A 113,204-nucleotide genomic window follows, 5' to 3' on the forward strand; every position below is an offset into this window, starting at 1 on the left:
GTCCCACTCGCTCGCCAGCCAGCCGGCGCGCTCGAGCCGGCGCAACGCCGGGTACACCGTGCCGGTGGGCAGGTCGAGCGCTCCGTCGCTACGCAGCGACAGCGCCTCGATGATCGCGTAGCCGTGCAGCTTGCGGCCGTCGAGGACGGCGAGCAGCAACGCGTCGAGGTGTCCGCGCAACGTGTCCGCTTTCATAGGTCGTCAGTCTACCCATCTTGTCCTTGGCAGGCTAATCTCCGCGGCCCGCGCGACCGTCCGGGAAAAACCCTGAGATCTCCCCGATCTCATAGGTTTACCCGCTACATGTAGACACACTACCTATAGGATCCGTCGGCATGGACCCACTGCCGATCGCGAGACTCCAGTTCGCGACCACCACCTCGCTTCACTTCCTGTTTGTGCTGCTCACCTTGGGTTTGGTGACCATGGTGGCGATCATGCAGACGCGCGCGACGATCCGCGGCGGCGAGCAGCCGCACCGGATGACCACGTTCTGGGGCCGTCTGTACGTGGTCAACTACGCACTCGGAATCGTCACCGGAATCGTGATGGAATTCCAGTTCGGGATGACCTGGACCGGGCTGTCCGCGTTCGCCGGGGATGTTTTCGGCGCGCCGCTCGCGATCGAGACGCTGGTGGCGTTCTTCCTGGAATCGACGTTCCTCGGATTGTGGATCTTCGGCCGCGGCCGGATGAACAAGTGGCTGCATCTCGCGGTGCTGTGGCTGGTCACGCTGACCGCCTACGCCTCGGCGCTGTTCATCATGGTCGCCAACTCCTTCCTGCAGAACCCGGTCGGTTCGCGGATGGAGAACGGCGTGCTGCGCCTGGACGACTTCGGCGCGTTGTTCGCGAACCCGGCGCTGGTCGCGTCGCTGCCGCACGTCCTCGGGGCCGCGCTGCTGACCGGCGGGTTCTTCGTGACCGGGGTCAGCGCATATCACTTTCTCAAGCGCACCAACGAGATCGACTTCTTTCGCCGGTCGCTGCGGATGGGCGTCGTGACGTCGCTGATCGGCAGCGTGCTGGTGGTCCAGGCCGGGTTCGCGCAGTTCGCGGAGGTCGCCGGGTATCAGCCGGACAAGTTCAAGGGCTCGGCGGGCGTCGGGCTGCCGCTCGGGATGATGATCATGGTCGGCTTCTTCGCGTTTTTCGCCTCGCTGATCGGCACGCTGCTGCTGTTTCGCGACCTGCTGCTGCGGGCGCGGCCGGTGCTCTTCCTGATGGTGCCGGGGATCGCCGTGCCGTTCGTCGCCGCGATCCTGGGCTGGCTGGTCCGCGAGATCGGCCGTCAGCCGTGGCTGGTGTGGGGCAAGCTGCGCACCGCGGACGCGGTCGCCGACGTCAGCGGCGGGCAGATCCTGTTCTCCTTCACCGCTTTCACGCTGTTGTTCGTCGTGCTGGCCATCGCCGACTGGGTGCTGCTCGCCCGGATCGCCAAACGCGGCCCGGCTGTCGCGACGGCGGAAACCGAACTTCCTGTCCTGAGTGGAGTGTGACCCGTGGTGACGATCTGGTGGGGTGTGCTCGGCTTGCTGCTGGGCGGCTACTTCGCGTTGGCCGGCTACGACTACGGCGTCGGGATGCTGCTGCCCGCGCTCTCCCGCTCCGGCGACGAGGCTGGACAGCGGCGGGTGCTCGGCGCGGTCGGCCCGTTCTTCCTGGCCAACGAGGTGTGGCTGGTCGCGGCCGTCGGGGTGTTGTTCGGCGCGTTCCCGCATCTGGAAGGCCGGGTGTTCGCCGGGGCTTACGTGCTGGTGGTGCTGTTGTTGCTGGGATTGGTCACCTTCAGTGCGGCAGTGCAGCTGCGGAGTCGACATCCGGAAGGCAACCGGCGCGGGTGGACGTTCGCCATTACCGCGGGCGCGTTGGTCACGGCGGTCTCGTGGGGGTTATTCCTCGGCAACCTCGTGCGCGGGCTTCCGCTCGATGCGCAAGGGCGTCCGGCTGACGACGTCTTGGCACTGTTCAATCCGTACGCGGTGCTGTGGGGGCTCGGATTTGTCGCGCTGTTCTGCTTGCAGGGGCTGGTTTTCCTCGCGGTGCGCGGTCCCGTCGAGATCGCCGGCCGGGTTCGTCGGTTGACTCGCTCCTTCCTGGCTCCGGTCGGCGTGTTCCTGGTGGTCGCGACTATTTGGGGCGCTTTCTCGGTTTCCGACGTTTCTTGGGCTGCGTTAGCGGTTGTCGCCATTGGTTTCGCGGCCTATTCGACTGTCCTCTTCGGACTCCGTCGACCACGGTTGGCGCTGCCCGCCGTGATGCTTCTGAGCGCCTGCCCGGCGCTGCTGGTCGGCGTGCTGCGCTTCCCCGTGGTCCTGTCGGCACCGACGGGCTACCAGCTGACCGTCGATCAGGCCGCCACCACGCCGGACATGGCCGCGGTGATCGGCTGGTTCGCCGCGCCCGCGCTCCTCGTCTTGATCGCCGTGCAGTGGCTGACCTGGCGGGCACATCGGCGTCCGGTCGACGAGAAATCGTTGCTGCACTTCTGAAGGAGTCTCGCCATGCCTGCCCTACCTGGTCTCCGCGGTTACCTCGCGGCGCTCGCCGTGCTGGGTGTCGTCACCGCTGTCACCGTGCTTGTCCAGGCGGACGGGCTGGCGACCCTGCTCACCGGCGGCGGCGTTTCGGTCGCGCTGGTCGTCGCCGTCGGGGCGCGAATCCTTCTCGCCGTCGGACAGGGCCTGCTCACCAGTCATTTCACAGCTTCGGCGCAAGCAGGCCTGCGTCGCCGGTTGCTCGACGCGGCCGGCGACCCCGGCGCGACTGCCACGCGAATCACCAAAGGGGTCGATGCCACCGCGACCTACCTCACCGGCTACCTGCCCGCGATGATCCTGTCCGTACTGGTGCCAATCGCGGTACTGGCAAGGATTTTCACCGCCGATCTGACCTCCGCGTTGATCGTGACTGCCACTGTGCCGTTGATCCCGGTCTTCGGCGCACTCATCGGAGCACACACAAAAGCGCGTACACAATGGACACTGCTGACCCGGCTAGGCGGACACTTCCTCGACGTCGTCCGAGGGTTGCCGACGCTCAAGCTGTTCGGCCGTGCGCAAGCCCAGACCCGCATCGTGCGCGAGATGGCCAACGCACACGCCGACGCCACTATCCGGACGTTGAAGGTCGCTTTCCTTTCCGCGCTGGTGCTTGAACTCGTCGCCACGCTGTCGATCGCACTCGTCGCAGTACCGATCGGATTCCGGCTGCTATCCGGTTCGATGACCGCGCACACCGCGATGCTTGTCCTTGTCCTCGCACCCGAGGCATACCTACCGCTGCGCACCGCCGGAGCGAAGTTCCACGCCGCCGCCGAAGGACTCACCGCACTGAAGGAAATCTTCGACGCACCAACCGCTGTCCGCCGATCCGGCACGCGAACCCGCCGCCTCGGCCCACCGGAAGTGGCATTCGATCGCGTCTCTGTGCGTTACGGCGAAACCCAGGCGCTGTCCGAAGTGGACTTAACAATTCACCCCGGCGAACACCTCGCGCTAGTCGGGCCGAGCGGCTCCGGAAAGTCCACTCTGCTCGCGGTCCTGCTGGGTTTCGTCCAGCCGACGTCCGGCCGGGTCCTGATCGACGGCGTCGATCTGCGCGCCCTCGACCATTCGTCCTGGCTGCGCGACACCGCGTGGCTGCCGCAACGTCCGACGCTGTTTCGCGGCACCCTCAAGGAAAACACCGGCGGACGCCGGGTCGACGACATCGTCACCGACCTCCCCGACGGCTACGCGACCGAGATCGGCGAACTGGGCGCCGAACTGTCCGCCGGGCAACGGCAACGCGTCGGCCTGGCCCGCGCCTTGTCCCGCACCGAAGCCGGACTGGTCCTGCTGGACGAACCCACCGCCCGCCTCGACGCGCGCTCCGAAGCGACCGTGCTGGCAGGCGCGAGGGAACTGCTACCCGGACGCACCGCGGTCTTGGTCGCGCACCGACCGACGCTGGCCGCGCTCGCGTCGCGGACGGTCGAACTCAACCATGGGGTGACCGTATGAAACTCGTCCGCGCGACCCTTCTCGCCGTCGGCGCCGAACTCGCCGGACTCGGATTGACCGGCACCGCGGCGTGGCTGCTCATGCGCGCCGCCGAACAACCTCCGCTCGCCGCACTCACGCTCGCGATCGTCGCCGTGCGGGTTTTCGCGCTGGCCCGCGGCGGACTCCGCTACGCCGAACGCCTTGCCGGACACGACGTTGTCCTCCGCTACCTCGGTTCCCTGCGAACCCGGGTGTACCAAGCCCTTCTCCCCCGCCGCGTCGCCGAACACTCCGGCGCGGATCTGGTCACCCGCCTGGTGTCCGATGTGGACGCTGTACAGGACGCCATTCTCCGGCTCGCGCTACCGGCAGTGGTCGCCGGAACCGTCGGTCTCGCCGTGGTGGTTTTCGCTGGCTTGGTAAGCCTTCCGCTCGCCGGGATTGTCCTTATCGGACTCCTCACGGCAGTAATTCTTCTGGTGCCAAGAGGAAGAACACCCCAGAGACGACAGGAGCTCGCCGAACGCACCGTAGAACTCGTCCTCGGCCGCCACGAACTGATCGCCTACGGCTGGGAGCAACGCGAGAAAGACCGCGCCACCAAGGTAATCCAGGAACTAGCCGCGGACTCCCGGCGCACCGGCCGCCGCCTAGCCGTGGTCACCGCCGCCGGAGTGGCGGTGCAATTCGCGACCACCGCCGCAGTCGCATTGCTCAGCCCAGCAAGCATTCCGGTCACCGCGGCCCTCACCCTGACCACGATGGCCCTCTTCGAGCTGGTCCTGCCGCTGCTCACCGCCGCCGAGCGTATCCCCGAAATCCGCGCGTCGCTGAGCCGAGTACGCGCCGTCCTCGCCGCCCCAGCACCCGCCCCGGAACCAACCCCTGGACCAGGACATTTCCGGCTGGCCAACGTCAGCGTGCGTCATCCCGGCCGCCGCGCCGCGCTCGAAGGCATCGACCTCGACCTGCCGCCCGGCACCCGGCTCGGCATCCTCGGCCCCTCCGGGGCCGGAAAGACGACCCTGCTGCACGTCCTGCTCGGTTTCGTCTCCCCCACGTCCGGCGCGATCACCGTCGACGGCCGTCCCGTGGCCGGACCACACCCCGCCCTGATCTCCGGAGCACTCGCCGACGCGCACGTCTTCGCCACGACCGTCCGCGAAAACCTGCTGCTCGCCAACCCGGAAGCCACCGACGACGACCTGCGCGCCGCCTGCGAAACCGCGGGCTTCGACCTCCCGCTGGACCGGGACACCGGCCAGAACGGCGACGCCCTCTCCGGCGGTCAACGGCAACGCCTGATCCTCGCCCGCGCCGTACTCGCCGCGCCGCCAGTACTGGTCCTCGACGAACCGGTGGAAGGTCTCGACCCCGCACACGGCGACGAAGTCCTGGCCCGAGTTCTCGCGCAGGCCAAGGGAACCGTCGTGCTGGTGACGCACCGGCCGGAGCACGTCTACGGGTTCGACCAGGTCCTCACTCTCGAGGAGGGGCGACTAGCGCTCACCGTTCCCGGGTGAGCTGAATCGGCGGGTCCATCGGATGAATGTGGAACACGTCGTCAGCGTCGACGTACATGTTCACTTCCGGCGCACCTCGGAACAGAGCCACCACGACGTTGTCGAGCCGGACCCGTCCTCCGCCGAGATGGGTGATCCCCTTCGGCTCGTCGAGCTTGGCCAGCCAGTCAGCCTGCTTCGGGTCCATCGTGGCGAGATAAGTCCCGGTCCGGCCGGAGCGGACCTCGTGGTCGGCCAGGACGTCGCCCCACTGGGCGAGCGTGAGGATCTCGCGGATCGCGGCACCGAGAGTCTCGCGCCCTCCGTGCTCCACCGGTCCGTAGCTCGCCCGGCGGGCCAGCCCGCCGTGCCAGTAGCTGTAGTCGTCGCCGGGCACGGTCCGGACGACCGTGTGCCACGAGAGGCGCCGGTAATGGGGATGCGGGGCCAGCTCAGCCCAGCCGACCGGGAACCCGTCGCGGCTGCCGTCGTCCGCACAGACCTGCACGACCTTGCGATCCGGCTGCCGGATGGCCAGATTGCGTAGTTTCACCTGGTTCACGGTGCTGGAATCCAGCCGGTCTTTGGCCATGCCCATCGCCCCCGGTCGTTCGAGCCGAATCGGCCCCGAACGTAGCGTGCAGCGATGACATTTCGGTGAAAACCACCGCGTGTCCAATATGGACGGACGTCACGGCTGCCGGGCGGCCAGCACCTCCCGCATCGGCGGCCGGTCCGCCACCGGCACCTCCGTCACGTCCGGCACCCATTCCCCGGACACCTGCACGAACTGCGTGAACCGCGCCGCCTCCGCACTCGGCATTCCGCAGCGGGCCAGCGCGGTGCCGAGGATCTGCCGGGACATCACGCCGAGCTGCAACAGCGACCGGTTGCGGTGTTTGCGCACGCCGAGGTTGACCTGCGCCAAGCCGTCGAGGCCGTAGCGCTCTTCGGCGTCCAGCAGCAGGCCGATCTCCACGCCGTACCCGCCGGCGAACGGCACCGACTCCAGGAACTCTCGCGTGCCCGCGTACTCGCCGCCCAGCGGCTGCACCAGTTCGCCCAGCGCCGGGCGCAGCGCGGACAGCACCGGCCGCGCCAGCAGCTCGGTGACCCGGCCGCCGCCGGTGCTCTCCAGGCGCAGCGGGCGGCGGTAGAAGCCCTTGACCAGGTGCACGCCGTCCTCGGTGAGCAGCGGGCCGAGCAGCGAGGGCACGAACGCCGGGTCCGGGTCGACCAGGTCGGAGTCGAGGAACACCACCACGTCGCCGGTCGTCGCGGCGAGCGAGCGCCACAGCACCTCGCCCTTGCCGGGGCGCGGCGTCAGCTCCGGCACGACGTCCTCGCGGCGCACCACGCGGGCCCCGGCGGCCGCGGCGACCTCGACGGTCGCGTCCGTGGAACCTGAATCGACGACCACCAGCTCGTCGACGACCCCGCCGAGCAGCGGGCGCACCGACGCGACCACCGCGGCGACCGTTTCCTCCTCGTCCAACGCCGGCAGCACGACCGACACCGTCCGGCCGCGTTTGGCGGCGAGGATGTCCGCGGCGCTCCACCCGGGCTCCTGCCAGGTGCGACGGTGAAACCAGCTCATGGAGGCGATCGTGCCATGCTGGAACCGGCGCCCGATCCTCCGGAGGGAGAACCTTTGCTCACGCTGCTCGTCCGTTTCGTGCTCGGACCGCTGGTCCGCGTGCTGTACCGGCCCAAGGTCGAGGGCGTGGAGAACATTCCCGGGGACGGCCCGGTGCTGCTCGCCTCCAACCACCGGGCGGCGCTGGACACCGGTGTGATCACGTTCACCACGCCGCGGCAGGTCCGGTTCCTCGGCAAGGCCGAGTACTTCACCGGCAAGGGGCTCAAGGGCCGGTTCATCGCGAAATCGCTCGACGCGCTCGGGTACATCCCGGTCGAACGCGGCAACGCCCAGGCCGGGCTCGCCGCGCTCGAAGCGGGCCGCAAGGTGCTCACCGACGGCGGCGTGTTCGCGATCTACCCGGAGGGCACCCGCTCGCTCGACGGACGGCTGCACCGCGGGCACACCGGCGTCGCCGCGCTCGCGCTGTCCACCGGGGCGAAGGTGGTTCCGGTCGCGTTGTTCGGCACCGAGGGCATCCAGCCGAACGGCGCGAAAATCCCGCGGCCCGCCAAGATCCGGGTCCGGTTCGGCGAACCGCTGGACTTTTCGCGCTACGAGGGCCAGGACTCGTCCTCGGCGATCCGCCGGTCGGTGACCGACGAGATCATGTACGCGATCCTCGAACTGTCCGGACAGGAATACGTCGACACCTATCACAAACGGCCGGACGAAAAAGCGTCGTGACGCGTTATCCGACCGAGCGGCTCAGGATGTCGACCAGCTTGTCGGCATCAGACGCGACGCTGATCAACTCCCGGGTCTCCGGCCGCAGGAAACCCTTCTCCAGCATCTGATCGGCAAATGCCACGAGCGGCGAGTAATACCCGGCGACGTCGAGCAGTCCGATCGGCTTGCGGTGGATGCCGAGCTGCGCCCACGTCCACACCTCGAACAATTCCTCGAGGGTGCCGACGCCGCCGGGCAACGCGACGAACGCGTCCGACAACGCGGCCATTTTCGCTTTGCGCTGGTGCATGTCGGCGACCACGTGCAATTCGGTGAGCCCGCCGTGCGCGATTTCCACGCTCGACAGCACTTCCGGGATCACGCCGATCACTTCGCCGCCCGCCGCGAGCGCGGCGTTGGCCACCACGCCCATGGTGCCGACGCTCGCGCCGCCGTAGACGAGGCCGATTCCCCGCTGCGCCAGCAGTTTCCCGACGCCGGCCGCCGCCTCGGCGTACTCCGGCGAAAAGCCCTGCGCCGAACCGCAGAACACACAAATCCGCATCAGTGCGTGTCCTCCCAAGCCTGATAAGAGTCCTGCACGACGCGCACCGCGTCGTCGATGTCGTCGGTCAAGTGCAGCAGGGCGAGGTCCTTCTCGCCGATTTTCCCGCCGCCCAGCACCGATTTCTCGATCCAGTCGTACAGCCCGCCCCAGTATTCGGTGCCGAACAGCACCACCGGGAACTTCGTGACCTTCTTGGTCTGGACCAGGGTCAGCGCCTCGAACAGTTCGTCGAGCGTGCCGAATCCGCCGGGAAGGCAGATGAACGCCTGCGAATACTTGACGAACATGGTCTTGCGCGCGAAGAAATAGCGGAAGTTCACGCCGAGGTCGACCCACGGGTTCAGGCCCTGCTCGAACGGCAGCTCGATGCCCAGCCCGACGGAGAACCCGCCCGCCTCGTTCGCGCCGCGGTTCACCGCTTCCATCGCGCCCGGGCCGCCGCCGGTCATCACCGCGAATCCGGCGTCGGCGAGCGCGGCCCCGATCTTGCGGCCCAGTTCGTACTCCGGGTTGTCGCGTTTGGTGCGCGCCGAACCGAACACGGTCACCGCGCGCGGAACCTCGGCCAGCGCGCCGAACCCCTCGACGAACTCGGCCTGGATGCGCAGCACGCGCCACGGGTCGGTGTGCACCCAGTCGCTCGGCCCGCGCGAATCGAGCAGCCGCTGATCGGTGGTGCTGCCCTGATCGCGCCGATCGCGCCGGAGCACCACCGGGCCCTTGTGCCGCTCCACCGGACGTTCGGGGTACTGGCCGTCGGGAAACTCAGACTGTTCGCTCACCAGCCAAGCCTACGGGCCGAGCGGCCCCGGCGGGCGCCCGCGTAGGCACCGGAGCGTGACGGATCGGTTGCCCGCGGCTGAACGCGCGAAAGCGGACCACCAGCGGGTTCCGGTCCTCCTACCAATGGCCGGTTGTCGGCAACTACCGACGAAAGTCGCCCGGCCCGTCCCGAATCGGCGTTTTCCCTGCTACGGGGCCACCTGAGAGGAATAGTCCTGATCGCTCCCGGGGTCCCGCTGGTCCGTTCAGCGCATTGACCGCCCCCGTGAGCGCTTTTTTACTCACGGTGTCCGCGGCCTGATCAGCCCAGCTCAACGCGTTGCGCTTTTCCCCATCGTGTACCCCGAAAGGACTGTCGATGACGTCCAGAAGAGGGCTCGCCACCGGCATCGCAAGTGTCGCCGGTCTCGCCCTTTCCCTGCTCGCGCTGCCGGTGACCCCGGCATCCGCGGCCCCCGCCCACCCCACCGCAGACCCGCAGGCCACCGCGATCGCGGCCGCCGACCGGGTCGCCGCCGCAGGCGCGGTCGGGCTCCGCAAGAGCTCGGCCGAGAGCCTGCACCGCGTCAGCACCACCCTGGGCGACGCCGGGCTGTATTACAACTCCTACGAGCGCACCTACGACGGCCTTCGGGTCGTCGGCGGGGATGCGGTGATCGTCGCCGACGGAACGGGCCGCGTGCGCGGCACCGACTCCGCCGACGGCGCGGCGATCACCGTGGGCACCACGCCCACTGTCGACTCGGCGCGCGCGGCTTCGGTCGCCCGCGCTCAGCTGCAGACCGTGAGCACGGTGAGCAAGCCTGATCTGGTCGTTCTCGGCGGCGCACAGCCGAAACTGGCTTACGAGGTGGTCGTCAAGGGCCGCACTGCGAAGGCACCGAGCAACCTGCACGTCTTCGTCGACGCCGCCACCGGCAAGGTCCTCGACCAGCGTGACGACGTGAAGGCCGAAAGCCCGGCGAAGGCCGCTTCGAACGCCGCGGCCCCGCGCGCGGCGGGCAACGGCAACAGCTACTACGCCGGCCAGGTCAGCATCGACACGAGCGGCTCCGGCAGCTCGTACTCGATGCGCGACTCGACCCGGCCCGGCATCAGCTGCGGCCGCGAGGGCGGCTCGGTGTTCACGAAGTCCAGCAACAACTGGGGCAACGGCCAGGGCACCGACCTCGAAACCGGCTGCGTCGACGTGCTCTACACGGTGCAGACCGAGTGGAACATGCTCAAGGACTGGCTGGGCCGCAGCGGTATCGACGGCAACGGCAACGGTTTCCCGGCGTCGGTCGGTTTGAACGACGTCAACGCCTACTGGGACGGCTCGTCCACCCACTTCGGGCACTCGCAGGACAACCAGCGCCAGGCGACGTCGATGGACGTGGCCGGACACGAGTTCGGGCACGGCATCTTCCAGAACACGCCGGGCGGCGCGGGTTCGGGCAACGAGAACGGCGGCCTCAACGAGTCCACCGGCGACGTGTTCGGCGCGCTGACCGAGTTCTACGCGAACAACCCGGTCGACACTCCCGACTTCACCGTCGGCGAGGGCGTGAACCTGGTCGGCAACGGCCCGATCCGCTACATGTACGACCCGAGCCGCGAGGGCGACCCGAACTGCTACTCGTCGTCGATCCCGAACACCGAGGTGCACGCGGCGGCGGGCCCGCAGAACCACTGGTTCTACCTGCTGTCCGAGGGCACTTCGCCCACGGATGGCCAGCCGACGAGCCCGACCTGCAACAACAGCAGCATCACCGGCATCGGCATCCAGAAGGCCGGCAAGATCTTCTACAACGGCCTGCTGCACAAGACCTCGTCCTGGAACCACAAGGCGGCCCGCAAGGCCACCCTGCAGGCGGCGGTCGACCTGTTCCCGGGCAGCTGCACCGAGTTCAACGCCACCAAGGCGGCGTGGGACGCGGTTTCGGTCGCCGCGGTTTCCGGTGAGGCCACCTGCACCGGCAACCCGCCCGCGGGCAACGACTTCTCGGTCAGCCTGTCGCCCTCGACCGCGACTGTCCAGCCTGGACAGTCCGCCACGTCGACGGTGACCACCAAGATCACCAACGGCAACGCGCAGTCGGTGAAGCTGACCGCGAGCGGCCTGCCCTCGGGCGCGACCGCGACGTTCAACCCGGCGACCGTCCAGTCCGGCGCCACCGCGACCGTCACGATCGCCACGACGGCCAGCACGCCGAACGGCACCAGCAAGGTCACGATCACCGCCACCGGCGCGAACGCCACCCACACCGCGGACTTCACGCTCACCGTGGGCAGCGGCAACCCGGGCGGCTGCGGCGGCGTGACGGCATGGGACTCGAACAAGTTCTACGGTCCGGGCGATGTCGTCTCGTACAAGAGCCACAAGTGGACCTCGTCGTGGTACTCCGTCGGCGCTGAGCCGGGTGCGCCCGGTTCCTGGGCCGTCTGGACCGACAGCGGGGCCTGCTGACGCAGTAATCTCTCCCTAGTTCCCCCAAGACCAGCCGGGCACGGCGCTTCGTGCCCGGCTGGTCTCTTTTTGTGGTTGTCCAGACCACCTTGGTCGCGAATTTGTCTAGACCATACGATCGGGGGTAGGCATCCCCTCAGCCCGCCGCTTACCGTTGCGGCAACACCGTTATCGGGACGGGAGCCGTGATGTTCGAACGGAAATCGCGCTGGTTCGGGACCGCCGTGGCGGCCCTGCTCGCACTGCCGCTAGCCGGAGTCGCCCCCGCCTCGGCGGCCGCCGCACCGCAATCGGACACCTGCGCCGTCAAGCCGAGACCCTCCGGTTCAGTGCTGCAAGGCTACTGGGAAAACTGGGACGGAGCCTCGAACGGCGTCCACCCCGGCATGGGCTGGGTTCCGATCAACGACCCGAGCATGGCCGCCCACGGCTACAACGTCATCAACGCCGCCTTCCCGGTGATCCTCTCCGACGGCACCGTGCAATGGGAAGACGGCATGGACGCCACGGTGAAGGTGTCGACTCCCGCCGAGATGTGCGCGGCCAAAGACGCCGGCGCCACCATCCTGATGTCCATCGGCGGCGCGGCAGCAGGCATCGACCTGTCTTCGAGCTCGGTCGCCGACAAGTTCGTCAGCACCATCGTGCCGATCCTGAAGAAGTACAACTTCGACGGAATAGACATCGACATCGAAACGGGCTTGTCAAGCAGCGGCGACATCAACACGTTGTCCGCCTCGCAGGCGAACTTGGAACGCATCATCGACGGCGTCCTGTCGCAGATGCCCTCCGGCTTCGGCCTGACCATGGCCCCAGAAACGGCCTACGTCACCGGAGGCTCGGTAACCTACGGCTCAATCTGGGGCGCATACCTGCCGATCATCAAGAAGTATGTGGACAACGGCCAACTGTGGTGGCTGAACATGCAGTACTACAACGGTTCCATGTACGGCTGCTCCGGAGACAGCTACGAAGCAGGAACGGTGCAAGGCTTCACGGTCCAGACACAGTGCCTGGACAAGGGCCTAACCGTACAAGGCACCACCATCCGCGTCCCGGCAGACAAACAGGTCCCAGGCCTCCCAGCCCAACCAGGCGCAGGCGGCGGCTACATGGACCCCGGCTCGGTTTCGCAGGCCTACCAAAGCGTCCCGGGCCTGAAAGGCCTAATGGACTGGTCAATCAACTGGGACGGCTCAAGGGGTTGGACCTTCGGCGACAACGTGAAGTCGCTGCAAGGCCGCTAGACCGCTGCGGGCCGGGGTGCTGCGCAAGGCGCCGCCCCGGCCTCAGCTCAACAGAAGGGCCGCCAGGGACCGCTCCCCGGCGGCCCTAAGTGCGTGAGGGGAACCCTCACGCACTCAGAGTCCCTCAGGGTTCCCCTCACGTACTTCCGCACGCCGTGAGGGACCCCTTCACGGAATCAGATTCCCTCAAGGAGCCCTTCACAGCCCACTCCCGCTCGCCCGCCCCACCACACGCCACGATGCCGCCCCAACGCCACATTCGGTGCGTCCCACGCACCCAATGTGGCATTCGGTGCGTCCCACGCACCCAATGTGGCATTCGGTGCGTCCCACGCACCCAATGTGGCGTTCGGTGCATCTGACGCACCCAATGCCACATTGGGGCGCTAGCCCCAACCCGAAACCGCAGCCGATGCACCCAACCTTCGGTGCACCCAGCCCCCAAACCGCACCAGTGCACCCAACTATCGAGGCACCCAGCCCCTCCCCCGCACCCCGATACGAAGCTCTCCTGCGGTCTGGGGGTGCTTGTCAAGGCATCTTTCCCGCCTTGACAAGCACCCCCAGACCGTCAGCACAATCAACCTTCGGGGTGCCCCACGCAACCACCCGTGCGCAATGTCGCCGCCAGGCGACGAGCCGACCCCTCAACTAAGGAACTTCCTCAACACCTCAGCAACCCCCCGAATCTCCCCAACCCGAACATTCTCCTGCTGCGTATGCGCCAACGTAGGATCCCCAGGCCCAAAATTCACCGCAGGCATCCCCAACGCAGCAAACCGAGCCACATCCGTCCACCCCAACTTAGCCGCAGCAGTCCCCCCAGCCGCAGCCACAAGTTCCGCAGCAGCAGGCTCCGACAACCCAGGCAACGCCCCCGGCGACATATCCACCAACGTCACATCAAACCCGTCAAAAACCTCACGCACATGAGCCTCAGCCTGCTCCGCCCCCCGATCCGGCGCAAACCGATGATTAACCGTCAAAACAGCAGCATCAGGCACAACATTCCCAGCCACCCCACCAGAAATAGCAGTAGCCTGCAGCCCTTCCCGATAAGTCAGCCCATCAATCTCGACAACCCGAGCCGAATAAGAATCCAACCGCCGCAACGGCTCAGCCAACGCGTGAATCGCATTCGACCCCATCCAAGCCCGAGCAGTATGCGCCCGAACCCCAGAAGTCCGAACCTCAACCCGCAAAGTCCCCTGACACCCAGCCTCAATCACCCCATTAGACGGCTCCCCCACAACCGCCAAATCCCCCACGAGCCACTCAGGCAACTCCCGCTCAATCCGCCCAAGCCCGTTCTTAACCGCCTCAACCTCTTCATTGTCATAAAAAACAAACGTCACATCATGCCGAGGCTCCGGCAAAGTAGCGGCGAGATGCAAAAACACCGCATCCCCACCCTTCATATCCACCGAACCAAGCCCATGCAGCACCGCATCGTCCCCAGCTCCAGAACGCCGAGAAGGCAAGTTGGAATTCTCCGGCACAGTATCCAAATGCCCGGCAAGAATCACCCGCGAAGCCCGCCCCAAATGAGTCCGTGCCAACACAGCATCCCCATTCCGCACAACCTCCAAATGCGGAGCCTGCTCCACCAACGCCGCCTGCACCAAGTCAGCAAGCCGCCCCTCCTCCCCAGAGACGCTGAACACATCCACAAGGGCAGCAGTGAGCTCGGCCGGATCGGCGCGCAGGTCAAGGGAGGTCATACCGGCACCGTACCCAGCCAGCACGGGGGCTACCGTGAGGACGTGCGCACGCGAAGCTCCCTGGTCGCTCTCGGCGTCCTCGCCCTCGTCCTCACCGGCTGCAGTACCGAGGCCGGGCCCAAGGCCCGTCCGGGCGCCGGCGATCCGGGTCCGGACGCCCTGCCGACCAAGCTCGAGGCGCTGTCGGCCGACTCCTGCTTCACCGGCCCGCAAACCCAGCTGCCCAAGGGCTGTGAGAAATACGTCACCGAGGTGGGCAACACCGCCGGTTCGGTGCACAAGCTGGCGAAAGCAGGCAAGACGGTCAACCAGCCGCTCGACCGCGACGCGACCGCGATCGACCAGGCGGTCGGCGCGTTCCGCCAGGCAGGCTGCACCACCGTGGCGACGCCGGGCGGGGAGTGCACGCAGGCGCTCGTGTCCATCTCGGCCGCGCTGACCGAGGTCAAGCAAAAGGTGAACCAGCTGGCCACCACGGGTTGATCCGGCTCGCTTCGGCTACCGTGACCAGCGTGAGCGAGCAGACCCCTGACCCCGAAACGACCGGCGCCGTCGGCGTCGGGCTGGCGACCGTCACGTCCGACGGGACCGTGCTGGACACCTGGTACCCGCACCCCAAGCTGGTCGACGCAGGCACCAGCGGCACCGAACGGCTGACCGCGGAGCAGACCGCCGAGCTGCTCGGCGAGTCCGCGGCCGCACTGCTCGGCCCGGACACCGACCGCGGTGTCGAGGTCGTCGCGGTGCGCGTCACGATCGGCAGCCTTGCCACCGCGCCCGCCGACGCCCACGACGTCTACCTGCGCTTGCACCTGCTGTCGCACCGGCTGGTCCGGCCGCACGGGCAGAGCCTCGACGGCATCTTCGGCCTGCTGGCCAACGTCGTGTGGACGAGCCACGGCCCGTGCCCGGTCGAGGGCTTCGAGCAGACCCGGCTGCGGCTGCGGTCGCGCGGCGCGGTCGCGGTGTACGGCGTGGACAAGTTCCCGCGGATGGTCGACTACGTGCTGCCGACCGGCGTCCGCATCGCCGACGCCGACCGCGTACGCCTCGGCGCGCACCTCGCGTCCGGCACCACCGTCATGCACGAGGGCTTCGTCAACTTCAACGCGGGCACGCTCGGTGCGTCGATGGTCGAGGGCCGCATCTCGGCGGGCGTGCTGGTCGGCGACGGCAGCGACGTCGGCGGCGGCGCGTCGATCATGGGCACCCTGTCCGGCGGCGGCACCGAGGTGATCTCGGTCGGCGAGCGCTGCCTGATCGGCGCGAACGGCGGCGCGGGCATCTCCCTCGGCGACGATTCGGTGATCGAGGCCGGGCTGTACATCACCGCGGGCACCAAGGTCGAGGTCGACGGCAAGACGGTCAAGGCACGCGAGCTATCGGGCATCTCCGGCGCGGTTTTCCGGCGCAACTCCGCGACCGGCGCGGTCGAGGTCGTGCCGCGCGGCGGCGTCGGCATCAAGCTGAACGAAGCACTGCACGCCAACTGATCCAGCCTTCGAGAGGGTGCGCTTCCCGCGGCGGGAGCGCACCCTCTCGCTGTTTCGGCGGACTCCGATCCGCTCGTTGTTCACCTACCATTAACCACGTGACTTCCGAAGCGACCAGCCGCCGCACTCCGGAACCGACGACGCCGGCCGCACTCGGGCTCCCCGCCGAACCGGCGAAAGCGGACCCCGAGGCCCCGGCGGCCGCGCACGTGCGCGCCAAACTCGACCACGAACTGCGCGAACTGCTGTCCCGCGAACCCGGCACCCGGGCCGGTGCCGATCCGGAAGAACTGCACCAGATGCGCGTGGCGCAACGGCGGATGCGGAGCGTGCTGAAATCCTCCAGCGCGCTGGTCGGGGCCACCGCGGAACCGGTGCGCGCCGATCTCGGCTGGCTGGGCCAGGTGCTCGGGGAGGTCCGCGACTACGACGTCCTGATCGGCCACCTGCGCGAGGTGATCGCCGACTTCGACGTCCGAGACCAGGCCGCCGGCTGGTGTCCCGCTTCGTCGCCGAACGCACCACCGCCCGCCGCCGGCTGAACCGGGCGCTGTCGAGCCCGCGGTACGCGACCCTGCTGCAAGGCATCGCCCAGCTGTCCCGCACCGCGGAGCACGAGATCGACGAGACGCCGTCCGAGAAGCCCGATCTGGCCGCCGACGTGCGGAAGCCGTATCGAAAACTCGCCCGCGCGGTCGCCGCCCTGCCGCCGAACCCGCCGGACGACGACCTGCACGCACTACGCATCCACGGCAAGAAACTGCGCTACACCGCGGAATTGGCCCGATCGGCGGCGAAGAAGAAGCAGGCTGACAAGCTGTCCGAACTGATCAAGGCGACTCGCAAATTCCAGACCGTCCTGGGTGATCACCAGGACGCGGTTTACGCCGCCGAGAAGGTGCGCGGCGCGCTGGCCAACGCGGACGCGGAGATGGGCTTCGTCGCTGGCCGGATCGTCGAACACGAGCTGGCCAAACGCGCCCGAGCCCGGGCCGCGTGGCTCGATGTGTGGCACCGCATCGAAAAAGCCGAGCACGCGGTCACTTAACCGACCACACGTACCCATCCGGCCGCACCAACACCCGCTTCCCCGGCGCCCCTTCATAAGCCGCATAAGCATGCCCGCCGACATCAACGAAATCCCCCGCAGACCCCTGCGGCAAAATCCGATACGCCGGATGCTCCGTCCCCAGCTCTCCCTCGCCGAACACCAGCTCGGTCGCATGTGGACCCTGGAACAACTCGAACAGCCGCACCCCCTTGCCATTCCCGTCGACAAGCGGGGCATCCGGTGCCCGATCCCCCGGTCGCAACGCACCGGTACCCACCGGCGACAGCGGTCCACCCCGATAGGTCAAGTCAAGCTGCTGCGTCTCCGGCCCGCGTTTGTGCGCGTCCTCGGAACCATCCTTGTACTTCTCCAGCAACGCGCTGCTCACCCCCAGCACCCGCGCCGCGACCTCGCGCCGTTCCGCCTCGTAGCTGTCCAGCAGCTCAGGTGAGCCATCGGCAAGCTTCCAGGCGAGGTTGTACGCGTCCTGCACACCGGTGTTCAGCCCCTGCCCGCCCGTCGGCGGGTGCACGTGTGCGGCGTCCCCGGCGAGGAACACGCGGCCCTGCCGGAACGCCGCGGCCAGCCGGATGTTCGGCCGCCACACCGTGGACCACGCCAGGTCGAGCAGTCGGATCCCACCGCCGGACACCCGGTCCAGGTGCGCCTGCAATGCGCTCAACGAGGCCTCCGCGTCGCCGTCGCCGAGCGGCGAGGAGAACTGGAAGTGCGGCGTCCCCGCCAGCGGTGTGAACGCCACGCCGGACATCGGCTCGTCCGCCGCCGCGAACCAATACCCCGAGTCGTGGTCGAGCCCCTCCGCCGAGACGTCGCCCAGCAGCAGCCGGATCGACTCGTCGGTGGTCCCCTCGAAGGCGATCCCCAGCGCCTTGCGCACGAAGCTCTTCCCGCCGTCCGCACCGACCAGGTACTCCGCCCGCACCGTCTCCCCGGTCGACAGCTCGGCGGTGACACCCTCGTCGTCCTGCGTGAAGCCGGTCAGCGCGGTGTTCAGCTCCACCCGCACGCCGAACTCGGCCAGCCGGTCCCGCAGGATCCCTTCGGTCTGCGACTGGCCGAGGAACCAGGCGTTCGGATACGGCACCGCGGGCGCCGGCTCGACCGGCTCGGCCATCCGCCGCACCATGGCGAACTTCCCGTCGAGGTACACCTTCATCGGATACGGCGGCGCACCCGCGGCGAGCACCGCGTCCAGCACGCCCAGATCCTCGAAAACCTCCATCGTGCGCGGCTGCAGCCCGTCGCCGCGCGAACCGGCGAAGTACTGCTCCGCCTTGTCCACGATCCGCACGCCGACCCCGCGCCGCGCCAGCTCGATCGCCAGCGTGAGCCCGGTCGGCCCCGCTCCCGCCACCAGCACCGTCATGTCCCTCGCCCCTTTCGGTGAATTTACATTCAGTGAATCTAGATTCAGAATGCCCGCTGATAGCGTTCGCGTCAAGGGAGGTGCCGGATGACGGCGACGAGCCGCAAGGACAAAGCCGCCGAAACGGAAACGGCGCTGAAGGAAGCGGCCAAGCGCGTGTTCGCGGCCAAGGGCTACCTGAACACGAAGATCACCGACATCACCAAGGAAGCCGGCCGCGCCGCCGGGTCGTTCTACAACCACTTCGCGGGCAAGGAAGAACTGCTGGTCGCCCTGCTGGCCGACCTGGCGGAGGACAGCGACCAGCAGGCCATGGCCGAGGACCATCTGGCCGATTTCAGCGATCCCGCCGCGGTCCGCTGGCACGTGCGGCAGTACTGGGACTTCTACCGCGCCAACGCGCCCACGATGCTCGCGCTGCGCCAGGCGGCGATGGTGAACGACGACTTCGCCGCCACGTACGCGAATTTCGGCGCCGCTCAAGCCTCAGACGTCGAGAGCCACCTCGCACACGTCACCGCGGCCGGTTTGCGGCTCCCAGCGAACACCCAGCTCACCATCGCGATGATGTACCAGCTGGTCGACAACTTCGCGCAGATGTGGCTGCTGACCCCGCCACCCGCGGGCTGGGATCAGCCGTCGGACGAGGAAGCGATCGAGGCACTGACGCGATTCGTCTACCGCGGCTTCACCGGCCGCGACTACTGAACCCCACGGCCGCACGGTGCTGCTGAGAAAACCCCAATGTGGCATTGGGTGCATGCGACGCACCCAATGTGGCATTGGGTGCGTCAGATGCACCCAATGCCACATTGGGGCGCTTTGAGCTGGACGGCAGGTCAGGCGGAAGCAAGGCGGTCAGCCCTGCGCCAGCCGCTCCGCAGCCGCCTCGATGCGCTCGTCCGTGGACGTCAGCGCGACGCGCACATGGTCGCGGCCCGCAGGCCCGTAGAACGTCCCCGGCGCGACCAGAATCCCGCGCTCGGCAAGCCATTCCACCGTGGCCTGCGCGGATTCCCCGCGCGTGGCCCAGAGATACAGCCCAGCCTCGGAGTGCGTGATCTCAAACCCGCTGTCCTGCAACGCCTTCCGCAGCACGACGCGACGCGCACGGTAGCGTTCGCGTTGCTCGGCAAGGGCTTCGTCGTCGGTCAGCGCGGCCACCATCGCCTGCTGCACCGGACGCGGCACGATCATGCCGGCGTGCTTGCGCACCTCCAGCAGGGTCTTCACCAGCGCAGGGTCACCGGCCACGAACCCGGCGCGGTAGCTGGCGAGGTTCGCCGACTTGGACAGCGAATGCACCGCGAGCAGGCCGTCCGTCTGTCCACCGTGGACGGACGGATGCAGCACCGACAGCGGTTCCGCCTCCCAGCCGAGCGAGAGGTAGCACTCGTCGGACACCACGACGGTGCCGCGGTCGCGCGCCCATTCGACCACCTTGCGCAGGTGGTCGACGCCGAGCACGCGGCCGGTCGGGTTCGACGGCGAGTTCAGCCAGATCATCGCCGGGCGGCGCGGGCCGAGCTGGGTCAGCCCGTCCGCGCGCACCACCTCGGCGCCCGCGAGCAGCGCGCCGACCTCGTACGTCGGATACGCCAGCTCCGGGATGACCACCACGTCGCCCGGCCCGAAGCCGAGCAGCCGCGGCAGCCAGGCCACGGCCTCTTTCGAGCCGATCGTCGGCAGCACCGCGTCCGGCTCGACGCCGGTGATCCCATACCGCCGCTGCAACGCCGTGACGGCCGCTTCGCGCAGCTCAGGCGTGCCGTGCGTGGTCGGGTAGCCGGGAATCTCCGACACGGACGCGAGCGCGGCGCGGATCGAGTCCGGCACCGGGTCGACGGGCGTGCCGACGGAGAGGTCGACGATGCCCCCGGGATGCGCCTGCGCGCGGGCCTTGACCTCGGCGAGCGAATCCCAGGGGAAGTCGGGCAGCCGGGTCATTCGCCCTGCGGGGGCAGAGCCTTGATGAACCCCGGGTCGTGCGCGGTCTTGCCGACCTTGGAGGCGCCGCCGGGCGAGCCCAGCTCGTTGAAGAAGTCGACGTTCGCCTTGGTGTAGTCGGACCAGTTGTCCGGGACGTCGTCCTCGTAGTAGATGGCCTCGACCGGGCAGACCGGCTCGCAGGCGCCGCAGTCGACGCACTCGTCCGGGTGGATGTACAACATCCGCTCGCCCTCGTAGATGCAGTCCACGGGGCACTCGTCGATACACGCCTTGTCGAGCACGTCGACGCAGGGCTCGGCGATCACGTAGGTCACTGCGTACTCCTGGCTTCTCCTGCTGGGCCGGTCGGTGCGGACATTACGCGCTTCCCCGGCCCCCGGTGGTGGTTAGGCGACCCTTATCCCACCCCTGGAAACGGGGCGGATCCGCGCCGCTCAGCGGTCCCGGCGACGCGGTTTCGGCGCGTTCCGGGCATCGCCGGTAATCGTGAACGCGGGGCCGGCGGGCTTGCCGTCCTCGCGTTTTTCTTCGAGAGTCCGCTTGAAGCCATCGGCGATCTCGTCGACAAGCTCGTCGTTGTGCCGGTCGTCCTTGCGCGCGTAGCTCATGGGTTCTCCTGCGGAACGGGACAGCTCTCTCCGTCACAATCTAACCGTGAACTCCCGGGAAAAGCTCGAAATCGTGTGCGCGAAAGCATGGCCGGCGGTGGTCGAGGAGCCGCTCGGACAATGGACTTTGCGCTGGGCGGACGGCTTCACCGGGCGCGCGAACAGCACACTGGCCGTCGGCGACCCCGGCCGTCCGCTCCCGGACGCGCTCGAGGCCGTGTGTGACTTCGCCCACGCCCGCGGCATTTCGCCCGCGGTTCAGGTGCTGGAAGACAGCGATCTGGAGCGCGCGGTGGCCGCGGCGGGCTGGCGCGAGCAGGTCGAGCACGCCGCCGGGCACCAGGTGTCGGTACTGACCGGCCCGCTGCCCTCCGCGCCTTCGCCCGACGCCGAGGTCCTCGACCAGGCGACGCCGGAATGGTGGGAGTTGGCCGAGAACACCAGGGAGCCGGGTTCCGCCCAGCGGCACGTCGTGACCACCGGAAAGGTCGGCTACGGCGTCGTACTGGCCGACGGAATCACCGCGGGAGCGGTGCGCGGCGCGATCGTGGACGACTGGCTGCACGTCTCCCGGCTCGCGGTCGCACCGGCGTTTCGCCGCCGCGGCCTGGCCACGACGGTGCTGCACGCGCTCGCGGATTGGGGCCGCGCGCACGGTGCCGACAAGTGGGTCCTGCAGGTGGCGGTGGGCAACACCGGCGCGCTCGCGTTGTATTCCGCGCTGGGCTGTTCGGAGCACCACAGGTACCGGTACTGGGGCCCGGCGCCGCGGACGTGCGAGGATCGCCAGTCGTGAAGATCGTCGTACTGGTTGGCGGGGTGGGCGGCGCCCGCTTCCTGCTCGGGGTCAAAACCGCACTCGGACTTCCCGCGATCGGCTCGGAAGGGTCGGCCGAGTCCCCGCACGAGATCACGGCGCTGGTCAACACCGGCGACGACGTGTGGATGCACGGCCTGCGCATCTGCCCGGATCTCGACACCTGCATGTACACCCTCGGCGGCGGCATCGACTCCGAACGCGGCTGGGGCCACGCGGGCGAGACCTGGACGGTCAAGGAGGAACTCGCCGCCTACGGCGCGGAGCCGACCTGGTTCGGGCTCGGCGACAAGGACATCGCCACGCACCTGATCCGGTCGCGGATGCTGCGCGCGGGCTATCCGCTGTCCCAGGTCACCGAGGCGCTGTGCGACCGCTGGCAGCCCGGCGTGCGGCTGCTGCCGATGTCGGACGACCGGGTCGAGACGCACGTCGTGATCGACGACCCGGAGCAGCCGGACCAGCAGAAGGCCGTGCACTTCCAGGAGTGGTGGGTGCGTTACCGGGCCGGTGTGCCCGCGCATTCGATCGTCGCGGTCGGCAACGACGAGGCCAAGCCCGGCCCCGGCGTGCTGGCGGCGCTGGCCGAGGCGGACGTCGTGCTGTTCGCGCCGTCGAACCCGGTCGTCTCGGTCGGCACGACGCTCGGGGTGCCCGGGGTGCGCGACGCGCTGGGGAAATCCCGCGCGAAGGTCGTCGGGGTGTCGCCGATCATCGGCGGGAAAGCATTGCGCGGCATGGCCGACGCGTGCCTCACCGCGATCGGCGTGGAGACCTCCGCGGAGGCGGTCGGCCGGCATTACGGTGCGCGAACCGAGGGCGGCGTGCTCGACGGCTGGCTCGTCGCGCCGGAGGATCACGAGGTCACGGTGCCCGGCGTGGACGTGCGCGCGGTGCCGCTGCTGATGTCCGATGTGGACGCGACGGCGGACATGGTCCGCGCGGCGCTCGACGTAGCGGGAGTCTCTCTTGACTGACCATGCTTCCCAGAAGATCGAGATCCTGCCGGTCCCTGGCTTGCCGGAGTTCCGTCCCGGCGACGACCTGACCGGCGCGATCGTGTCCGCCGCGCCGTGGCTGCGGTCCGGCGACGTGGTCGTGGTGACCAGCAAGGCTTTTTCGAAGATCGAGGGCCGCCTGGTGCGCGTGCCGAGCGATCCCGAGGAGCGCGACGCGGCCCGGCGCAAGCTGGTCGAGGAAGAATCGGTGCGGGTGGTCGCCCGGATCGCGCGCACGCTGATCACCGAAAACCAGCTGGGCATCGTGCAGGCGGCGGCCGGGATCGACGCGTCGAACGTGCGCGGCGACGAAGTGGCGTTGCTGCCCGCGGACCCGGACGCGTCCGCTTTGGCGCTGCGCAACGGTTTGCGGGAACGGCTGGGCGTCGAGGTGGCCGTCGTCGTCACCGACACCATGGGCCGGGCCTGGCGAGTCGGCCAGACGGACGCCGCGATCGGCGCGTCCGGCCTGCGCGTGCTGCACGGGTACGCCGGACAGGTCGATTCGCAGGGAAACGAGCTGGCTGTCACGGAAATCGCGGTCGCGGACGAGATCGCCGCCGCCGCGGATCTGGTGAAGGGCAAGCTCGGCGGGTTGCCGGTGGCGGTCGTGCGCGGATTGCAGATCCACGACGACGGCTCCACCGCGCGCGAGCTGATCCGCCCGATCGAAACCGACCTCTTTCGCTTGGGCACCAACGAATCCATCGCACAAGGCCGTCGGGAAGCCGTGCCGCACCGACGTTCCGTCCGGCAGTTCAGCGACGACCCGGTGGATCCCGAAGCCATGCGTCGCGCCGTCGCCGCCGCGCTCACCGCGCCCGCGCCGCACCACACGCACCCGGTGCGATTCATCTGGCTGCGCGACGAAGGCCTGCGCCGCAAGCTCCTCGACGCGATGCGCTCCTCCTGGGAAGCCGACCTGACCAGCGACGGCTTCACTCCCGAGCAGATCGCGAAACGCCTGTCCCGCGGCGATATTCTCTACCGCGCGCCGGAACTGGTGATCCCGTTCCTGCTGCCCGAAGGCGCGCACACCTACCGTGACGACCGGCGAAACCGGCACGAGCGCACCATGTTCACCGTCGCCGCCGGTGCCGCCGTGCAGGGCCTGCTGGTCGCGCTGGCCGCCGAAGACCTGGGATCCTGCTGGATCGGCTCGACCATCTTCGCCGCCGACCTGGTCCGGTCCACTTTGGACCTCGACGACCAGTGGCAGCCGCTCGGCGCGGTCGCCGTCGGGCACCCGGCCGAACCCGCTCCCCCGCGCGGACCGCTCACCACCGGCGATTGGCTGATCGAACGATGACCCTGCACGAATCCGCCGTCGCCGCGCTGACCGAGTGGAAACCCGAGGCCGCTTCGCAAGAGTCGCTGCGACAAGCGTTTCTCGGCTTTCTGGCGTCGCGTCCGGACACTTGCCAGCGCTCTTGCGAGGCCGGGCACCTGACCGCGTCCGCGGTGGTCCTCGACTCGACCGGCACGCAGGTCCTGCTCACTCTGCACCCGCGCGTCGGCCGCTGGCTGCAACTCGGCGGGCACTGCGAACCGTCCGACGCGTCGCTGTCCGAAGCCGCCCTGCGCGAGGCGACCGAGGAATCCGGCATGAGCGGCCTGGTGATCGGGGAAACGCCGGTGCACCTGGACGTCCATCCGATCACCTGCTCGCTCGGCGTCCCCACCCGGCATTTCGACGTCCGGTACGCCGTGCACGCCCCGCCCGGCGCGAAACCCGTGCGCAGCGAGGAATCCGACGATCTGCGCTGGTGGCCGGTGGACGCGCTGCCCGCGGGTTCGGAAGATCTGGCCGAACTGATCGCGGCGGCCCGTTAACCTGGGCGCATGGACCTGGCGCGACCGCATCTGCATCCGGGCGACACCGGCGTCGCGATCAGCGGATGGGTGGTGCTGATCGGCTTCTTGGTGGCGTTCGCGCTGCTGGCGCTGGGCATTGTGATGAGCATCCGGAGGAAACGGCGGCAACGATGAGCATCAGCTACGACCCGGCTTCGCCCGTCCCGCCGTTCGAACAGGTCCGGACGTCGCTGGCAAACCAGATCAACGACGGCACCCTCGCGGTCGGCACAAAACTCCCGACGGTGCGCGGACTAGCCGCGGACCTGGGCATCGCGCCGAACACCGTGGCGCGCGCGTACCGCGAGCTCGAGGAAGCCGGTCTGCTGGAAACCCGAGGCAGAGCAGGCACTTTCGTCGGCGCGACCGGCGACGAGACGCTGTCGCGGGCCCAAGCCGCGGCGGCCACGTACGCCGAGGTCATCCGCGGATTGGGCTTGTCTGCCGAACAAGGCGTGGCGATCGCGGCGGCTGCCCTGCGCTGATCGCGGCGAGGAATTAGCATCTGGTTTTGTCCGTGCCCGACCCGATTGGGAAGCCCATGCTGAACTTCGTCCTGCCGGGCGCGCTGATCCTGCTGCTGGTGGTCGTACTGGTCCTGAAATTCACGGTGGGACGGCCTAAGCAGCCTCCGCAGCCGCCGCAGGCTGGGCCGGGGCAGTATCCGGGACAGCCTCCGTACGGGCAGCAGCCGCAAGGCCAGTACCCGCCGCAGCCGGGTGCTCCGCAGCAATTCCCGCCGCAGGGCCAGTACCCGCAGCAGCCGGGCGCGCAGCAGCAGTATCCGCAGCAGCCCGGGCAGCAGTACCCGCCGCAGCAGCCCCCGCAGGGCTGATCCATTCCGGTGCGCGAACCCAGCTGAGCGGCCTACGATGGACCCTCGCCCAGGGGAGGATCTTCATCATGGCTGTGCAGCCTTGGCACCTCATCGTCTTGATGCTGCTGGCTGGAGTGGTGGCCGTGATCGTGGTGATGGCGCGGGCCTCGTCCCGGCGGAAGCAAGGCCCGCCGCCGGGCTACTTCCCGCCGCAGCAGGGCTATCCGCCGCCCGGCCAGGGCTACCCCGGCCAGCCCGGCTACCCCACGCCCGGCCCCCAACAGCCCGGTTATCCCACGCAGAACTACCCCGGCCAGCCCGGCTATCCGCCGCCCGGCCCGCAGTACCCGAACCAGCCCGGCACCCAGTACCCGCCGCCGGGACCCGGTCAGCAGCCAGGCCCGTACCCACCGCGCTGACTTACATCGCCCGGCCACTCCGCAGCCGGAACCTGAGCGCCGAACTACATCGCCCGGTAATCCCGCAGCTCAATCCGCGGCCCAAACCTCGGCTTCCGAGCCCCAGCCGCCCCCAGGTACCGGATCGCGCGCTGCCTCTGCGGCGCGTACGGCGCGAGCACCTGCGCCATCTCCTCGTCGTCGATCTTCCGCCCGAGCAGCGTGTGCCCGACCATCGACGGGATGTTGTAGTCGCCGAAGCTGACCGCGTCCGGATCGCCCCACGCGCGCTGGGCGATCTCCGCCGCCGTCCACACGCCGATGCCTCGCACCTTCCGCAGCCACGCGCGTCCCTCGACCCCGCCCAGCCGCACCGCTTCCTCCAGCCGCGGGGCCACCCGGGCCGCCTCGATCAAGGCCGTGCGGCGCTTGAGGTCCACGCCGATCTTGTGCCAGTTCCAGTCCACAATGGACCGAATGGCGACCGGATCCGGCGGCACCCGCAGGAAATCCGGACCCGGACCGGGCGCGCGCGTGCCGAACCATCGGCACAGCTCCGCCCACGACCGGATCGCTTCCTTGCCGCTCACTTTCTGTTCGAGGATCGCCAGCACCAGTGCGTCCCACACCCGCCCGGTCGAGCCGAGCCGCAGCCCAGGCGCGTTGCGGCGGCCTTCGGCGATCACGTCGTGGTGCGCGACGAATCCGGTGTCGTCATCGTCCGCGCCCAGCAGCGCGGGTACGCCGTCAAGCAAGAAATCCGCGCCCTCGCCCCAAGCCTCGGCCTCGACGACCCCGTCCGGCCGGTGCAGCAACGCCAGCGTTCCCTTGCCACCGGGCGTGTTCGCGGCCAGCCACCAGACGCCGCGGTCGCGCCGGAAGTTCAGCGATCCGCGCCCACGGCTCAGCGGACCCAGCACCTGCGCCAGATCCACCGGAAACCCCGGACGCCACTCCATCACGCGTCGCTCGAAAACCGGATGCCGCCGTCCGGCACCGAAACGCCGGGCCAGATCCGCACGCCGTCCAGCAGTTCGCAGCCGGCCCCCACCGACGCGCCGTCACCGAGCACCACGCCGCGCAGCACCGCGCCCTCGCCGACCTGAGCTCCGCGGCCCAGCACCGAATTCTCCACAATCGCGTCCGGGCCGATCACCGCGTCGTCGAACACGACCGAGCCGGATACCGTCGCGTCCTTGCCGACAATGGCTCGCGCGCCGATCGTCGTACCGTCGGTGAGCTTCGCGCCGGCAAAGACGGAAGCCGCGTCCAGCACGAGAGAATCGCCAGTCGGCCCGGCCAGCGCAGAGGTCGGCGCGACGCCGCGAACCAGATCGGCGCTGCCGCGCACAAACGCTTCCGGGGTGCCGACGTCGAGCCAGTACGAAGAGTCGACAAATCCGTGCAGATGCGCGCCATTTTCGAGAAGCCCGGGGAACGTCTCGCGCTCGACCGACACTCGCCGCCCGGTCGGAATGGTCTCGATCACCGGACGACGGAAGACGTAGCAGCCGGCGTTGATCTGGTCCGTCGGCGGATTCGGCGTCTTCTCCAGGAAAGCCGTGACGCGCCCGTCGGAATCGGTCGGCACCGAGCCGAAGCGGCTCGGGTCGGGGACGCGCTGCAGATGAAGGGTGACGTCCGCGCCGGAGTCGAGGTGGGTGCGCAGCTGGGCGTGAAGATCGGCCCCGGAGAGGATGTCGCCGTTGAAGACGATCGCGTGGTCGGCGCGCAGCCGGTCGTAGACGTTGCGGATGGCGCCGCCGGTGTCGAGCGGTTCGTCCTCCACTACGTACTCGAGCTCGAGACCGTGCGCGGACCCGTCGCCGAAGTACTCCTCGAACACCTCGGCCCGGTACGACGTGCCGAGCACCACGTGCCGGATGCCAGCCGCGCGGATGCGGGAGAACAGGTGGCTCAGGTACGGCGTGCCCGCCGTCGGCAGCATCGGCTTCGGCGCGGACAGCGTGAGCGGGCGCAGCCGCGTGCCCTGGCCGCCGACCAGTACGACGGCGTCGACCTCGACCTCGGACGTCACAGAAATCTCCTTTGTATCACGCACCGCTGAGCGACAAGCCGCGGGAAACGTGGGCGGCGCGGGCCCCGAGGGCCTACCCTAGACAGGAAACAGGCGGGCCTTTCCCCAGAGGCCCCGGGTCAGTCGGGAGGCCGAGGGGAATGGACCCCCGCGATCGCGCGGACGCTTTGCTCGCACGCGCACGATCCCGCGGCGCCTTCGTGGTGACGCCGGACAACATGACGTCTCCGATGGATTCCTCCAGCACCCAGCAGATCTCCAGAGCGGTGGTCTCCGGGCTGGACCCCGACACCACGACGCAGCTGCCCGCGTCGCTGATCGAAGAAAACGACCATCCGCTGGCAGGCGGCTCGCGCACGCAGCCGTCGCCGCATCCGCTGGCCCAGCCGACGCCGACGCGGCCGCTCGAGATCCCGGGCCCGCAGAACACCCTGCCGCAGCCGACGGTGCCGAGCCCGGCCGGTCCGCAGACGACGACGCCGCTGGTCCCGCGCCCGCAGGCGAAGCCGGTGGCGAGCCCGCTGAAGGAACCGGCCGAGGAAGAGATGACCGGCCTGGTCCCGACGGTCAAGCAGAACAGCGGACGGTCCAATCTGTCCCGGCGGCTCGACGGGCTGTGATCCTCGCGGGGTCTCCCCCGGCCCGGGTTGCCCGGATTGCCCAGGGAGACTTCCCGTGCGGGAGGTCGCGTCTCCCGCGAGCGATCTTTACGACCGCAAAGTGTTGCGGCCGCTGAGCATCCGGACGCCCGCGAAGGCACGCCGGTTGCCCTGCTGTCCTTTGCGGACTCGCAGCCCTTGCGGCCCCCGCAGCCGTCAGCCCTTGCGGGTCTCCAGCTTCACCCGCAACGCCAGCCCGAGCTTCACCGCCGCCAGCACCGGCTTCCACAGCAACCCCTGGTGCCGGTCGGCGAGGTAGCGGTAGGCGCTCGCGTGGTGCGCGCGCAGCATCTTCGCCGACGCGCGCGCCGTCGAGTGGCCGCCGATGTGCATCACGCTCGACGACGGGGCGTAGACGTTCTGCCAGCCCGCCTTCGCGAGCCGGTCGCCGAGGTCGACGTCCTCGAAGTACATGAAGTAGCGGGTGTCGAAGCCGCCGACGGAGTCGAACGCCTCGCGCCGGAAGAGCTGGCAGGAGCCGGACAGCCAGCCGGACGTGCGCTCGGTCGGCGCGGCGTTCTCCTGGCGGTATTCGCGGGTCCACGGGTTGCCCGGCCAGACCTTGCTGAACACCGCGTGCCCGATCCCGCGCCCGAACGACGGCAGCAGCCGCGCGGACGGGTAGACGGTCCCGTCGAGGTCGTGGATCAGCGGCCCGAACGCGGCCCCGCGCGGCCAGCGACCGGCGACCTCGATCAGCGCGTCGAGCGAGCCCGGCTCCCATTCGAGGTCCGGGTTGACCACGACGACCCAGCCGTAGCTGTCGTCGAGCGCCGCGACGCCGCGGTTGGCGGCCGTCCCGTAGCCGACGTTCTCGCCAATGCTGACGAGCGTCACGTTCTCGCGTTCGGCGGCTTTTTCCGGAGCGCCGTCGGTGGACGCGTTGTCGGCGACGACGACGTGGACGTCGCGGTCAGTCGCCTTGTCGAGCGTGTCGAGGAACTTCTCGAGCGTTTCGCCGGGGAAGTAGGTCACGGTCACGACACCGACGCGGTCACCATACGTGCGCTGCTCAGTCACCGCGCCATTGTCCACTGCTCACGGACGGCTACGTCAGCCCACCGACCCGGTCACCCGCAGTCACCTCCGCTTACGCTTTCAACTCGGCCAGTTCGTCGTCGATCAGCAGGGCCGGGTCGAACTTCATCCCGGTGAAGTGGCCGGCCAGTTCGAGCGACAGCACGCCGTGCAAGCGGGTCCAGAAGGACAGCGCGCGCCGGACCGCGCCGGTGCCGACGGTGTCGCTGTCCACCCACTCGCGATGGGTTTCCAGGTGCACGTGGAACGTCGTCGCCGACTCCGGTTCGCCCAGCGCCGAGTTCGCCTGGATCAGGACTTCCATGACCTCGTTGGAGATCGCCGTGGTGTCCGGCGGCGCGTGGTAGCCGGGCACCGGCGTGCCGTAGATGAGGAAGTAACGCTGCGGATCGGCCTTGGCCCAGTCCCGGATGACGTGGGCGAGGGCCAGCAGGTCCGCCCCGGAGTCCGCGGCCGCCCGGACGGTGTCGGCGAGGCTCCGGAACGCGTCCCGGATCAGCGCGGTGATCAGCTCGTCCCGGCCGCGGTAGTACCGGTACAACGCGGGCACGGTCATGCTCATCTGCTTGGCGATCGCGGTCAGCGACAGCGCGGGCAGCCCCGCCTCGGCGATCTGGTTCCGCGCGTGCTGCTTGATCTCCCCGCGCACCTGCTCGCGGTAGCGCTCCCGCGGTGCCTGTTCGGTCATCGGCCGTTCCCCTTCGCTCCTGTCCGCCCAGTGTAGTTAAGCCCCTTCACTTCCGCTATTGACGTTCACGATGGCGAGCTTGTACGGTCTTCATCAGAGTTAATGCTATTAACTACAACTAAGGGAGTTCACCATGTCGGACATCGCCCGCCGCCTGCGCACCGCCCTCCTCGCCCTTCCGATCGCCGCCGGACTGCTGGGCGCCGCGCCCGCCCAAGCCGCCACCGCGCACCCGGGTTCCCTTACCTGCCAAGGCAAAGGCATCGACCGGACGGCCCAGCTCCACCACCGCGCGGAAACCTTCATCAAGGCCCCGCTGAGCACCGTGTGGCGGCTGCACACCAACGTCGAAAGCTGGCCGCACTGGCAGAAGCCGGTCACGAGCATGAAGCGCCTCGACCCGGGCAGGCTGCACCCCGGTTCGCAGTTCCGCTGGACCACGCCCGCCCCGGCCACACCGTCGACGCCCGCCACCACGCTGGTCATCACGTCGACCGTCCACCAGGTCAAGCCCGGCCAGTGCATCCGCTGGTCCGGTCCCGCGATCGGCCAGGGCCTGCGGATCGACAAGGGAACGCACGTCTGGAACTTCGTCCCGGTGCGCGGCGGAGTCATCGTGCGCACCGAAGAAAGCTGGACCGGGTCGCAGATCGAGGCCGACCCGGCCACCGCGATCAAGTATCTGGCCCCGGGGCTGGACCTCTGGCTCGCCGACCTGAAGACCGCCGCCGAAGCCCACTGCCGCCACTGAACACAGGTCCCGCGAAGGAGAATCGCCATGACCACATCTCGCGCCTCGCTCCCCATCCTGATCACCGCCTGGTCCGTTCCCGCGCTCGTCCTCGGGCAATTCGCGTTGCTCTCCGGCGTCCCGCTGATCGCGCTCGTCGTGTCCAGCCTGCGCAATTCGCAGCCGCGCGCTCTGCGCTGGTGGTCCGCCGGACTGGCCGCTGTCTATCTCGGAGTCCTCGCACTCTGGGCGTTAAGTCCGGAAAGCGCGCCCAGTTTGTCTAAATCGATGAATCCGGCGGTAACCGCATTCTTCGTCGCTAGCGGAGTCGCGGTTGCTATCGCGCACCACGTCCGCAAAACACCGAAGGCCAGTTAACCGAAAACTGGTAATCTCGAAAGCACCAGCTCTCATGAGGAGGCCGATGAAAACCGTCGCGATCGAGGAGCACTGGACCACCCCTGGGATCGACCGGATGCTGCGCACCGAATCCGGCGATCCGAGCGTCGCCCACAACGACCGGGGCGATCTCACGGAACGCCTGCTCGACATCGGCGACCAGCGCGTCGCGTGGATGGACGAGGCGGGCATCGACGTCCAAGTGCTCTCGATCGCGCCGCCGGGAACGCACGGATGCCCGCCGCCGCACGGCATCGAGCTGAGCCGCGAGGCGAACGATCTCGCCAGCGAGGCCGTCGCGAAGCATCCCGATCGCTTCCGCGCCATGACGACGCTGCCGATGTCCGATCCGGCCGCGGCCCTCGCCGAATTGCAGCGGACCGCGAACGACCCGGCGCACGTCGGAATCATGTCGTACGGCCGCAGCGGCGATCGCCCCCTCGACGATCCCGCGTACGACGAGTTGCTCGGCGCGGCTGCCGCACTCGGACGGCCGGTCTTCGTCCACCCGCAGATCCCGGTGGAGTCAGTGCGCCAGGCTTCCTACAGCGGGTTCAGCCCCGAACTCGACCTCGGGCTGGCCACCTACGGCCTCGGCTGGCACTACGAGGCCGGGCTCGCCGTCATCCGGCTGATCCTGCGCGGAACCTTCGACCGCCACCCGGAGCTGCAGGTCGTCCTCGGCCACTGGGGCGAGGTGGTCCTGTTCGCACTCGACCGCATCGACAGCCTGTCGCACACGGCCCCGCATCTCGAACGCCGCGTCTCCGAGTATTTCCGCACGAACATTCATCTGGCGACCAGCGGAATGCTCGTCCCGCGAATGCTGCGCAACGCACTCGAATACACGACCGCCGACCGCATCCTGCTGTCCGGCGATTACCCGTTCCATCGGATGCGAGCCGCGGCCGTCACGGAATTCCTGGAGCAATTGCCGAACCAGGAAGACCGGGAAAAGATCGCGCACGCCAACGCGGAAGCCCTTTACCGCCTCCGTTAACGATTGCGCAAATGCTGGTGCCAGGCTTTTCCGTAAGCCTCGCGGTGCCGATCCGCCGTTGTCGTCCACGAGAATTCCTTGGCGCGCCGCTGCGCCGCGGAAGCGAGCACCGAGCGACGCGACGGATCGGCCAGCAGTTCCGTCAACGCCGCGGCGACGTCGCCCGCACCGACGCCGCAGTACGCCACCGCGTCCCCGCCGACCTCCGGCAGCGACAGCCGACGCGTGGTCAGTACCGCGGCACCGCAGGCCATCGCCTCGAGAACCGGCAGTCCGAAGCCTTCGCCGAGGCTCGGATAAGCCACAAGTTCCGCTCCGCCGAGGAATCCGGCGAGCGTGCCGAACGGCAGGTACCCGGCACGGATCACCCGAAGCCGGTGCGGCACCGCGTCCAGCGCGCGCTCCACCTGGGTGTCCCAGCCGGGCTGCCCGGCGAGCACGAGCGCCGGTGCGTCTCGCTGCCCGGCGACCGCGCGGGCGTAACCACGGATCAGCGCGGGCACGTTTTTCCGCGGTTCGAGCGCCCCGAGGAAGGCGACATACGGCGTCGCGCCGAGCCCGACCGCCTTCCGCGCCGCCGCGATCTCCTCCGGGGACGGCGGATGAAACCGTTCGCTGTCGACGCCGTGATGAATGATCTCCATCTCGGCCCGCCGCACCGGGCTCACCCGGGCCAGCTCTACCGCTGTCGCGTGACTGGGGACTACGCAGAGTGTCGCCCGGCGCAGCGCCGTGGTGGTCCAAGCGCGGAAGAAACGGGCCTTCACCGACGAGTGCAGGACGGCGTCGGTGAAGAACGTGGCGTCGTGCAGCGTGACCACCGAAGCGGCCCCGCTACCGAGCGGCATCGTGTAGTGCGGCGAGTGCACGACGTCGGCGGCGAGCCGGCGCACAAGGCGCGGCAGGGTGGCCTGTTCCCAGGTCAGCCGAGCAGTGCGCGTCGAGGTCGCGGGCGACGCGGCGACGATCCGGGAACTGGGCGCGAGCTGGTCGTAGAGCGGCAGGTCGCGCGGCTGGCAGACCACCGTCAGCCGGGCCCCGTCCTGGTCGAGCGCGCCGACGAGCGAGTCCACGTATCGGCCGACCCCGCCCCGATCCGCGGGCACCGCGGTCGCGTCGATCAGCACACGGGGATCACCGGTCACGAGTGCAGCGTACGGCGATCACCCACCGCACAGGTCAGGAACCGGCAAACTGCCGCCAACTCCGGGAGCATCCACCCTCGCCCACCTGCGCTCACCCGTCTGGGTTCACCCGACCGTGTGACCTCGGCAGTTCTGTCTGACTGTCCGCTCGACCACCGACGCGCCCGCTCAGCTCCACCGCCCCGCCCGGCCCGCATCGCCACGCGGCACCAACCACGACCGGCACCAATCAGCTCGACCACCGACGCGCCCGCCCGCCCAGCTTCGCCATCTCATTCGGCCCCCATCGCCGAGCGGCGCACCAAACACCACCGCACCGGTCCGCTCGGCCACAGACGCACCCGCCCATGGCCCAGCTCCACCGCCTCGCCCAGCCCCCATCGCCACGCGGCACACCAACCACCACCCGACCCGCGCGCTTCGACCAGCGCCAGAACATTCGTGTGCACCGACCGCAGCCCAAACCTGGCAATCCAACCGCCGCTACCCAGCCGTTGTCCTAACCGCGAGGCCACCGCTGACGAAGCTTCGAGGCCTCCGCCGCGTCGACGCGCGGCATCGCTCAGCTCGACCGCCGATGCACGGCCCACACCGCCTCCGCCGCGGCTCGCCAGGTGAACGTCCTCGCCCGCTCCCGCCCGAGTTTCGACAGCTCCGCCGCCTTGTCCGGCGACAGCAGCACCTCTTTCAGCGCCCGAGCCAACGCGTCCGCGTCGCCGCGCGGCACCACCAGCCCCGCCCCGCCGGACACCTCCACCAGCGCCGGGACGTCCGTGTGCACCACCGGCACCCCGATCGCCATCGCTTCCAGCAGCGGCAGCCCGAATCCCTCGGCGAGGCTCGGCATCGCCAGCACGCTCGCGCCGCGCATCGCCGTCGCCAGCTGCGCGTCGGTCACCTTCCCCAGCACCCGCACCGATTTCAGGCCGCGGTCGGCCGCCAGCCGCACCGGGTCGATGCCGCCCCAGCCGGGCTGGCCGGCGAGCACCAGGCCGACGTCGCCGACCTCGTCCGTGCCGTCGAGCTGCGCCACCGCGTCGACCAGCACGTCCATGCCCTTGCGCGGTTCGATCGTCCCGACCGCCAGCACGTAGCGCGACGGCAGATCCAGCTGAGCGGACCCCTCCGGCACGGTCACCCCGTGCGGCACGACCCGCACCGGAACGTCCACGTCCAGCAGCACCGCCAGCTCGTCGGCGACCGCCCGGGTCGGCACGATCAGCCCGGACGACCGCCGCGCGGCCCGCGCGATCATCGACCGGTGCCAGCTGACCCCTCGCGCGGTCAAAGTCTCCGGATGCGTCCACGGCACGGTGTCATGCACCGTGACGGTCAGCGTTCGCCCAGCTGGGGGGCGGGGCGGCGCGAACGGGGTCGGCGCGTGCACCGCGTCACCGCCCGGCCACCAGCGCAGGCCCAGCTGCCACAGCGCGACCAGCGCCCTCGGCGGCAGCGGCAGCACGCGCGGTCCTTCGACGCCCTCGATCCGCGCCGCGGAGACGTCCGCGTGCCGCGCGACCACGCTGGACACGGTCCAGCCGGGCGGCGCGGTGCGGGCGAGCGCGGGCAGCAGTTCGGCGGTGTACCGGCCGGTGCCACCCGGAACGGGGGCGAGCAGTTGCTCGGCGATCACGACCAGTTCGGGCACGCCGCTATTCTCTCCCAGGTGACCAGCGCGGAATCCGGCACCACCGTCGTCGTGGTGACCTGGCGTGGGGAAGACCACCTCGCCGCGTGCCTCGACGCGCTCGCCGCCCAGGACCGTCCACATCGGACACTCGTGGTCGACAACGCCTCAACCGACGGCACCGCAACGATTCTGGCCGCCCACCCCAGCCGTCCGGAGGTCCTCCGGCTCCGCCGGAACACCGGGTACGCCGGCGCGATGGCTCACGCGCTCGGCCGCGTCGACACCCCGCGGGTCGCCTGGCTCAACGACGACGCCGCTCCCGAACCGGACTGGCTCGCGGTCCTCGAAGACACCCTCGATGCCCAGCCGCTCGCCGCCGCCGTGACGTCCCGGCTCGAACTGCCCGACGGCAGCACCCAGTCCACCGGCGTCCGCCTCACCGCCGACGGCCACGGCGCCGACCTCACCGAACCCAGCGACGAGGTCTTCGGCTTCTGCGGCGGCGCCGCGCTGCTGCGCACCGAGGCCGTGCGCGCGGTCGGCGGGGTCCCGGCGAGTTTCTTCTGTTACTACGAGGACACCGACACCGCGTGGCGGCTTCGGCTGGCCGGATGGCACGTCGCCGCCGCGCCGAAGGCACGCGTCCAGCACCTGCACGGAGCCAGCACGAAGCCCGGTTCACCGCAATTTCACCGCTGGAACGAACGCAACCGGTTGCTCATGTTGCTGCGCTGCGCACCTACGAAAGTCGCATTCCGCGAACTGGCCCGCTTCGCCGCGATCACCGCTTTGCTGCCGCTGCGCCGGCGCCGTCCGGACGCGGCGAACTTCGACCCAGCGCTGCGATTACGCGTATTGGCGGAGATCTTTCTTCGGCTCCCCCGCACGCTGCGGGAGCGCGGTCGCGTAAGCCGGATCTCGGCGCTGGGCCGAGGCGCGATCTGGGATGCCTGGGCTGGCCTTTAAGCTGGGCGGAAATTCGACGGAGGAGCTCGTCTTGGCAGTGGGGGACCCGCAACCGCTCGTCTCGGTGATCGTGGTGAATTACCGCGGCGCCGACGACACCATCACCTGCCTGCGGGCGCTGCGAGCCGACCTGGACTACGAGAATGTCGAGCTGATCTGCGTCGACAACGCTTCCGGCGGCGACGACGCGGCCCGCATCCGCGCCGCGGTTCCCGACGTGCGGCTCATCGAATCGCCGGTCAACACCGGATTCGCCGGCGGCTGCAACCTCGGCGCGCAGCACGCGAACGGCACCGTCCTCGGCTTCCTCAACAACGACGCGCGCCCCGCCCCGGCGTGGGTCTCCGCGGCCGTCGCCGAACTGCGCGCGCAGCCGACCGTCGCCGCGGTGGCGAGCAAGGTCGTCGATTGGGAGGGCACCGGCACGGACTTCGTGGACGCGGGTCTGACTTGGTTCGGCATGGGCTACAAGCGCCACGCCGGCAGCCCGCTCGCGGATGTGCCCGAGGCCGAGCACGACGTCGCCAAGGACGTCCTCTTCGGCACCGGCTCGGCGCTGTTCGTGCGCGCCTCGGTCTTCGCCGAGCTCGGCGGTTTCGACGAGCGCTTCTTCATGTTCTACGAGGACGTCGACCTCGGCTGGCGCCTCAACCTCCGCGGCTGGCGCGTCCGCTATGTGCCGGAATCGCTCACCTACCACCGCCACCACGGCACCATGTCCGCCGTCGACGCACCCGACACCGGCCGCGAGACCTTCCTGCTGGAACGCAACGCACTGGCCGCGCTGTACAAGAACCTCTCCGACGAATCGCTCGCCCGCGCCCTGCCCGCCGCACTCGCACTGGCCGTCCGCCGCGCGACCGCACGCGGCGGCATCGACCCGGAGCAGCTGAACCTGGAGAAGGGCGTCGGCCCGGTCGACACCTCCGACGTCGCGGTCCCGCGCACCACCCTCGCCGGAGTGCTGGCGGTGGACCGATTCGTCGAAATGATGCCCTCTCTGGCCGAGTCCCGGGCGATTGAGCAAACCGCCCGCGTGCGCACCGACGCCGACCTGCTTCCGTTGCTGCGCAAGGCACTTGAGCCGGCGTACCCGCTGCCGGACTACCTGCGCGCGCACGAGATCCTGGTCGAAGCGTTCGGCATCAAGGACGTCTTCGGCCAGCGTCGCAAGATCCTCGTCCTGACCGGCGATTCGATCACCGAGCGCATGGCCGGCCCCGCGATCCGCGCGTGGAACATCGCCTCGACGCTGTCGGCCGAGCACGACGTGCACCTCATGACCACCAATCCCCTGGTCTCGCCCCCGCCCGCGGCCTTCCAGGTCAGCTCGGGCAAGCACCGCGATCTCGACGGCCCCATCGAATGGGCGGACGTCGTGATCCTGCAGGGCCACGTACTGGAACTCGCCCCGTCGCTGAAAAAGCAGCACGAGAACAAAATCGTGGTCGCTGACGTGTATGACCCGATGCACCTTGAGCTGCTGGAACAAGGCAAGGACGCCCCCGACGACCAGCGCGCGCTCGACCTGGCCGGCGTCACCCGAGTCCTGGACGCCCAGCTCGAACGCGCCGATTTCTTCCTCTGCGCCTCGGAACGCCAGCGACACTTCTGGCTAGGCCACCTAGCCGCCCTCGGCCGCCTGTCCCCGCGCCTCTACGACGCCGACCCGACCACCCAGTCGCTGCTCGCCGTCGTCCCCTTCGGCCTCTCCCCCCAAGCCCCGACGCGCACCGGTCCCGGCCTGCGTTCGTCCTTGGGTATCGGCGAATCCGACCGCGTCGTTCTGTGGGCAGGCGGGGTTTACAGCTGGTTCGACCCGCTGACCCTGATCCGCGCCTTCGACCTCCTCCGCCACCGCCGCGACGACGCCCGTCTCGTATTCCTCGGCATGAAGCACCCGAACCCCGAGGTCGCCGAAATGGATATCGGCGCCCGTACGGTACGACTTGCGGATTCCTTGGGCCTCACGGACAAGAACGTCTTCTTCAACGAGCAGTGGGTCCCGTATTCGGACCGCCAGAACTGGCTTCTCGACGCGGACTGCGGTGTCACCACACATTACGAACACGTCGAGACCACTTTCGCTTTCCGCACCCGGGTCCTGGATTACCTGTGGGCCGGTTTGCCCATCGTGACGACGGACGGGGATGCTTTCGCCGATCTCGTCCGCGCGGAGAACCTCGGCGTCGTAGTCCCTGCCGAAGACGCCGGTGCTTTGGCAGATGCTCTGGAAAAGTCCTTGTACGACCGGGAATTCGCCGATGCTTGCGTCGAGCGAATCCGGGTGGTCGCCCAGCGGTACGCCTGGCCGGAGGCATTGAAACCGCTGGTCGAATTCTGCCGCAACCCGCGCCCGGCCGCCGACCGCTTGCCCGGCGGCGCGGACCTGACTGTCAGCGACCCAGTACGCGGCTCCGCTCTGGTCCGGCGCGATTTGGCTCTGGTCAAGGAATATCTCGCCGCTGGCGGACCAGGCGAGTTGGCAAGGCGAGCAGCAGGACGGGTCACGAAGGTGGCGCGGGAACGGTTGCGCCGTGGCTGACCGTCCGCTGCGCGTCCTGCTGGACGGCACCCCTCTGCTCGGTTCCCGGACGGGGATTGGCCGGTACACGGCCGCGCTGAGCGAAGAGCTGGCTTCGATGTCCGAAGTGGACCTTCGTGCCGTCGCTTTCACTTTGCGGGGTTGGCGAAAGCTGCGACACGTTTTGCCGCATGGAGTTCAGGCTCGGGGAATGCCAGTTTCCGCCCGGCTTTTGCGGGCTACCTGGCTGCGTACGCAGCTGCCGCCGGTGGAACTGTTCGCCGGCCCCACTGATGTTGTTCATGGCACAAACTTCGTCCTCCCCGGCCGTCTCCGTGCCGCCGGAGTCCTCACCATCCACGATCTGGCCTTTATCGACGCTCCTCAAGAACTGGCCCACTCCGACCGAACCCTGCCCGAACTGGTCCGGCGCGGCGCACACCGAGCAAATGTCATCTGCACGCCGACCGAGGCCGTTGCGGACGCTGTCGCCGAGAAGCTGGACGTTGACCGGTCGAAGATCATCGCCACGCCACTGGGCGTGAATCCGGCTTGGTTCACCGCCCGACCGCCTGACGACGGGGTACGAGCGAAGCTGCGACTGCCGGAGAAATACCTGCTGTTCGCCGGTGCCGCCGGACCGCGCAAGGGCCTCGATTGGCTCGCAGCGGCCCACGCGGCCGCCCCGGATTTGCCGCCGCTGGTTTTCGCCGGCCCTGGACCATTTCCGAGGCTGCCGAGGTCCGGTCAGACTGGGTATCTGTCCGATGTGGACCTTCGCACTGTCGTCGCCGGTGCCGCCGCCCTGGTGCTCCCGTCGCGAGACGAAGGCTTCGGCCTGCCCGTCCTGGAGGCAATGGCCTCGGATGTCCCCGTCGTCTGCACGGATATCCCCGCCCTGCGCGAGGTCGCGGGAGACTGCGCCACCTTGGTCCCGTATGACGACGTAGACGGCCTGGCAGAAGCCCTACGCCAAGCCGTAACCGATCCACACGGCCTCGCGACTTCGACCGCCCGCAGAACTCATGCGGCAAGCTTCACCTGGCACAACACCGCACTACGCACGCTAGATGCATACCGCCAGGCGACCGAACAATAAATCGGCTAAAAACCGCCGCCTAAACGCACAACGCGGGCAACACCCAGACCCCTCCCGCAACCCCGATCCCCGCCTCGCACGCGGTCTGAGGTGCTTGTCAAGGTACTCTTTCCCGCCTTGACAAGCACCTCAGACCGTAGTGACAATTAATGGATCTGGGTGGGGGTCCCCCAGCACTTTTCCCGGCTTCGCCGGGTCACCGGCGAAGCCGGAAAAGAAACCGGCGAAGCCGGAAAAGAAACCGCCCAGACAAAGGCACCCCGAGCCGTAATTGTGCTGACGGTCTGGGGGTGCTTGTCAAGGCGGGAAAGATGCCTTGACAAGCACCCCCAGACCGCAGGGCGGCTTCGTATCGGGGAGCAGGGAGGGGGCTGGCGCTTTGTCTTCGTTAAGCGTTGATGTAGCTGTTTAAAGCCGCGCGCCAATCCCGCAAAGGAGTTAGTCCGGCGTCTCGCCAGGAAGCGTTGGAGAGCAGGGAGTAGGCGGGGCGGGCGGCTGGGCGGGGGAATTCTTCGGTCGTGCAAGGGTTTACGCGGGCGGGGTCGGCACCGATCTCCTCGAAGATCGCCTGGGCGAATCCGTACCAGGAAGTCTTCCCTCCGCCGGTGCAATGAAGGACCTTTTCCGCCGGCCCTCGCCCGGCGGCAACTGCGTCGGCGAGTTCCCACAAACCCCGGGCGAGATCAGCTGACCAGGTAGGTGCCCCTACCTGGTCATCTACCACGGACAACTGATCCCGCTCAGACTCCAGCCTTCGAATAGTCTCTACGAAGTTGGCGCCGGTCTTTCCATAGACCCAGCCGGTTCGGACAACCCAAGCCGAAGCGCCCGAACCAAGAACCGCATCCTCTCCAGCTGCCTTGGTTCGGCCGTAAGCATTCTTAGGACCAAGCGCGTCATCAACCTCGTAGGGCCGATCTCCGTCCCCGGGAAAAACATAATCCGTAGAGATATGAATCAGCGGCACCCGCCGCGAAGTACAAGCGGCAGCCAACACCCGAGGGCCATCGACATTCACCGCAAAAGCCCGGGCCTCATCCGACTCCGCGGCATCGACGGCCGTATAAGCCGCGGCATTGATCACCACCGGCATCGCCCCGGCAGCGCTCGCCCGTTCCGCTAGTTCGCCCACCGCGGCGATCACCTGGCCGGTAGCCGTTATGTCCAGCTCCGCCGACGAAGGCGCGATCACTTCCGTTTCCGGGCCCGCGGTGTTCACCAGGTCCCGGCCTAACTGACCGGAACCGCCGGGCACGAGCACTGCCAGCCGCACCGGCGTACCTCCTACTACGACAAGGGTTTCAGGACGTGCCGAGCGCGGCGCGGGCCTTCAGCGGCTCCCACCACGACCGGTTGTCGGCATACCAGCGCACCGTCTCCGCCAAACCGTCCTCGAACGACACCCGCGGAGCGTAACCGAGTTCGCCGCTGATCTTCGCGATGTCGACCGAGTACCGCCGGTCGTGGCCCTTGCGGTCGGTCACCGGTTCGACCATCTCCCAGCCGACGCCGGTCGCCGCGAGCAGGCGTTCGGTCAGTTCCCGGTTGGTCAGTTCGGTGCCGCCGCCGATGTTGTAGATCTCGCCTGGGCGACCGCCGTCGGCGACCAGCTGGATTCCGTGGCAGTGGTCGTCCACGTGCAGCCAGTCGCGGATGTTCAGACCATCGCCGTAGAGCGGGACCTTCTTGCCGTCCAGCAGGTTCGTCGCGAAGAGCGGGATGACCTTTTCCGGGAACTGGTACGGGCCGTAGTTGTTCGAGCACCGCGTGACGCACACCGGGAAACCGTGCGTGCGGAAGTACGAGCGCGCGATCAGATCCGACGAGGCCTTTGAGGCGGAGTACGGCGAATTCGGCTCCAGCACGTGGTCTTCCGACCACGAACCGTCCTGGATGGACCCGTACACCTCGTCCGTCGAGACGTGCACGAACTTCCCGACCTGCGCCTCGAGCGCGGCCTGCAGCAACGTCTGCGTGCCGAGCACGTTGGTGAGGACGAAGTCCGCCGAACCGAGGATCGAGCGGTCCACATGGGACTCCGCGGCGAAGTGGACGACCAGGTCGACGCCGCGCATCAGGTCGGCGACCTGTGCGGTGTCGCAGATGTCGCCGCGCACGAAGCGCAGCCGCGGGCTGTCCGCGACCGGGGCGAGGTTCGCCTCGCTGCCCGCGTAAGTGAGCTTGTCGAGCACCACGACCTCGGCGTCGGCCAGCGTCGGATACGCCCCCGACAGCACCTGCCGCACATAGTGCGAACCGATGAACCCGGCACCGCCGGTGACCAGGACCCGCATCCTCATCCACCCTTCCGCCCGACCGGGCAATCTCTCCACCAGCCTACGGGTGGCTCACCCGAGACTCGGTAGAGTTCGGCAAAGCGCGAAAAGCGCGAGCATCCTGGGGAGGAACAGTGGCCGAATGGCCGGGGACACCGCTGCCGGTGCACCGCGGTCGCGGCGTGGTCGTCGTGCTGCGGCGAAGCGGGAAGATCCTGCTGTCCGTCGTGTCCGTGGTCGTGCTGGCGCTGACCTGGTACGGCTGGCAGTTCATCGGCGACCCGCAGTCCGGTTTCTCCACCACGGCGATCTTCGGCGAACAGCAGCCGCACGCGAAACCGCTCGACGGCGCCATCGACATCCTCCTGGTCGGCCAGGACAGCCGCACCGACGCGCAGGGCAACCCGCTGCCCCGCGAGGTGCTCGACATGCTGCACGCCGGCGAGTCCGACGGCGAAAAGCAGACCGACACGATGATTCTCGTGCACATCCCGCAGAACGGGGAGCACGCGATCGCCATCTCCTTCCCGCGCGACTCCTACGTCGAGATCACCGGCGGCTTCGGCAAGCACAAGCTCAACAGCGCGTACGTCTACGCCTACAACGACACCGCCAAAACGCTGCAGGCCAAAGGCAACGCCGACCTCAAGGACGTCGACGAGAAAGCCAAGCTCGCCGGGCGCAAGAACCTCGTCGCCACGCTCGAGAAGTTCATCGGCAAACCGGGCATGATCGACCGCTACGCCGAGGTGAACCTGGCCAGCTTCTACGAGGTCACGAAGGCCATCGGCGGCGTGCAGGTGTGCCTCAAGAACCCGGTGAAGGAAAAGAAGTCGGGCGTCGACCTGCCCGCCGGGAAGCAGACCATCGAGGGCGTGCAGGCGCTCGCGTTCGTCCGGCAGCGCTACGGCCTGCAGAACGGCGACCTCGACCGGATCGGGCGCCAGCAGGCGTTCCTGTCCGGGCTGGCGAGCAAGGTGCTCTCGTCCGACGTGCTCGCCAACCCGGTGCGGATCGCGCAGCTCATCGAGGCGGTGAAGAAGTCCGTGGTGCTGTCGGCGGGCTGGGACCTGTCCGAGTTCGTCGAGCAGATGCGCGGGCTGACCGGCGGAAACGTCGAATTCCACACCATACCCACCGAGGGCAACGCGGTGCTGGGCGGCGCGGACGTACTGCGCGTCGACCAGGCGAAGGTCCGCGCCGAGATCAACCGGCTGACCTCCGACGGCAGCGCGCCGGAGCCCAGCAACGCGCCGCTGCCCGGAGCCGAGAAGATCACTGTCGAACTGTTCGACGGCTCCGGCTCCGATGCCGCCGACCAGATGCGAGGCCTGTTGCAGGGCAAGGGTTTCCAGCTCGGCACGAGCACGAAGCTGTCCACCCGGGCGGCCACCGTGCTGCGCTACCACCCGTCGGACGAGGCCGCCGCCGACCTGGTCCGCCAGGCTCTCGGCGCCAACGCGCAGGCCGAACCGGACGCCGACGTCGCCGCCGGGCACGTCCGGGTGATCCTCGGCAAGGACGCGCGCGACACGGCCGGAGCGCCGGCTACGACGTCCTCGACCCTGCCCTCGGCCCCGCCTGCCGCACCGCCCTCGTCGTCCCCGTCCGGACCGCCTTCGTCCGGACCGTCGAACTCACCCGCGCCGCTCATCACAGCGGGCGATGTCCCCTGCGTCAACTAGAGTCGAGCACCCAGCGTGGCGGCGCGCCGCAGGCCGTACGCTGGTGAGCGGGGAGGTAACCGGGGTGAGTGAAAACCAGGACAAACCGGACCGGACGGCGGATCCCGCCGACAGTCCGGCGGTTTCCGACGCCTCGGACCGCGGATCCGACGGAACGACGGAGCCGAAGCACGCCGCCGCCGAACCGGTCGCCGGAGAGGCCGCCGAAGCGTCGGCCGAGGACCGCGCGGCTGAGGAAACCGAGCCGGTTACCGAGGGTGCCGCCAGCGCCGAAGGAGCCACCGGAACCGAGGGCGTCGCCAGCGCCGAAGCTGCCGCCAGCACCGAGAGTGCCGCCAGCATCGAGGATGCCGCTGCCGAGCAGGAAGCCGCTCCCGAGTGGAAGCCCTCCCCGCACCCGCGCGTCGAACTCCCCCAGCCGTCGAACCCGGTGCCGCCGGAGGAACCGCGACGCCGCACGGGCCGGGTCACCCGGATCACCCGCCGCGTCGCGATCGGCCTGGTCTCCCTGGTCGCACTGGGCGCGACCGGCTACGCGTACGTCACCAAGGACAAACTGCAGGACAACGTCGCGACCGCCGACGTTCTCACCCCGCGCGACGGCGAGCCGCCGGCCCCGCCCGCCGACGACGGCGGCACCGACATCCTGCTCGTCGGCAGCGACGCGCGCACCGACCAGCAGGGCAACCCGCTTCCGCTGAGCATGCTGAAGTCGTTGCGCACCGAGGACAAAGCCGGGATCAACACCGACACCATCATCCTGCTGCGGATCCCGAAGAACGGCGGCAAGGCGTCCGCGGTGTCGATTCCGCGCGACAGCTGGGTCGACGTGCCGGGCCGCGGCAAGGCGAAGATCAACTCCGCGTACGGCGTCGCCAAGGCGCACGCCGAGCAGGAGGAGCGCGCGCAGGGCGAGCACGATCAGGCGAAGATCGCGCGCGATTCGGACGCCGCCGGGCGGCGGGCGCTGGTCCAGACCGTGCAGGACCTCACCCAGGCGCGCATCGACCACTACGCCGAGGTCAACCTGCTCGGCTTCTACCTGATCACCGAGGCGGTCGGCGGCGTTCCGGTGTGCCTCAACCACGCGACGTCGGACAAGGACTCCGGGGCGAACTTCCGCCGCGGCGTGCAGACGGTGAGCGGCGGCGAGGCGCTGTCCTTCGTGCGCCAGCGCAAGAATCTGCCGAACGGCGACCTCGACCGGATCAAGCGGCAGCAGGCGTTCCTGTCCTCGGCGATGCGCAAGGTGCTGTCCGCGGGCACGCTCGCCAATCCGGGCACGCTGAACAGCCTGATGGACGCGGTGCACCGGTCGTTCGTCCTCGACGACAGCCTCGACGTGCTCGAATTCGCCCAGCAGGTCAAGGGCGTCGCGTCCGGCGACTTGACCTTCGCGACGATCCCGGTGATCACCACGAACGGCCGCAGCGAGGACGGGCAGAGCATCGTCGAGGTCGACCCGGGCGCGGTGCAGAAGTTCGTGGCCGGACTGGCCGGACGCCCCAGCCCCGGAAGCACGGGAAACGGGGGCGGCGGCGCGGCGGCCGGAGCGGTGCCGCAGGGCCTGGACTCCGGAATCCCGGGCGTGCCCTGCGTCGACTGACGCCGCGGCTAGCCTGAGGACATGAGCGAGCTTGCGAGCGAATCATTCAACACTGCGCCTTCGGCTCATGCCGCGCCGAGCGCTAGCGAGGCGGGCGCATGAGCCTCACCGAGCAGCTGCTGCGCCCGCTTCTGGCCTCGCCGGCGAAACCGCTGGTCACGCATTACGACGACCGGCTCGGCAGCCGGGTCGAGCTGTCCGTGGCGACGATGCAGAACTGGGCCGCGAAAACGGCGAACTGGCTGGTCGACGAGTTCGACGTGGAGCCGGGCGACGCTGTCGCGGTGCGGCTGCCCGCGCACTGGCAGACCGCGGGCGTGCTGCTCGGCGCGTGGTGGTGCGGTGCCCGCGTGGTCGCCGAGCCCGAGGGTGCGCGAGTGGTTTTCACCAGCCCGGACGAGCAGATCGACGCCCCGGCTGTCGCGGTGGTGTCGCTCGACCCGATGGGCCGCGGCCTGTCGACGCCGCCGTCCGGCGGAGCGCTCGACTACCTCAACGAGGCCCGGATGTCCGGCGACCAGTTCTTCCCGATGCGGCCGGCCACCGGCGACACCCTGGCCCTCGGATCCTCCACTGTGGACGAAGTGTGGGCGGAAGCCACTGCCCGCGCGGCAAAACTCGGCCTGACCGAGGCAGACCGAGTTTTGTCCACGATGGACTGGACGGTGCCGGACGGCGTCCTCGACGGACTGCTCGTCCCGCTCGCCGCCAGCGCGCACCTGGTCCAGGTGACGAACGCCGACCCGGCGAAGCTGGCCGCCCGCCGCGAGGCCGAACGCACCACCGCCGACCTGACCGGGTGAGCGCTGGCGGCGGTGGTCAGGCGGTCTGCAGCTCGTTCGCGCCCTCTCGGCGACGCCGGAACAGCGCGTGGTCGAGGGAAAGCCGTCCGCCGTTGAAGCCCAGCGCCAGCGCGGTGAGTCCGAGCACCAGCACCAGCTCGTAGCCGCCTTCGCCGGTGAGGCCGTGCGCCGCGTGCACCGAGATCAGCGCGCCGGCCATGTTGATCGCGTAGCCGATGGCGACCACCGGCAGCAGGAAGCCGACGACGAACGCGATCGAGCCGAGCAGTTCGAGCACGATCACGAGGAACGCGGCGACGCTCGGCAGCGGGATGCCGATCTGGCTGAACATTTCGGCGGTCGCGCCGACGCCGCTGTCCCACTTCTGCAGGCCGTGGGCGAAGAACACCACCGCGATGCCGATGCGGCCGAGCAGCAGCGCGACGTCCTTGACTCGAGTCAACATGGAGACAGCTCCCGATAGGTGAAAATTCAACTGACCCGGCCCACGGTAGGGCACTGAACACCCGCCGCGGGGGTGTCAGCCAGTGATCGACAGGAAACCGACAGGCACCGAAAACTCGCTGTACACCGCGCCCGGCCCGGCGCTACCGTGCCGATATCCGCGAGTGTTCGCCTGCTCGCGGGCGTGTTCTCTACCTGCGAGGAGCCCCGATGCGCCGACAGTCCGATCGACCCCAGTTCGGCCTGTCTCCCGTATCTGAGGACTTCCGCACGCATGAAAGCACTGACCATCGGCATCCTGGCGCACATCGACGCAGGTAAAACCAGCCTCACTGAACGGCTGCTCTTCGAGACCGGCGTGATCGACCACGCCGGCCGCGTCGACGACGGCGACACCCAGACCGATTCGCTCGACCTCGAACGCCGGCGCGGCATCACCATCAAATCCGCCGTCGTGGCGGTCAGCACGCCCGGACACCGGCTCAGCCTCGTGGACACCCCCGGCCACCCCGATTTCATCGCCGAAGTCGAACGCGCCGTCGGCGTGCTCGACGGCGCGGTGCTCGTGGTGTCCGCGGTGGAAGGCGTGCAGGCCCAGACCCGCGTGTTGATGCGCACGCTCGTCCGGCTCGGCATTCCGGTGCTGGTGTTCGTGAACAAGATCGACCGCACCGGTGCTCGCGAAGCCTCCTTGCTGGAATCCTTGCGTACCAAGCTTTCCCCGCACTGCGTCGCGATGAGCACGGTGGACGGAATCGGCACCGCCAACGCACACCCGGTGCCGCTGCCCTTCGACGAACGGCTCGCTGACGCGCTGGCCGGAGACGACACCTTCGTTGAGTCCTATGTGGCCGGTACAGCGTCCTCAATGGATTACCGTGATGCGTTGGCACGTCAGGTCGCCACAGCCTCGGTGTATCCGGTCTTCTTCGGTTCGGCCGCCACCGGAGCTGGTGTGCGCGACCTTATCGCCGGGGTTTACGAACTGCTGCCGTCCCGCGAACGCTGCGCGGACGGACCGCTCGACGCCACCGTATTCAAGATCGAACGCGGCCGTTCCGGCGAGAAAATCGCTTACGTGCGAATGTTTTCCGGCTCCTTAGCGGCACGCCGGCCGGTGCGGTTCCGACGCTTGGGCACGGAAAGCGTCAGCCGCCCGTCCGCTGTGCGAGTGTTCGAGCACGGCGCGACCCCGGTGTCCGGCGAGGCGCTGGCCGGGGATGTCGCCCGCGTCTGGGGATTGCCGGAAATCCAGATCGGCGACCGGCTCGGCGAAGGCACCGACCTTTCCCAGAACCGGTTCTTCGCCCCGCCGAGCTTGGAAACGCTGGTGTACCCGGTCGATCCAGACCAGACCAGCGCGCTGTACATCGCACTGACCCGACTGTCCGAACAGGACCCGCTGATCAGCATCCGCCGCCAGGAACAGGACATCACCGTCCGTTTGTATGGCGAAGTACAGAAGGAAGTAATCCGGACGACGCTCGCCGAAGAGTTCGGAATCGCCGCTGAATTCGAGGAATCACGCCCGCTGCTGGTCGAACGTCTACACGGGACTGGACACCGCGTGCGCCATCCCGCACCGGACGAACGAGTGTTCTTCTGGGCCACAGTCGGACTTCGCGTCGAGCCTGGCCCGCCCGGCTCCGGCACCGACTACCGACTGGAAGTCGAACTCGGTTCGTTGCCGCTGTCGTTTCACAAAGCCGTTGAAGACACCGTTTACGAGATCCTGCGTGAAGGCTTGCACGGCCGGGAAGTGATCGACTGCGTAGTCACCCTCACCGATACCGCATTCTACCCGCCGGTGAGCACCGCCGGGGATTTCCGCGGCATGACCCGGCTAGTGCTGCAGGAAGCGCTAGGCCAGGCCGGAACGCGGGTGTACGAACCGGTCCACGCATTCGAAATCGAAGCACCGGCCGCCGCAGTCAGCGCGGTGCTACGGAAGCTGGTGGAACTTCGCGCAGCGCCCGGCGAGCCAGTGATCGCCGGTGACCGGTGCACTGTGGACGGTCACCTCCCGGCCGCCTCCGCACACGAACTGGAACAGGCCTTGCCCGCACTAACCCAAGGCGAAGGAACGCTGGTGAGCAGCTTCGCCGAATACCGGCTCAAGCCGGGTGGCGGCGGGCCGCGTCGAGTTCCGTCCAGCCGCCGTGGGCGGACAACAGCGTGAGGACGCGCTCCGCGAGGGCCGAAAACCGGCGCAGGTCCTCGTGGAGCGCCTTCGCGCGAGTGGAGTCGAGCGGGGCGTGGTCGTCCCACCACAGGCAGATGACCGCGCTCGCGCACAGCACGAGCGGCTGAACGAGGTCCGTGAACTCCGCGGACGGCTCGGCCGTTTCCCGGCACGTGCGCTCGATTTCGTCGCACGCGTCGAGCAGTTCGCGCAACGGGCCCACCGCGCCGGACGGGGTGCCGTCCCACGACGCGGTGGGCCACGCGCGGTCGCTCAGCTCGAGCCAAAGCCGCCATCCGGCGACCAGCTCGGCCTCGTCGTGCGGCGTCCAGGTGTCGGGGAGCAGCCAGAACATGTCACCGACTGTGACATCGCGGCGGGACCCCGCACAACCGAGTCGGCGGAAGTGTTCGCGTTTTTACCCCGCGGCGGGGGTATCTCAGCTGATCACCGGGGGCACGAACACGCAGCTGGGCTTCTTCGCGTGCTGCGGGTCGAGCGCGTTGAGCACCTCGCGCTGCGCGATCGGGTCGTAGGTGATGCCGAGGTGGTCGGTGTAGTCGAGCCCGCAGACGTCCTGGAGGACGAGGTTTTTCACGTTGGGCGCGGGCTTGAGGAAGGCGTTGGTGTAAGGGGTGACAACGTCGTCATACCGGGTCTGGATGACCGTGTAATCGACGCCCGGAACCGTGTCTCCGCCCGCGTTGAGGTCGTTGAGGAACGCGGACCCGGTGGACTGCTCATTGCAAGCCGCGCACGCCACCCCCACGAGGTCGCGAGCGGGCGGGATCGCCTGGATCGCGGTCAGCAGGCCGAACAGGTTGGTGCCGTAATTGGACGGAGACAGCCCGATCAGCTTGCCGATCTTGCTCGCGCCGCCGAGGTATTTGATCCAGTAGCGCGGGTTCATCCCGCCCTGCGAATGCCCGACGACGTCGAGTTTCGAGGCCCCGGTGGCCTTCAGAATCTTGTCCCCGAAGGTCGCGAGCTGCCCCGCGGTCCCCGCCACCGGCCCGACCGTCTGCAGGAACGCCCCCGGCGACCCGCCGAATTTGCCGGCGAACACGCAGTACCCCGCGTTGGCGAGCTTCTGGGACAGATTCGCCCAGTTCTCGTACGCGTTGGCCGTGGTGCCGTTGGACAGCAGCACCGGGTTCGGATGCTCGGCGGAGGGTTTGCAATTCCAGTCGTTGGCCCCCGGCGGCGCGATCGTCGGCTGCCCGACCGAGTAGATCGCCGCGGCGATGATGTTCGGCTGCACCGGACCAGTCGGTTCCTGCCCGGTCGCCCCCGATGCCACCGCGGTGCCGCCGCCGAGCGCGACCACCGTCGCCGCCAGGAGGACCATGCCCCGTCCGAACGCGCGTACGCCCATACCGTTTCACCTCTCTGTGAACCCGACGCAGTGGTTAACGCGGAACACGAGAAAGGGAAACGCGGTTACTAGTTTTTATCGCAATCCGGCGAGCGTTCGATCCACCGCATCGATCAAGGACGCCCGGTTTCCCGGGTAGACACTGATCTGCGCGGCGCCGTCCTTGGTGCTCTGGAAGCTCAGCACCCGCCCCCGCCCCCTGAGATCGATGACCGACAACGGCGAACTGTAGCTCCGCTCGCCCCTCCCGTCCCGGACCGCGGCATGCAACAGATGCACCGCGTCCCGCGGCGCCCGCATCAGATACCGCAACTCGTCCGCGTCGCCGCCTTCCTCCGCCAGCGGATCAGCGCTGCCGCCCCCGTCGTAGTACTCCCGGCTGACCTGCATCACCCGCACCGCCGCCGGAGGGCAGTCCGGCATCGCCATGACCAAACAAGCCGCCAGTTCGCGGGGTGACACCGGGTCGAGCTGAACGGACTCCGCGTCGGTAATCAACCGCACGGCTTCTTTCCCGCTCGCCGCAACGAGAATCGCCCCGTTGTCCTCTTGATGGGTGCCGAAGTCAGTCCACCCGTACACCTCATGCCGCGCGGTAGCGAGCAGCCTCAGCGTGCCACGCAACGCTTCCGCGGCCGTTTCGCCCAGCTGCGCAAGAAGATCCCGCGTCCGCTTCGCCCTTTCGGCCGCGCCTTCCTCGGTCAAGTACATCGGTGTGTCCTCGACGACCACCGGTACTTTCCCGAGATCCTCCGCGTGCCAAAGCGCCAAGAACACCGACCGCGGCATCCGCAGCGGTCTGTCGATGATCGTCATCGGACCCCTCAACCACCAATCGTCGGGGGTGTCGGAGGCAGCCCAGTGCGCGGGTCGAGTGCCCGCTCGCCGTTCTCGTCGACGAGCGAGAACGCGGAGTCGTCTTCGATTCCGTACTTGCGCTGGTGTTCTTTGTCTTCCTCGCCTTTGCCTTTTCCGCCGCCGGCCATGCCACCCATCCCCGGGCTTCCCTTGGCTCCGGCCGCGCCCTTCCCTGCCGCCGCTGTTGTTCCGCGCCCCTCTTCTCCCGCGCCCACTCCGGCACCCGCTCCTGTGCCTACGCCCGCGCCCCCGCCAAGCCGCGCCGCGATCCCTCCGCCGCGACCCGCTTCGCTACCTGCTCCACCACCGCTGCTGCCGAGCGGCCCAAACCCACCCGGTGCCCAGCCGCCAACGCTGTTGTTGCTGCTGCTACCGCCGCCGGTCCCCCAAGAGGTCGGCGTCGAGGGAGTCCCGTTGGACCCACCAACCCGATCGACCGACGGGGGCGTCCACCCAGATGTCGACGTCCCGTCGGTGCTCCCCGGGTATGTCCCGCCGCTTCCCATACTCCCCGGATGGAACGGCACCCCGCCAGTTCCACCAACCGCCCCACTGCCCCCAGACCCGCTGCCACTTGCCCCCGGCCCGCTGCTGCCAGGCCCAACGCTGCCAGGTCCGCTGGTCCCGGCCCCGCTGTCTCCAGGCCAGTTCCCACCAGTGGTCCCAGGCCCACTCCCCGGCCCACCAGAATCCCGCCCCCGATAAGCCTTCTTGTGCGACTCGCTCTTGCTCTTCGCGTGATCGCCACCGGAGTCGATCTTGAGATTCTGCCCGTCGAACCCGGAAACCTGACCGTAATTGCTATTCAGCCCTTGACCGTTGGTCTTGGCCTGATCCGCGTATTTCTGATACCGCTCAACGTTGTGATTCGCTGCCGCGTTGTACTCGTTGATCTGCTTCTCGGTATCGGTGTCCCACGGAGTCCCCTGATCCCACAGATTCTTGTGCGGGGGCGTCGGAGGCATCGACTGCAGCGCGATCTTCATGTCGTTGTAGCCGTGCGTGGTGTCAACCAGTTTCTGTCCATTGACCACGTATGCCTGCGCGGAGGTAGCCGACGCATCAGACAAGGGTCTGAGCCTCGCGCGAGCCGCATCCGCCCCGTCGCCGGTCCAGACAGATTCGAGCATGGTGGTGATCTGCTGCGCGTCGTCGCTGTTCTGGTTGTGCTCCTGGATCATCTTCTGAACCGTGGAGCTGCCACTGTCCCAGGATGATGTCCCCGGCCCTTGCTGAACTTGCTGCACAATCGCCGGCGCCGGAACCGCTTGGTCGCCGAGGTTTCCATGGTAGAAGTCGGAAAACCAGCCACCAGCGTCTTTGAGCCGATCGTTGACCCAGTCATCCGCGTCACTGATGCGGTCGCCAATCCATTTGGCTCCGTCACCGATGAAGTCGAAGAACCCCATCGGTCACGCACCCGCCTTCTGCTTCAGGTTGGCGACCACCATGTCCGATATCTGAGCAGTAACGTCACACGGGTCCTTCGCGCCAACCTTTGACGGACTCAACGTAACGGACACATCGACATCATGCTCATCGCTGATTCCGATGCTCACCTGGCAAAAGGACTTGTCTCCCTGCGGTCCATAGGTTGAATGCGCCACGGCAGGAAGGCCTTGCACCAGAGGGAGCGGCCGCCACACCGTAGATTGCGGCTTTGAGTTTGCATATACCGCACTCAAACCGTCGGAAACTTTTGTTACATACAAGACTGTCAACGCGGCACCGGAATCACTGTTCACCCAGTGGCATTGCGCACCGAGGGAAGCGTTGTCGGCTTGCTTTCCTTGTATTTCTTTCCCCAGAATCTTGCCTACCTGTCCCGACGTGAACGCGCTGTCGCATGGGTGCACCGTCAGAACCGAATCCGGCAGAGGTTTCTCCACTTTGGGCGCACCTGCATACGGCAAGGTCTTTCCAGCGGCCGACGAAGAGGCCGGGACGCCAGACGAAACAGGGGGCGGGCTCGGCGTCGAACCACCCGAACAGCCAGCGACTAACACAACGGTAGTCGCAATCCCTGCAGAGAACGAAGCGAACTTAACCTTCATCAAATCATTCCCTTGTCTGCGCCGCTGTTCCCGACAGCCTTCACATCAGCAGCCGCACGGCCATCCGACTCGCCAACAATGCCCATCGCCTTCTCCAGGCGCTCGATCAACTCCGTCATGTACTGGTACATACGCTCATTCGCGTCCCTGCCGGCCGTAAAAGCGTTGACTGCTTGCTGGTTGAATCCAGTACTGCCGGGGTCCTGCGCCGGCGGCGTGAGCTGGGTCAGTGATACAGCCTCCGCACGCATCGTCGCCGCATTATCCCTGAGGCGCTTCGCACGGTCGAGCAGCGAGCGCGCTTCGTCCGGGCTCAAGGTGAACCCTGCCCCCGCCTTCGTGGCAGATGCCACCGCAGCAGCGTCCGACACCCCTTTGGCCACGTTCATCGCAGCACCTACGACGGTGATCGGCAGCCCGGTCAGCCACCCTGTCGTTTCTATCGCTTTCCCTGGGTCGTTCTCAGCCATGCCCGCCCTCCCGTGCACCGCGCACCGCCTCTCGACCAGGCAACCAGTCCCGAGGCCCCTCCGCTGTCACTGTAACCAACTGCTCACAGCGGGGTGACGGAAACAGGCAAACTCACCCCACTGTGCACCAGGTCAAGCAGGGCAAACCGCTACGCAACCCGGAGGAACGAGCATGGGTCAAGCACCCGCCTTCTGCTTCAGGTTGGCGACGACCATGCCGGTGATCTGAGCATCGACCGCACAAGGCGCTGTCCTGCCGACCTTTGCTTGGCCAAGGGTGATCGAAACGTCGACAGTGCGCCGGTCCGTGACGCCGACGCTTACCTGACAGAACGACTTGGACCCTTCGGCGCTGTAGGTCGAGTGCGCGACAGCAGGCAATCCGTGTACCGGAGGAAGCGGTTGCCACATCGTGGAGCGCGGCTTCGTATTCGCGTAGACCGCGCTCAAACCGTCCGAGGTCTTCGTGCCGTACAAGACAGTCACAATCGCGCCGGCGTCGATGTTAGTCCAATGACACTGCGCGCCAAGTGCATCTATGTCATCGTGCTCGCCCTGAGGTGTTTGAGCCAGAATCCCGCTCACCTGCTCCGCAGTGAGTGCGCTGTCGCACGGATGCGCTGACAACACTGATTCCGGCAGCGGATGTCCTACCTTTGGCGCGCCTGCATAAGGCAGGGGCTTCCCAGTAGCTGGCGGAGAAGGCCTCGTCGCGCCAAGATCCGGGGCTGGCGTAGGGCTTCCGGAACACCCCGCCACGAACGTGGCCCCTACCACCGCGATAGTGGTCATAATCGCGAAGCGCATCTTCATTCAACAGTCTCCCCCTGCAACTCTGTCTCCCAGCCGCAACTGTAGCCAGTCACGCGCCCGAAGACGGCGAGATCGAGCGCAAGAAGAGCCCCACCACCCGATTTGGGTAGTGGGGCTCTTCGGCGGACCGTCGGGGGCTCAGCCCTTCAGCAGAGACCGAGCCATTACGACCTTCTGGATTTGGTTCGTGCCTTCATAAATCTGCGTAATCTTCGCGTCGCGCATCATGCGCTCCACCGGGAAGTCTCGCGTGTAGCCTGCGCCGCCGAACAGCTGCACTGCGTCCGTGGTTACCGACATTGCCACGTCGGACGCGTAGGCCTTGGCTGCCGATGCGGTGAAGCTGGCGCGCTTGTCACCGCGTTCCGAGGACGCTGCGGATGCGTACACCAGGTGACGGGCGGCTTCGATTTTCGTTCCCATATCGGCCAGCATGAACTGGATTCCCTGGAATTCCGCGATCGCCTTGCCGAATTGCTTGCGTTCCTTGACGTACGCGACGGCTGCGTCCAGGGCGCCCTGGGCGATTCCGAGGGCCTGCGCGCCGATGGTCGGGCGGGTGTGGTCCAGGGTGCGCAGGGCGGTTTTCAGGCCGGTGCCTGGTTCGCCGATGATGCGGTCCGCGGGGATGGTGCAGTTTTCGAAGTAGATCTCTCGGGTGGGGGAACCCTTGATGCCGAGCTTCTTTTCCTTCGGGCCTACCGAGAATCCTGGGTCGTCTTTGTGCACGACGAAGGCGGAAATGCCGTTGGCCTTCTTTTCCGCGTTCGGGTCGGTTACGGCCATGACCGTGTACCACGACGATTCGCCGGCGTTGGTGATCCAGCATTTGGTGCCGTTGAGGACCCAGTGGTCGCCGTCGAGGCGGGCGCGGGTGCGCATGGACGCGGTGTCCGAGCCAGCCTCTCGTTCGGACAGGGCGTAGGACGCGGACGCCTCGCCCGAGGCGATGGACGGAAGGACCAGCTTCTTCAGGGCTTCCGAACCGGACAGGATGATGGGCTGCGTGCCCAGCTTGTTGACTGCCGGGATGAGGGACGCCGACGCGTCGACGCGGGCGACCTCCTCGATCACGATGCACGCGCCGATGGCGTCGGCGCCCTGGCCGTCGTATTCCTCGCCGATGTGGACGGCGTTGAAACCCGCCTTGACAAGCGCCTGGTTGGCCTCGACCGGGTAGCGCTCCTGTTCGTCGACCTCCGCCGCGTACGGGGCGATCTCCTTTTCGGCTAGAGCCCGGACCGCGGCGCGCAGTTCCTCGTGCTCTTCGGCCAGCTGATACAGGCCCTCGGCCACCTTCAGTCACCTCTTCTGCAGCGAAACGGGAGAAAGTCCCCCGATGTTAGCCCGCGTTCACACCGGACGCGGCGGCTCGCTGCTTGTGTCCTCGGCCTCACCATTCGTATGGTCACGTGATGGCTGCCACTGCGTCGACCCCGCCGCCCGGATTGCCCGCTTCCCTTGACTACCCCCAGGTGCCGATCGGTTCGGTGCTCGCCGGCGCCGCGACGCGCTACGGCGACCGCGTCGCGTTCGCGATGGGCGACGATCAGCTCACGTTCGCTCAGACCTGGCAAGCCGCCTGCCGGTTCGCGCAGGCGTTGCTGGCCCGCGGCATCGGGCGGGGCGACGTCGTCGCCGTGCATCTGCCGAACTGTCTCGCCTATCCGATCGCCTACCACGGCATCCTGCTGGCGGGAGCGACATTCAGTCCGACGAATCCGCTGCTTCCGCCGGACGACCTCGCCTTTCAGCTGACCGACTGCGGGGCTGCGGCCGTGGTGACCTTTGGACCGGTGGCGGGCACACTCGCGGCGGTTGCCGACCGGATTCCGGCGCGGCTCACGATCGTCGTCTCGCCTGCTGATGAGCTGGGCGAAGGGGGTGTGGAGTTCCGCGAGTTCTTCGCTGACCAGCCCGCGACCAGGCCGGACGTGGCGATCGATGTGGACACCGACCTCGCACATCTCGCCTACACGGGTGGCACGACCGGGCGATCCAAAGGCGTCGAGCTCACGCATCGCAACGTCGTCACGAACACGCTGCAGCACACCTGCTGGTCGACCGGCTCGATACCGGCGCTCGACGCGAACGGCGACCTGACGATCGACCAGGTCGGCAGCCCGGACGAATGGCCGACGCGGCTTGGCACCGGCACCGCCATCAACCTGACGCCGTGGTTCCACGCGATGGGCGTGATCGCGGGACTCAACGGTCCGCTGATGAGCGGCGGGACGACAGTGCTGCACGCGCGGTTCGATCCGGCGGCGTATGTCGCGGACGCTGAGCGACTGCAGGTCACGACCATCGGCGGCGCGCCGGCGCTGTTCGCGGCGTTGCTGGCGACGCCTGCGTTCCACACTGCCGACCTGTCGTCGGTGCGCAACATCGGCTCCGGTGCCGCACCGATGAGCCACGAGATGATCCGCGCGCTGCACCAGCGGTTCCCTGACGTCGTGATCGCCGAGGGGTACGGGCTCACCGAGGTGACGATGGGCGCGGTGATCTCGCCGAGCTACCGGTCCGGCGTGCGCAAGGTCGGATCGGTCGGCGGGCCGATCTTCGACACTGAGGTCAAGCTCGTCGCGGATAGCAGCGAGGAGCCGTTGCCGCCCGGGCAAGAGGGCGAGGTGTGCTTGCGCGGGCCGCAGGTGATGCGCGGGTACCGGAACCGTCCGGAGGAGACCGCCGCCGCGCTGGTCGACGGATGGCTGCACACCGGCGACATCGGCGTTCTCGACGAGGACGGCTATCTGTCCATTGTGGATCGCAAGAAAGACATGCTGCTGTACAAGGGATACAACGTCTTTCCGCGTGAGCTGGAGGAGCTGCTGAGCGCGTCGCCGGGCGTGCTGTCGGCTGCGGTGGTCGGCCGCCCGAGCCCGGAGGTCGGCGAACTGCCGGTGGCGTTCGTGGTGCGGCAGCCGGATTCCTCAGTGGACGCCGAACAGCTGATGGCCGCGGTGAACGAGAAGGTACTGCCGTACAAACGCCTGCGGGAGCTGCATTTCGTGGCGGAGATCCCGGTGTCGGCGGCGGGCAAGGTGCTGAAGCGCGAACTGCGGAAGCAGCTGCCCGACCCGGCTTGAGCTAGCGCGGTGCGTGCGGATGCCGGTTCCGGACCGGCATCCGCGTGCACGAGCTACTTGCCGGCTTTTTCGCGGAGTTTGGCGTCCTTGTCGAGCACCAACTGCTCAAGGTCTTCCTGGAACTGCGTCAGTTTCGCCTGCAGCTGCAGGTCAGCCGCGGCGAGGATGCGAACCGCGAGGAGACCGGCGTTGCGCGCCCCGCCGACGGACACGGTCGCGACCGGGATGCCGGCCGGCATCTGCACGATCGACAGCAGCGAGTCCATGCCGTCCAGGTACTTCAGCGGAACCGGCACGCCGATCACCGGCAGCACCGTCGCCGACGCGACCATGCCCGGCAGGTGCGCGGCGCCGCCCGCGCCCGCGATGATCGTGCGGATGCCCCGGTCGGCCGCGGACTTCGCGTAGTCCAGCATCCGCTGCGGGGTGCGGTGTGCCGAGTAGACGCCGACCTCGTACTCGACGCCGAACTCGTCCAGCGCTTGTCCCGCGGCCTCCATCACCGGCCAGTCGGAGTCGCTGCCCATGATCACGCCCACCTGCGGCGCCATTGTGTTCCCCTTCAGTGGATCTCGTAGCCGTCGAGCCAGACGGCGTGGGACAGCCAGTGCGCGGACAGCAGCGCGCGGTTGCGCAGGTCGTCCATGCGGTCGCCGACGAAGTTGACGTGCCCGAGCTTGCGGCCGGGCCGGTCCTGCTTGCCGTAGAGGTGGATTTTCACCTCGGGGAACCGCGCGAACAAGTGGTGCACCCGCTCGTCCGGGCTCATCTGCGGCGAGACGTCCGCGCCGAGCACGTTCGCCATCACGCACGCGGGCGCGATCAGGTCGGTGCGGCCGAGCGGGTAGTCCAGGACGCCGCGCAGGTGCTGCTCGAACTGCGACGTGCGCGAGCCGTCCATGGTCCAGTGGCCGGAGTTGTGCGGGCGCATCGCCAGCTCGTTGACCAGCAGGCCGGTCTCGGTCTCGAACAGCTCGACCGCGAGCAGCCCGGTGACGTCGAGCGTCGACGCGATGCGCAACGCCAGCTCCTGCGCCTCGTGCACGCGCGATTCGGCCAGCCCCGGTGCCGGGGCGAGGACCTCGGTGTTGATGCCGTTCGTCTGGACGGTCTCGACCACCGGGTACGCCGCACCCTGGCCGAACGGCGAGCGCGCGACCAGCGCGGACAGCTCGCGCTTCATCACGACCTTCTCCTCGACCAGCAGCTCCGTGCCGGCTTCGAGGAGTTCGGGAATGGTTTCGCGGGCCTGTTGGGCGGTGTCGAGCATCCAGACGCCCCGGCCGTCGTATCCGCCGCGCGACGCCTTGAGCACCACCGGCCAGCCGTGCTCGCCGCCGAACGTCACCACATCGTCCACAGTGGACACTTCGGCGAAGGCGGGACCGGGCACGCCGAGGCCGGCCATCATCTCGCGCATCACGAGCTTGTTCTGCGCGAACCCGAGCGCGGTGGGCGCGGGGCGGACGACGAAGCCCTCGGTGGCGAGGGTGAGCAGGTGCTCGCCGGGCACGTGCTCGTGGTCGAAGGTGACCACGTCGACCTGGCGGGCGAAATCGATCAGCGCGTCGAGGTCGGTGTGGTGGCCGAGCACGACGTCACTGGCGACGAGGGCCGCCGCGTCGCCCTCGTCGGCCGCCAGCACCTTCAGCGACTGGCCGAGGGAAATCGCCGCCTGCTGCGTCATGCGGGCGAGCTGCCCGCCGCCCACCATGCCGACGATGGGAAGACCGGTTCGTTTGTCCATAGCGGAGACCAGGTTACTGGGCGGGAGCTGGCGGACCGTCGGCGACCTGCGGCGGAGTGAGGCGGGTGACGGGGTGGGGTTGGGGCCGGGCGGCTGGGGTTGGCGGGTACCGGGCGGGGTGGCGCGCCCGGCTGGACGGCGGGCGGGCGGATCTCGTTTCGGCGGGAAGGCATTGGTCGGAGCGCGGCGGACGCGGCCAGTGAGTGGGGCAGATCGGGGCGACCGGGCTCGGCGGCTGGGCAGCCAATGCGGGGCAGATCCGAACGACTGCACTCAGCCGAACCGAGCCGAGCCGGGTCGGGTCGGGTCGGGTCGGGTCGGAGGAAGCCTCGGGCACCTCCGCGAACCGGCCGGACAGTGCTTCAAAGGCCACACTTCCCACGGGGGTTCTCGGCAGAAGCGCGTCGAACGCGGCTAGCCAGCCAGATGCGGGGCGAATCGCGACGGCTGAGGCATGACAGGCCGGGGTCGGCGGAAACCGGCTGAAGTGCGCGCGTCCCAGTGGATCGGCGGCACGGAGCGACCTAGCTTTCCGCCGAAACCTCCCCACGAAGCCCAACGAAGGCGATCGGCTGGAACGGATCGCGCGAGCTGGGTCGGCAGCGGCACCCGGACCTCAACCGGACACCCCGGTGCGGAAACCCGCCCCAGCCAGTCCCGCTGCAGCAGGATGGCCGGATGGATTCCGTCACCCTCCCGCGTCCGGTTCTTCATGCCCTCCGGCAAGCCAGCCTCCCCGGCGTGGCCACCGGGATGCTCACCGGCGAAACCCGGCCGTTGGCCTTCCCCAAGGGGTTCGGCGAAGTTCTCGCCTGGCTTTGGAGCACCGACTCCAACTCAGCCGTCATCTACCTCGCCGAGCTGATGAAGCAGCTCCGCGAACGGCACCCACTCGCCAAGACCGTCACTCCGCCTCTCCGGTTCGACGAGTTGCTCACCGCGGCCCGCGACTGTCTTCCGGATGGCTTCGCGCACGCCGATCTGCTGATCCAGTACACCCGCACCGCGCTGGGCGACTTCTACGGCGACGCCGCGGAGTAAACAAGGGCTCACTATTCGGTTGATCTGCCCGCGAAGAACGCCGGACCAGAACGATGGCCGTGCCCGTCCGCGAGTCTGGCTCCGGACGGCCGCGTAACCACCGCGATCCAGACAGTAACCGCCACCACCGACAAAAACCGTCAGCAAGCCGTTGACCAGCGAAAATACCTAAGAAGATTCCTGCTCAGCCCGGTTGCGGGCACGCCGCTGCAAACCCCACCGCAGCACCAGCGCGACAGCCAGCACCACCGGCATCAGGATGTAGGCGTCGCCGAGAATGTTCTGCCACACCTTCCAATGCAGCTCGACATTCCGGCCATTCGGCAAGATCAGCAATACGCAGCTGACGAACACGAACGCCACCAGGAACGTCCCCAGCCACCGTTTCCACGCGGTCGCCGGGGTGGTTTTCGGCAACCTGGACACCAGGAGCACGACCAGCGGCGCGACCCAGACCCAGTGGTGCGTCCAGGAAATCGGCGAGATCAGCAGAATCCAGAACGCCGTGACGAGCAGCGCGGCCAGCGCCTGTCCGCGCCGGTGGAAGCGGAACATCAGCCACAGCGCCGGAATCGCCAGCACCAGGCCGATGACGGTCGCCGCGCTGGAGGCCCACGGGGCCAGGTCGGTGGCACGGTTCATCAGTGCGTTCAGGGACTGGTTGCCCGCCCAGTGCACCGGGCCGATCCGGCCGGTGTCGGGCAGCGTTTTGGTCCAGTATTTCCACGAATCGTGCGGGTTGATCAAGAACAGCAGCGCCTGCATTCCGACGAAAGTCGCGAATCCGCGCAAAGCGTCTTTCCAGCGGCCGGTGACCAGCAGGTGGCCGAGAAAGACGATGGGCGTCAGCTTGATCGCGGCCGCGAGCCCGACGAGCACACCGCCCCAGCGGCTCCCGCGTGCGCCGATGACGAGCATGTCCAGCAGGACCATCGCCATCAGGATCAGATTGATCTGGCCGAGGAAGATCGTCCGCCACACCGGTTCCAGGCCGAGGAAGACCAGGAAGAACACGATGGTCGACCGCGCGGGCGAGGCCCACCAGCGGGGTCCGTCGGCGGCCGGGCGGGGCAGCGCGCCGATCGCGATTCGCACCGACAGCGCGAGCGCGCCCAGCGACACCACGGTGAGGAAACCCCACGCCACCTGCACCGGAACGAGCGCGAGCGGCGCGAACAGCAGCGCCGCGGTCGGCGGGTAGGTGAACGGCAGCAGCGCCCAGCCGGGTTCGGTGGGCAGCGTGTTCGCGTCGTAGAGATTGTCGCCGCGCAGCAGCTGCAGCGCGCCTGCCCGATAGACCGCGCTGTCCACGCCGAGGTTCCAGTCGTGCGTCCAGCCCCAGAACCCGACCGCGATCGCGAGCAGCGGGAACACCGCGAAGATGAGCATCGAACGCGGGCGCACGGAGAGCCGTGCCAGAGATCGGCGCAGAGCCAGCCGGGGCTGCCCGGATCGATTCACCGGAGCTTCGCCGTCGGCAGCGGAGGGTACGGTCCTGGTCACCACACCAGGAAAGCATGAACGCGGGAATGCTGGTCGGGAAGGGGGACCGGGGCTCAGCTGTGCGCCAGTTCCGTCAGCAGCTCACAGGCCCGGTCATGCGTCCCGGGAAGCCGCACGGCCGACACCAGCGGACGGGCGACGTCACGCAGCTGCGGATCCACCGAAAGGCGTTCGTTGAGCGCCCTTCGCAACGCGACTCCGCGCGTGGCCAGGCGTTCGTTGCGTTCGGCCAGCACCGCGACCGCGGACGGGCCGATCGTCGCGTAGCACTCGCCGGTGTCGAACACGGCCCGGACGGCGTCCGCGGCGAGGATCATCGCCGTCAGCCGAGGCCAGCCGGACACCGCCGTCAAATCCAGCGAGACCGTGAGCAGCACGTTCGCCTCGTTGACGCCGCCGCGGTAGATCTCGCCGAGCCGGGTCCGCAGGTACGCCGCGGACGGCAGGCCGGTGAGCGGGTCGGTGACCTCGGTGTGCACGAGCTGATCGGTGGCGACATCCGCCCAGGCCAGCGCGGTCACGCGGAGCAGCCGGGCCGGAGTGGCGTCGACGTCCGGCGCGACGAATCCGTCGACCGCGTGCGGGTCGGCGAGCACCGCGTGCAGGGCGGCCAGGTCGGACAGCGTTTCCGACAGCCCCGCTCCCGCCGCGGCCCGCGCCCGGCCCAGTCCGGCCAGCGCGTTCTCCGCGCCGGTCGAGCCGTGCCGCACGACTGCCGCGCACACCGCGTCTACTTCGGGCAATGCCCAGTCGCTCGGGAAACGCCAGCCGGCGGCGAGGCTGGCTGTTCGCCAGCGAGCTCGCAATGCCCGCAAATGGCGGTCCCGCTCGAACCGCGCACGCGTCTCGTCCCCCGACGAGTCGCCTGCGGAGCCGAACCGCGCCCCGGTCGCCGGTACGTCCACCGAACCCCCAGCTCCTTCCGGTACCTGTCGATCTTGTTCCCCAATCACGGAGGGGACGCGGCGCAACTCCCCTCGTGACGCGTTTTCCCCGATCTTTTTCGTCTAATCACCAGACGAGGAGGTGAACTTGCTGCGCCTACTGAGCCATCTGACGGACCACGGCGTGACGAGTGTCGCCGCATCCGTCACACTTGGTGTGCGTTGTAGGGAGTAAGGCGCGTGGAGTCCGCCGCGCGCGCAGCCTTAAAGGAGCCCCGTGTCCACCGTTCCCGCCGATCTCTCCGGTAAGAGTGACGCCGAGCTGATCGCAGAGGTGCGCGCGGGAAAGATCGCGTCCTACGGTCCGCTCTACGAGCGGCACAGCGGTGCCGCGCACAACCTCGCCCGCCAGCTCGCGCGGTCCAGCTCGGAGGCCGACGACCTCGTGTCGGAGGCGTTCTCGAAGGTTCTGGACACGCTGCGTGGCGGGAAGGGCCCGGACAGCGCCTTCCGTGCGTACCTGCTTACCGCGCTGCGTCACACCGCGTACGACAAGACCCGTCGCGACCGCCGGATCGACCTCAACGAGGACATGAGCGACGTCGGCGGGACCGCCGGCGAGGCGCTCACCGTGCCGTTCTCCGACACCGCCGTCGCCGGCCTCGAGCGCACGATGGCCGCGAAAGCCTTCGCACGGCTGCCGGAACGCTGGCAGGCAGTGCTGTGGCACACCGAAATCGAGCAGCAGAGCCCGGCTGAAGTCGCGCCGCTGCTCGGGCTGACCGCGAACGGCGTGTCCGCGCTCGCGTACCGCGCCCGGGAAGGGCTCCGCCAGGCTTATCTGCAGGTCCACCTGCAGGAAAACGGTGCGGACCGTTGCCGTGCGACGGCCGAGCGGCTCGGGGCCTGGACGCGCGACGGGCTGTCCAAGCGCGAACGCTCCCAGGTGGAAAACCACCTCGACGAATGCGACGAATGCCGGATGCTGGCGGCCGAACTGGCCGACGTCAACGGCAGCCTGCGCGCGATCATCGCCCCGATCGTCCTGGGCGGCGCCGCTCTCGGCTACCTGGCCACGATCGGCGCGGCCAAGGCGAGCGCGGCTACTGCCGGTGCCGCCGCGGTTGGTGCTGGCGCGGCTGCGGCAGGCGGAGCCAAGGCGGGTGCGGCGGCAGCTGCGTCCGCGCCTCGGCAGTTCGCTGGGGTCGCCATGTCCGGGGCCGCGATGGTGGCCGCGGTCGCGGTCGCCCTGGCTGCTGGTGGCGGGACGCAGACCATTCCGGCCGCTCAGCAGGCTCCCGCGCCGCCGGCCGCCGCGCCGGCACCGGCACCTGCACCTGCGCCGAAGCCCGCTCCTCCGGCCGCGCCCCCGGCTCCGCAGGCACCGCCGCCTGCTCAGCCCGCGCCTCCGGCCGTGCCGCCGCCTGCGGCTCCTCCGGCCGCACCGCCGGCGCAGCCGCCAGCTCCGAACCCGGCCGCTCCGCCGCAGCTTTCCGCGGCCATGCCGCCGGGTGGGGTCGAACTCCAGCCGGGCGGCGGACCGGTCGCGCTGCCGATCACCGTGCGCAACGACGGCGGTTCGGTGTCCGATCCGGTCCAGGCGACGCTGAACCTGCCGCCTGGCGTGCAGGCGGTTGGCGCGAACGGCGGCGGCGCTGCCGGCGCGTACTCCAGCGAGGCGGCCGCGCAGTCCGGGCCGATGCAGGTCGCGTGCCCGGGCGGCACTGGCACGGTCACGTGCAAGACGGGCAGCGGGTTGCAGCCTGGGCAATCGGCTGTCCTGATGTTCCGGTTGAAGGCAGACGACAACGCGAGCGGCGGCACGGTGACCGGTTCGGTCACGGCGGGTGCTTCGGTGAACGTCAGTGTCCGCGTGCAGGTGAAGGTCAAGGCTCCGAAGGACGACCTCTCGCTGGCGGCCAGCAAGCTCGGCCCTTGGTTCCATCCGGTCCTCAAGGCCGACGTGCAGAACACCGGACAGAGCACGAAACCGGTCACCATCACCATCGACCACCGTGCTACGGGGCCGTTCAGCGTCAAGCGGTTCAAGTGCACTTCCGGCGATGCGAGCCTGAGCTGCACCAGCGTCAAGCCATTGGCTCCGGGCGAGACGGCGGAGTTGTGGGTGGGTGTGAACCGTGAGCCGTTCGACGGCCCGGACACCGTCACGGTCAACGCATCGCTCGGCAGTGCCTCGGCGAAACCGGTTTCGGTGCCGCTCGATTGCTGGTGGGACATGTGCCACGATCCGACGATTGGGCCATGGTCGTCCACGTCGGTGCCGTTGCCAACGACGTCGCCCTCGACCTCGACTTCGAAGAGCCACTCGCCGAGTCCGTCGAAGAACCCGAAGCCCACCACCGCCCCGCCGACCTCGACGTCGTCTGACGACGAGACCCCGGACCCGACGTCCAGCAGCCCGTCGACCACCACGAGCGCGCCGCCGAACCCCGGTTCGAACGGCAAGCCGGGCAAACCCGGTAACCACGACAACCGTCCGCCGTCGGTCGAACCCCGGGGGTTCTTCGGCTGGTTCACGGAGTAGCGTCCGCCAGGTGCGCGAACTCCTGGCGAAGCACCGTGAGCTGGTCCGTTTCGCCCTGGTCGGCGGCACGAGCTTCGTCATCACGCTGACGATCACGTACGTCCTGAAGTTCACCGTGCTGCGGACGCATCCGGTCACGGCGCTGATCGTCGGTGTGCTGGTCGCCACGATCTTTTCCTACGTCGCGAATCGGGAGTGGGCCTTCCGCACTCGCGGCGGGCGGGAGCGCGCGCACGAGGCAGCGCTGTTTTTCCTGATCAGCGGGGTCGCGCTCGGGCTGAACGCGTTGCCGCAGTGGGTTTCGCGGTACGTGCTGGACCTGCAGGTGCCGCACGTGAGCCTGGTCGGCCAGGAGTCCGCCGACTTCGTGAGCGGGATGATCATCGGCACCCTGCTCGGGACGTTGTTCCGCTGGTGGGCGTTCAAGAAGTGGGTTTTCCCCACGGAGGGTGTCCGGCCGGAACCGGGGCGGAATGACAATCCGGATATTCCGGACCGTAAGGCCGCCTGAGACCTGGCGTGACCTCGAATTCTCTAGACTGCGATACGTGACCGTCGTCGAAACCGTGCTCGCCCGCACCCCCGAGCCATTGCGCTCCGTGCTCGTGAAGCACCGGGAGCTGCTGAAGTTCGCGATCGTGGGCGGCACGACCTTCCTGGTCGACAACGGCGTCTGGTACCTGCTGAAGCTCAGCGTGCTGGAGTCGAAACCGACCACGGCGAAGGCGATCGCGATCATCGTCGCGACGATCGTGTCGTACGTGCTCAACCGCGAATGGTCGTTCCGCACCAGGGGCGGCCGCGAACGCGCCCACGAGGCGACGCTGTTCTTCGTGATCAGCGGCGTCGCGGTGGTGGTGAACCTCATTCCGCTGCTGATCTCGCGCTACTGGCTGCACCTGGAAGTGCCGAACGTGTCGCGCTTCGTGCAGGAGGTGGCGGACTTCGCGAGCGGGTCGATCATCGGCATGCTGCTGGCGATGGTGTTCCGGTTCTGGGGATTCAAGAAGTGGGTCTTCCCGGATGAGCTGGGCGAACGGCGGAAGGACGGGGTCACCCGGCTTCCCCGGTGACCCGGCTGGCGCTGTTCGACCTTGACGACACGCTGACCGATCTCAGCGGGGCGTTTTCCCGCTGGGCCACGGAATTCGCCGCACAGCACCGGCTCCCAGACGACGCGGCCGCCTGGCTGATCTCCGCACGGAGCGAAGGGCCGATGGACCGGTTCTTCGCCGAAGCCAGGCAGAAGTTCGAGTTGGCCGAGCCCGCTGAACAGCTGTGGGCGAGCTACCGCGCGAGAATCCCGCGGCTCGTGCAGCTCTACCCGCACGCGCTGGACGATCTCGGTACTTTGCGCGCTGCCGGATGGCGAATCGGCGTCGTCACCAATGGGATGCGGGACAACCAGTTAGCGAAGCTCCAGCGCACCGGCCTCGCCGAAGCAGTCGACGGTTACTGCATTTCCGACGCCGTAAGACTGCGCAAACCGGATCCGCGCATCTTCCGTCGAGCCGCGCAAAACTGCGGAACCACGTTGTCACCCGACGATTGGCTCATCGGTGACAGTCCACGCTTGGACATCGCAGGCGGGCACAGCGCCGGAATTCAGACCCTCTGGATCAGCCACCACCGCACGTGGCCGCAAGATCAGCAACCACCGCATCGCATCGCCGCCGACCTGGGGCAAGCCGTCCAGATCCTGCTCACCGAGGAACCGGCTCAGCGGGCCACCGCAATTCTCCCACCTCGTCCGGGCGCGGGACCTTCAAGAAAAGACTGAAAATCGCCGGACGCTTATTCGACAATTCCAGCCGTCCGCCATCCGCCTCGACCAGGGCGCGCGCCAGAGCCAAGCCAACCCCGGTCGAGCCCCCGCCGGAAAAGCCTCGTTCAAAAATGTGGGGTGCGATTTCGTCCGGCACTCCGGACCCGGTGTCCGCCACCTCGATCACCACCGTTCCCTCCGCGTCGCCGCGGCGGGCGGACAGCGTCACAGTCCCCGCGCCGTGGCGGAGGGCGTTGTCCAGCAGGACCCCGATCACCTCGCGCAGCCGCGCCGGGGTCACGCGCACCATCAAGCCGTCCGCGACCTTCAGGCGTAGATTTCGGCCCTCGACCCGCAGCAGTTGACGCCATTCCTCCGCAACGGCGGGCAGCGTCACCGGCAGGTCGACCGGCTCGGCGTCTACCTCGCGGGCGGCGCGGGCGGCGGCCAGAAGCTCATCTAGGGCTTGGGCTAGGCGGTCGGCTTGTTCCTGCGCGGCCCGGGATTCCTCCGCAACATCCGGGTCTTCGTGGCCGGTCAGCGGTTCCAACCGAAGCTGCAGAGCGGTCAACCGGCTCCGCAGCTGGTGCGAGACATCCCCGACCAGCTGCCGTTCCCGCTGCACGAGCTGCGCCAAGGCGGACCCGGACGTGTCCAAGGCCTCCGCGACCATGTCCAGTTCGGCCACGCGATACCGGCTCGGATCGGGGCGGAAATCACCACCGCCCAGGCGGGACGCGCGGTCTGCGACGTGCCGCAGCGGTTTCGCCAGGCGGCGGGCGGTCACTGTCGCCACCACCGTGCCGGTACCGACTGACAGGACCACCAGCAGCACGACCAGCAGCGTCACCTGCGTCTGTTTTGTGCGCACCGGACCGCTCGGGATCGCCAGCATTACCGTGCCGCTGCGCGCGGTCGGGACCGATTCGACCACTGGGTTCGGCCCGGGGTTCGCGCCGAGGTGCTTCTCGCTGAAACCCTCGGCGCGCACGATCAGCATGCCGCCCTCGGGAACGCCGACGCGGAATTGCTCCAGGTCGATTTCCTGGCCGTTCGCGACCTGCGTGTCCACCGTCGCGGCGATGTTGCGGGCCCGTTCGGCCAGGCTTTCCCGGTTGAGGTTCTCCACCAGCCGCCACGCGGTGACGCCGAGCGGGATGCCCAGCACGGCCGCGGTGACCAGCACGGCGAGGAGGATCGCCAGCAGGATCCGGCGGCGCATGCTCATCGGCGGCTACTCGACATTGAACCGGAACCCGACGCCGCGCACGGTCGCGATGCGCCGTTCGGCGTCGGAGTGCGCCGGTTTGGCCTGCCTGCCCGCCGCCTCGTCGGCGGCGACCGCGAGTTTGCGGCGCAGCCAGGACATGTGCATGTCGAGGGTCTTCGACGTCTTGGACTCCAGGTCGTTCCACACCTCGGCGAGGATCTCGTCGCGGCTGACGACCTGCCCGGCCCGGCTCATCAGCACGCGCAGCAGTTCGAACTCCTTGTTCGCCAGCTGCACCTCGTGGGAGTCCACTGTGACCAGTCGCGCGCCGAGATCCATCCGGACGCCGCCCGCTTCCAGCACCTCCGGCACCCGGCGGCGCAGCAGCGCACGGATCCGCGCGAGAAGTTCCGCGAGCCGGAACGGCTTGGCGACGTAATCGTCCGCGCCCGCGTCGAGGCCGACGACGAAATCGACCTCGTCGGTGCGCGCGGTGAGCATCAGCACCGGCAGTTCGGTGCCGCTCGCGCGCAGTCTGCGGCACACCTCCAGCCCGTCCATCCCGGGCAGCCCGAGGTCGAGCACGAGCAGGTCGACGCGGTGCGCGGCGGTCGCGGCGAGCACCGCCGGCCCGTCGGTGACGACCTCGATCTCGTACCCCTCCCGGTGCAGCGCGCGGGACAGCGGCTCGGCGATGGCCGGATCGTCTTCGGCAAGTAGGACCATGCTCACCTGGCCAACCTTACGGCGAACGGGCGTGAAACCATCGTGACCGTGCCTGCCTACTCGGATGACCTCGCTCTCGCCACCCGGCTGGCGGACGCCGCCGACGCGCTGACCACTGCCCGCTTCCGTGCGCTCGACCTCGCGGTGTCCGCGAAACCGGACCGCACTCCGGTGACCGACGCCGACACCGCCGTGGAGGACGCGATCCGCGAAATCCTCGCCGCGGAACGGCCCGGCGACACCGTCGCGGGCGAAGAACGCGGCGGGACCGCGGGCAGCGAAGGCCGGGCGTGGGTGATCGACCCGATCGACGGGACCAAGAACTTCCTGCGCGGCGTCCCGGTGTGGGCGACGCTGATCGCGCTCGTCGAGGACGGCACGCCGGTGGTCGGCATGATCAGCGCGCCGTTGCTGGGCCGCCGCTGGTGGGCGGCTCGCGGCGAAGGCGCGCACCTGCGCGACGCGGCGGGCGAACGGCGTCTGTCGGTGTCGAAGGTGGCGGCGCTCGGCGACGCCTATCTGTCCACGACGGACTTGAACAGCTGGACCGAGTACCACTCCCGCGAGAAGTACCTCGCGCTCACCGAGGCGTGCTGGGAATCCCGCGCGTTCGGCGATTTCTGGAGCCACTGCCTCGTTGCCGAGGGCGCGATGGACGTCGCGGCCGAGTGCATCGTGAACCCGTGGGATGTCGCCGCCGCACAGGTGATCGTCACCGAGGCGGGCGGCCGGTTCACCGATCTTTCCGGCGCGGAGACCTACGAGGGCGGCTCAGCGTTGTCCACCAACGGCCTCCTGCACGACGAGGCGCTGGAGATCCTGCGCCGTCAGTGAGCGCCGGGCAGCACGCCGACCGCGCCGCGCGCCACCTGTGACCAGGTCAGCCTGCCGAAGAGGTAGTGGCAGGCGACCTGTTCGGAGGTGAACGCGGCCCAGTCGTAGCGGTTGCCCTGCTCGCGCCAGAACACTTCCCAGCCGCCGTCGGAGGTCGGGAGCAGGCACCACGTGTTGTCCGCTTCCCGGCCGATCGACACGACTTCCTCGGGCACCCCGATGACGTCCAGCCACTTCCGGATCGACTGGGTGTTCATCGTGCCTCCCGCGTGACATCAACCAGGAATCCCAGCGTGACCAGTTCGTCCGCGGAGAGCACCGCACGGTAGCGGATTCCGCCGCCCGGCCCGTCGAACCACTCCGCCGACGTCGCTTGCCACACCGGCATCGGCTTCAGCACGCGGTAGCGACGGTAGCCCGAACGCAGCGCGGCGGGCGGCAAAGCGCGCTCCGCGAACGGCGTCCCGTCCGGTGCGAACACCCGGCCGTGATCGCTGCCGAAGCGGTCCAACAGCGTGTTTTCCGGCAGTACCACCGGATTCGGCTCTTCGACGCAGCCCTCCTCGGGCGGCCACACGTACTCGGCGCCGACCACGAACCGGCGCTCCCATTCCTGCCCCTCCGGCGGCGCATAGCCTTCGGTGACCGCCTCGGGCGGCTCCGGATCCACCGGCGGCGCGGGCGAACGGCGGAAGCCCTGTTTGACGTATCCGAGCACCGCGGTGTCGTCGAGCAACGCCGATTCCGGATGATCGAACAACGGACGCCGCGCCCCCTCGGTGTCTCCGCCAGAGGGCAGCGGCAACTGCCGGTCCGGGCGGTCCGCGGCCACCGGCAAATGCCCGAGCGGGAACATGTGGACGGCGAACAACGCGAGCACGCTTTCCCGGTCCGTGCGCGGAGAACCGACCGGCGGACGGCTGTGCGCGGGCACCACACCGGTGCCCGCGGGCGGGGTGGGCACCTCGTCGAAGCCGCGTTCGAGCAACCCGCCGTATTGCGCGGGCACGCGCACCGGGCCGGTGGCGACGTCGGTGTCTGCGGGTTCGGGTCGGTCGGACACTGGCACCCTCTTCTCGGTCGTGCCGGCACCGGGTCGGACGCTCGCTCGCGCCGGAAGGTTCCGGGCGGGCGGGGAACCCACCTTATCGGGCGACGGGGATGCGCCGCCGCACCAACGCGCGGGCCGGGGCGCGCTCCTCGACCAGCTCGAAGCCCGCGTCGGTGAACATGCCGGTCGTGCCGTGGTAGAGGTCGGCGGCGGAACGCGTCGCGTCCGACACCGGATATCCCTCGACGCTTTCCGCACCCTGCTCGGCGGCGTAGTCCACGGCGGCCCGCAGCAACGCCGTCGCCAGCCCGCGCCGACGGCCGCGCCGGTGGATGTAGAAGCAGGTCACCGACCAGACCGCGCCCGGTTCGTCCGACGCCATCACGCGCGACCGGACCAGCCGCGGATTGTCCTTCCGCGGCGACACGGCCACCCAGCCCAGCGGTTCGCCGTCGACGATTCCCAGCAGCCCCAACGGTTTCCCGTCCTGAGCCTCGCCCCGGACGTGCTCCTTGCGGCCCTCGCGGCCGGCGGCCTTGTAGTCCGGCCCGCTGAGCCGGAAGAACGAGCACCAGCAGCCGCCCTGCACCCCGCCGGGGCCGAAGAGCCGCTCGAACAACGGCCACGTCTCCGCGCTGAGCGGGACGAATTCGACGGTGCTATCCGGCAAGCGCGTTCACAACCCGCGACGGCGACGGACGGCCCAGCTGTCCGGCCATCCACACGCTGGTCTCCACCAGCTTGCCGAGGTCGACGCCGTGCTCCACGCCGAGCCCTTCCAGCAGCCAGACCAGATCCTCGGTCGCCAGGTTGCCGGTCGCCGACTCGGCGTACGGGCAGCCGCCGAGGCCGCCCGCCGACGAGTCCACAGTGGACACTCCGGCACGCAACGCGGCCTCGGTGTTGGCCAGCGCCTGGCCGTAGGTGTCGTGGAAGTGCACGGCGAGAGCGGAGGTGTCGCCGAACGCCTCGATCAGCCGGGTGACCTGGTTCGTGGTGGCGACGCCGATGGTGTCGCCGAGCGAGAGCTGCGAGCAGCCGAAGTCGAGCAGCCGCTTGCCCGCGCGCACCACCTGCTCCGCGGCGACCACGCCTTCCCATGGGTCGCCGAAACACATCGACAGGTAGCCGCGGACCTCGAGGCCCTCCTTACGAGCCCGCGTGACCACCGGTTCGAACATGGCGAACTGGTCGTCGAACGTCGAGTTCAGGTTGCGCTGGGCGAAGGTCTCGGTGGCGCTGGCGAAGATCGCGATGTGGTCGACGCCCGCGTCGAGCGCGCGGTTGAGGCCGCGGTCGTTCGGCACCAGCACGGGATAGCGGACGCCGTCGTGGCGATCCAGCCCGGCGAGCAGCTGCTCGGCGTCGGCGAGCTGCGGCACCCACTTGGGGTGCACGAAGCTGGTCGCCTCGAGAGTGGTCAGCCCGGCGCCGGCGAGCCGGTCCAGGAATTCGAGCTTGACCTCGACCGGCACGACCGAGCCCTCGTTCTGCAGCCCGTCGCGCGCCCCGACCTCCCAGATCTCGACCCGCGGCGGCAGTCCGCCCGCAGGGACCCGTTCCGGCAGGCCGACCTCTCGAGCACCCACGTCAGCGTCTCCTTCCGCGCGGTTCCCGGCCGCGCGGGGGCAGAGGTTCGGTGTCCTGCGGACCGGGCGCGCCGTGGTAGTCGTCGTAGGGATTGTCGTTGACTTCGCGGTAAATGACCGTGTGCACGTGCTCGACGTGGGGAATGTCATCGAAGCGCAGCGGCTCGTCCGAGGCCGACTCGATGATGAGCGTGCCGCAGCCGAAGATCCGGTCCATCAGGCCGTGCTCGAACTGCACGCTGTTGATCCGCGACAGCGGGATGTCGATGCCGGTGCGCTTGAGCACGCCCTCACGCGCGATCAGCCGGTCGGTGGTCACGATGAAGTGCGTCGTGCGCCAGCGGACCAGCGGCGAGAGGAACAGCCACACCACGAGGACCAGCGCCACCACCGCGATCGCGATCATCGAGACGTTGTTCCACGGCGCGGCCAGGTCCTTCGTGACCAGGAACAGCCACACCGCCGCGCCGACGGTGATCACGAACGCCAGGAACGGGAAGATCAGCATCTTGAAGTGCGGGTGGCTGTGCACCACCACGCGCTCGTTCTGGCTGAGCAAATCGTCCGGATAGGCCACGGCGGGCGCTCCCCTGCGAATGTGTGCCGATGTGGTGGATCCACCGTACCGGCGCTGGCCCCGCGCGGGCGCGCCCGTTCCGGTCAAGCCGGGCGGACGTGCACCACATCGCCGGCGAAAACGGTCAGCCGCCGCCCGTCGGCGACGTCGACCTGCAACTGGCCGGACGCGTCGAGGTCCGCGGCGCGGCCGGTGAGCGTCGACCCGTCCGGCAGCTGGACCCGGACGTCCTGGCCGAGCGTCGCGCACCGGGCGCGGTAGTCGCCGAGCAGCCCGGCCTCGGTGAGGTCTCCGCCCGCGGTGCGCCAGCGGCGTTCGAGGTCGTCGAACCTGGTCAGCAGGCCGAGCGCGATCTCGGTGCGGTCGGTGCTCGTCGCGCCCTGCTCGGCGAGCGAGGTCGCGGGCAGGCCGCCCGGACCGGCCGGGACGTCGTCGCCGAGCGGCAGCACGTTCAGCCCGATGCCCAGCACCACGGCCGCGTCGTCGGTGCCGACGGCCTCGGCGAGGATGCCCGCGCACTTGGCCCGGTCCGGCCCGGCAAGCACGTCGTTAGGCCATTTGAGGGCGACATCGACACCCAGATCGGTGGCGAGCGCGTGCACCGCGAGACCGGCGACCACCGACAGTGAACCGAGCGCGGAGAACGGCACCCCCGCCGGGCGCAGCGCGATGCTCAGGTACAGCCCGGCCCCCTTCGGCGAACTCCAGGAACGAGCCCGCCGTCCTACGCCCGCCGTCTGGTGTTCGGCCAGCAAAACAGTCCGGTCCGCCGCACCCTCGGTGAGGGCTTTCCGCAGGTCAGCGTTGGTGGAACCGGTCGTCTCCACGACGTCGAGGCGGGCGTAGCGGCCGCCGAGTCCGTCCCGCAGCCGCGCCGCGTCGAGTTCAGCCATGTGCCCACAATATGAGAGTCCCCCTAACGTGCAAGCCGTTCGCTCGTTACCCAGAGGTGCGCTCTTCTAGATTGGACGCCGTGACGCCGGAGACCCCCACCGCCGACGCGCCGCAGAAGCCCACCTGGGCTCGTGGCGCGCTGTATCGAGGGCTCGTGGCGTTGCCGCTGGTCGCCGGACTCGCCACCGCGGGCTGGCTGGTCGCCGGGCGCGATCAGCCCGCTCCCGTTCCGGCGCAGGCCGCCCTCACCGCGCCAGTGCCGACGCAGACCGTCAGCGGTCCGTCGGTGCTGCAGGCTAGCGCTCCGGTGCAAGCGCAGGAACCGGCGCAGGGCGCGGCTGGCGGAGGCGGCGGTCCGGCTCCGCTGCAGAAGTGGGCGGATTCGCTCGCCGGGCCGCTCGACATCCCGGCGCCCGCGTTGCTCGGCTACGCGAACGGCGAGCTGACCATGCGCAAGGAGCGGCCGGACTGTCACCTCTCGTGGGTCACGCTGGCGGGCCTGGGCGTCGCCGGCAACAACCACGGCCGCAGCGACGGTGCCGCGATGGGGCTTTCGACGCCGCAGTGGAAGAAGTACGGCGCGCAGATTCCCGGCATCGCGAACCCGGCGCTGTCCGACCCGTCGTCCGCCTCCGTCGCCGCGGGCCGCGCACTGTGCGCGAGCGGCGTCGACCTGTCCGCAGGCAACGGCTGGTGGAAGGCGCTGGCCGGTTACGAGAACGGCAGCGGCATGGAGCTGTTCCGGCAGCGGGTGCTCGGCTACGCCCAGCTGTACGCGACGCTGTCCCTGGACCCGGCGAAGTCGAACGCGCCTTCGGTGCACGCCGCGCGATTCGCGCTCGGCCAGCTCGGCCTGCCGTACGTGTGGGGCGGCAACGGCCCCGACGCGGGCGCGGCCGGCTTCGACTGCTCGGGTCTCACCAAGGCTTCCTACGACAGCGCTGGGGTTTCCCTGCCGCGTACGGCGGACAGCCAGTACCGCTCGATGCCGCAGGTTCCGGGCGGCCAGGAACCGCAGCTGGGCGATCTCGTGTTTTACGGCAGCCCGGCGCACATCCACCACGTGGGGCTGTATCTCGGGAACGGCCTGATGATCAACGCGCCGACTGAGGGGCAGGCGATCCAGATCCACACGTTCCACCGGCCTGGCGACGATTACGCCGGGGCGGGGCATCCGGCGAACTGACGTCAGACGGGTCCGGCCGCGGCCATGACGGCTTGCCACGGGGTCGCGTCGAAAATCAGGAGGATCGACGTGATGCGCCCGTCGGCGAGGCGGAAGTGTTCGGCGGTGCGCTGGGTGCCGACCGGTGAGGCGGTGCGCACGTCGTAGACCAAGGTGGCTTCGGTGTCGCTGTACAGCTCGCTGATCATCTCGACGCCGGTGACTATGGACAGCATTCCGTCGATTCCGTCGAGGTGGCCCGTCGGGCTTTCCGAAGCGATGAACGGGCTGCGGAAGCTGAACTTCTCGCCGATTTGGGCCGCGGCGGCCGGAACGTCGCCCCGGAACCGGGCTTCGTGATAGGCCCGGACGGTGCGCCGGGTTTCCGTGGTCATCGTGCCTCCGAGGAAAGGTGCTGCTCGATCTGGCGCTGGTTTTCCGCCAGGCGAAGGCACAGGTGCCGATATTGAGCGAGTTCTTCCGGGCTGAAGCCGCGGAACAGGGCGGTCATCGCGCGTTGGGTCGGCTCGCGGAAGGAAGCCAGCCATTCGCGACCGGCGGGCGTGATCCTGGCGCGGACCGACCGGCGGTCGTGCTGGTCTTGGACGCGTTCGGCCAGCTGATCGCGGGCGAGGGTGTCGACCAAGCCGGTGACGTTCCGCGAACTGACCCCCGCGGCGCGAGCGAGCTCGCCGATGCTGAGTCCCGTTTCGGGGCCGCTGCTCAACCGAGAGAGGACATCGAGCGCTCCCGTGCTGAGACCGCGTCCGCCCGCACCGTGTCCGCGCAGCCGGTCGACAGCTTGTGCCGCGGAGCGGATCGCCGCGGCTGCTTCCAACGCGAGAGTGTCCCCGCCCAGCGCGAACGCGCTCATCGCTTCCCGGACCCCTGAGTCGTAGAGCAGACCCGCTTCGTCCGTGGTCGAGGATTTATGTACGTCCTTCATAATGAAGGCATTCTATACTTAGCCCGAGGGCTCGGCGCAAGCGGCAAGATTCCCGTTTCCGCACGCAGCACCCGTCTGTCGCTTATGCTCCCGAGCATTCTTCCTGACGGGAAAGGCACGCCATGTCCGCTCGCATCCTCCCCTTTCTGGCCGTGGGCGCTGCCCTTCTGATCGCCAGCTGTTCCGGCGAAAGCGGCGGAACAGCTTCTCCCGCGCCCTCGACCGCGCCCGCGTCTTCCTCGGCCGCAAAGCCCTCGCCGTCGGCCTCTGCCGCACCCCCGTCGTCGTCGGCTGCCGAGGCCACCGGCGGTGACGCGGTCGAGCGGTATGAAGCCTTCATGCACGCCGCGGGCAAGGAGGACCTCGCGACGGTCTGCGAGATCGCCGGTCCGGCCGCCAAGAAGGCGGAGAACGAGGGCATGGGTCCGTGCGAGAAGACGATGCCGATGGCGTTCCAGCTGATCTCCCCGACCCAGAAGAAGGCCCTGCAGACCGCGACGGTCGACCGTTCCAAGATCAAGGACGGGGCCAAGAAGGTCGAGATCCCGGCGCGCGCGGTGAAGGCGTCGGTCAAGTTCACCGACAGCGACCTCGGCGACGCGGTTATGGAGAATCGCGGCGGCAAGTGGTACGTAGTCGACTGACCCAATGCGCGGCACCCGCGCGGCGGGCTACTTCGGCGGCCTTGCGGTAGTGCTCCTCCGGCGACAGTCCTAATCGGACAGCCAGCTCGCCTAGGTAATACGCGACCGGCCCCAGCGTCACCACGCCGGAACCGGCGCCGGCCAGTTCGTTCTCCGCTGGGATCAGTCGCTCGTACAGCTCGCGCGCGTCTCCGGTCTCGACGGTGAGGCAGGCGCGCAGCTCCAGGAACAGATCCGGGCGCTCTGGCGGCAGTGTGAAGTCCACTGTGGACTCCAGGTCGTGCTGGACGTAAAGGCAATGCCGGGCGAGCGGCAGCAGGCCACGGTCCACTCCGGACATTCCGCTGCCGGACAACCTGGCCGCGGCGCTGCGATAGGCGGCTTCCGCAGCGGCGACCGGGCCGGTGACGGCCAGGCGGAGCGCGCGGTACCAGTCGGTGAACACGCTGACGAGCGGGAGGTCGTACTGCTCCCCCAGCCGATCCGCTGCCGCCGCGTGAGTGTCGGCGGCAGTGAAATCGGCGAGCGCTGAGCGGGCTTGCATCAGCACGAGGTGACCGAGCACCTCGAACGTCACTAATCGGTGCCGGGCAGCGAGTTCGACCAATTCTTCGCCGATCCGGGCGCGTTCCGGAGCCAGGCCGGCGCGGGTGAAGGTCTGCGTCCAGCGGGCGTTCAACGCCAACGCGAGCAGCGCCGGATCCCCGACGGCGCGTGCCAGTTTTTCCGCTTCGACGGCCGCGTCGTGGGCGCGTTGACCGCCTTCGTTGCGCAGTTCCAACGCGATGGTCGCCAGTAACCGGGCACGGATGAGCGGGTCAGTGGCGTGGACGCGGTCGGCGGCGTCGGCGATGCGGCGGGCCAGCGCCGGGTCGTCGTTCTCGGTCCAGATTCCTGGCACGTCGAACGCGGTCAGAACCCGGATGGTCAACGCGGTGTCGTCACCGGCGAGGTCCAAAGCCTCGGCGCGGTAACGGCGCGCGGCGGCCAAAGACCCGGTGAACGCGGACGTCCGGGCAAGGCCCATCAGCAATTCGACAGTACGCGGTCCTTGCGCCAAAGCGGCTTGCCAGAGCCGAAGTGCTTCGTGCGGCGCAAAATCCCGTTCGGCGCGTTCCGCCGCAGCTTGCGCATAGGCGGTACCGCGATCGTCTCCGGCGAGCAGAAAATGATGGGCCAGCAAGGAAACCTCAGACGGTCGACGGCTGGCCAAAGCCTCGCCGACTTCACGGTGCAGTTGCGCGCGCCGAGCCAGCGAAAGGTCGTCGTAGACAGCGTCGCGGACGAGCGCATGTGCGAACCGGAAAGCTCGCGGTCCGCTTTCGGTCAGAAATCCTGCCTGTACCGCGGTTTCCAGCTCATCCAGGACGTCGCCGAGCAACCCGAGGTCGACGTCCGCCCCGATGACCGCGGCTTTTCCGAGCACCGCACGCACCTGGTCCGGCAGCGCGGCGATCCGGTTCCGGACGACGTCGCGTACTCCGTCCGGCAAGTCGCCTTCGGCATCCAATGCGCGAGCTAATTCCTTGACGAAGAACGGATTTCCGCCAGACCGCCGATGAATCACCGCCGCGGATTCGGGACCGACCAACTCGGCTACCGCCTCGACCGAAAGCCCGCTTAGATACAGCCGAATCGGGTCGGCGCGCGCGAGTCTGCCCAGCGCCGCAGTAAGTTCTGCGGAGACTTCGGTGGTTCGGTACGTCGCGATCAACAACACTGGAGATGCGGTCATCGACGTCAGCAGCGCCAGGGTTTCCTCGCCCGCCCACTGCAAATCGTCGAGGACGAGCAGCAGCGGGCCCCGGCGAGCGACCTCCGCGATCCGCGCGGTCATCGCCTGGTGCCATTCGAACCGCGCCACCGCCGGATCACCGCCTGCAGACCGGGGCGGGACCGGTTCGCCCAGCGCGGCGAGAATCCGCGTCCACGGCCAGGCGGGCGGCACCCCGGTGCCGTCGGGATTCACGCCCCACGCCGTCGTCCAGCCGAGCCGTGCGGCGAATTCCTCGACCAGCGCGGTCTTGCCCGCGCCTGCCTCGCCGGACACGAGCACGAGCCGGAATCGCTTGCGCTCAGCCACTTCCGCCGCGACTTCGGCAAGCCGCGTCAGCTCAGGGTCTCGCCCGGCCAACCGGCCCGGAACCGACGGTGCCAACTGCGGAGCCTGCGCGAGGATGTCCTGCTCCACCTGCCGCAACGCCGGTCCAGGATCGACGCCCAGCTCCGCCGCCAACCCGGACCGCGCCCGACGCAACGCGGCAAGCGCATCACCCTGACGTCCAGCGCGGTACAACGCGAGGGCCAGCAGCCGCCACGCTTCCTCGCGCAGCGGATGAGCGTCCACAAGGGACTCCAGATCCGGTACCGCTTCGGCGGCGCGGCCGAGATCCAGCAAGCCAGCAGCCCGCCGTTCCAAGGCGAGCAACCGCAGTTCGTCAAGCCGAGTCCGTTCCGCGCGCGCCCACGGCTCGTCGGCGAACTCCGCGTACGGCTCGCCCCGCCACCAGCCGAGCGCCTCGTCCAGTTGCGCGACCGACGGCGTCCCCCGCAGCAACGCCTCGAACCGCCACGCGTCGACCTGCTCCGGTTCAGCGCGCAGCGCATAACCCGGCCCAGCGGTGACCAGCAGTTTCGCGGGCGTCCGCGGCGGCCGGTCCGGTTCGAGCGAACGCCGCAGCGCGCCGACGAAGGTCTGCACCGCGCCGACCGCACCCGCCCGCGGAACGGCCCACAACGCGTCGACCAGCGCGTCCGTCGAAACCACCTGTCCACGGGCAACGAGCAGCCGGGCGAGCACCGCACGATGCCGCGGCCCGGGCAACGTCACCGGCCCGCGCGCGTCGTGGGCCGTCAGCGGGCCCAGCACCGAAAACGAGATGGTCATCAATTCCGTACTGTAATCAGCTCAGTCGGCGCTGATCGGTTGCTGATCGGCCCGGCGCACGCTGGGTCGCATGAACTTCGACTACCAGCGGGTGCCCGTCGCGGACGGCGTGTCCCTCAACGTGGCGGTCGCGGGCTCCGGCTCGCCGATCGTCCTGCTGCACGGCTTCCCGCAGACCCACCTGATGTGGCGGCACGTCGCCGCCGACCTCGCCGCCGACCACACCGTCCTGTGCCCGGACCTGCGCGGCTACGGCGACAGCGACAAACCCGCCGACACCGGCGAGACCTACTCGAAGCGCACCATGGCCGCCGACGTCGTCGCCCTCGCCCGCGCCTTCGGCCACGAACAGTTCGCGCTGGCCGGACACGACCGCGGCGCGCTCGTCGCGATCCGCGCCGGCCTCGACCACCCGGACCACGTGTCCCACCTGGCCATCCTCGACGTGCTGCCGACGCTGGACATGTGGGACGTGCTGCACGGCGTCACCGCGTCCGTCGCCTTCCACCTCTACCTCATGGCGCAGCCGCCCGGCCTTCCCGAGCAGCTGATCAGCGGCGCGCCGGACGCGTTCTTCAGCTACTTCCTCGACCAGTGGGGCGCCGACCCGGAGTCCATCCCGGCCGATATCCGCGCCCGGTACCTCGAAGCGAGCCGGAACGCCGTTCCGTCGATCGTCGCCGACTACCGCGCTTCCGCGGGCATCGACCTCGAACACGACCGCATCGACCGCGACGCGGGCCGCCAATTGAAGATGCCGACCACGGTCCTGCAGCAGGGCTGGGGCGACGCGCTGGGCTTCGACGCGGCCGCGCTCTGGCGCGCGTGGGCACCGGACTGCGTGCACGAAACCGTACACAGTGGACATTTCATGGCCGAGACTTCCCCTGCCAGCGTTACGAAATCACTGCGGGACCTGCTCGCACGCTGACCCTTCGAAAGTCGTGCCCCGGACGAGTGGTCGCCAGTAATTCACCCACCGACCGCTCTCCGGGACACCTCCGCCGTGGCACGGTCTATGCCGCTCCCACCTGAGCGCATTTCCCGACCGATCTTGGAGGACCTGTGTTCCGCAAGCGGATCGTGGCCGCCGTCGCGACGGCAATTCTCGGCGCGGCAACCGCCGCCCAACCAGCCTCAGCAGCGGCAACCGTGCCCACCTTCGACCACGTCGTGCTCGTGATGTTCGAGAACGAGTCGTCGACGTCGATCGACTCGACCACCGCGCCCTACTTCGCCTCGCTCGCCGCGCAGGGCGCGAACTTCACCGACTCCCACGCGCTCACCCACCCGAGCCAGCCGAACTACGTCGCCCTGTTCTCCGGCGACACCCAGGGCGTCACCGACGACACCTGCCCGCAAAACCTCGGCGCGGTGGACAACCTCGGTTCGCAGCTCGCCGGCGCGGGGAAGACCTTCACCGGCTACTCGGAGTCGATGCCGTCCGACGGTTACACCGGCTGCTCGTCCGGCGAGTACCGGCGCAAGCACAACAGCTGGGTCGACTTCTCGAACGTGCCCGCGTCGAGCAACCTGCGCTACTCGCAGTTCCCGTCGGACTACTCGCAGCTGCCCAGCGTCTCGTTCGTGACCCCGAACATGTGCAACGACATGCACGACTGCTCGGTCGGCACCGGCGACACCTGGCTGAAGAACAACCTCGACGGCTACGCACAGTGGGCCAAGACGCACAACAGCCTGCTGATCGTGACGTTCGACGAGGACGAAGGCACCTCGACGAACCAGATCTACACCAGCTTCACCGGCGCGCACGTGAAGCAGGGGGACTACTCGGAAACGATCAACCACTACACCGTGCTGCGCACCATGGAGGCCGCCAACGGTCTCCCCGGCATCGGCAACGCGGCGAACGAGACGCCGATCTCCGACGCCTGGCAGTGACGCGCGCCGGTCGCGGCTCCCACGCCGGGGCCGCGACCGGGGTGCGCCCAGCTGTGCCGAACTGGAATGTCAGACTGGTCCGACCAGCGGATCTGACAACCAGGGAGAGCGATGGGCGACGGGCAATCTGCCGCCGAGGTGCTCTCCGCGGAACTCGCCGCACTGCGCGCGCGGGCCGGGAATCCGTCATTTCGCAAGATGGCCGACCGCTCCGGCCAGATCTCGCACACCACGCTGCACGAGGCAGTTCGCGGCACCCGGTTCCCGTCGTGGGACACCACCCGCGAGTTCGTCCGGGCGTGCGACGCGGACGAACAGCAGTGGCGGCGACGCTGGGAAGAACTGAAAGGCGTGCCGCCGGAACCTGAGGTCGCCGCACCGACCGAGGTCGAGATCGTCAAAACGGCCGCGGTCGCGTCGGCGGAACCGGTGCTGATCACCTCGGACCCGGTCGCCCCGGAGAAACCCCGGCGCCGCCGCAAGTACGCGCTGGCCGCGGTCGCGTTCGTCGTCGTGCTGCTCGCCGCTGTCGCCGCCATCGTGGTGCCGAAGCTGAACAGCGGCACCATGGTCGACGTCGGTGCGCGCCTCCCCGGCGACAATTCCCAGTTCGTCGGCGACGTGACCGTGCCCGACGGCACCGTGATCCACGTCGGCGAGACCGTTCAAAAGGTGTGGGAGCTGAAGAACACCGGCTCGGTGGCCTGGCATCAGCGGTACCTGCAGCGGATGGACCTGCCGCCGGCCCCGGGCTCGTGCCGCACCCCGGACCGGGTGCTGATCGGCGACACCCCGCCCGGCGACCACGTGATGGTGAGCGTTCCGCTGACCGCCTCGCCCGCGCCGGGGCGCTGCTGGATCGGCTGGAAGATGGTCGACGCGCACGGCGCGGAGTTCTTCTCGACCCGCCGCCCGGTGTATGTACTGGTGACCGTCGTCTCCTGACGCGTGTCAGATTCTGTAAGACCTGGTCATCGGGGTACCGAACACCCAGCCCGCTCGATGAGGATGAGTGCCGCTGGGGGTCGGTCCGTGGCAGCTTGCGAACAGCGCTGCCACGGACCGCCGCATTCAGGCCGGACGGCGGAACGTCGTCCGGTAGGCGCTCGGCGAAACCCCGAGCGCGGCCTGCAGGTGCTGGCGCAGCGACGCCGCCGTCCCGAATCCGCACGCCGCGGCGACCCGGTCCACCGGCAGCTCCGACTCCTCCAGCAACTGCCGCGCGCGCTCCACTCGCTGCTGGGTCAGCCACTGCAGCGCGGACATCCCGACCTCGTCCCGGAACCGCCGGGTGAACGTCCGCGTGCTCATCGACTCGCGCACCGCCAGGTCGCGCAGCGTGATCGGCTGGTCGAGATGCTCCAGCGCCCACGCCCGCGCGGCCGCCGTGGAAGACGACCTCGGCTCCGGCACCGGACGGCGGATGAACTGGGCCTGACCGCCTTCGCGATGCGGCGAAACGACCGTGCCGCGGGCGACCTCGTTGGCGACCGTCGCGCCGAAATCGCGGCGGATCATGTGCAGGCAAAGGTCGATGCCGGACGCGACGCCTGCCGAGGTGAAGACGTTGCCGTCCTCGGTGTAGAGCACGTCCGGGTCGAGCTGCACGCGCGGGTATTCGAGCTGGAATTCGCACGCCGAACGCCAGTGCGTGGTCGCGCGCCGGCCGTCGAGCAGGCCCATCGCGGCGAGCACGTACGCGCCGGTGCAGATCGAGGCGATCCGGCTGTCCGGGCACACCAGGCTCATCGCGTGCTTGAGCTGCGGGGTCAGCTGCCGTCCGGTGGGCTCGTACTCGAGCGACGACGCGGGCACGATCACCGTGTCGGCCTCGGCGACCGCCTCGGGACCCTGCGCGACCGGGATGGTGAAGTCCGAATCGGTGCGGATGTCGCCGGGCTCCGGCGTGCAGGTGACGACCTCGTACAACCGCTCGCCGTCCGCGGATTTGGCCTGGCCGAACAGCCGGTGGACGATGCCGAGCTCCATCACGAGCATGCCGTGCCGCACCAGCACCGCGACCTTGTGCCGCTCCGGATGACGAAAAACAGTCATGGCCCGATTCTTGCACAAGGTGGCCATCGGGCCACTGTTTTGACCGTTTCGCCGGTTGCACCCTGACCTCATGAACGTCTTGTGGATCTACGCCCACCCCGACCCCGCCTCCCTCAACGGCGCACTCCGCGACGAGGGCGTCACCACCCTTCGCGACCTCGGCCATGACGTGCGCGAATCCGACCTCTACGCGATGCGTTGGAACCCGATCGTCGACGAGATCGCCACCGTGCCCGAGGACGTCCGGATCGAGCACGAAAAGCTGGATTGGGCGGACACCGTCGTCGTGCAATTCCCGCTGTGGTGGGCGGACACGCCGGCCATCCTCAAAGGCTGGTTCGACCGCGTTTTCGTGCAGGGATACGGCTACGACTACCGCGACGAAACCGGCCACACCCTGCGCTACGGCAACGGCGTGCTGGCCGGGAAACGCGCGATGGTCATCGTGACCGCCGGGGCGCACGAGGACAGCCTCGGCCCGCGCGGCGCGCACGGTTCGCTGGACGATCTGCTGTTCAACGTCCAGCACGCCACGCTCTTCTACACCGGCATGACGGTCCTGCCGCCGCTCAAAGTGACCGGCACGAACCGGATGACGCCGGAGAAGTTCGACTGCGTCGCCGAGCAGCTGCGCAAACGTTTGCATTCCCTGGAAACGACCGATCCGCTGCCGTATCGCACCCAGGACGGCGGCGACTACGACCGGCGGCTCGTCCTGCTGCCCGAGGTCGCCCCAGGTCAGACCGGGTACGCGGTGCACCTGACGGCTTGACCCGTATATACCTCCGTGGTTATATACGGGCATGGCGATCCTGCGAACCACTCCTGGCGGACGACCGAGCGTGAAACTCGAACGGACCCTGGCGCATCCACCGGAGAAGGTGTGGCGCGCGGTCACCTCGCCCGAGGAGCTGGCGCACTGGTTCCCGGCCGCCGTCGCCCTGCCGGAAACCCCGGCCCCGGGCGGGAAGATCACGTTCACCTTCACCGAGACCGGGGACGTCAGCGAGGGCGAGATCCTCGGTTACCGGCCGCCGGAGGTCTTCGAGTTCACCTGGAACTCGGACCTGATCCGGATCGAGGTGTCAGCCGACGGCGCGGGCAGCAAGCTCGCTTTCACGCACGTCTTCAACCGCGGCGAACCGGACATCGCCCTGCTCGGCGCGGGACGGCACGTCACCGGCTGGGTCGCCTGCCTGGATTCCCTCGAAGCCGCGCTGGACGGCCGGGAGCCGGACATGCCGACCGACTGGCACGCGCGGATGGTGCACTACATCGAGGAATTCGGCCTGGAGGACGGCGAAGTCCTGGACGGCGGAACGATCCGCTTCCGCCGCGACCTGGTCTGGCCGCCTGCCGAGGACGTCTGGAATCGCTTGCCGCAGCCGGAAGACGGGGCGGAGGTGCTGGAATCGCGGTCGCCGGAAGTGCTGGCCTACACCTGGCTGCACGACGGGAAACCGGCCGGGCGCGTGCGATGGGAAGTGACCGCGGATCCGCTGGACGGCGTGCGGGTGGAGCTGACCCAGACCGTTCCGGCGGAGCTCGCCGATCAGCTGCCGGACCTGCTGACGGCTCGGCATGAGCAGCTGAACGCGTTGTTCGCCGGGACGTTCAAGGTGGAGCTGGAGCCGTGGTCGGCGGAGCGGCGCGCCGAGGTCAGGAAGCGGTACAGCTAGCCGAGAGCGGTGTTGTACGGCGAAAACCGCACCTCCGCCGGCCCCGGCAACGCTTTTCCGTGGAGCACCAGCCGCGGCGCCGGACCGTGGACCGCCAGCCCGCGCGCCTCGCACCACGCCGACAGCTCCGGGAACCGGTGATCCACGGCTAGCCGAAGATCGCCGGACGTGGTGCGGGCGATGCCGCGAATCAGCGCGCGAGCCTGCTCCTCGTCAGCCGCCACCACGGGACCGATCACCAAGACTCCGGCCTGCGCGGTGCCGAGCGCATAACCGTCGTCAGTCACGTAGACGTGGTCGGCCTCAAACAGCATGCGGTTCAACAACTCCCGCCGCGCGAAGCCCTGTGCAGCACTGTCCAATTCATACACTCGCGCCACGTCCGCCGGACCGATCGGCCGCGACCCCGGGCCTCCGTCGTCAATGAATCGGCCACGATGGTCGTCGCAGCCGCCGTCGAACTCGAAGCCCAGCGATTCGTACAGCGGACGCGCGTTTTCCGTGGTGTGCAAGGACACCACGGCGTCACCGGCTTCGCCGAGCGCCCGCGCGGTCACGCGACGGCCGAGCCCCTGCCGCGCGAATCGCTCCGCGACGACGACCATCGACACGCTCGCGGTCGGCCCGGTCCGGGTGAGCACCGCCGCCGCGGCGAGGCCGCCGTCCGGGGCGTCGATGCCGAATCCGCGGCCGACGTCCAGCAGCATCGCCCATTTCCGTTCTTCGCGCGGCCACCCGCGATCGGTTCCGAGGTCGAGGCAAGCGGACAGGTCGGCGGGCCCGAGCGAGCGGACCGAGGCGTCGGCGAGCAGCACGCTCCCCACCCTAGGCCGGAGAACGCCCGCCAGGGCCTGCTCGACGCCGAAAATTCAACTGACGCCCGCCATAGGCTTTGCTGGTGACCGACTCCGAAGTGCTGCCCGTCCAGCAGGTTCTCGGCGACGGCCAGTTCGCCGAAGTCGGCGAGGTGCGGCTGACCGAGGCCGATTCCCGTACGGGCTATGTGGCCGTCGGGGGTGCGCTGGGACGTCCGCTGTGGGCCGGGCACAGCGTGGAGAGTTCGTCCGGCCCGACCGCCTGGAACCGTGTCGGCGTCTACCGCGCGGGCACGCTCGAATGCGTTCACCTCGTGCGCCTGCATTGGCCGGTCAACGCGTTGGCGTTCCATCCGGAGCTGCCGATCCTGGCCATCGGCTCCGGGTCGTACGACGGCGGCTATTTCTACGAAGGCGAGCTGACCGTTCTCGACCTCGAATCCGGCCGCGCGACCTCGTTGCTGAAGGACCGCCGTGAGGTCACCGAACTTCGCTGGCGCGACCGGCACACCCTCGACGCGAAAATTTCGGTCCCCACCGAGGACGACGAGGAGGAACTCGATACCTCCGCGCTGGCAGTCGCCATCACCGTGCCGGACTGGCGAGTGGTGAAGTCCCGTTCGCTGCAGATCAACGGCGTCGCTGTGGCACCAACCGCCACGCCGTTCGCCCCGGAGAAACGCCGACGGCAGGTGTGGGCGGTCGCCGCGTTGAGCGACGGGCGGATTCTCGCCAGTCTTGATCGGGTCGCCGTGGAGTGCTGGTCAGCCACCGGCGAACGGGAATGGTCCGTGCCTGCCTCGGGCGTCGGGTGCCAGCTCTACGTCGACCCCGCCGAGAACACCGCCGTCCTCAACACCTGGACTGGCTGGACCGGATCGGCCTCGACCGTCGAACGCGTCCGGCTGGCCGACGGACACGTCGAACCGCTCCGGGCTTTCGATCGCCCCGCCGTGGTCGTCACCGACGAAACCGGACAGCTCGCGATCCGCCTCGAAACCGGCCCGACCGAGGTACTGCCATCGGAAAGCCGGGTCGAACTCGGCCGCTACGACCTGTTCAACCACTTCTTCGACATCCGCCGTGCCCCCGCCCTGGTGTTCCTGCAGGGCATGGGGCAGAAAGCGCACCAGGACAAATGGGTCGTCGCCTTCGATCCCGCACGACGGCGAACCGAGCGCTTGTTTCCCCTCGAATGGGACCCGGCGCAAGGCAGGCACCTCTTCGGCGGCCCCGGCGTGTTCGTCGACGGATCGATCGTCCACGCCACCGCGGTCCACAACGGAGCCGGACTCCTGCCCGGCAACTCCTGCGTCGTCCGCCGCTCCTATCCCGACGGAAAAGCCCAGTGGGTCTTCACCGCCGACCACCAGGTCACCGCGATCGACACCATCGGGTACACCGTCTACGTCACGTTCAACTCCGGCGAGCTCGTCGCCCTCGACGCCGCCGACGGTCGCGAACTCGGAAGACAGCACCTGCAGGTCAACGGACACCCCGTCGTCCCGCTCTCGCTGAGCGCACGAAGCCCGGACCGGCTAGTCATCGGCACGCTCGACGGCCGCGTCCTGGTGTGCGAAACAGCGACGAGGGAGTCCTACGCCACACGCGCGGCAACCGCGCAGTAGCTAAGCTCCGCCACATGAGCAGTGCGACGCAGCCGCTCGGGACGCCGCCCGAGGGAGAACCGGACATCCACACGACGGCCGGCAAGCTCGCGGATCTCTACCGCCGCTACGACGAGGCCGTGCACGCCGGTTCGGCGCGCGCGATCGAGAAACAGCACGCCAAGGGCAAGAAAACCGCCCGCGAGCGGATCGATCTGCTGCTCGACGAGGGCTCGTTCGTCGAGCTGGACGAGCTGGCACGGCACCGCTCCACGAACTTCGGGCTGGAGAAGAACCGCCCGTACGGCGACGGCGTCGTCACCGGGTACGGCACCGTCGACGGGCGTCCGGTGTGCGTGTTCAGCCAGGACGTCACCGTCTTCGGCGGCGCGCTCGGCGAGGTCTACGGCGAGAAAATCGTCAAGGTGATGGACCTGGCGATCAAGACCGGCCGTCCGATCATCGGCATCAACGAGGGCGGCGGCGCGCGGATCCAGGAAGGCGTCGTCTCGCTCGGCCTGTACGGCGAGATCTTCCGCCGCAACACCATGGCCTCCGGCGTCATCCCGCAGATCTCGCTGATCATGGGCGCGAACGCGGGCGGGCACGTCTACTCCCCCGCGCTCACCGACTTCGTCGTGATGGTGGACGAGACGTCGCAGATGTTCATCACCGGACCGGACGTCGTGAAGACGGTGACCGGCGAGGACGTCACCTTCGAGGAACTCGGCGGCGGGCGCACGCACAACACCAAGTCGGGCGTCGCGCACTACCTCGGTTCCGACGACGAGGACGCCATCGCCTACGTCAAGGAACTGCTCTCCTACCTGCCGCAGAACAACCTGTCCGAGCCGCCGGAGTTCGACGCGGACGCGCCGCCGGCCGGGTTCTTCGAGAACGTCACCGACACCGACCGCGAGCTCGACACGCTCATCCCGGACTCGCCGAACACGCCGTACGACATGCACGAGGTCGTCACCCGTGTGCTCGACGACGGCGAGTTCCTCGAGGTGCACGAGCTGTTCGCGCCCAACATCCTGGTCGGCTTCGGCCGGGTGGACGGCCAAAGCGTCGGCGTCGTCGCGAACCAGCCGACGCAGTTCGCCGGCTGCCTCGACATCGACGCGTCCGAGAAGGCCGCGCGGTTCGTGCGGACCTGCGACGCGTTCAACATCCCGGTGCTGACCTTTGTGGACGTTCCCGGTTTCCTTCCCGGCACCGACCAGGAGTGGAACGGCATCATCCGCCGCGGCGCGAAGCTGATCTACGCGTACGCGGAGGCGACCGTCCCGCTGATCACGGTGATCACGCGCAAGGCCTACGGCGGCGCGTACGACGTGATGGGCTCCAAGCACCTCGGCGCGGACATCAACCTGGCCTGGCCCACCGCGCAGGTCGCGGTGATGGGCGCGCAGGGCGCGGCGAACATCGTGCACCGCAAGACGCTGGCGAACGCGGCGGCGGAGGGTCGCGACGTGGACGCGTTGCGCGCCGATCTGATCCAGGAGTACGAAGACACGCTGCTCAACCCGTACGCGGCGGCCGAACGCGGTTACGTCGACTCGGTGATCGTGCCCGCGCACACCCGCGGCCACGTCGCCAAGGCGCTGAGCCTGCTGCGCGGCAAGCGCGAATCGATGCCGCCCAAGAAGCACGGCAACATCCCCCTGTGAGGTCGCGATGACGGACGCTCCCCTGCTCCGCGTGGTCCGCGGCAACCCGGACGACGCCGAACTCGCCGCGCTCACCGCGGTGGTGGCCACGGTTGCTTCGGCGTCGGCACCCGCTCCAGCGCGGCGTCGTACCTCGTGGTGGGGCGACCGGTCGGCCGCGGTGCACGCGCCGATCGCAGCTGGTGACGGGGCCTGGCGCGCCTCGTCGTTGCCTCGCTGAAGTCTCGCTGGTTGATCCCGGTTTCCGAGCCGGGATCAACTTTTTGCCCACCTGCTAGACTCATTTTCTAAAGTTGGATATTGAGTCGAAGGCGGCACCGTGGACGAGCACCTCATCCGGGAAACCGAGAAGATCGCGGTCGCGGTCGGCCGGATGTTCCCCGGGCTGTGCGAGGTCGTGCTGCACGACCTGCGGGATCCGGACCACGCGATCCGCGCGATCGAGAACAACCTGTCCGGCCGCCAGGTCGGCGACCCGGCCACCGAACTGGGGTTGCAGCGGATCAGCGACCCGGACTACCCGAGCGTCCTGCAGAACTACCCGAACCAGTTCCCGGACGGGCGGCCGGTCAAAAGCACGTCGATCGGCATCAAAAACGCCGCGGGCGAGTACGTCGCCGCGCTGTGCCTGAATCTCGACATCTCGGCGCTGTCGCCGCTCACGCACACGCTGACCAGCCTGGTCGCCACCGACGCCGCACAGCCCGGTGTCGTCGAAGACCTGCGCTCCCGCACGTCGCGTGAACTGCGAGAACGGATCGAACGCGCGGCCGGTGGCAGCCCGCGTTCCCTTTCCCGCGAGGCCAAACGCGACCTCGTCCGCCGGTTGCGCGACGAGGGGTACTTCGAATCCCGCGACGCCGCCCAGATCATCGCCGACCTGCTCGGCGTATCCCGGGCGACTGTCTACAACTACGCGAAATGAGCCCGTCGATGACCGATGAGTCGTTTTCCGTACAGGTTAAGCAAGTTCTGGCCAACATCGACGCCTGTCTCGCCGCTGCTGGCACGAGCCGGGATCGACTGTTGTCAGTCAATGCGTAGGGTCGAGCACCCTCCACTTTGGAGCGAAGGTCGAAGTGCAGGAAATTGCCGCCATCTGAGGAAACACTGGCTGACCCGGACACGCCGTTCGCCGTCGTCGAGCTTTCCCGTGCCCAGCGCAACGCTGAATTTTTAGCGCAGAGGATGCGCGAACTCGGCGTTTCCCTTCGTCCACACACGAAAACGGCGAAGGCTCTACCCGCGACGGCGTTGATGCACGGTGGAAAGCCAGGCCCGATCACGGTGTCGACGCTGGCCGAGGCAGAAGCCTTCGCCGACGGCGGCTACACCGACATCACGTACGCCGTCGGCATCGATCCGCACAAGCTCCCGCGCGTGATTGCGTTGCTGCGACGGGGTATCACCGTGCGCGTGTTGCTGGACAGCGTCGCGCAAGCCTCCGCGGTAACCGCTGCAGCACGGGAAGCCGGGCTACGGATTCCGTCGCTGATCGAGGTCGACTGCGACGGCCACCGTGGCGGCGTACTGCCCGAAGACCCCGCATTGCTTGCCATCGGACGACAGCTGCACGACTGTCTCGACGGTGTCCTCGTACACGCCGGTGAGTCCTACTTCGCGACAACCCCGGCAGCGCAACGCGAAGCCGCCGCGCACGAACGTGACGTCGCTGTCGCTGCAGCACAACGCCTTCGCGACGAAGGCCTGTACGCAGGCACCGTCAGCGTCGGCTCGACCCCGACCGCACACGCAGCCGACGACCTCACTGGCGTCACCGAAGTCCGCGCTGGCAACTACGTCTTCTTCGACCTGGTGATGGCCGGGCTCGGCGTCTGCCGCGTCGAAGACCTTGCGCTGTCCGTGGTCGTCACCGTGATCGGACACCGCCCCGAGCACGGCTGGATCCTCACTGACGGCGGCTGGATGGCGTTGTCGCGAGACCGAGGCACCGCGAATCAAGCCGTCGACCAGGGATACGGCCTGGTCGCCGAGCTCGACGGCACCCTGGTGCCCGGCCTCGTGGTGACCGGCGCGAGCCAGGAACACGGAATCCTCACCACCCGCGACGGACATCCGCTGCCCGACCTGCCGATCGGCACCCGCCTGCGCGTCCTGCCCAACCACGCGTGTGCCACCGCCGCACAGCACAGCGGCTACCGGATCGTGGAGAACAGCCGTCTCGTCGGCACGTGGCAGCGGCTAAGCGGCTGGTGAATCAACGTCCGCGCTGAGCCCACTCCGGAGCGTCCGCACCCGCGTGCGCCAGCAGCTCCTCCCGGGTGATCGAACCGAGCGGGCCGACTCCGCGCAGCAACAGATAGTCGCCGGCGTCGGCCTGGTCGTGCTCGATCTCGACGTCCTCGGCGTGGTAGCTGTCGGTCCACACGATCCGGACCTGGCAGCCGCCGTTCTGGGTGAGCGCGTGCACCTGCTGGACCGTCGCGAGCCGCGCCATCGGTTCCGATTCCCAGCGCTGCTGCAGGAATCGCCAGCGCGAGGCCTGTTCGGCCGCCCGCAATCGTTGATCGAGCCCGCCCGCGCGATCCCGGAAAACCCAGACAATCCCGGCCATGACCACGGCGGCCACAGCCAGACCGATCAGCCACCAGACCGTTCCCATGTCTCCAGGAGCCTACTCGGGCTGATGCTCCCGGAGGTATCGCTCAACCAGGCCATCTGTGAATTCCGGCGGCACCGGGGCGCCAGTGACCAGCACGCGGTAGTGGATCGGCCCGACGAGTTGCTCGACCGCGCTGTCCAGATCGACGTCCGACGGCAGTTCACCCCGGGCGACGGCGCGTTCGAGCGGAAGCCGGTCGCGCGCGTGCTGGCCGCGGATGTGGTCCTCGCGCAGCAGTCGCGCCAGGTCCGGGTCGTGCTGGGCCTGGCCGAGCAGCGTGCGGAACACCGCTCCGGCGTCGGCGGTAGTCAGGAAGGAAGCGATCGCGGCAAGATGCGCGCAGAGGTCCTTGCGGAGATCGCCGGTATCGGGCGGGGAGAGTTCTTCGACGAGGTCGTCGCCGAGAGCTTCGAGCAGAATGTCCACTTTGGACGGCCACCAGCGGTAGACGGTCTGCTTGCCGACGCCCGCCTTGGCCGCGATGCCCTCCATCGTGAGCCGGGCGAACCCGACCTCCACCAGCAGATCGTCGACCGCGTGCAACACCGCGCGGCGCGCGTTCTCGCTGCGGCCGTAACGGTTCCCGTGATGCCGGCGCTCGCCGGACTCAGTGACGTCGCCCACGTGAAGAAGTCTAGCCAAGACGCAACGTCTCGTCTAGCGTTGAGCGCACCAGCTCACTAGGGGGTTCTCAGTCATGTGTTCCGCGTGCGGGGTGCCGACGCACCAACCCGAAGCCGAGGCTGCCCCCGCGGCCCCGCGCAAATTCGCCGCGCTCTACAACAAGGATTGCCGTCCGTACCTGATCGGCACCGGCCTCGCGATGATGGCCGACAACGTCGAGCACGTCATCACCTACTGGGTGCTGTGGGAGAAGTTCCAGTCGCCCGCGCTGACCGGGTTCGAGGTGATCAGCCACTGGGTGCCGTTCCTGCTGTTCTCGGTGTACTTCGGCGGCCTGGCCGACCGGCACGACTGCCGCCGGATCATCCAGGCCGCGCAGGTGCTGTTCATGGCGGTGTCCGCCGCGTGGGGCGTGCTGATCCTCACCAACACCCTTGAGGTGTGGAGTGCCTGCGTACTGCTGATTTTGCACGGCTGCGCGGGCGCGATCTGGGGCCCGGGCGAGCAGCTGATGCTGCACGATTTCGTCGGGCCGGCCGAATTGCCGAGCGCGGTCCGGCTCAACGCCACCTTCCGCAGCCTGGGCATCCTCTTCGGCCCGGTCGTCGGTTCGGCACTGTTGCTCGGGCTTGGGCCGGTGGCGGGCATTTTCGTGAACGTCGCGTTCTACCTGCCGCTGACGGTGTTCCTGTTCCGCACCAAGTTCACCGGACACACGCGAGACGGCGGAATTATTCGCCGGCCCCGGGTCGGACTGATGGATTCGGTGCGGGTGCTGAAGGAAATCAGCGGGAATCCGACGATGGTCGGGATGATCATTCTCGCCGGGCTCGGCGCGTTCTTCGTCGGCGCTTCGATGCAAAGTTCGATGCCGATTTTCGCGCAGGACCTCGGCGCGGGCAGCGCCGGAACCGCGTACGGCGTGCTGCTGTTCGCCAATGGCGCGGGCGGTGTGATCGGCGGGATCCTGCTGGAAGCGACCGGAAAGATCAAACCGAACGTGCCCGCGGCGGTGATCAGCACGGCGATTTACGGGATCTCGAGCCTGTTCTTCGCGATGACCGCCAGCTACCCGATCGCGGTGGCGCTGCTGGTGATCGGCGGCGTGGCGAACCTGGCGTCGATGTCGATCGGCCAGACCGTCGTGCAGTTGCTGGCGAAACCGGAGGAACGCGGGCGGGTGATCGGCGTGTACAGCGTGTCCGCGAACGGTCTTCGCGCGGGCAGCGGATTCACCGTGGGGCTGCTCGGTTCCGCCGTCGGGGTGCACTGGTCGCTGGGCCTCAGCGCGGCCGCGCTCACCGTCGGCACCGGGATCGCCGGCTGGTATTCGCTCGGCAGCCGCCGGGCGCGACAGCTGCACCAGGTCACCGACTGAGCCGCTCCCGAAGCCGGTCTACCTCGTCCGCGGCCATTCCGGCGCGGACGAGGTATTCGGCGACGTCGAAGCCGTCGAGGGTCTTTAGGACGGCTTCGCGGATAGTCGTTTGGCGGCGGGCCAATGCTGCTTCGAGCAGCTCCGTTTGGTCTTCGACGCCTAGCGCGCGGTACAGCGGCAGGACGGCCTCGGTCGAGAGCGCGTAGTCAGCGGCGATGGTTTCCGGGGCGACGTCGGCCAGCGCAAGCAGAAGCAGCGAGATGAGGCCGGTTCGGTCCCGGCCGGAAGTGCAGTGGAAGAGCACTCCGCCTTCGGCTTGGGCCAATGCTCTTAGAACCGTTGCGCAGCGTTCTGCTTTGCGGTCAAGGAAAACGCAGTAGTACAGCGGGGTTCCGTCCAGCTGTTCATCGGCGATGTATCGCCACAGCTCGGTGTCTTCGATGTCGTCCAGCGGGACTTCGCGGCGCGTCATTCCGGGCGGCACGGTGGCATCGCAGGTGCTGATTTCGGCGGGGTTGCGCAGGTCGATGACGGTGCGGAGGCCGGATTCTCGCGCGCTGGCCCAGCCCTCGCCGGTGACGAACCGGAGGCTGGCGGACCGGTAGAATCGCGCGGATTCGGTGCGGGTGCCGGATCGAGTCGGGAGACCGCCGAGGTCTCGGGTGTTGAAGAAGCCTTCCCAGCCGACTGCCCGGTTCTCGCCCATCAGCCGATCTTGGCCCGCGCTGTCGGTCGCGGCCAGCCTTTCGAGGCCGGAAAAGGGCCGTCGAACAGGCGATCGTCGGTTTTTGTCGGTGGTCCTGGTTACGCTCTCCCCATCTCGCAGCACCCATCACCGTCAGCCACGAGCTGCTCACCAGCGCAGATCACACTGGACCGCAGCTTGCTCCACACCGTATAGTCCACGTGGAATAACCCACTTGGTATCACTCGATTGGATCCCTGGAGGAACACCGTCATGGTCGCGGCCAAGCTCACGGCACTGGGCGTCGCCGTGCTCGAGCTGCTGCACGAGCGGCCGATGCACCCGTACGAAATGGCCCAGCTGATGCGGGAACGGCACGTCGAAGCCCGCGTGAAGCTCAAGGCCGGCTCGCTCTATCACACGGTGGATCGGCTGCAGCGCAACGGTTTCGTCGACGTCGTCGAAACCCAGCGAGACGGCAGGCGGCCGGAGCGCACGGTGTACGCCATGACGGCCGCGGGCAAGGACGCCTTCCAGGAACGAGCCCGGCAAATGCTGGGCGACGTGGTGCCGGACTACAGCGACGTACTCAGCGGGCTCGCCGTGATCGACGATCTGGGGCGCGACGTGGCGCTGCTCGAACTGGAGCACCGGATGACCCGGCTGCGCGCGGCCGTGGCCTCCGACGAGGTGCTCATCGACCGGCTGGAATCCGACGGCACCCCCGACATCTATTGGCTCGACTTCCGCTACAGCGCGGCGCAGCGGAAGTTCGAGCTCGCGTGGATCGAGCAGCTGTCCGCGGACCTCGACAGCGGCCGGATCCCTTTCCAGGACAATAAACTCAAGCTCAAGGAAGACCATGAACGCAAGACCAGTTAACCCGTGGGCCGCGCTCAGCGCGCTCTGCATCGGGTTCTTCATGATCCTGCTGGACACCACGATCGTGTCCATCGCGGTGCCCGCCATGCTGCAGCACCTCGGAGCCGGGCTGAACTCGGTGGTGTGGGTGATCAGCGTCTATCTGCTGACCTACGCCGTGCCGATGCTGTTCACCAGCCGCCTCGGCGACCGCTTCGGCCCGAAGCGCGTCTTCGTCGCCGGGCTCGTCGTGTTCACCGCGTCGTCGCTGTGGTGCGGCCTGTCCGGCAACGTCGAGATGCTGATCGCCGCGCGTGCCGTGCAAGGCCTCGGCGCGGCGCTGATGACGCCGCAGACGCTGGCGTTCATCAGCCACCTGTTCCCGCCCGCGAAGCGCGGCGCGGCGATGGGCGCGTGGGGCGGCGTAGCCGGACTGGCCACGATCACCGGCCCGCTGCTGGGCGGCGTGCTGGTGCAGCACCTCGGCTGGGAGTGGATTTTCTACGTGAACGTGCCGATCGGCGTCGTCGCCATCGCGCTCACGCTGTGGCTCGTGCCGGACTGGCAGCCGAAGCACTCGCACTCCTTCGACCTGCTCGGCATTCTGCTTTCCGCCGCCGGGCTGTTCTGCGTCGTATTCGGTGTCCAAAATGGACAGCAGTACGACTGGGGCACGGTGTTCGGCGGCATCACAGTCTTCGAAATCATCGGCGCCGGCGTGGTGCTGCTGGTCGCTTTCGTGCTGTGGCAGCACTACAACCGCCGCGAACCGCTGGTCCCGCTGGCGGTGTTCGCGAACCGCAACTTCTCCGCGGGCACGCTCACCGCGACCACGGTCGGCTTCACGATGACCGGCATGTTCCTGCCGCTGATCATCTACATCCAGACGGTGCTCGGCCTCTCCCCGACGATGGCCGGTCTGCTCACCGCCCCGATGTCGCTGCTGTCCGGCGTGATCGCTCCGTTCGTAGGCCGCGCGTCGGACCGGATCAACGGCAAGTACCTGGTGATGGGCGGCCTCGCCCTGCTGGCCGCGGGCGTGGGCATCATCGCGCTGCAAGCACGTCCGGACACGAGCCCGTGGGCCCTGATCCCGGCCCTGCTGGTGTGCGGCCTAGGCGTCGGCTGCATCTTCTCCCCCATGAGCAATCTGACAATGGCGTCGGTGGAACCACGGCTCACCGGTACCGCCTCGGGCATCTTCAACACCGCCCGCCAGGTAGGCGGAGTCCTGGGAAGCGCCGCGATCGGCGTGCTCCTGCAGGCGCGGATCAGCGCTTCCATCACGAGCGAAGCCGCCACGGCCGCCCAGCAACTCCCAGAGCAATACCGCGCACCCTTCACCGAAGGCATCGCCCACGCCGCCGCCTCCACCGGCGAATTCGGCTCCTCCGGCGGCCCCGCCCCGATCCCGGGTCTCCCGGCGGACATCGCCGCCCAAGCGGGCCGCCTGGCAGGAGAGGTAGTCCACAATGGACTCACCGACGCCGCCCGCGCGACGCTGATCCTGCCGATCGCGGTGCTGGTACTGGGAGTCTTGTCCGCAGCCGCCCTGCGCCGGGTGACACCCCGGTCACACACGCCGGCTCCGACCGCTCCCGCTCCGGAACCAGCCCGATGACCAACTGACCTCCCCTGCCCCGGCTGGCCCAGACCCAGCCGGGGCGGGAAGGCGACGCGAGCAAGAGACTCTGCCGGGCGAGTCCAGGCTTGAGCGCGCCCCGCATCACGCCAGCGGTGTCACTGTTGCGGCCCAACACAAACCCGCCTGCGGCGATTGCCACATGCGTGGCAGCGAGGTTTCCCGCTGCCCAGCAACATCGCAGCCCGCCCCTCGCCACCGCCCTTCACCGCTGCCCTTCGCACCGCGCCACCGCCCCGCCTCCTCGCGCCGCGCCAGCGCGCCACTGCCCTGCGCCCCTCGCGCCGCGCCGTTGTCCTCGCCATCGCCGCTCGCACCGCGCCATCGCCCCGAGCCTTCGCCACAGCCCTTCGCGCTGCCCCTCTCCCTCGCACCGCGCCGTTGCCCCTCGCACCGCTCCCGCGCCCCTCGCTCCCGCGCTTCTCCCGCGCCCTCGCCTTCGCACCGCACACCGGAATCGCCCAGCTCGGCACGCTGCCGTCCGACTCCACCCCAGGCCCCCGCCGCACCACGACACCTCAGCCCCTGGGCCACGCCCCACCACGACACCCCGCCCCGGGCCGCACCCCCGCGCCGCACCCCACCGAGGTAGCGTTCAAAACCGTGCGTCTAGTCCTCGCCTCCCAGTCCCCCGCCCGCCTCTCCGTGCTGCGCAGCGCCGGTCTGGATCCGGCCGTCGTCGTGTCCGGCGTCGACGAGGACGCTGTCGCTGCCGCGCTCATCGATCCCGCCCCGGCCGAGCTCGTCACGGCGCTCGCCAAAGCCAAGGCCAACGCCGTCGTCGAAATGGTTTCCGAACCCGATGCCGTGATCGTCGCTTGCGATTCCATGCTTTCCATCGGCGGCGAGATGGTCGGCAAGCCCGCCAACGCCGAAGTCGCGAAGCAGCGCTGGGCGAAGATGGCGGGCAGCTCCGGCGTCCTGCTCACCGGGCACGCCGTGGTCCGGCTCGACGGCGGGCAGCGCACCAAGGAAGCCTCCGGCACCCGGTCCACCACCGTGCACTTCGCCAACCCCAGCCAAGCCGAGATCGACGCCTACGTCGCCACCGGCGAACCGCTGCACGTCGCGGGGGCGTTCACGCTCGACGCGCTCGGCGGGTGGTTCGTCGAGGGCGTCGAGGGGGACCCCTCCAGCGTGATCGGGATCAGCCTTCCGCTGCTGCGGCAGCTCCTCGCCGAGGTGGGCGTCAGCGTCACCGAGATGTGGAAATAGTTCACATACTGGGACGATGTGTCACTCGGACGAGTGATCGGGGAAAGTCGACTCCGGCCCGCACCCGGGCCAGCGGAAACTCTCGACCTCCCTGGGGTGGCACATGTCCTTCGTCAGGACGTACACCAAACCGCGCGTGTTCGCCGCGGCCGTGCTCGGCTCGCTTGTCGTGGGCGCCGGCCTCGGCGTGCTCGCGCGGACGACCGAAGCCGGCTGGCTGACCGACACCCTCGACCACATCGGCACGATCTTCACGACCCTGCTGCAGATCGCGGTCATCCCGCTGGTCTTCACCGCGATCGTGGTCGGCATCAACAGCCTCCGCGGCCTCGGCGGCGGCCGTACCGCCGCGCGGCTCGGCGGCAAGACCGTGCTGTGGTTCGCGATCACCTCGTTCATCGCCTCGCTGATCGGGATCGCGATCGGCAAGCTGTTCAACCCCGGCTCCGGCGGCCTCGGCGAGGGCGTCGCGGCCACCGCGAAGAACGCCGACAAGGCCGCGAAGAGCATGAGCCACTGGGGTTCCTGGGACGCCTTCATCAAGGGCCTGCTGCCGGAGAACTTCTTCTCCGCCTTCGCCGAGGGCAGCACGCTGCAGGTGCTCTTCCTCGCCGTGGTGATCGGCGCCGCCGCCTACAGCTTGGGCGACAAGGCGAAGCCGTTCGTCGACTTCACCACGAGCGTCTTCGAAATCGTTCAGCGCTACCTCGGCTGGATCGTGCGGCTCGCGCCCATCGGCATCATCGGCCTGATCGGCGCCGCGGTCTCCAACTACGGCGACGCGCTGTTCCGCCCGCTGCTGTCGACCACGCTCGCGGTGTACGTCGGCTGCCTGCTGATCCTGTTCGTGGTCTACCCGATCCTGCTGCAGTTCGTCGCGAAGGTGAGCCCGCTGACGTTCTTCGCCAAGGCGGGCACCGCGATCCAGTTCGCGTTCGCGTCGCAGTCCAGTTCGGCGACGCTGCCGCTCACCCGGCAGTCCGCGGTGAACCTCGGCGTCGACCCCGGGTATGCCGCCTTCGCCACCCCGCTCGCCAGCGCGACCAAAATGGACGGTTGCGCCGCGGTGTTCCCGGCGATCGGCGCGATCTTCATCGCCAACCTCGCCGGGGTGCCGCTGAGCTTCGGGCAGTACGTCGGCATCGTGGTCGTCGCCGTCGTCGGCGCGCTGGCCACCGCGGGCACCACCGGCTGGCTGACCGCGCTCACCCTGACCACCGCGTTCATCGGCCTCGACGCCAAGCAGGTCGCGCTCGGCATCGCACTGATCTACTCGGTGAACCCGATCATGGACATGATGCGCACCGCCACGAACGTCGCGGGCCAGATCGTGGTCCCGACGATCGTCGCCCGCAGCGAGGGCCTGCTCGACGAGGAAATCCTCAACACCCAGACCGCTCGCCCGAACCACCGCGACGAGGGCGGCGCCGCCCGTCCCGCGACCGCCTGACACCTCGTGGGCGGCAACGCCGGTCAGAACCGGAATTGCCGCTCACGAGCTGCCGGAACACCGCCGCAGCTGGGATTTCTTCAGCTCGACGTCCGGCCAGCCCCGGAAATTCGACGGCGAGGTGACGGTGCTCGTGCAGCCCATCACCTCGCCGTCGAGTTCGTACACCTCCGCCACCACCGGAGCCGCCTGGCAGCGCGGCGTGCCGGATACCGCCTGCGGGCATTCGTGCCGGACGACGATCACGTCCGGACGGCCGTCCTGGCTCACGTCGTAGAGCGAGAGCGAACCCGCGTCGGAGAAATACGGCTTGCCGTAGTCGCGCCACACCCCGCCGGACGCGGTGAGCAACTCGCCGTACGAACCGCCCGCCGCGTCGCCACGGATCAGGCACGCGGCGGTCGACCCGTCGACGCAGCGCAGGGAATTCGCCGTCAGCTTCGCACCCAGGTTCGTGATCGCCAGTTCGAACGGCTGCTGCCCGACCTGGACGCGGCCCCATCCGCCCGCGGCGTCCGCCAGCAGCACGACCGGGGTCCCGCCGACGCTCACCGCCGCCAACTGCTTGCAGGGGCCGTTCCCGCAGGCCGAGGACGATCCGTCGACCGGAGCCGCCGCCGGCTCGCGCGGCGCCATGGTGACCGCGCCGTCCGGTTTCGGGCGCAGCACGACGACCACCACGAGCGCCGCCGCCGTCACCACCGCCGCGATAACGGCGGTGAGCAGCGCGGATCGCGGGATGCGATTGGGCCAAGTCCCCATATCCGAGACTGTAAGCGACCTTGCGCACCGTGTCCGTCTATGTTGTCGGAGTGACGAACCCCAACCTGCCCCCGGCCCTTTACCTGCCGACCGGCCCCACCGGCCCGACCACCGACGGCCAGACCGGAGCCAACGTCGAACTGCGCCGCACCCCCGACGGCCGCACCGCGCTGGTCGCCTTCACCGCGCTCGACCGGCTCGTCGACTGCTGCGGCGAGCACCAGCCGTGGATCCTGGTCAACACCGAGAACCTGGCCCTGGTGCACCAGGTCAACCCCTACGACGTCATCGTGCTCGACTCCGAACTACCGGCCGAACTGCGGCATCAGGCCCCGGCCGGACGGGTATAAACAGGACCGAACTGGGTGGTCCACCTCTCAATCCAGGCTCTGTCCTGATCCGTAGACTCCCGGTTGACCAGCAGCGCGGCGACGGGCACGGGAGGTATGTGGTGAGCGAGCAGGACACCGCGAGCACAGGCGGTCCGGTGACCAAGATCCTGGTCGCGAACCGGGGCGAGATCGCGGTTCGCGTGATCCGGGCCGCGAAGGACGCGGGCTTGCAGAGCGTGGCCGTGTACGCCGACCCGGACCGCGACGCGCCGCACGTGCGCCTCGCCGACGAGGCGTTCGCCCTCGGCGGGAACACCGCGGCCGAGAGCTACCTCGCGATCGACAAGATCCTCGACGCCGCCAAGCGCGCCGGCGCCGACTCGGTCCACCCCGGCTACGGCTTCCTCTCCGAGAACGCCGAGTTCGCCCAGGCCGTCCTCGACGCGGGCCTGACCTGGATCGGGCCGAGCCCGCAGTCGATCCGCGACCTCGGCGACAAGGTGACCGCGCGGCACATCGCGATGCGCGCGGGCGCGCCGCTGGTGCCCGGCACCAAGGAGCCGGTGAAGGACGCCGACGAGATCATCGCGTTCGCCGACGAGCACGGCCTGCCGGTCGCTATCAAAGCGGCGTTCGGCGGCGGCGGCCGCGGTCTGAAGGTCGCCCGTACCCGCGAAGAAATCCCTGAACTGTTCGAATCCGCGACGCGCGAGGCGGTGGCCGCGTTCGGCCGCGGCGAGTGCTTCGTGGAGCGCTATCTCGACAAGCCGCGGCACGTCGAGGCGCAGGTGCTGGCCGACCAGCACGGCAACGCGATCGTCGTCGGCACCCGCGACTGCTCGCTGCAGCGCCGCCACCAGAAGCTGGTGGAAGAGGCCCCCGCGCCGTACCTGTCCGACGACCAGCGCGCCCGGATCCACGAGTCCGCCAAGGCCATCTGCAAGGAGGCCGGCTACTACGGCGCGGGCACCGTCGAGTACCTCGTCGCGGTCGACGGCACCATTTCCTTCCTCGAGGTGAACACCCGGCTGCAGGTCGAGCACCCGGTCTCGGAGGAGACCACCGGCATCGACCTGGTCCGCGAGATGTTCCGCATCGCGCGCGGCGAGAAGCTGCGGATCACCGAGGACCCGGTGCCGCGCGGTCACTCGATCGAGTTCCGCATCAACGGCGAGGACGCCGGCCGCGGCTTCCTGCCCGCGCCGGGCACGGTCACGAAGTTCGTGGCCCCGTCCGGGCCGGGCGTGCGCGTCGACTCCGGCGTGGAGTCCGGCAGCGTGATCGGCGGCCAGTTCGACTCGATGCTCGCCAAGCTCATCGTCACCGGTTCGGACCGGCAGAACGCGCTGGAACGCAGCCGTCGCGCGCTGGCCGAGTTCGAGGTCGAGGGCATGGCCACGGTGCTGCCGTTCGACCGCGTGATCGTGAACGACCCGGCGTTCATCGGCGACGACAACGGCTTCAGCGTGCACACCCGCTGGATCGAGACCGAGTTCGACAACAAGATCGAGCCGTTCGTCGCGCCGGACGTCGAGGCCGAGGAAGAGGCACCGCGGCAGAACGTCGTGGTCGAGGTCGGCGGTCGCCGGCTCGAGGTGTCGCTGCCGGGCGGGTTCGCCCTCGAAGGCGGCGGCGCGCCCGCGGCTGCGAAAGCCAAGCCCCGCAAGCGGGCCGGCGGCGCGAAGGCAGCGGTGAGTGGCGACGCGGTCACCGCGCCGATGCAGGGCACCATCGTGAAGATCGCGGTCGAGGAAGGCCAGCAGGTCGAGGCGGGCGAGCTGATCGTCGTGCTCGAGGCGATGAAGATGGAGAACCCGGTAACCGCGCACAAAGCGGGCACTGTCACCGGGCTTTCGGTCGAGATCGGCTCCGCGGTCACGCAGGGAACGCAACTCTTGGAACTCAAGGACTGAAGTTGTGCTGAATGTCGTGGGTGCCGCGCGCTCGCGCGGCCTACCATCGACTACGTGACTGAGGTTCCGTCTCCGCAGCTGCGGATCAGCGACCAGGAGCGAGAGTCCGCGCTGAATGCGCTCGGTGAGCACATGAGCGCGGGGCGGATCGACATCGACGAGTTCGGCGAGCGTTCCGCCCGGATCACCGCGGCCAAGACCCGCGGCGAACTGGGCGAGCTGTTCAATGACCTGCCGGTGCCGCATCCGGTGTTCGGCGCGGGCGCGACCGCCGCGCCAGAACCGGCCGTGGCTCCACCGCCTCCGATGCCCGTGCCGCAGCCTGCGGCGTCGGGCGAGATGGCGGCGCGGCAGCCGGAGTGGTCGGCCGGGCAGCGCGCCGTCGCGGCTTTGATTCCGCTGGTGTGGATCGCGGCGATCGCCTTGATCGCCACCGGCACCGCGGGCTGGCCGGTGATCTTCGCGCCGATCGCGCTCACCGCGGTCGGCCGCGCGCTCTGGGGCAAGGGTTTCGAGCACCATGACCATCACCACCGGCACGACCGGCACCGGGAACGCCGCGAGGAATTCCGGGCGATGCGCGACGAACACCGGCGGCAGCGCCGTCTGGACCGCTGAGGCGAACCATGCCTGACCTGCGGTTGAGCGACGACGAACGGCAGGACGCGCTCGACGTCCTCTCCGAGCATGTCCGCACCGGACGCCTCGACATCGACGAGTACGGCAGCCGTTCGGCGAAGGTCACGTCGGCCAAGCTGGTGAGCGAACTGGTGCCGCTGTTCGACGACCTGCCCTCGCCGCGCCCGAGCGCGCTGCTGGCCACGGCCCGGCCGCAACCGGTCGTGCCGTCCGCCGGAAACGGCAAGCTCGGTTCGTTCGTGATGCGGTATTCGGTGCCGCTTTCGATCGCCCTTGCGGTCATCGTGCTCATCGTGACGCGCGGACGGCTCCTGATCGTGTTCGCGCTGCCGCTGCTGCTGATCCTGCTCAGCGGATGGCGACGCCGCTGAGCCCGCGAGAACGCGCGCCGCGGCTCAGCCCGATGATGGGGCTGCGGCCGGGTTCGGTCGATCCGAAGGCCGAGCGATGGGCGGGCCCGGTGTTCGCCGGGATCGGGATTCTGGCGCTCGCGGTGTGCACCGTCATCGCCGCGGGTCAGCCGCATGGCACTCCCGCGCAGTGGCGCACCACGCTGCTTCTCGCCGCGGCGACCGGACTGTGGCTGCTCGTGCTGATCCCGGTTTTCCCCCAGCGCACGCGAAACCCGTGGCTGGCCATCGGATTCTTCGTCGTGTTGCTGGCCGGCGCGACCGTGCTCGCCTCCCGGCTGGACCCGTTCACTGCCTTCGCTTCGATCGGTTACCCGATCGCGTTCGTGTTGTTCCCGACGCGCTGGAGCATCTTCGCGGCGGCCGCGACAGCCGTGGTTCCGTTGCTGGCCAAGGGAATTTGGCAACCGTCGCCGCCATGGATCACCGCGGTGTCGATCGTCGGGCCGATCCTGTACGTGGCGTGGTTCGTCGGTTCGGAGAACGAGCAACGCCGTCGTACCAACGAAAAACTCGCGCAGTCGAACGCACAGCTGGAAACGGCGTTGACGGAAAACGCGGCGCTGCACGCACAATTGCTCACCCAAGCCCGCGAGGCAGGCGTGCTCGACGAGCGGCAGCGGATGGCTCGCGAAATCCACGATACCGTCGCCCAGGGATTGACCGGCATCGTCACGCAACTGCAAGCCGCCGACAAGGCCACCGAAGCCGCGGATCGGCAACGGCACCTCGACCACGTGCACACGCTGGCGAAGGACAGTCTCACCGAGGCGCGCCGCGCGGTGCAGGCGTTGCGGCCGGAGCCGTTGGCCGACTCGCACCTGCCGGAAGCGTTGGCCGGCCTGGCGAATCGAGTGTCCGACACCTCCGGCGCCAAGGTGACCACCGACGTCGAAGGCGACGCGCGGCCGTTGCTGCCGGAGCTGGAGGTGGCGATGTACCGGGTGGCACAGGAAGCCTTGGCCAACGCCGAAAAACACGCGCACGCCAGCCGGATCGGCATCACCCTGACCTACACCACTGACCTGGTCATGCTCGATATCCGCGACGACGGAAGGGGTTTCGCCCCCGGCGACCGCGGCGACGGCACCGGCTTCGGGCTGGAAGCGATGCGTCAGCGCGTGCAGCGGGTCGCGGGATCGCTGACCATCGAATCCGCGCGAGGGGAAGGGACCGCCGTACACGCGGAGTTCCCGGCGATCCCTTCACCCGGCTTAGGTCACTGACCGCCCGCGGTACGAAGCTGCCGCCGCAACACCTTGCCGTTTGCGTTGCGCGGCAACGCTTCCAGCCACGTCACATCCTGCGGCACCTTGTACCACGATAAGTGCTCGCGAGTCAGCGCGACCAACTCCGCGCCGAGGTCGTCGTCGCCAGGTCCCGACGTCGTGACCACATACGCGCGCAGCGTCGTGTTCCCCGCCTCCCGCCGCACCGCGCTGACCGCCGCTTCGCGCACCTTCGGGTGACTTTCGAGAAGCCGTTCGACCTCCCCGGGCACGACGTTCTGCCCGCCGATCACCTCGACGTCGTCCAGCCGTCCGTAGACGTGGATGACGCCCTGTGCGTCGATCGACCCGAGATCGCCGGTCGACCACCAGGTGTCGGTCACCTGATCCGGGCCGAGACTGCCGCGAGCGACACCCCGCGTGGCGAACGGGACCAGAACCTGCAGTTCGCCCTGCACACCGGCGGCCACCTCCCGCCCGTCGACCACGACGCGCGCCGAGCGGCCCTCGAAACCCGGCCCGACCGCCGACGGGTCGGTGTAATCCGCCGGTCGGCCAACGGCGTATCCGCCGCCTTCGGTGGAACCGTAAAGATTCATCAGCCGGTCGCCGAAAATCGGCACCAGCTTCTCGCGCAACCGCGCGGAAAGCACTTCGCCAGCGCACATCGCGCCGCTCAACTTTCCGAGCGTCTCGGCGTGTCCCGGTTCTTGCAGCAGACGCGCGTAGAAACTCGGCTGCGCGAAGAGCGTCGCGACGTCGTGGCGGCGGATCAGCTCCAGCGCGGCGGCCGGGGTCGCGCGCGGTCGCGAGAGCACCGACGTCTGGCCGGTGCACATCGTCGCCATCGCCGACGAGTACAGACCGCCGGCGAAATACATGCGGGACACCGAAAACGCGACCATGCCGACACCGTCCGTGCGGAGCATCGACGGATCGAAGTTGCTGTGCAGGTAGAAGCACAGCTTGGGCGCGCCGGTGGTCCCAGAGGTGAACATCGCGTGCGAGGGATGGTCCCCGCCTGGCGCGAACTCCGTCTCCGGTTCCGCCTTCGCCAGCACATCCGCGCCCGTGGTCGGCGCGAGACCGGCGTTGTCGAGCCAGCCCGCGAATTCCGGGTCGGCGACGATCAACGCGGGTTCGGCGGTCCGGATGTCCCGGGTCAGATCGTCGCGGCTCATCTGGACATTCACCGGAATCGCGACGATTCCGGCCTGCCACGCGCCGAGCAGGCACCAGACCATTTCGATGCTGTCCGGAAGCGCGAGCAGAACACGATCGCCGCGGCGCAGCCCGGCGGCGCGATAACCTCCGGCGACGCGCGCGGCCCCGGCGTAGACCTCGGCGAACGTCCAGGTCCGGTCGTCGGCGAGGAAAGCGGGAAGATCGTCCCATCCGTGCAGACGGGAATGGTCGACGGCAAACTGGGTCAGATTGTCCGGCATACCGGCAACGCTGCCAGGGTGATCATCACCGCGCGACGGCTTTTCCCTCAGCGCTGCCCGAAACGGCAAGGATTTTTCACCCTGGCGCCGCCCCGGCCGTGACGCGGCACGCAGCCGTTTTCCGGTTCCGGACGGTTAGGCTCGAGTTGTGGAACCCGTGGAAATCAACGCGGGCGCGTACTACCTGCGTCAGCTGCGCGCGGACCGGAATCTCGACGACCGGCCCGCGCTGATGGAGGCGTTCGCGGACCCGCGGCATCGGCGGTACGTGCTGAACTACCGGCTGCGCACCCCCGACGAAGCCACCGAATACGTGACCCTGCGCGCCGCGCAGTGGGCGTGCGACGAACGCTGCTCATGGGCCGTGGCCGAACCCGCGACCGGCCGTCTGCTGGGCGAGGTCGGGCTGCGCGACCTGGACCTCGATTTCGGCACGGCCGAGGCGTCGGTGTGGACGCATCCGGCCGAACGGGGCAAAGGCATTGCGGCAGTGGGACTTTCGGCCGCGATCCAGTTCGGGTTCGCTCGGCTGGGGCTGCACGAGATCGCCTACCGGCACGACGAAAGCAACACCGCGTCCGAGGTGGTCGCGCGGCGGGCCGGGTTCAGCCGGGTCGGACCGGAGGAGCGGCCCTCGCCCAGCGGGGAGACGCTCATTCGGTGGATCCTCAAGCCCTCGTGAGTGCCGGATCTCGCCCGGCACCCACGAGGCCCGCTCAGCTAACCGGCTCGATCAATCCCGCCCGAGCCTCCGGAGCCGCCGCCCGCAACGCGTCCGCCGACTCGTCCGTCGGCTGCAGCTGCGAATCCCGCTCCGCCTCGACTCGCGCCCGGTAGACCTCCACCTCGCGCTTCGTCTCTTCCTCCGACCAGCCCAGCACGCCACCCACCAGCTGGGCGACCTGCTCGGCGCAGTCGACGCCGCGGTGGGCGTACTCGATCGAGATCCGCGTGCGCCGCGCGAGGACGTCCTCCAGGTGCAGCGCGCCCTCGTGGCTCGCCGCGTACACGACCTCCACGCCGAGGTAGTCCGGCGCGGACTCGATCGGCTTGAGCAGCTCCGGCCGGTCCGCCGCGAGCGCCAGCACCTCGTGCACCAGCGAGCCGTAGCGGTCGAGCAGGTGCCGCACGCGGTACGGGTGCAGCCCGTGCTCGGCGGCCAGGTGATCCGCCTGGTTGACCAGCGCGTGGTAGCCGTCCGCGCCGATCAGCGGGACCTTGTCGGTGATGGACGACGGCGGGCGGCCCGGCAGGTCGACCACCGCGGCGTCGACGGCGTCGGCCGCCATCACCCGGTACGTCGTGTACTTGCCGCCCGCGATCGCGACCAAGCCCGGCGCGACGCGCGCGACCGCGTGCTCGCGCGACAGCTTCGACGTCTCTTCGCTCTCGCCGGCCAGCAGCGGGCGCAGACCCGCGTACACGCCTTCGATGTCGTCGTGCGTGAGCGGCGTCGCGAGCACCGAGTTCACGTGTTCGAGCAGGTAGTCGATGTCGTGCTTGGTGGCCGCCGGGTGGGCGAGGTCGAGGTTCCAGTCGGTGTCGGTGGTGCCGACGATCCAGTGGTTGCGCCACGGGATCACGAACAGCACCGACTTCTCGGTGCGCAGGATCATCCCCGACTCCGACACGATCCGGTCGCGCGGAACCACGATGTGCACGCCCTTGCTGGCGCGCACGCGGAACCGGCCGCGGCCGCCGGACAGCCGCTGCAGTTCGTCGGTCCACACCCCGGTGCAGTTGACCACCGCGCCGGCGTGGATCTCGGTCTCGCGGCCGTCCTCGACGTCGCGCACGCGCACGCCGGAAATCCGGTCCGCCTCGCGCAGGAAGCCGACGACCTGGGTGGAGGTCCGGACCACCGCGCCGTAATGCGCGGCGGTGCGCGCGACGGTCATCGTGTGCCGCGCGTCGTCCGACTGCGCGTCGTAATACCGGATTCCGCCGATCAGCGCGGACCGCTTGAGCGCGGGGACCATTCGGAGGGCACCCGCGCGGGTGAGATGTTTCTGGCCGGGCACCGACCGGGCGCCGCCCATCGTGTCGTACATCAGCAAGCCGGCGGCGGTGTACGGGCGCTCCCAGATCCGGTGGGTGAGCGGGTACAGGAAGCTCACCGGCTTCACCAGGTGCGGCGCGATCTTCGTCAGCATCAGCTCGCGCTCGTGCAGCGCTTCGCGCACCAGACCGAACTCGAGCTGCTCGAGATACCGCAGGCCGCCGTGGAAGAGCTTGCTGGACCGGCTCGACGTGCCGGACGCCAGGTCGCGGGCCTCGACGAGAGCCACCCGCAGGCCGCGGGTCGCCGCGTCGAGCGCCGTGCCCGCGCCGACGACGCCGCCGCCGATCACGACCAGGTCGAAGGTCTCGTCGCCGAAGCGCCGCCAGGATTCCTCCCGGCCCGCCGGACCCAGCTGGGCCGGTTCGCTGCCGTTCTGCGGGTTCGTCACCACTCGTTCCTCCTCGTGCTCCACCTTCCCCAGCATCGCACGCTTGCGTGATCGTCTGCTGACCCCGAGGTGACACGTGTGGCGGAACCCATGACGATCATGGTCACATTGCTTCGCCCGGCTTATGGATTGCGCGCGTACGCGGCGGTAACGTGCCGCGGACTGGGGTCGGCGACGGGGCTGTGGCCGGACGTGTTCGGCCCTGCACAGACTGTCCAGTGTGGAGGTGCGGAGAGCGTGAGCGTAAGTCTGAGTCCGGGCGCGATCATCGTCTGGGAGCTGCTGGGCACAGCAGTTCTGATCTTGCTGGGCAACGGCGTCGTGGCCAACGTCGTGCTGCGCAAGAACAACGGCTTCCAAGCCGGAACGCTGTTCATCACTTTCGGGTGGGGCTTCGCGGTGTTCGCGGGGGCCAGCATCGCCGCGCCGACGGGCGCGCACCTGAACCCGGCGGTCACGCTGGGGCTCGCCATTTCGGGCAAAGTCTCGTGGACGGTCGTGCCGTATTACCTGATCGGGGAAATGCTCGGCGCGATTCTCGGCGCCGTGCTGTGCTGGCTGACGTACAAGCTCCAGTTCGACGACCACCCGAATCCGGAGGAGACGCTCGGCATTTTCTCCACCGCCCCGCAGATCCGGAACAAGGCGTGGAACCTGGTGACCGAGATCATCGGCACCTTCGTGCTGGTCGGCTGGATCCTGTTCAACCCGGCCTACAAGACCGCCTCGTCCGGGCCGGACTTCGGCAACTCGGCGCTCGGCTACGCCGGGGTCGCGTTCGTCGTGCTGGTGATCGGCATCTCGCTCGGCGGGCCGACCGGCTACGCCATCAACCCCGCCCGCGACCTCGGCCCGCGGCTCGCGTACGCGTTCCTGCTGCCGATCAAGGGCAAGCGCGACCCCGACTGGGGCTACTCGTGGGTGCCGGTCGTCGGGCCGCTCGTCGGCGCGGCGCTGGCCGCGGTGGTGTGGCTCGCCGTCCACAACTTGACCTGATCCCCTTTCCTGGAGGAAATCCATGACTTCGTACGTGGCCGCGATCGACCAGGGCACCACGTCGACGCGTTGCATGATCTTCGACCACTCCGGCCGTGTCGTCGCGGTCGACCAGCGCGAGCACGAGCAGATCTTCCCGAAGGCGGGCTGGGTCGAGCACAACGCCGAGGAGATCTGGGAAAACACCCGCGCGGTCGCGGCGGGCGCGCTCGCCAAGGCCGACCTGCGCCCGACCGACATCGCCGCGGTGGGCATCACGAACCAGCGCGAGACGGCTGTCGTGTGGGACCGCAACACCGGGAAGCCGGTGTACAACGCCATTGTCTGGCAGGACACCCGCACCGACAAGATCGCCGGCGAACTCGGCGCGCTCGGCGGCGGCCAGGAGCGCTACCGCTCGAAGACCGGTCTGCCGCTCGCGACGTATTTCTCCGGCCCGAAGATCAAGTGGATCCTCGACAACGTCGAGGGCGCGCGGGCCAGGGCCGAGGCGGGCGATCTGGTGTTCGGCAACATGGACACCTGGGTGCTGTGGAACATGACCGGCGGCACCGACGGCGGCGTGCACGTGACCGACCCGACGAACGCGTCGCGCACGCTGCTGATGGACCTCGACACCCTGAAGTGGGACGAGGACATCGCGGCGGAGATGGGGATTCCGCTGTCGATGCTGCCGGAGATCCGGTCGTCGTCGGAGGTGTACGGCAAGGTCCGCCCGCGCGGAGCACTGGCCGAGGTGCCGATCGCCGGCATCCTGGGCGACCAGCAGGCGGCGACGTTCGGCCAGGCGTGCCTTTCGCCGGGCGAGGCCAAGAACACTTACGGCACCGGCAACTTCGTCTTGCTGAACACCGGCACGGAGAAGGTGCTGTCGGAGAACGGGCTGCTGACGACGGTCTGCTACAAGATCGGCTCGAACGACACGGTGTACGCGCTGGAGGGTTCGGTCGCGGTCACCGGTTCGCTCGTGCAGTGGCTGCGGGACAACCTGGGGTTGATTTCGTCGGCGGGCCAGATCGAGGAATTCGCCCGAACGGTCGACGACAACGGCGGCGCGTACTTCGTCCCGGCGTTCTCGGGCCTGTTCGCCCCGTACTGGCGCTCCGACGCCCGCGGCGCGATCGTCGGCCTGACCCGGTTCGTGAACAAGGGCCACATCTCGAGGGCGGTGCTGGAGGCGACGGCGTTCCAGTCGCGCGAGGTGATCGACGCGATGAACGCCGACTCGGGTGTCCCGCTGAAGTCGCTGAAGGTCGACGGCGGGATGGTCGTGAACGAGCTGCTGATGCAGTTCCAGGCCGACATCCTCGGGGTGCCGGTGATCCGCCCGGTGGTGAACGAGACGACCGCACTGGGAGCCGCGTACGCGGCCGGGCTGGCGGTCGGCTTCTGGGAGTCGGAGGACGACATCCGGACCAACTGGGCGAAGGACAAGCAGTGGGACCCGTCGATGGACGAGTCCCGGCGGGAGAAGGAATACCGGAACTGGAAGAAGGCGGTTACGAAGACGTTCGACTGGGTGGAGGACTGATCCTTCCGGCGGGCTCTGCTTTACGACGCTTTGGCGGCTTCGCCGGGCTGCGCTTGAGCGATCGCTAGCCCGGCGAGTTGCTGCGCGGTCACGACCGCCGCGATGGCTTGCGGCTTGGCTGAAGTGTGGTGAGGGGAACTTTGAGGGACTCTGAGTCCCTCGGGGTTCCCCTCACGGACTTCTGGGCCAGGTGCGAGACACGCCGAGTCGACGCGATGTGCTCGGCGCGAACAGGCGTCGCACAGCGCACCTCGGCATCAGCGCGGATCGGCGCTAGCTCTCCCCGCCACCGCACAGCGCAGCCCAACACGAACTCGGCACAACGCGGCTCAGCCCAGCACTCGGCAATCCCCGACTCGATCCAGCGCAGCGCACCGCCACCACCGCTCGGCTCAACCCGGCCCGGCGCGACACGGCTCAGCCCAGCCCAGCGCGGCGCGACACGGCTCAACCCGGCACGGCCCAGCCCGGCACGACGCGGCACGGCCCAGCCCGGCGCGGCACAGCGCGACGCAGCTCAACCCGGCGCGACACGGCTCCGCCCGGCGCGGCACAACGCAGCACGGCGTGGCGTGGGCTCAGCACGGCGTGGCACGGCACGGCGTGGCGCAGCACGGCTCAGCGCGATACGGCGCAGCCCGGCAAATGCCCTGCCCAGCACCGCACCCCTCAGCCAGCTCGCCCCGCTCGGTCCTGCGAGCCCCAAATCAACCTCTCCCCAACCTCACCCCCAGCCGTCCTGCGTCCCCGACTGGGCGTTGGGCGCCATCAGCGAAAACCCCGCCCCCTGGTCGTCCATCGCGACCACCAGCCGTCCATGGGGCGTGTCCACCGGCGGGTTCACCACCGTCCCGCCTAGCTCAACAACCCGCGCCGCGGACGCGTCCGCATCCGACGTCCAGAAGTACGTCACCCACCCGGGCTGCGCGGGGCTGTCCGCGGACAGCTCGCCAAGGCCGCCGACAGGACGGCCATCCACATCCAAGGTCGCATAAGTGAACCCAGGCCCGGACATATCCCCGAACCCGTACCCGAACACATCGCCATAAAACTGCTTAGCCGCAGCGAAATCCCGCGTCATGCATTCGTTCCACGCGGGTGCGCCCGGAACCAAAGTAGCTTGCGTTCCCGAGTGCCGGCCGGGCTGCCACAGCCCGAACGTCGCGCCCGTCGGGTCGGTCGCGATGGCCATCCGGCCCTCGGTCAGGACGTCCATCGGCGGGGCGATGACCTGCCCGCCCGCCTCGGCGACGGCGGCCACCGTTTTGTCCACATCGGACACTGACAGGTACGTCGTCCACGTCGGCGGCATGCCGGCCTGCTCCGGCGGGATCTGGCCGATCCCCGCCACCGGTTTTCCGGCTATCTGCGCCATTCCGTAAAAACCGGTCTCCGGGCCGCCGGATTCGACTTTCCACCCCAGCAAACCCTCGTAAAACGTGACCGCCTTGTCGCGGTCGGGCACCATCAGGTCGCCCCAGCACGGTGTGCCCGCGGGCCACGGTTCAGTCCTGGTGATCATGCGTGCCTCCCAGAATTGTGCCAACCGCCACAGTGTCGCACCGGGGACCGACAAAATCGGGGGCGTCTTCTTCAATGCCCGTTCAATCGCCCGGGCAATCGCCCGATCAGTGCGAACCGTTCACCAGGTGGGCGTACACGATGATGTTGTCCACATAGCTGTGCTCGGCCCGGTCGAACGCCCCGCCACAGGTGATCAGGCGCAGTTGCGGGTCCGAAGTGTCCCCGTAGACCGCGTCGCTCGGGAAGAC

113 protein-coding genes and 1 pseudogene (2 of these 114 cut by a window edge) are annotated in these 113,204 nt (G+C 68.7%); 62 read left to right on the forward strand and 52 right to left on the reverse strand.

The features are described 5' to 3' along the window. On the reverse strand, positions 1–195 hold the 5' portion of the coding sequence (locus ABD156_RS47150; protein ID WP_344288659.1) for a helix-turn-helix transcriptional regulator. It extends 123 nt beyond the left edge of the window; only the first 195 of its 318 coding nucleotides appear in the window; the start codon lies at positions 193–195; its stop codon lies beyond the left edge, outside the window. Between the two features lie 140 nt (positions 196–335). On the opposite strand from ABD156_RS47150, the gene ABD156_RS47155 reads away from it, so the two are divergent. The 4 genes from ABD156_RS47155 to cydC are packed head-to-tail and all read left to right on the forward strand — an operon-like array spanning position 336 to position 5,509. Beyond that, positions 336–1,499 (forward strand): cytochrome ubiquinol oxidase subunit I, encoded by a 1,164-nt coding sequence (locus ABD156_RS47155; protein ID WP_344288661.1) that lies wholly within the window; start codon positions 336–338, stop codon positions 1,497–1,499. Between the two features lie 3 nt (positions 1,500–1,502). Next, a complete protein-coding gene (locus tag ABD156_RS47160; protein ID WP_344288663.1) occupies positions 1,503–2,492 on the forward strand; it encodes a cytochrome d ubiquinol oxidase subunit II in 990 nt (329 codons plus the stop codon). A gap of 12 nt (positions 2,493–2,504) precedes the next feature. After that, the gene (cydD, locus tag ABD156_RS47165) at positions 2,505–4,004 is read left to right on the forward strand and encodes a thiol reductant ABC exporter subunit CydD (RefSeq protein ID WP_344288665.1); all 1,500 of its coding nucleotides are present in this window, start codon (positions 2,505–2,507) and stop codon (positions 4,002–4,004) included. Beyond that, on the forward strand, positions 4,001–5,509 hold the full coding sequence (gene cydC, locus ABD156_RS47170) for a thiol reductant ABC exporter subunit CydC (RefSeq protein WP_344288668.1): 1,509 nt from the start codon (positions 4,001–4,003) through the stop codon (positions 5,507–5,509). Before cydD ends, cydC begins: the two co-directional genes overlap by 4 nt. Here the strand turns inward: cydC and ABD156_RS47175 are convergent. Both ABD156_RS47175 and ABD156_RS47180 read right to left on the reverse strand, forming a co-directional pair. Next, positions 5,493–6,041, reverse strand: coding sequence for a hypothetical protein (locus tag ABD156_RS47175; RefSeq protein WP_344288670.1), 549 nt, complete (start codon positions 6,039–6,041; stop codon positions 5,493–5,495). The genes cydC and ABD156_RS47175 overlap by 17 nt on opposite strands. Before the next feature lie 138 nt (positions 6,042–6,179). Further along, positions 6,180–7,085, reverse strand: a complete 906-nt coding sequence (locus tag ABD156_RS47180; RefSeq protein ID WP_344288672.1) for a glucosyl-3-phosphoglycerate synthase — start codon at positions 7,083–7,085, stop codon at positions 6,180–6,182. A 54-nt stretch (positions 7,086–7,139) separates the two neighbouring features. Between ABD156_RS47180 and ABD156_RS47185 the strand changes: the two genes are divergently transcribed. Next, positions 7,140–7,814: a lysophospholipid acyltransferase family protein gene (locus ABD156_RS47185; protein WP_344288674.1), complete on the forward strand. Its 675-nt coding sequence runs from the start codon at positions 7,140–7,142 to the stop codon at positions 7,812–7,814. 4 nt (positions 7,815–7,818) lie between these two features. On the opposite strand, the gene ABD156_RS47190 is transcribed toward ABD156_RS47185, so the two are convergent. Both ABD156_RS47190 and ABD156_RS47195 read right to left on the reverse strand, forming a co-directional pair. Next, a complete protein-coding gene (locus tag ABD156_RS47190; protein WP_344288676.1) occupies positions 7,819–8,361 on the reverse strand; it encodes an LOG family protein in 543 nt (180 codons plus the stop codon). Further along, positions 8,361–9,146 (reverse strand): LOG family protein, encoded by a 786-nt coding sequence (locus ABD156_RS47195; RefSeq protein WP_344288678.1) that lies wholly within the window; start codon positions 9,144–9,146, stop codon positions 8,361–8,363. Before ABD156_RS47195 ends, ABD156_RS47190 begins: the two co-directional genes overlap by 1 nt. Positions 9,147–9,505: 359 nt before the next feature. On the opposite strand from ABD156_RS47195, the gene ABD156_RS47200 reads away from it, so the two are divergent. Then, entirely contained in the window at positions 9,506–11,596 is a 2,091-nt protein-coding gene (locus ABD156_RS47200; RefSeq protein WP_344288680.1) for a M4 family metallopeptidase, read from the forward strand. A gap of 188 nt (positions 11,597–11,784) precedes the next feature. Continuing rightward, positions 11,785–12,843: a chitinase gene (locus tag ABD156_RS47205; protein WP_344288682.1), complete on the forward strand. Its 1,059-nt coding sequence runs from the start codon at positions 11,785–11,787 to the stop codon at positions 12,841–12,843. Between the two features lie 647 nt (positions 12,844–13,490). On the opposite strand, the gene dapE is transcribed toward ABD156_RS47205, so the two are convergent. Continuing rightward, a complete protein-coding gene (gene dapE, locus ABD156_RS47210; protein WP_344288684.1) occupies positions 13,491–14,564 on the reverse strand; it encodes a succinyl-diaminopimelate desuccinylase in 1,074 nt (357 codons plus the stop codon). Between the two features lie 42 nt (positions 14,565–14,606). On the opposite strand from dapE, the gene ABD156_RS47215 reads away from it, so the two are divergent. From ABD156_RS47215 to ABD156_RS47225, 3 genes and pseudogenes are all read left to right on the forward strand, one after another. Then, positions 14,607–15,047: a hypothetical protein gene (locus tag ABD156_RS47215; RefSeq protein ID WP_344288686.1), complete on the forward strand. Its 441-nt coding sequence runs from the start codon at positions 14,607–14,609 to the stop codon at positions 15,045–15,047. Between the two features lie 29 nt (positions 15,048–15,076). Further along, the gene (dapD, locus tag ABD156_RS47220) at positions 15,077–16,057 is read left to right on the forward strand and encodes a 2,3,4,5-tetrahydropyridine-2,6-dicarboxylate N-succinyltransferase (RefSeq protein WP_344288688.1); all 981 of its coding nucleotides are present in this window, start codon (positions 15,077–15,079) and stop codon (positions 16,055–16,057) included. Between the two features lie 98 nt (positions 16,058–16,155). Further along, positions 16,156–17,105, forward strand: a pseudogene (locus ABD156_RS47225) (CHAD domain-containing protein). Here the strand turns inward: ABD156_RS47225 and ABD156_RS47230 are convergent. Then, on the reverse strand, positions 17,098–18,495 hold the full coding sequence (locus ABD156_RS47230) for an FAD-dependent monooxygenase (RefSeq protein WP_344288691.1): 1,398 nt from the start codon (positions 18,493–18,495) through the stop codon (positions 17,098–17,100). The pseudogene ABD156_RS47225 and the gene ABD156_RS47230 overlap by 8 nt on opposite strands. A gap of 87 nt (positions 18,496–18,582) precedes the next feature. On the opposite strand from ABD156_RS47230, the gene ABD156_RS47235 reads away from it, so the two are divergent. Next, positions 18,583–19,203 (forward strand): TetR/AcrR family transcriptional regulator, encoded by a 621-nt coding sequence (locus ABD156_RS47235; RefSeq protein ID WP_344288693.1) that lies wholly within the window; start codon positions 18,583–18,585, stop codon positions 19,201–19,203. A gap of 150 nt (positions 19,204–19,353) precedes the next feature. Here the strand turns inward: ABD156_RS47235 and dapC are convergent, their stop codons facing one another. From dapC to ABD156_RS47250, 3 genes are all read right to left on the reverse strand, one after another. Next, positions 19,354–20,442 carry a succinyldiaminopimelate transaminase gene (dapC, locus tag ABD156_RS47240; RefSeq protein WP_344288695.1) on the reverse strand — a complete coding sequence of 363 codons (1,089 nt, stop codon included), beginning with the start codon at positions 20,440–20,442 and terminating at the stop codon, positions 19,354–19,356. Further along, positions 20,439–20,759, reverse strand: a complete 321-nt coding sequence (fdxA, locus tag ABD156_RS47245) for a ferredoxin (protein ID WP_009072848.1) — start codon at positions 20,757–20,759, stop codon at positions 20,439–20,441. The genes dapC and fdxA overlap by 4 nt, the downstream gene beginning before the upstream one ends. Before the next feature lie 120 nt (positions 20,760–20,879). Beyond that, the gene (locus tag ABD156_RS47250; protein WP_093575832.1) at positions 20,880–21,053 is read right to left on the reverse strand and encodes a hypothetical protein; all 174 of its coding nucleotides are present in this window, start codon (positions 21,051–21,053) and stop codon (positions 20,880–20,882) included. Positions 21,054–21,099: 46 nt separating this feature from the next. Between ABD156_RS47250 and ABD156_RS47255 the strand changes: the two genes are divergently transcribed. The 8 genes from ABD156_RS47255 to ABD156_RS47290 all read left to right on the forward strand — a co-directional run bounded on the left by ABD156_RS47255 (position 21,100) and on the right by ABD156_RS47290 (position 25,958). Then, complete coding sequence (locus tag ABD156_RS47255) at positions 21,100–21,849, forward strand: GNAT family N-acetyltransferase (protein WP_344288700.1); 750 nt, start codon at positions 21,100–21,102, stop codon at positions 21,847–21,849. After that, entirely contained in the window at positions 21,846–22,847 is a 1,002-nt protein-coding gene (cofD, locus tag ABD156_RS47260; RefSeq protein WP_344288701.1) for a 2-phospho-L-lactate transferase, read from the forward strand. The genes ABD156_RS47255 and cofD overlap by 4 nt, the downstream gene beginning before the upstream one ends. Continuing rightward, entirely contained in the window at positions 22,840–24,177 is a 1,338-nt protein-coding gene (locus ABD156_RS47265) for a coenzyme F420-0:L-glutamate ligase (protein ID WP_344288702.1), read from the forward strand. The genes cofD and ABD156_RS47265 overlap by 8 nt, the downstream gene beginning before the upstream one ends. Then, positions 24,174–24,701, forward strand: coding sequence for an NUDIX hydrolase (locus ABD156_RS47270; RefSeq protein ID WP_344288704.1), 528 nt, complete (start codon positions 24,174–24,176; stop codon positions 24,699–24,701). Before ABD156_RS47265 ends, ABD156_RS47270 begins: the two co-directional genes overlap by 4 nt. Positions 24,702–24,710: 9 nt before the next feature. Then, positions 24,711–24,857 carry an LPXTG cell wall anchor domain-containing protein gene (locus tag ABD156_RS47275; RefSeq protein ID WP_344288706.1) on the forward strand — a complete coding sequence of 49 codons (147 nt, stop codon included), beginning with the start codon at positions 24,711–24,713 and terminating at the stop codon, positions 24,855–24,857. Next, entirely contained in the window at positions 24,854–25,207 is a 354-nt protein-coding gene (locus ABD156_RS47280; protein WP_344288708.1) for a GntR family transcriptional regulator, read from the forward strand. The genes ABD156_RS47275 and ABD156_RS47280 overlap by 4 nt, the downstream gene beginning before the upstream one ends. A gap of 32 nt (positions 25,208–25,239) precedes the next feature. Continuing rightward, positions 25,240–25,557, forward strand: coding sequence for a hypothetical protein (locus ABD156_RS47285; protein WP_344288710.1), 318 nt, complete (start codon positions 25,240–25,242; stop codon positions 25,555–25,557). Between the two features lie 68 nt (positions 25,558–25,625). Further along, complete coding sequence (locus ABD156_RS47290) at positions 25,626–25,958, forward strand: hypothetical protein (RefSeq protein WP_344288712.1); 333 nt, start codon at positions 25,626–25,628, stop codon at positions 25,956–25,958. 44 nt (positions 25,959–26,002) lie between these two features. Here ABD156_RS47290 and ABD156_RS47295 read toward each other — a convergent pair whose 3' ends face one another. Further along, positions 26,003–26,896 carry a DNA-3-methyladenine glycosylase family protein gene (locus tag ABD156_RS47295; RefSeq protein WP_344288714.1) on the reverse strand — a complete coding sequence of 298 codons (894 nt, stop codon included), beginning with the start codon at positions 26,894–26,896 and terminating at the stop codon, positions 26,003–26,005. Then, complete coding sequence (gene manB, locus ABD156_RS47300) at positions 26,896–27,975, reverse strand: mannose-1-phosphate guanylyltransferase (protein WP_344288716.1); 1,080 nt, start codon at positions 27,973–27,975, stop codon at positions 26,896–26,898. The genes ABD156_RS47295 and manB overlap by 1 nt, the downstream gene beginning before the upstream one ends. Before the next feature lie 140 nt (positions 27,976–28,115). On the opposite strand from manB, the gene ABD156_RS47305 reads away from it, so the two are divergent. Then, entirely contained in the window at positions 28,116–28,595 is a 480-nt protein-coding gene (locus ABD156_RS47305) for a hypothetical protein (protein ID WP_344288719.1), read from the forward strand. Between the two features lie 195 nt (positions 28,596–28,790). Here ABD156_RS47305 and ABD156_RS47310 read toward each other — a convergent pair whose 3' ends face one another. Further along, on the reverse strand, positions 28,791–29,654 hold the full coding sequence (locus ABD156_RS47310) for a glycosyltransferase family 2 protein (RefSeq protein ID WP_344288723.1): 864 nt from the start codon (positions 29,652–29,654) through the stop codon (positions 28,791–28,793). Between the two features lie 70 nt (positions 29,655–29,724). Beyond that, positions 29,725–30,360, reverse strand: a complete 636-nt coding sequence (locus ABD156_RS47315) for a TetR/AcrR family transcriptional regulator (protein ID WP_344288725.1) — start codon at positions 30,358–30,360, stop codon at positions 29,725–29,727. Between the two features lie 133 nt (positions 30,361–30,493). Here ABD156_RS47315 and ABD156_RS47320 point away from each other — a divergent pair, with 133 nt between their 5' ends. From ABD156_RS47320 to ABD156_RS47330, 3 genes are read left to right on the forward strand one after another with little or no spacing between them, the layout of a single operon-like run. Continuing rightward, positions 30,494–31,111: an SRPBCC family protein gene (locus ABD156_RS47320; RefSeq protein WP_344288727.1), complete on the forward strand. Its 618-nt coding sequence runs from the start codon at positions 30,494–30,496 to the stop codon at positions 31,109–31,111. Between the two features lie 27 nt (positions 31,112–31,138). Further along, entirely contained in the window at positions 31,139–31,468 is a 330-nt protein-coding gene (locus ABD156_RS47325) for a hypothetical protein (protein WP_344288729.1), read from the forward strand. A 46-nt stretch (positions 31,469–31,514) separates the two neighbouring features. Beyond that, positions 31,515–32,489, forward strand: a complete 975-nt coding sequence (locus ABD156_RS47330; protein WP_344288731.1) for an amidohydrolase family protein — start codon at positions 31,515–31,517, stop codon at positions 32,487–32,489. On the opposite strand, the gene ABD156_RS47335 is transcribed toward ABD156_RS47330, so the two are convergent. After that, positions 32,486–33,616: a glycosyltransferase family 4 protein gene (locus ABD156_RS47335; RefSeq protein ID WP_344288912.1), complete on the reverse strand. Its 1,131-nt coding sequence runs from the start codon at positions 33,614–33,616 to the stop codon at positions 32,486–32,488. The genes ABD156_RS47330 and ABD156_RS47335 overlap by 4 nt on opposite strands. Before the next feature lie 580 nt (positions 33,617–34,196). Beyond that, positions 34,197–35,282, reverse strand: coding sequence for a glycosyltransferase family 4 protein (locus ABD156_RS47340; protein WP_344288733.1), 1,086 nt, complete (start codon positions 35,280–35,282; stop codon positions 34,197–34,199). An 18-nt stretch (positions 35,283–35,300) separates the two neighbouring features. Here ABD156_RS47340 and ABD156_RS47345 point away from each other — a divergent pair, with 18 nt between their 5' ends. Genes ABD156_RS47345 through ABD156_RS47355 form a run of 3 tightly spaced genes read left to right on the forward strand, consistent with a single transcriptional unit; the run spans position 35,301 to position 39,853 of the window. Further along, positions 35,301–36,230, forward strand: coding sequence for a glycosyltransferase family 2 protein (locus ABD156_RS47345; protein WP_344288735.1), 930 nt, complete (start codon positions 35,301–35,303; stop codon positions 36,228–36,230). 31 nt (positions 36,231–36,261) lie between these two features. Next, positions 36,262–38,775 (forward strand): glycosyltransferase, encoded by a 2,514-nt coding sequence (locus tag ABD156_RS47350; protein ID WP_344288737.1) that lies wholly within the window; start codon positions 36,262–36,264, stop codon positions 38,773–38,775. Further along, on the forward strand, positions 38,768–39,853 hold the full coding sequence (locus ABD156_RS47355) for a glycosyltransferase family 4 protein (RefSeq protein ID WP_344288739.1): 1,086 nt from the start codon (positions 38,768–38,770) through the stop codon (positions 39,851–39,853). The genes ABD156_RS47350 and ABD156_RS47355 overlap by 8 nt, the downstream gene beginning before the upstream one ends. Before the next feature lie 388 nt (positions 39,854–40,241). Here the strand turns inward: ABD156_RS47355 and rfbD are convergent, their stop codons facing one another. After that, positions 40,242–41,126 carry a dTDP-4-dehydrorhamnose reductase gene (rfbD, locus tag ABD156_RS47360; RefSeq protein ID WP_344288741.1) on the reverse strand — a complete coding sequence of 295 codons (885 nt, stop codon included), beginning with the start codon at positions 41,124–41,126 and terminating at the stop codon, positions 40,242–40,244. A 28-nt stretch (positions 41,127–41,154) separates the two neighbouring features. Continuing rightward, positions 41,155–42,147 (reverse strand): dTDP-glucose 4,6-dehydratase, encoded by a 993-nt coding sequence (rfbB, locus tag ABD156_RS47365; RefSeq protein ID WP_344288914.1) that lies wholly within the window; start codon positions 42,145–42,147, stop codon positions 41,155–41,157. A 116-nt stretch (positions 42,148–42,263) separates the two neighbouring features. Here rfbB and ABD156_RS47370 point away from each other — a divergent pair, with 116 nt between their 5' ends. From ABD156_RS47370 to ABD156_RS47380, 3 genes are all read left to right on the forward strand, one after another. Then, a complete protein-coding gene (locus ABD156_RS47370) occupies positions 42,264–43,814 on the forward strand; it encodes an LCP family protein (protein ID WP_344288743.1) in 1,551 nt (516 codons plus the stop codon). A gap of 340 nt (positions 43,815–44,154) precedes the next feature. Further along, positions 44,155–45,420: an LCP family protein gene (locus tag ABD156_RS47375; RefSeq protein ID WP_377927817.1), complete on the forward strand. Its 1,266-nt coding sequence runs from the start codon at positions 44,155–44,157 to the stop codon at positions 45,418–45,420. A gap of 98 nt (positions 45,421–45,518) precedes the next feature. Continuing rightward, on the forward strand, positions 45,519–46,223 hold the full coding sequence (locus ABD156_RS47380) for a TIGR03089 family protein (RefSeq protein WP_344288747.1): 705 nt from the start codon (positions 45,519–45,521) through the stop codon (positions 46,221–46,223). A 16-nt stretch (positions 46,224–46,239) separates the two neighbouring features. On the opposite strand, the gene ABD156_RS47385 is transcribed toward ABD156_RS47380, so the two are convergent. Next, positions 46,240–46,668: a DoxX family protein gene (locus ABD156_RS47385; protein WP_344288749.1), complete on the reverse strand. Its 429-nt coding sequence runs from the start codon at positions 46,666–46,668 to the stop codon at positions 46,240–46,242. Between the two features lie 273 nt (positions 46,669–46,941). On the opposite strand from ABD156_RS47385, the gene ABD156_RS47390 reads away from it, so the two are divergent. Continuing rightward, positions 46,942–48,846, forward strand: coding sequence for a GTP-binding protein (locus ABD156_RS47390; protein WP_344288751.1), 1,905 nt, complete (start codon positions 46,942–46,944; stop codon positions 48,844–48,846). Here ABD156_RS47390 and ABD156_RS47395 read toward each other — a convergent pair. The 8 genes from ABD156_RS47395 to ABD156_RS47430 all read right to left on the reverse strand — a co-directional run bounded on the left by ABD156_RS47395 (position 48,782) and on the right by ABD156_RS47430 (position 55,715). Further along, complete coding sequence (locus ABD156_RS47395; RefSeq protein WP_344288753.1) at positions 48,782–49,204, reverse strand: hypothetical protein; 423 nt, start codon at positions 49,202–49,204, stop codon at positions 48,782–48,784. The genes ABD156_RS47390 and ABD156_RS47395 overlap by 65 nt on opposite strands. An 84-nt stretch (positions 49,205–49,288) precedes the next feature. Then, complete coding sequence (locus tag ABD156_RS47400; RefSeq protein WP_344288755.1) at positions 49,289–50,224, reverse strand: esterase/lipase family protein; 936 nt, start codon at positions 50,222–50,224, stop codon at positions 49,289–49,291. A 75-nt stretch (positions 50,225–50,299) separates the two neighbouring features. After that, positions 50,300–51,040 carry an ESX secretion-associated protein EspG gene (locus tag ABD156_RS47405; RefSeq protein WP_344288757.1) on the reverse strand — a complete coding sequence of 247 codons (741 nt, stop codon included), beginning with the start codon at positions 51,038–51,040 and terminating at the stop codon, positions 50,300–50,302. Positions 51,041–51,048: 8 nt separating this feature from the next. Beyond that, the gene (locus ABD156_RS47410; protein ID WP_344288759.1) at positions 51,049–52,491 is read right to left on the reverse strand and encodes a hypothetical protein; all 1,443 of its coding nucleotides are present in this window, start codon (positions 52,489–52,491) and stop codon (positions 51,049–51,051) included. 3 nt (positions 52,492–52,494) lie between these two features. Continuing rightward, a complete protein-coding gene (locus tag ABD156_RS47415) occupies positions 52,495–53,136 on the reverse strand; it encodes a DUF3558 domain-containing protein (RefSeq protein ID WP_344288761.1) in 642 nt (213 codons plus the stop codon). Then, entirely contained in the window at positions 53,136–53,606 is a 471-nt protein-coding gene (locus tag ABD156_RS47420) for a hypothetical protein (RefSeq protein WP_344288763.1), read from the reverse strand. The genes ABD156_RS47415 and ABD156_RS47420 overlap by 1 nt, the downstream gene beginning before the upstream one ends. Before the next feature lie 177 nt (positions 53,607–53,783). Then, positions 53,784–54,419 carry a DUF3558 domain-containing protein gene (locus ABD156_RS47425; protein WP_344288765.1) on the reverse strand — a complete coding sequence of 212 codons (636 nt, stop codon included), beginning with the start codon at positions 54,417–54,419 and terminating at the stop codon, positions 53,784–53,786. A gap of 138 nt (positions 54,420–54,557) precedes the next feature. Continuing rightward, positions 54,558–55,715 carry an acyl-CoA dehydrogenase family protein gene (locus ABD156_RS47430; protein ID WP_344288767.1) on the reverse strand — a complete coding sequence of 386 codons (1,158 nt, stop codon included), beginning with the start codon at positions 55,713–55,715 and terminating at the stop codon, positions 54,558–54,560. Between the two features lie 119 nt (positions 55,716–55,834). On the opposite strand from ABD156_RS47430, the gene ABD156_RS47435 reads away from it, so the two are divergent. Further along, positions 55,835–57,508: a class I adenylate-forming enzyme family protein gene (locus ABD156_RS47435; protein ID WP_344288769.1), complete on the forward strand. Its 1,674-nt coding sequence runs from the start codon at positions 55,835–55,837 to the stop codon at positions 57,506–57,508. A 53-nt stretch (positions 57,509–57,561) separates the two neighbouring features. Here ABD156_RS47435 and purE read toward each other — a convergent pair whose 3' ends face one another. Then, positions 57,562–58,059, reverse strand: coding sequence for a 5-(carboxyamino)imidazole ribonucleotide mutase (gene purE / locus ABD156_RS47440; protein ID WP_101435814.1), 498 nt, complete (start codon positions 58,057–58,059; stop codon positions 57,562–57,564). A gap of 11 nt (positions 58,060–58,070) precedes the next feature. Continuing rightward, positions 58,071–59,255, reverse strand: a complete 1,185-nt coding sequence (locus ABD156_RS47445) for a 5-(carboxyamino)imidazole ribonucleotide synthase (protein WP_344288773.1) — start codon at positions 59,253–59,255, stop codon at positions 58,071–58,073. Positions 59,256–59,933: 678 nt separating this feature from the next. On the opposite strand from ABD156_RS47445, the gene ABD156_RS47450 reads away from it, so the two are divergent. Then, positions 59,934–60,296, forward strand: coding sequence for a hypothetical protein (locus ABD156_RS47450; protein WP_344288775.1), 363 nt, complete (start codon positions 59,934–59,936; stop codon positions 60,294–60,296). 168 nt (positions 60,297–60,464) lie between these two features. On the opposite strand, the gene ABD156_RS47455 is transcribed toward ABD156_RS47450, so the two are convergent. Further along, the gene (locus ABD156_RS47455; protein WP_344288777.1) at positions 60,465–61,799 is read right to left on the reverse strand and encodes a glycosyltransferase 87 family protein; all 1,335 of its coding nucleotides are present in this window, start codon (positions 61,797–61,799) and stop codon (positions 60,465–60,467) included. Positions 61,800–61,852: 53 nt separating this feature from the next. Then, entirely contained in the window at positions 61,853–62,704 is an 852-nt protein-coding gene (locus ABD156_RS47460; protein WP_344288779.1) for a GGDEF domain-containing protein, read from the reverse strand. Positions 62,705–62,960: 256 nt separating this feature from the next. Between ABD156_RS47460 and ABD156_RS47465 the strand changes: the two genes are divergently transcribed. Genes ABD156_RS47465 through ABD156_RS47480 form a run of 4 tightly spaced genes read left to right on the forward strand, consistent with a single transcriptional unit; the run spans position 62,961 to position 67,008 of the window. After that, on the forward strand, positions 62,961–65,228 hold the full coding sequence (locus tag ABD156_RS47465; protein WP_344288781.1) for a sigma-70 family RNA polymerase sigma factor: 2,268 nt from the start codon (positions 62,961–62,963) through the stop codon (positions 65,226–65,228). Between the two features lie 10 nt (positions 65,229–65,238). Further along, positions 65,239–65,739 carry a GtrA family protein gene (locus ABD156_RS47470; protein ID WP_344288783.1) on the forward strand — a complete coding sequence of 167 codons (501 nt, stop codon included), beginning with the start codon at positions 65,239–65,241 and terminating at the stop codon, positions 65,737–65,739. 37 nt (positions 65,740–65,776) lie between these two features. Further along, the gene (locus ABD156_RS47475) at positions 65,777–66,301 is read left to right on the forward strand and encodes a GtrA family protein (RefSeq protein ID WP_344288785.1); all 525 of its coding nucleotides are present in this window, start codon (positions 65,777–65,779) and stop codon (positions 66,299–66,301) included. Beyond that, positions 66,298–67,008: an HAD family hydrolase gene (locus ABD156_RS47480; RefSeq protein WP_344288787.1), complete on the forward strand. Its 711-nt coding sequence runs from the start codon at positions 66,298–66,300 to the stop codon at positions 67,006–67,008. Before ABD156_RS47475 ends, ABD156_RS47480 begins: the two co-directional genes overlap by 4 nt. Here the strand turns inward: ABD156_RS47480 and ABD156_RS47485 are convergent. Together ABD156_RS47485 and ABD156_RS47490 are read right to left on the reverse strand one after the other, a co-directional pair. Further along, positions 66,932–68,215, reverse strand: coding sequence for an ATP-binding protein (locus ABD156_RS47485; protein WP_344288916.1), 1,284 nt, complete (start codon positions 68,213–68,215; stop codon positions 66,932–66,934). The two genes, ABD156_RS47480 and ABD156_RS47485, sit on opposite strands and share 77 nt — an antisense overlap. Before the next feature lie 12 nt (positions 68,216–68,227). Beyond that, positions 68,228–68,929 (reverse strand): response regulator transcription factor, encoded by a 702-nt coding sequence (locus ABD156_RS47490; protein ID WP_009072764.1) that lies wholly within the window; start codon positions 68,927–68,929, stop codon positions 68,228–68,230. A 42-nt stretch (positions 68,930–68,971) separates the two neighbouring features. On the opposite strand from ABD156_RS47490, the gene hisN reads away from it, so the two are divergent. Then, the gene (gene hisN, locus ABD156_RS47495; protein ID WP_344288789.1) at positions 68,972–69,763 is read left to right on the forward strand and encodes a histidinol-phosphatase; all 792 of its coding nucleotides are present in this window, start codon (positions 68,972–68,974) and stop codon (positions 69,761–69,763) included. Here hisN and ABD156_RS47500 read toward each other — a convergent pair. From ABD156_RS47500 to ABD156_RS47525, 6 genes are all read right to left on the reverse strand, one after another. Further along, positions 69,757–70,020: a hypothetical protein gene (locus tag ABD156_RS47500; RefSeq protein WP_344288791.1), complete on the reverse strand. Its 264-nt coding sequence runs from the start codon at positions 70,018–70,020 to the stop codon at positions 69,757–69,759. The two genes, hisN and ABD156_RS47500, sit on opposite strands and share 7 nt — an antisense overlap. Further along, the gene (locus ABD156_RS47505; protein WP_344288793.1) at positions 70,017–70,826 is read right to left on the reverse strand and encodes a TNT domain-containing protein; all 810 of its coding nucleotides are present in this window, start codon (positions 70,824–70,826) and stop codon (positions 70,017–70,019) included. Before ABD156_RS47505 ends, ABD156_RS47500 begins: the two co-directional genes overlap by 4 nt. 82 nt (positions 70,827–70,908) lie before the next feature. Beyond that, the gene (locus ABD156_RS47510; RefSeq protein ID WP_344288795.1) at positions 70,909–71,484 is read right to left on the reverse strand and encodes a GNAT family N-acetyltransferase; all 576 of its coding nucleotides are present in this window, start codon (positions 71,482–71,484) and stop codon (positions 70,909–70,911) included. Continuing rightward, on the reverse strand, positions 71,474–72,403 hold the full coding sequence (locus ABD156_RS47515) for a hydroxymethylglutaryl-CoA lyase (protein ID WP_116204770.1): 930 nt from the start codon (positions 72,401–72,403) through the stop codon (positions 71,474–71,476). The genes ABD156_RS47510 and ABD156_RS47515 overlap by 11 nt, the downstream gene beginning before the upstream one ends. 1 nt (position 72,404) lies before the next feature. Continuing rightward, complete coding sequence (locus tag ABD156_RS47520; protein WP_344288797.1) at positions 72,405–72,980, reverse strand: PH domain-containing protein; 576 nt, start codon at positions 72,978–72,980, stop codon at positions 72,405–72,407. Between the two features lie 83 nt (positions 72,981–73,063). Next, entirely contained in the window at positions 73,064–73,873 is an 810-nt protein-coding gene (locus ABD156_RS47525) for a biotin--[acetyl-CoA-carboxylase] ligase (RefSeq protein ID WP_344288799.1), read from the reverse strand. Positions 73,874–73,953: 80 nt separating this feature from the next. Between ABD156_RS47525 and ABD156_RS47530 the strand changes: the two genes are divergently transcribed. Beyond that, positions 73,954–75,060 (forward strand): C40 family peptidase, encoded by a 1,107-nt coding sequence (locus tag ABD156_RS47530; RefSeq protein WP_344288801.1) that lies wholly within the window; start codon positions 73,954–73,956, stop codon positions 75,058–75,060. 2 nt (positions 75,061–75,062) lie between these two features. On the opposite strand, the gene ABD156_RS47535 is transcribed toward ABD156_RS47530, so the two are convergent. Beyond that, the gene (locus tag ABD156_RS47535; RefSeq protein WP_344288803.1) at positions 75,063–75,434 is read right to left on the reverse strand and encodes a nuclear transport factor 2-like protein; all 372 of its coding nucleotides are present in this window, start codon (positions 75,432–75,434) and stop codon (positions 75,063–75,065) included. Then, positions 75,431–75,985: a MarR family winged helix-turn-helix transcriptional regulator gene (locus tag ABD156_RS47540; RefSeq protein WP_344288805.1), complete on the reverse strand. Its 555-nt coding sequence runs from the start codon at positions 75,983–75,985 to the stop codon at positions 75,431–75,433. Before ABD156_RS47540 ends, ABD156_RS47535 begins: the two co-directional genes overlap by 4 nt. Before the next feature lie 152 nt (positions 75,986–76,137). Between ABD156_RS47540 and ABD156_RS47545 the strand changes: the two genes are divergently transcribed. Beyond that, on the forward strand, positions 76,138–76,629 hold the full coding sequence (locus ABD156_RS47545; protein WP_344288807.1) for a hypothetical protein: 492 nt from the start codon (positions 76,138–76,140) through the stop codon (positions 76,627–76,629). Here ABD156_RS47545 and ABD156_RS47550 read toward each other — a convergent pair. After that, the gene (locus ABD156_RS47550) at positions 76,589–79,516 is read right to left on the reverse strand and encodes an ATP-binding protein (RefSeq protein WP_344288809.1); all 2,928 of its coding nucleotides are present in this window, start codon (positions 79,514–79,516) and stop codon (positions 76,589–76,591) included. The genes ABD156_RS47545 and ABD156_RS47550 overlap by 41 nt on opposite strands. 70 nt (positions 79,517–79,586) lie before the next feature. Here ABD156_RS47550 and ABD156_RS47555 point away from each other — a divergent pair, with 70 nt between their 5' ends. The 3 genes from ABD156_RS47555 to ABD156_RS47565 all read left to right on the forward strand — a co-directional run bounded on the left by ABD156_RS47555 (position 79,587) and on the right by ABD156_RS47565 (position 82,363). Beyond that, entirely contained in the window at positions 79,587–80,447 is an 861-nt protein-coding gene (locus ABD156_RS47555; RefSeq protein ID WP_344288811.1) for an alpha/beta fold hydrolase, read from the forward strand. A 134-nt stretch (positions 80,448–80,581) separates the two neighbouring features. Further along, entirely contained in the window at positions 80,582–81,418 is an 837-nt protein-coding gene (locus ABD156_RS47560) for an alkaline phosphatase family protein (protein WP_344288813.1), read from the forward strand. Positions 81,419–81,529: 111 nt separating this feature from the next. Beyond that, a complete protein-coding gene (locus ABD156_RS47565; RefSeq protein WP_344288815.1) occupies positions 81,530–82,363 on the forward strand; it encodes an NBR1-Ig-like domain-containing protein in 834 nt (277 codons plus the stop codon). 126 nt (positions 82,364–82,489) lie between these two features. Here ABD156_RS47565 and ABD156_RS47570 read toward each other — a convergent pair whose 3' ends face one another. Then, on the reverse strand, positions 82,490–83,473 hold the full coding sequence (locus ABD156_RS47570; RefSeq protein ID WP_344288817.1) for a GlxA family transcriptional regulator: 984 nt from the start codon (positions 83,471–83,473) through the stop codon (positions 82,490–82,492). Positions 83,474–83,543: 70 nt separating this feature from the next. On the opposite strand from ABD156_RS47570, the gene ABD156_RS47575 reads away from it, so the two are divergent. Together ABD156_RS47575 and ABD156_RS47580 are read left to right on the forward strand one after the other, a co-directional pair. Beyond that, on the forward strand, positions 83,544–84,245 hold the full coding sequence (locus tag ABD156_RS47575) for an NAD(P)H-dependent oxidoreductase (protein ID WP_344288819.1): 702 nt from the start codon (positions 83,544–83,546) through the stop codon (positions 84,243–84,245). A gap of 31 nt (positions 84,246–84,276) precedes the next feature. Continuing rightward, positions 84,277–85,152: an SRPBCC domain-containing protein gene (locus ABD156_RS47580; RefSeq protein ID WP_344288821.1), complete on the forward strand. Its 876-nt coding sequence runs from the start codon at positions 84,277–84,279 to the stop codon at positions 85,150–85,152. Here the strand turns inward: ABD156_RS47580 and ABD156_RS47585 are convergent. Next, on the reverse strand, positions 85,149–85,967 hold the full coding sequence (locus ABD156_RS47585; protein WP_344288823.1) for a GNAT family N-acetyltransferase: 819 nt from the start codon (positions 85,965–85,967) through the stop codon (positions 85,149–85,151). The two genes, ABD156_RS47580 and ABD156_RS47585, sit on opposite strands and share 4 nt — an antisense overlap. Positions 85,968–86,050: 83 nt before the next feature. On the opposite strand from ABD156_RS47585, the gene ABD156_RS47590 reads away from it, so the two are divergent. The 5 genes from ABD156_RS47590 to ABD156_RS47610 all read left to right on the forward strand — a co-directional run bounded on the left by ABD156_RS47590 (position 86,051) and on the right by ABD156_RS47610 (position 91,464). Continuing rightward, positions 86,051–87,595, forward strand: a complete 1,545-nt coding sequence (locus tag ABD156_RS47590; protein WP_344288825.1) for a hypothetical protein — start codon at positions 86,051–86,053, stop codon at positions 87,593–87,595. 14 nt (positions 87,596–87,609) lie between these two features. Continuing rightward, complete coding sequence (locus tag ABD156_RS47595) at positions 87,610–89,247, forward strand: acyl-CoA carboxylase subunit beta (RefSeq protein ID WP_344288827.1); 1,638 nt, start codon at positions 87,610–87,612, stop codon at positions 89,245–89,247. A gap of 7 nt (positions 89,248–89,254) precedes the next feature. Then, positions 89,255–89,467, forward strand: a complete 213-nt coding sequence (locus tag ABD156_RS47600) for an acyl-CoA carboxylase subunit epsilon (protein WP_344288829.1) — start codon at positions 89,255–89,257, stop codon at positions 89,465–89,467. 99 nt (positions 89,468–89,566) lie between these two features. Further along, on the forward strand, positions 89,567–90,172 hold the full coding sequence (locus tag ABD156_RS47605; RefSeq protein ID WP_344288831.1) for a helix-turn-helix transcriptional regulator: 606 nt from the start codon (positions 89,567–89,569) through the stop codon (positions 90,170–90,172). Between the two features lie 164 nt (positions 90,173–90,336). Further along, on the forward strand, positions 90,337–91,464 hold the full coding sequence (locus tag ABD156_RS47610; RefSeq protein WP_344288833.1) for an alanine racemase: 1,128 nt from the start codon (positions 90,337–90,339) through the stop codon (positions 91,462–91,464). A 1-nt stretch (position 91,465) separates the two neighbouring features. On the opposite strand, the gene ABD156_RS47615 is transcribed toward ABD156_RS47610, so the two are convergent. Next, complete coding sequence (locus ABD156_RS47615; RefSeq protein ID WP_344288835.1) at positions 91,466–91,870, reverse strand: hypothetical protein; 405 nt, start codon at positions 91,868–91,870, stop codon at positions 91,466–91,468. Between the two features lie 12 nt (positions 91,871–91,882). Beyond that, a complete protein-coding gene (locus ABD156_RS47620; protein WP_344288837.1) occupies positions 91,883–92,494 on the reverse strand; it encodes a TetR/AcrR family transcriptional regulator in 612 nt (203 codons plus the stop codon). A 73-nt stretch (positions 92,495–92,567) separates the two neighbouring features. Between ABD156_RS47620 and ABD156_RS47625 the strand changes: the two genes are divergently transcribed. Continuing rightward, a complete protein-coding gene (locus ABD156_RS47625; protein ID WP_344288839.1) occupies positions 92,568–93,872 on the forward strand; it encodes an MFS transporter in 1,305 nt (434 codons plus the stop codon). On the opposite strand, the gene ABD156_RS47630 is transcribed toward ABD156_RS47625, so the two are convergent. Continuing rightward, positions 93,862–94,578 (reverse strand): tyrosine-protein phosphatase, encoded by a 717-nt coding sequence (locus tag ABD156_RS47630; RefSeq protein ID WP_344288841.1) that lies wholly within the window; start codon positions 94,576–94,578, stop codon positions 93,862–93,864. The genes ABD156_RS47625 and ABD156_RS47630 overlap by 11 nt on opposite strands. A 252-nt stretch (positions 94,579–94,830) precedes the next feature. Here ABD156_RS47630 and ABD156_RS47635 point away from each other — a divergent pair, with 252 nt between their 5' ends. From ABD156_RS47635 to ABD156_RS47650, 4 genes are all read left to right on the forward strand, one after another. Continuing rightward, positions 94,831–95,439 (forward strand): PadR family transcriptional regulator, encoded by a 609-nt coding sequence (locus ABD156_RS47635; RefSeq protein ID WP_344288843.1) that lies wholly within the window; start codon positions 94,831–94,833, stop codon positions 95,437–95,439. Then, the gene (locus ABD156_RS47640; RefSeq protein ID WP_344288845.1) at positions 95,420–97,039 is read left to right on the forward strand and encodes a DHA2 family efflux MFS transporter permease subunit; all 1,620 of its coding nucleotides are present in this window, start codon (positions 95,420–95,422) and stop codon (positions 97,037–97,039) included. The genes ABD156_RS47635 and ABD156_RS47640 overlap by 20 nt, the downstream gene beginning before the upstream one ends. Before the next feature lie 624 nt (positions 97,040–97,663). Continuing rightward, positions 97,664–98,275 carry a Maf family protein gene (locus ABD156_RS47645; RefSeq protein ID WP_344288847.1) on the forward strand — a complete coding sequence of 204 codons (612 nt, stop codon included), beginning with the start codon at positions 97,664–97,666 and terminating at the stop codon, positions 98,273–98,275. 103 nt (positions 98,276–98,378) lie between these two features. Further along, positions 98,379–99,725, forward strand: coding sequence for a dicarboxylate/amino acid:cation symporter (locus ABD156_RS47650; RefSeq protein WP_344288849.1), 1,347 nt, complete (start codon positions 98,379–98,381; stop codon positions 99,723–99,725). A gap of 42 nt (positions 99,726–99,767) precedes the next feature. Here the strand turns inward: ABD156_RS47650 and ABD156_RS47655 are convergent, their stop codons facing one another. Further along, entirely contained in the window at positions 99,768–100,487 is a 720-nt protein-coding gene (locus ABD156_RS47655; RefSeq protein ID WP_344288851.1) for a hypothetical protein, read from the reverse strand. A gap of 50 nt (positions 100,488–100,537) precedes the next feature. Between ABD156_RS47655 and ABD156_RS47660 the strand changes: the two genes are divergently transcribed. From ABD156_RS47660 to ABD156_RS47680, 5 genes are all read left to right on the forward strand, one after another. Then, positions 100,538–100,837: an SAV_915 family protein gene (locus ABD156_RS47660; protein ID WP_037816056.1), complete on the forward strand. Its 300-nt coding sequence runs from the start codon at positions 100,538–100,540 to the stop codon at positions 100,835–100,837. A gap of 101 nt (positions 100,838–100,938) precedes the next feature. Continuing rightward, positions 100,939–102,732, forward strand: a complete 1,794-nt coding sequence (locus ABD156_RS47665; protein WP_344288854.1) for an acetyl/propionyl/methylcrotonyl-CoA carboxylase subunit alpha — start codon at positions 100,939–100,941, stop codon at positions 102,730–102,732. 54 nt (positions 102,733–102,786) lie between these two features. Beyond that, a complete protein-coding gene (locus ABD156_RS47670; RefSeq protein WP_344288856.1) occupies positions 102,787–103,350 on the forward strand; it encodes a DUF1707 SHOCT-like domain-containing protein in 564 nt (187 codons plus the stop codon). Positions 103,351–103,358: 8 nt separating this feature from the next. After that, complete coding sequence (locus ABD156_RS47675) at positions 103,359–103,742, forward strand: DUF1707 SHOCT-like domain-containing protein (RefSeq protein ID WP_344288858.1); 384 nt, start codon at positions 103,359–103,361, stop codon at positions 103,740–103,742. Next, the gene (locus tag ABD156_RS47680; protein WP_344288860.1) at positions 103,727–105,007 is read left to right on the forward strand and encodes a sensor histidine kinase; all 1,281 of its coding nucleotides are present in this window, start codon (positions 103,727–103,729) and stop codon (positions 105,005–105,007) included. The genes ABD156_RS47675 and ABD156_RS47680 overlap by 16 nt, the downstream gene beginning before the upstream one ends. Here the strand turns inward: ABD156_RS47680 and ABD156_RS47685 are convergent. Next, entirely contained in the window at positions 105,001–106,455 is a 1,455-nt protein-coding gene (locus ABD156_RS47685) for a class I adenylate-forming enzyme family protein (RefSeq protein WP_344288861.1), read from the reverse strand. The genes ABD156_RS47680 and ABD156_RS47685 overlap by 7 nt on opposite strands. 148 nt (positions 106,456–106,603) lie before the next feature. On the opposite strand from ABD156_RS47685, the gene ABD156_RS47690 reads away from it, so the two are divergent. Continuing rightward, positions 106,604–107,137: a GNAT family N-acetyltransferase gene (locus ABD156_RS47690; RefSeq protein WP_344288863.1), complete on the forward strand. Its 534-nt coding sequence runs from the start codon at positions 106,604–106,606 to the stop codon at positions 107,135–107,137. A 34-nt stretch (positions 107,138–107,171) separates the two neighbouring features. Here the strand turns inward: ABD156_RS47690 and ABD156_RS47695 are convergent, their stop codons facing one another. Continuing rightward, a complete protein-coding gene (locus tag ABD156_RS47695) occupies positions 107,172–108,941 on the reverse strand; it encodes a glycerol-3-phosphate dehydrogenase/oxidase (protein ID WP_344288865.1) in 1,770 nt (589 codons plus the stop codon). Between the two features lie 213 nt (positions 108,942–109,154). Here ABD156_RS47695 and ABD156_RS47700 point away from each other — a divergent pair, with 213 nt between their 5' ends. After that, entirely contained in the window at positions 109,155–109,901 is a 747-nt protein-coding gene (locus ABD156_RS47700) for an MIP/aquaporin family protein (RefSeq protein WP_344288917.1), read from the forward strand. A gap of 22 nt (positions 109,902–109,923) precedes the next feature. Next, positions 109,924–111,432 carry a glycerol kinase GlpK gene (gene glpK / locus ABD156_RS47705; protein ID WP_344288867.1) on the forward strand — a complete coding sequence of 503 codons (1,509 nt, stop codon included), beginning with the start codon at positions 109,924–109,926 and terminating at the stop codon, positions 111,430–111,432. 724 nt (positions 111,433–112,156) lie between these two features. Here glpK and ABD156_RS47710 read toward each other — a convergent pair. Beyond that, the gene (locus ABD156_RS47710) at positions 112,157–112,954 is read right to left on the reverse strand and encodes a VOC family protein (protein ID WP_344288869.1); all 798 of its coding nucleotides are present in this window, start codon (positions 112,952–112,954) and stop codon (positions 112,157–112,159) included. Between the two features lie 106 nt (positions 112,955–113,060). Next, positions 113,061–113,204, reverse strand: partial view of a class F sortase gene (locus tag ABD156_RS47715; protein ID WP_344288871.1) — the 3' portion only. 441 nt of this gene lie beyond the right edge of the window; 144 of the gene's 585 nt are visible here — the last part of the coding sequence; its start codon lies beyond the right edge, outside the window; the stop codon is at positions 113,061–113,063.

It is taken from the genome of Amycolatopsis albidoflavus (genome assembly GCF_039525725.1).
Classification (GTDB): domain Bacteria; phylum Actinomycetota; class Actinomycetes; order Mycobacteriales; family Pseudonocardiaceae; genus Amycolatopsis; species Amycolatopsis albidoflava.

Bases quoted from the DNA above. Each gene is read 5' to 3' on its own strand.
- ABD156_RS47155 (WP_344288661.1), top strand. From the start codon at position 336: ATGGACCCACTGCCGATCGCGAGACTCCAGTTCGCGACCACCACCTCG.
- cydD (WP_344288665.1), top strand. From the start codon at position 2,505: ATGCCTGCCCTACCTGGTCTCCGCGGTTACCTCGCGGCGCTCGCCGTG.
- cydC (WP_344288668.1), top strand. From the start codon at position 4,001: ATGAAACTCGTCCGCGCGACCCTTCTCGCCGTCGGCGCCGAACTCGCC.
- ABD156_RS47180 (WP_344288672.1), bottom strand. From the start codon at position 7,085: ATGAGCTGGTTTCACCGTCGCACCTGGCAGGAGCCCGGGTGGAGCGCC.
- ABD156_RS47190 (WP_344288676.1), bottom strand. From the start codon at position 8,361: ATGCGGATTTGTGTGTTCTGCGGTTCGGCGCAGGGCTTTTCGCCGGAG.
- ABD156_RS47200 (WP_344288680.1), top strand. From the start codon at position 9,506: ATGACGTCCAGAAGAGGGCTCGCCACCGGCATCGCAAGTGTCGCCGGT.
- ABD156_RS47205 (WP_344288682.1), top strand. From the start codon at position 11,785: ATGTTCGAACGGAAATCGCGCTGGTTCGGGACCGCCGTGGCGGCCCTG.
- dapE (WP_344288684.1), bottom strand. From the start codon at position 14,564: ATGACCTCCCTTGACCTGCGCGCCGATCCGGCCGAGCTCACTGCTGCC.
- ABD156_RS47230 (WP_344288691.1), bottom strand. From the start codon at position 18,495: ATGACGGTGCTGGTGGCGGGAGCGGGGCCGACCGGGCTCACGCTGGCG.
- ABD156_RS47235 (WP_344288693.1), top strand. From the start codon at position 18,583: ATGACGGCGACGAGCCGCAAGGACAAAGCCGCCGAAACGGAAACGGCG.
- dapC (WP_344288695.1), bottom strand. From the start codon at position 20,442: ATGACCCGGCTGCCCGACTTCCCCTGGGATTCGCTCGCCGAGGTCAAG.
- ABD156_RS47250 (WP_093575832.1), bottom strand. From the start codon at position 21,053: ATGAGCTACGCGCGCAAGGACGACCGGCACAACGACGAGCTTGTCGAC.
- ABD156_RS47270 (WP_344288704.1), top strand. From the start codon at position 24,174: ATGACCCTGCACGAATCCGCCGTCGCCGCGCTGACCGAGTGGAAACCC.
- ABD156_RS47275 (WP_344288706.1), top strand. From the start codon at position 24,711: ATGGACCTGGCGCGACCGCATCTGCATCCGGGCGACACCGGCGTCGCG.
- ABD156_RS47280 (WP_344288708.1), top strand. From the start codon at position 24,854: ATGAGCATCAGCTACGACCCGGCTTCGCCCGTCCCGCCGTTCGAACAG.
- ABD156_RS47290 (WP_344288712.1), top strand. From the start codon at position 25,626: ATGGCTGTGCAGCCTTGGCACCTCATCGTCTTGATGCTGCTGGCTGGA.
- ABD156_RS47295 (WP_344288714.1), bottom strand. From the start codon at position 26,896: ATGGAGTGGCGTCCGGGGTTTCCGGTGGATCTGGCGCAGGTGCTGGGT.
- ABD156_RS47305 (WP_344288719.1), top strand. From the start codon at position 28,116: ATGGACCCCCGCGATCGCGCGGACGCTTTGCTCGCACGCGCACGATCC.
- ABD156_RS47315 (WP_344288725.1), bottom strand. From the start codon at position 30,360: ATGACCGAACAGGCACCGCGGGAGCGCTACCGCGAGCAGGTGCGCGGG.
- ABD156_RS47320 (WP_344288727.1), top strand. From the start codon at position 30,494: ATGTCGGACATCGCCCGCCGCCTGCGCACCGCCCTCCTCGCCCTTCCG.
- ABD156_RS47325 (WP_344288729.1), top strand. From the start codon at position 31,139: ATGACCACATCTCGCGCCTCGCTCCCCATCCTGATCACCGCCTGGTCC.
- ABD156_RS47330 (WP_344288731.1), top strand. From the start codon at position 31,515: ATGAAAACCGTCGCGATCGAGGAGCACTGGACCACCCCTGGGATCGAC.
- rfbB (WP_344288914.1), bottom strand. From the start codon at position 42,147: ATGCGGGTCCTGGTCACCGGCGGTGCCGGGTTCATCGGTTCGCACTAT.
- ABD156_RS47380 (WP_344288747.1), top strand. From the start codon at position 45,519: ATGAGCCTCACCGAGCAGCTGCTGCGCCCGCTTCTGGCCTCGCCGGCG.
- ABD156_RS47385 (WP_344288749.1), bottom strand. From the start codon at position 46,668: ATGTTGACTCGAGTCAAGGACGTCGCGCTGCTGCTCGGCCGCATCGGC.
- ABD156_RS47390 (WP_344288751.1), top strand. From the start codon at position 46,942: ATGAAAGCACTGACCATCGGCATCCTGGCGCACATCGACGCAGGTAAA.
- ABD156_RS47395 (WP_344288753.1), bottom strand. From the start codon at position 49,204: ATGTTCTGGCTGCTCCCCGACACCTGGACGCCGCACGACGAGGCCGAG.
- ABD156_RS47400 (WP_344288755.1), bottom strand. From the start codon at position 50,224: ATGGGCGTACGCGCGTTCGGACGGGGCATGGTCCTCCTGGCGGCGACG.
- ABD156_RS47405 (WP_344288757.1), bottom strand. From the start codon at position 51,040: ATGACGATCATCGACAGACCGCTGCGGATGCCGCGGTCGGTGTTCTTG.
- ABD156_RS47410 (WP_344288759.1), bottom strand. From the start codon at position 52,491: ATGGGGTTCTTCGACTTCATCGGTGACGGAGCCAAATGGATTGGCGAC.
- ABD156_RS47415 (WP_344288761.1), bottom strand. From the start codon at position 53,136: ATGAAGGTTAAGTTCGCTTCGTTCTCTGCAGGGATTGCGACTACCGTT.
- ABD156_RS47420 (WP_344288763.1), bottom strand. From the start codon at position 53,606: ATGGCTGAGAACGACCCAGGGAAAGCGATAGAAACGACAGGGTGGCTG.
- ABD156_RS47425 (WP_344288765.1), bottom strand. From the start codon at position 54,419: ATGAAGATGCGCTTCGCGATTATGACCACTATCGCGGTGGTAGGGGCC.
- ABD156_RS47435 (WP_344288769.1), top strand. From the start codon at position 55,835: ATGGCTGCCACTGCGTCGACCCCGCCGCCCGGATTGCCCGCTTCCCTT.
- purE (WP_101435814.1), bottom strand. From the start codon at position 58,059: ATGGCGCCGCAGGTGGGCGTGATCATGGGCAGCGACTCCGACTGGCCG.
- ABD156_RS47445 (WP_344288773.1), bottom strand. From the start codon at position 59,255: ATGGACAAACGAACCGGTCTTCCCATCGTCGGCATGGTGGGCGGCGGG.
- ABD156_RS47450 (WP_344288775.1), top strand. From the start codon at position 59,934: ATGGATTCCGTCACCCTCCCGCGTCCGGTTCTTCATGCCCTCCGGCAA.
- ABD156_RS47485 (WP_344288916.1), bottom strand. From the start codon at position 68,215: ATGCGCCGCCGGATCCTGCTGGCGATCCTCCTCGCCGTGCTGGTCACC.
- ABD156_RS47490 (WP_009072764.1), bottom strand. From the start codon at position 68,929: ATGGTCCTACTTGCCGAAGACGATCCGGCCATCGCCGAGCCGCTGTCC.
- ABD156_RS47500 (WP_344288791.1), bottom strand. From the start codon at position 70,020: ATGAACACCCAGTCGATCCGGAAGTGGCTGGACGTCATCGGGGTGCCC.
- ABD156_RS47525 (WP_344288799.1), bottom strand. From the start codon at position 73,873: ATGGCTGAACTCGACGCGGCGCGGCTGCGGGACGGACTCGGCGGCCGC.
- ABD156_RS47535 (WP_344288803.1), bottom strand. From the start codon at position 75,434: ATGACCACGGAAACCCGGCGCACCGTCCGGGCCTATCACGAAGCCCGG.
- ABD156_RS47540 (WP_344288805.1), bottom strand. From the start codon at position 75,985: ATGAAGGACGTACATAAATCCTCGACCACGGACGAAGCGGGTCTGCTC.
- ABD156_RS47550 (WP_344288809.1), bottom strand. From the start codon at position 79,516: ATGACCATCTCGTTTTCGGTGCTGGGCCCGCTGACGGCCCACGACGCG.
- ABD156_RS47555 (WP_344288811.1), top strand. From the start codon at position 79,587: ATGAACTTCGACTACCAGCGGGTGCCCGTCGCGGACGGCGTGTCCCTC.
- ABD156_RS47565 (WP_344288815.1), top strand. From the start codon at position 81,530: ATGGGCGACGGGCAATCTGCCGCCGAGGTGCTCTCCGCGGAACTCGCC.
- ABD156_RS47570 (WP_344288817.1), bottom strand. From the start codon at position 83,473: ATGACTGTTTTTCGTCATCCGGAGCGGCACAAGGTCGCGGTGCTGGTG.
- ABD156_RS47575 (WP_344288819.1), top strand. From the start codon at position 83,544: ATGAACGTCTTGTGGATCTACGCCCACCCCGACCCCGCCTCCCTCAAC.
- ABD156_RS47580 (WP_344288821.1), top strand. From the start codon at position 84,277: ATGGCGATCCTGCGAACCACTCCTGGCGGACGACCGAGCGTGAAACTC.
- ABD156_RS47595 (WP_344288827.1), top strand. From the start codon at position 87,610: ATGAGCAGTGCGACGCAGCCGCTCGGGACGCCGCCCGAGGGAGAACCG.
- ABD156_RS47600 (WP_344288829.1), top strand. From the start codon at position 89,255: ATGACGGACGCTCCCCTGCTCCGCGTGGTCCGCGGCAACCCGGACGAC.
- ABD156_RS47615 (WP_344288835.1), bottom strand. From the start codon at position 91,870: ATGGGAACGGTCTGGTGGCTGATCGGTCTGGCTGTGGCCGCCGTGGTC.
- ABD156_RS47625 (WP_344288839.1), top strand. From the start codon at position 92,568: ATGTGTTCCGCGTGCGGGGTGCCGACGCACCAACCCGAAGCCGAGGCT.
- ABD156_RS47630 (WP_344288841.1), bottom strand. From the start codon at position 94,578: ATGGGCGAGAACCGGGCAGTCGGCTGGGAAGGCTTCTTCAACACCCGA.
- ABD156_RS47635 (WP_344288843.1), top strand. From the start codon at position 94,831: ATGGTCGCGGCCAAGCTCACGGCACTGGGCGTCGCCGTGCTCGAGCTG.
- ABD156_RS47640 (WP_344288845.1), top strand. From the start codon at position 95,420: ATGAACGCAAGACCAGTTAACCCGTGGGCCGCGCTCAGCGCGCTCTGC.
- ABD156_RS47650 (WP_344288849.1), top strand. From the start codon at position 98,379: ATGTCCTTCGTCAGGACGTACACCAAACCGCGCGTGTTCGCCGCGGCC.
- ABD156_RS47655 (WP_344288851.1), bottom strand. From the start codon at position 100,487: ATGGGGACTTGGCCCAATCGCATCCCGCGATCCGCGCTGCTCACCGCC.
- ABD156_RS47675 (WP_344288858.1), top strand. From the start codon at position 103,359: ATGCCTGACCTGCGGTTGAGCGACGACGAACGGCAGGACGCGCTCGAC.
- ABD156_RS47680 (WP_344288860.1), top strand. From the start codon at position 103,727: ATGGCGACGCCGCTGAGCCCGCGAGAACGCGCGCCGCGGCTCAGCCCG.
- ABD156_RS47685 (WP_344288861.1), bottom strand. From the start codon at position 106,455: ATGCCGGACAATCTGACCCAGTTTGCCGTCGACCATTCCCGTCTGCAC.
- ABD156_RS47695 (WP_344288865.1), bottom strand. From the start codon at position 108,941: ATGCTGGGGAAGGTGGAGCACGAGGAGGAACGAGTGGTGACGAACCCG.
- glpK (WP_344288867.1), top strand. From the start codon at position 109,924: ATGACTTCGTACGTGGCCGCGATCGACCAGGGCACCACGTCGACGCGT.
- ABD156_RS47710 (WP_344288869.1), bottom strand. From the start codon at position 112,954: ATGATCACCAGGACTGAACCGTGGCCCGCGGGCACACCGTGCTGGGGC.